Source organism: Nonomuraea sp. NPDC026600 (assembly GCF_040638335.1).
Lineage (GTDB): Bacteria > Actinomycetota > Actinomycetes > Streptosporangiales > Streptosporangiaceae > Nonomuraea.
Window position 1 is genome coordinate 113265 of record NZ_JBEZYD010000017.1, and the last position, 112430, is coordinate 225694.

Annotated in this window: 118 protein-coding genes (2 of these 118 cut by a window edge); 42 read left to right on the plus strand and 76 right to left on the minus strand. The window is 68.7% G+C overall.

Annotated features, from left to right (window positions below; all coding sequences use genetic code 11):
* The 8 genes from AB0F17_RS33490 to AB0F17_RS33525 form a co-directional block, all read left to right on the plus strand.
* Nucleotides 1-19 carry the 3' end of a serine hydrolase domain-containing protein gene (locus AB0F17_RS33490; protein WP_358031178.1) on the plus strand. It extends 1262 nt beyond the left edge of the window, so 19 of the gene's 1281 nt are visible here — the last part of the coding sequence; its start codon lies off the left edge, out of view; the stop codon is at nt 17-19.
* A 158-nt stretch (nt 20-177) separates the two neighbouring features.
* The gene (locus AB0F17_RS33495; RefSeq protein WP_358031179.1) at nt 178-1515 is read left to right on the plus strand and encodes a cytochrome b N-terminal domain-containing protein; all 1338 of its coding nucleotides are present in this window, start codon (nt 178-180) and stop codon (nt 1513-1515) included.
* A gap of 368 nt (nt 1516-1883) precedes the next feature.
* A complete protein-coding gene (locus AB0F17_RS33500; RefSeq protein ID WP_358031181.1) occupies nt 1884-2183 on the plus strand; it encodes a hypothetical protein in 300 nt (99 codons plus the stop codon).
* A gap of 65 nt (nt 2184-2248) precedes the next feature.
* On the plus strand, nt 2249-3883 hold the full coding sequence (locus AB0F17_RS33505) for a hypothetical protein (protein WP_358031183.1): 1635 nt from the start codon (nt 2249-2251) through the stop codon (nt 3881-3883).
* A 1457-nt stretch (nt 3884-5340) separates the two neighbouring features.
* Complete coding sequence (locus tag AB0F17_RS33510) at nt 5341-5742, plus strand: YbaB/EbfC family nucleoid-associated protein (protein WP_358031185.1); 402 nt, start codon at nt 5341-5343, stop codon at nt 5740-5742.
* The gene (locus AB0F17_RS33515) at nt 5739-6032 is read left to right on the plus strand and encodes a hypothetical protein (protein WP_358031187.1); all 294 of its coding nucleotides are present in this window, start codon (nt 5739-5741) and stop codon (nt 6030-6032) included. The genes AB0F17_RS33510 and AB0F17_RS33515 overlap by 4 nt, the downstream gene beginning before the upstream one ends.
* 38 nt (nt 6033-6070) lie before the next feature.
* Nucleotides 6071-8125, plus strand: coding sequence for a hypothetical protein (locus AB0F17_RS33520; protein WP_358031189.1), 2055 nt, complete (start codon nt 6071-6073; stop codon nt 8123-8125).
* On the plus strand, nt 8122-8292 hold the full coding sequence (locus AB0F17_RS33525; protein ID WP_358031190.1) for a hypothetical protein: 171 nt from the start codon (nt 8122-8124) through the stop codon (nt 8290-8292). Before AB0F17_RS33520 ends, AB0F17_RS33525 begins: the two co-directional genes overlap by 4 nt.
* On the opposite strand, the gene AB0F17_RS33530 is transcribed toward AB0F17_RS33525, so the two are convergent.
* From AB0F17_RS33530 to msrA, 13 genes are all read right to left on the minus strand, one after another.
* The gene (locus tag AB0F17_RS33530) at nt 8242-9714 is read right to left on the minus strand and encodes an ATP-binding protein (protein WP_358031192.1); all 1473 of its coding nucleotides are present in this window, start codon (nt 9712-9714) and stop codon (nt 8242-8244) included. The two genes, AB0F17_RS33525 and AB0F17_RS33530, sit on opposite strands and share 51 nt — an antisense overlap.
* Nucleotides 9715-10024: 310 nt before the next feature.
* Nucleotides 10025-10369, minus strand: coding sequence for a hypothetical protein (locus tag AB0F17_RS33535; RefSeq protein ID WP_358031193.1), 345 nt, complete (start codon nt 10367-10369; stop codon nt 10025-10027).
* Nucleotides 10370-10523: 154 nt separating this feature from the next.
* Nucleotides 10524-11873, minus strand: a complete 1350-nt coding sequence (locus AB0F17_RS33540) for a hypothetical protein (protein ID WP_358031195.1) — start codon at nt 11871-11873, stop codon at nt 10524-10526.
* Nucleotides 11874-11909: 36 nt separating this feature from the next.
* Nucleotides 11910-12596: a response regulator transcription factor gene (locus tag AB0F17_RS33545; protein WP_358031196.1), complete on the minus strand. Its 687-nt coding sequence runs from the start codon at nt 12594-12596 to the stop codon at nt 11910-11912.
* A gap of 5 nt (nt 12597-12601) precedes the next feature.
* Nucleotides 12602-13669 carry a histidine kinase gene (locus tag AB0F17_RS33550; RefSeq protein WP_358031197.1) on the minus strand — a complete coding sequence of 356 codons (1068 nt, stop codon included), beginning with the start codon at nt 13667-13669 and terminating at the stop codon, nt 12602-12604.
* 241 nt (nt 13670-13910) lie between these two features.
* Nucleotides 13911-14429 (minus strand): type II toxin-antitoxin system RelE/ParE family toxin, encoded by a 519-nt coding sequence (locus tag AB0F17_RS33555; RefSeq protein WP_358031199.1) that lies wholly within the window; start codon nt 14427-14429, stop codon nt 13911-13913.
* Between the two features lie 3 nt (nt 14430-14432).
* Nucleotides 14433-14741: a type II toxin-antitoxin system prevent-host-death family antitoxin gene (locus AB0F17_RS33560; protein ID WP_358031201.1), complete on the minus strand. Its 309-nt coding sequence runs from the start codon at nt 14739-14741 to the stop codon at nt 14433-14435.
* Between the two features lie 242 nt (nt 14742-14983).
* Nucleotides 14984-15451, minus strand: a complete 468-nt coding sequence (locus tag AB0F17_RS33565) for an NUDIX domain-containing protein (protein ID WP_358031202.1) — start codon at nt 15449-15451, stop codon at nt 14984-14986.
* Nucleotides 15452-15574: 123 nt separating this feature from the next.
* The gene (locus tag AB0F17_RS33570) at nt 15575-16051 is read right to left on the minus strand and encodes a hypothetical protein (protein WP_358031204.1); all 477 of its coding nucleotides are present in this window, start codon (nt 16049-16051) and stop codon (nt 15575-15577) included.
* A 7-nt stretch (nt 16052-16058) separates the two neighbouring features.
* On the minus strand, nt 16059-17300 hold the full coding sequence (locus AB0F17_RS33575; protein ID WP_358031206.1) for a helix-turn-helix transcriptional regulator: 1242 nt from the start codon (nt 17298-17300) through the stop codon (nt 16059-16061).
* A gap of 1777 nt (nt 17301-19077) precedes the next feature.
* Complete coding sequence (locus AB0F17_RS33580; protein WP_358031208.1) at nt 19078-19494, minus strand: PIN domain-containing protein; 417 nt, start codon at nt 19492-19494, stop codon at nt 19078-19080.
* Nucleotides 19470-19781 (minus strand): hypothetical protein, encoded by a 312-nt coding sequence (locus AB0F17_RS33585; RefSeq protein ID WP_189142160.1) that lies wholly within the window; start codon nt 19779-19781, stop codon nt 19470-19472. The genes AB0F17_RS33580 and AB0F17_RS33585 overlap by 25 nt, the downstream gene beginning before the upstream one ends.
* Nucleotides 19782-19853: 72 nt before the next feature.
* The gene (gene msrA, locus AB0F17_RS33590; protein WP_358031209.1) at nt 19854-20516 is read right to left on the minus strand and encodes a peptide-methionine (S)-S-oxide reductase MsrA; all 663 of its coding nucleotides are present in this window, start codon (nt 20514-20516) and stop codon (nt 19854-19856) included.
* A 115-nt stretch (nt 20517-20631) separates the two neighbouring features.
* Here msrA and rarD point away from each other — a divergent pair, with 115 nt between their 5' ends.
* Nucleotides 20632-21552 (plus strand): EamA family transporter RarD, encoded by a 921-nt coding sequence (gene rarD / locus AB0F17_RS33595; protein ID WP_358031211.1) that lies wholly within the window; start codon nt 20632-20634, stop codon nt 21550-21552.
* On the opposite strand, the gene AB0F17_RS33600 is transcribed toward rarD, so the two are convergent.
* From AB0F17_RS33600 to AB0F17_RS33680, 17 genes are all read right to left on the minus strand, one after another.
* A complete protein-coding gene (locus AB0F17_RS33600; protein WP_358031213.1) occupies nt 21520-22509 on the minus strand; it encodes a polyprenyl synthetase family protein in 990 nt (329 codons plus the stop codon). The two genes, rarD and AB0F17_RS33600, sit on opposite strands and share 33 nt — an antisense overlap.
* A gap of 9 nt (nt 22510-22518) precedes the next feature.
* Nucleotides 22519-24105, minus strand: a complete 1587-nt coding sequence (gene nuoN, locus AB0F17_RS33605) for an NADH-quinone oxidoreductase subunit NuoN (protein ID WP_358031215.1) — start codon at nt 24103-24105, stop codon at nt 22519-22521.
* Complete coding sequence (locus tag AB0F17_RS33610; protein WP_358031217.1) at nt 24102-25661, minus strand: NADH-quinone oxidoreductase subunit M; 1560 nt, start codon at nt 25659-25661, stop codon at nt 24102-24104. Before AB0F17_RS33610 ends, nuoN begins: the two co-directional genes overlap by 4 nt.
* Entirely contained in the window at nt 25661-27532 is a 1872-nt protein-coding gene (gene nuoL / locus AB0F17_RS33615; RefSeq protein WP_358031370.1) for an NADH-quinone oxidoreductase subunit L, read from the minus strand. Before nuoL ends, AB0F17_RS33610 begins: the two co-directional genes overlap by 1 nt.
* 52 nt (nt 27533-27584) lie before the next feature.
* Nucleotides 27585-27881, minus strand: coding sequence for an NADH-quinone oxidoreductase subunit NuoK (gene nuoK / locus AB0F17_RS33620; RefSeq protein ID WP_214640635.1), 297 nt, complete (start codon nt 27879-27881; stop codon nt 27585-27587).
* Entirely contained in the window at nt 27878-28669 is a 792-nt protein-coding gene (locus AB0F17_RS33625) for an NADH-quinone oxidoreductase subunit J (RefSeq protein ID WP_358031219.1), read from the minus strand. The genes nuoK and AB0F17_RS33625 overlap by 4 nt, the downstream gene beginning before the upstream one ends.
* Entirely contained in the window at nt 28662-29177 is a 516-nt protein-coding gene (gene nuoI / locus AB0F17_RS33630) for an NADH-quinone oxidoreductase subunit NuoI (RefSeq protein WP_214640637.1), read from the minus strand. The genes AB0F17_RS33625 and nuoI overlap by 8 nt, the downstream gene beginning before the upstream one ends.
* Nucleotides 29164-30519, minus strand: a complete 1356-nt coding sequence (nuoH, locus tag AB0F17_RS33635) for an NADH-quinone oxidoreductase subunit NuoH (protein WP_358031220.1) — start codon at nt 30517-30519, stop codon at nt 29164-29166. The genes nuoI and nuoH overlap by 14 nt, the downstream gene beginning before the upstream one ends.
* Nucleotides 30516-32903 (minus strand): NADH-quinone oxidoreductase subunit G, encoded by a 2388-nt coding sequence (locus tag AB0F17_RS33640; RefSeq protein WP_358031221.1) that lies wholly within the window; start codon nt 32901-32903, stop codon nt 30516-30518. Before AB0F17_RS33640 ends, nuoH begins: the two co-directional genes overlap by 4 nt.
* On the minus strand, nt 32900-34189 hold the full coding sequence (gene nuoF / locus AB0F17_RS33645; protein WP_358031223.1) for an NADH-quinone oxidoreductase subunit NuoF: 1290 nt from the start codon (nt 34187-34189) through the stop codon (nt 32900-32902). Before nuoF ends, AB0F17_RS33640 begins: the two co-directional genes overlap by 4 nt.
* The gene (gene nuoE, locus AB0F17_RS33650) at nt 34186-34842 is read right to left on the minus strand and encodes an NADH-quinone oxidoreductase subunit NuoE (RefSeq protein ID WP_358031224.1); all 657 of its coding nucleotides are present in this window, start codon (nt 34840-34842) and stop codon (nt 34186-34188) included. The genes nuoF and nuoE overlap by 4 nt, the downstream gene beginning before the upstream one ends.
* Complete coding sequence (locus tag AB0F17_RS33655; RefSeq protein ID WP_358031226.1) at nt 34839-36164, minus strand: NADH-quinone oxidoreductase subunit D; 1326 nt, start codon at nt 36162-36164, stop codon at nt 34839-34841. Before AB0F17_RS33655 ends, nuoE begins: the two co-directional genes overlap by 4 nt.
* A 43-nt stretch (nt 36165-36207) precedes the next feature.
* Nucleotides 36208-36828 (minus strand): NADH-quinone oxidoreductase subunit C, encoded by a 621-nt coding sequence (locus tag AB0F17_RS33660; RefSeq protein ID WP_358031372.1) that lies wholly within the window; start codon nt 36826-36828, stop codon nt 36208-36210.
* Nucleotides 36829-36902: 74 nt separating this feature from the next.
* Entirely contained in the window at nt 36903-37454 is a 552-nt protein-coding gene (locus tag AB0F17_RS33665; protein ID WP_214640644.1) for an NADH-quinone oxidoreductase subunit B, read from the minus strand.
* 2 nt (nt 37455-37456) lie between these two features.
* Complete coding sequence (locus tag AB0F17_RS33670; protein WP_358031228.1) at nt 37457-37852, minus strand: NADH-quinone oxidoreductase subunit A; 396 nt, start codon at nt 37850-37852, stop codon at nt 37457-37459.
* Nucleotides 37853-37928: 76 nt separating this feature from the next.
* The gene (locus tag AB0F17_RS33675; RefSeq protein WP_358031230.1) at nt 37929-39182 is read right to left on the minus strand and encodes a geranylgeranyl reductase family protein; all 1254 of its coding nucleotides are present in this window, start codon (nt 39180-39182) and stop codon (nt 37929-37931) included.
* A 477-nt stretch (nt 39183-39659) separates the two neighbouring features.
* Entirely contained in the window at nt 39660-40376 is a 717-nt protein-coding gene (locus AB0F17_RS33680; protein WP_358031231.1) for a demethylmenaquinone methyltransferase, read from the minus strand.
* Nucleotides 40377-40453: 77 nt separating this feature from the next.
* On the opposite strand from AB0F17_RS33680, the gene AB0F17_RS33685 reads away from it, so the two are divergent.
* Nucleotides 40454-41665 (plus strand): hypothetical protein, encoded by a 1212-nt coding sequence (locus AB0F17_RS33685; protein WP_358031233.1) that lies wholly within the window; start codon nt 40454-40456, stop codon nt 41663-41665.
* Here the strand turns inward: AB0F17_RS33685 and AB0F17_RS33690 are convergent.
* Complete coding sequence (locus AB0F17_RS33690; protein ID WP_358031234.1) at nt 41662-41880, minus strand: DUF4229 domain-containing protein; 219 nt, start codon at nt 41878-41880, stop codon at nt 41662-41664. The two genes, AB0F17_RS33685 and AB0F17_RS33690, sit on opposite strands and share 4 nt — an antisense overlap.
* 257 nt (nt 41881-42137) lie before the next feature.
* Between AB0F17_RS33690 and AB0F17_RS33695 the strand changes: the two genes are divergently transcribed.
* Nucleotides 42138-42356 carry a BldC family transcriptional regulator gene (locus AB0F17_RS33695; RefSeq protein ID WP_219529162.1) on the plus strand — a complete coding sequence of 73 codons (219 nt, stop codon included), beginning with the start codon at nt 42138-42140 and terminating at the stop codon, nt 42354-42356.
* A 102-nt stretch (nt 42357-42458) separates the two neighbouring features.
* Here the strand turns inward: AB0F17_RS33695 and AB0F17_RS33700 are convergent, their stop codons facing one another.
* Nucleotides 42459-42701, minus strand: coding sequence for a hypothetical protein (locus tag AB0F17_RS33700; protein ID WP_358031236.1), 243 nt, complete (start codon nt 42699-42701; stop codon nt 42459-42461).
* 10 nt (nt 42702-42711) lie between these two features.
* Complete coding sequence (locus AB0F17_RS33705; RefSeq protein WP_358031237.1) at nt 42712-43932, minus strand: hypothetical protein; 1221 nt, start codon at nt 43930-43932, stop codon at nt 42712-42714.
* A 176-nt stretch (nt 43933-44108) separates the two neighbouring features.
* Between AB0F17_RS33705 and AB0F17_RS33710 the strand changes: the two genes are divergently transcribed.
* Entirely contained in the window at nt 44109-44414 is a 306-nt protein-coding gene (locus AB0F17_RS33710) for a PLDc N-terminal domain-containing protein (protein WP_358031239.1), read from the plus strand.
* A 1-nt stretch (nt 44415) separates the two neighbouring features.
* Here the strand turns inward: AB0F17_RS33710 and ccsB are convergent, their stop codons facing one another.
* The 13 genes from ccsB to AB0F17_RS33775 all read right to left on the minus strand — a co-directional run bounded on the left by ccsB (nt 44416) and on the right by AB0F17_RS33775 (nt 57454).
* Entirely contained in the window at nt 44416-45366 is a 951-nt protein-coding gene (gene ccsB, locus AB0F17_RS33715; RefSeq protein ID WP_358031240.1) for a c-type cytochrome biogenesis protein CcsB, read from the minus strand.
* On the minus strand, nt 45356-46900 hold the full coding sequence (locus AB0F17_RS33720; RefSeq protein WP_358031242.1) for a cytochrome c biogenesis protein ResB: 1545 nt from the start codon (nt 46898-46900) through the stop codon (nt 45356-45358). The genes ccsB and AB0F17_RS33720 overlap by 11 nt, the downstream gene beginning before the upstream one ends.
* Nucleotides 46900-47622 (minus strand): cytochrome c biogenesis protein CcdA, encoded by a 723-nt coding sequence (locus AB0F17_RS33725; protein ID WP_358031243.1) that lies wholly within the window; start codon nt 47620-47622, stop codon nt 46900-46902. The genes AB0F17_RS33720 and AB0F17_RS33725 overlap by 1 nt, the downstream gene beginning before the upstream one ends.
* Nucleotides 47615-48181, minus strand: a complete 567-nt coding sequence (locus AB0F17_RS33730) for a TlpA disulfide reductase family protein (protein ID WP_358031245.1) — start codon at nt 48179-48181, stop codon at nt 47615-47617. The genes AB0F17_RS33725 and AB0F17_RS33730 overlap by 8 nt, the downstream gene beginning before the upstream one ends.
* 55 nt (nt 48182-48236) lie before the next feature.
* On the minus strand, nt 48237-48875 hold the full coding sequence (locus AB0F17_RS33735) for a histidine phosphatase family protein (RefSeq protein ID WP_358031246.1): 639 nt from the start codon (nt 48873-48875) through the stop codon (nt 48237-48239).
* A gap of 16 nt (nt 48876-48891) precedes the next feature.
* Nucleotides 48892-49815, minus strand: coding sequence for a LysR family transcriptional regulator (locus AB0F17_RS33740; RefSeq protein ID WP_358031248.1), 924 nt, complete (start codon nt 49813-49815; stop codon nt 48892-48894).
* A 191-nt stretch (nt 49816-50006) separates the two neighbouring features.
* Nucleotides 50007-51308, minus strand: a complete 1302-nt coding sequence (gene hemL, locus AB0F17_RS33745) for a glutamate-1-semialdehyde 2,1-aminomutase (RefSeq protein WP_358031249.1) — start codon at nt 51306-51308, stop codon at nt 50007-50009.
* Between the two features lie 31 nt (nt 51309-51339).
* A complete protein-coding gene (locus AB0F17_RS33750; protein ID WP_214640659.1) occupies nt 51340-51969 on the minus strand; it encodes a bifunctional DNA primase/polymerase in 630 nt (209 codons plus the stop codon).
* A gap of 131 nt (nt 51970-52100) precedes the next feature.
* Nucleotides 52101-53084, minus strand: a complete 984-nt coding sequence (gene hemB, locus AB0F17_RS33755) for a porphobilinogen synthase (RefSeq protein ID WP_358031251.1) — start codon at nt 53082-53084, stop codon at nt 52101-52103.
* On the minus strand, nt 53081-54625 hold the full coding sequence (locus AB0F17_RS33760) for a uroporphyrinogen-III synthase (protein WP_358031253.1): 1545 nt from the start codon (nt 54623-54625) through the stop codon (nt 53081-53083). Before AB0F17_RS33760 ends, hemB begins: the two co-directional genes overlap by 4 nt.
* Nucleotides 54622-55527, minus strand: coding sequence for a hydroxymethylbilane synthase (hemC, locus tag AB0F17_RS33765; protein WP_358031254.1), 906 nt, complete (start codon nt 55525-55527; stop codon nt 54622-54624). Before hemC ends, AB0F17_RS33760 begins: the two co-directional genes overlap by 4 nt.
* A complete protein-coding gene (locus tag AB0F17_RS33770) occupies nt 55524-56780 on the minus strand; it encodes a glutamyl-tRNA reductase (RefSeq protein ID WP_358031255.1) in 1257 nt (418 codons plus the stop codon). The genes hemC and AB0F17_RS33770 overlap by 4 nt, the downstream gene beginning before the upstream one ends.
* Entirely contained in the window at nt 56777-57454 is a 678-nt protein-coding gene (locus AB0F17_RS33775) for a redox-sensing transcriptional repressor Rex (protein ID WP_358031257.1), read from the minus strand. The genes AB0F17_RS33770 and AB0F17_RS33775 overlap by 4 nt, the downstream gene beginning before the upstream one ends.
* Nucleotides 57455-57570: 116 nt before the next feature.
* On the opposite strand from AB0F17_RS33775, the gene AB0F17_RS33780 reads away from it, so the two are divergent.
* Nucleotides 57571-57807, plus strand: coding sequence for a glutaredoxin family protein (locus tag AB0F17_RS33780; RefSeq protein ID WP_214640663.1), 237 nt, complete (start codon nt 57571-57573; stop codon nt 57805-57807).
* Here the strand turns inward: AB0F17_RS33780 and AB0F17_RS33785 are convergent.
* On the minus strand, nt 57804-59318 hold the full coding sequence (locus AB0F17_RS33785; RefSeq protein WP_358031259.1) for an antibiotic biosynthesis monooxygenase: 1515 nt from the start codon (nt 59316-59318) through the stop codon (nt 57804-57806). The genes AB0F17_RS33780 and AB0F17_RS33785 overlap by 4 nt on opposite strands.
* A gap of 178 nt (nt 59319-59496) precedes the next feature.
* On the opposite strand from AB0F17_RS33785, the gene AB0F17_RS33790 reads away from it, so the two are divergent.
* From AB0F17_RS33790 to AB0F17_RS33800, 3 genes are all read left to right on the plus strand, one after another.
* Nucleotides 59497-60135 (plus strand): sigma-70 family RNA polymerase sigma factor, encoded by a 639-nt coding sequence (locus tag AB0F17_RS33790; protein ID WP_358031260.1) that lies wholly within the window; start codon nt 59497-59499, stop codon nt 60133-60135.
* Between the two features lie 71 nt (nt 60136-60206).
* Nucleotides 60207-60851: a DUF5667 domain-containing protein gene (locus AB0F17_RS33795; protein ID WP_358031262.1), complete on the plus strand. Its 645-nt coding sequence runs from the start codon at nt 60207-60209 to the stop codon at nt 60849-60851.
* A gap of 14 nt (nt 60852-60865) precedes the next feature.
* Nucleotides 60866-61741, plus strand: coding sequence for an HAD-IB family hydrolase (locus AB0F17_RS33800; protein ID WP_358031264.1), 876 nt, complete (start codon nt 60866-60868; stop codon nt 61739-61741).
* Here AB0F17_RS33800 and AB0F17_RS33805 read toward each other — a convergent pair whose 3' ends face one another.
* The 10 genes from AB0F17_RS33805 to AB0F17_RS33850 all read right to left on the minus strand — a co-directional run bounded on the left by AB0F17_RS33805 (nt 61742) and on the right by AB0F17_RS33850 (nt 70038).
* Complete coding sequence (locus AB0F17_RS33805) at nt 61742-62737, minus strand: LCP family protein (RefSeq protein WP_358031266.1); 996 nt, start codon at nt 62735-62737, stop codon at nt 61742-61744.
* 2 nt (nt 62738-62739) lie between these two features.
* A complete protein-coding gene (locus AB0F17_RS33810; RefSeq protein WP_214640672.1) occupies nt 62740-63321 on the minus strand; it encodes a sigma-70 family RNA polymerase sigma factor in 582 nt (193 codons plus the stop codon).
* Nucleotides 63322-63391: 70 nt separating this feature from the next.
* A complete protein-coding gene (locus tag AB0F17_RS33815; protein WP_358031269.1) occupies nt 63392-64186 on the minus strand; it encodes an SDR family NAD(P)-dependent oxidoreductase in 795 nt (264 codons plus the stop codon).
* Nucleotides 64187-64237: 51 nt separating this feature from the next.
* The gene (locus AB0F17_RS33820; RefSeq protein ID WP_358031271.1) at nt 64238-65239 is read right to left on the minus strand and encodes a ThiF family adenylyltransferase; all 1002 of its coding nucleotides are present in this window, start codon (nt 65237-65239) and stop codon (nt 64238-64240) included.
* A gap of 143 nt (nt 65240-65382) precedes the next feature.
* A complete protein-coding gene (locus tag AB0F17_RS33825; RefSeq protein ID WP_358031273.1) occupies nt 65383-66279 on the minus strand; it encodes a lysophospholipid acyltransferase family protein in 897 nt (298 codons plus the stop codon).
* Nucleotides 66276-67271 carry an NAD-dependent epimerase/dehydratase family protein gene (locus AB0F17_RS33830; protein ID WP_358031275.1) on the minus strand — a complete coding sequence of 332 codons (996 nt, stop codon included), beginning with the start codon at nt 67269-67271 and terminating at the stop codon, nt 66276-66278. The genes AB0F17_RS33825 and AB0F17_RS33830 overlap by 4 nt, the downstream gene beginning before the upstream one ends.
* Before the next feature lie 22 nt (nt 67272-67293).
* The gene (locus AB0F17_RS33835) at nt 67294-67392 is read right to left on the minus strand and encodes an AURKAIP1/COX24 domain-containing protein (RefSeq protein ID WP_018654693.1); all 99 of its coding nucleotides are present in this window, start codon (nt 67390-67392) and stop codon (nt 67294-67296) included.
* A 175-nt stretch (nt 67393-67567) separates the two neighbouring features.
* Nucleotides 67568-67771, minus strand: coding sequence for a helix-turn-helix domain-containing protein (locus AB0F17_RS33840; RefSeq protein WP_026214222.1), 204 nt, complete (start codon nt 67769-67771; stop codon nt 67568-67570).
* Between the two features lie 312 nt (nt 67772-68083).
* The gene (locus AB0F17_RS33845) at nt 68084-68866 is read right to left on the minus strand and encodes a phosphatase (RefSeq protein ID WP_358031276.1); all 783 of its coding nucleotides are present in this window, start codon (nt 68864-68866) and stop codon (nt 68084-68086) included.
* 8 nt (nt 68867-68874) lie between these two features.
* Complete coding sequence (locus AB0F17_RS33850; RefSeq protein ID WP_358031278.1) at nt 68875-70038, minus strand: acetoin utilization protein AcuC; 1164 nt, start codon at nt 70036-70038, stop codon at nt 68875-68877.
* A 128-nt stretch (nt 70039-70166) separates the two neighbouring features.
* Between AB0F17_RS33850 and AB0F17_RS33855 the strand changes: the two genes are divergently transcribed.
* The 4 genes from AB0F17_RS33855 to AB0F17_RS33870 all read left to right on the plus strand — a co-directional run bounded on the left by AB0F17_RS33855 (nt 70167) and on the right by AB0F17_RS33870 (nt 73754).
* On the plus strand, nt 70167-71390 hold the full coding sequence (locus AB0F17_RS33855; RefSeq protein ID WP_358031279.1) for a histidine kinase: 1224 nt from the start codon (nt 70167-70169) through the stop codon (nt 71388-71390).
* Nucleotides 71387-72046 carry a response regulator transcription factor gene (locus AB0F17_RS33860; protein WP_358031280.1) on the plus strand — a complete coding sequence of 220 codons (660 nt, stop codon included), beginning with the start codon at nt 71387-71389 and terminating at the stop codon, nt 72044-72046. The genes AB0F17_RS33855 and AB0F17_RS33860 overlap by 4 nt, the downstream gene beginning before the upstream one ends.
* Before the next feature lie 80 nt (nt 72047-72126).
* The gene (locus AB0F17_RS33865) at nt 72127-73017 is read left to right on the plus strand and encodes an ABC transporter ATP-binding protein (protein ID WP_358031282.1); all 891 of its coding nucleotides are present in this window, start codon (nt 72127-72129) and stop codon (nt 73015-73017) included.
* The gene (locus tag AB0F17_RS33870) at nt 73014-73754 is read left to right on the plus strand and encodes an ABC transporter permease subunit (RefSeq protein WP_358031283.1); all 741 of its coding nucleotides are present in this window, start codon (nt 73014-73016) and stop codon (nt 73752-73754) included. Before AB0F17_RS33865 ends, AB0F17_RS33870 begins: the two co-directional genes overlap by 4 nt.
* An 80-nt stretch (nt 73755-73834) precedes the next feature.
* On the opposite strand, the gene AB0F17_RS33875 is transcribed toward AB0F17_RS33870, so the two are convergent.
* From AB0F17_RS33875 to AB0F17_RS33895, 5 genes are read right to left on the minus strand one after another with little or no spacing between them, the layout of a single operon-like run.
* A complete protein-coding gene (locus tag AB0F17_RS33875) occupies nt 73835-75019 on the minus strand; it encodes an ABC transporter permease (protein WP_358031285.1) in 1185 nt (394 codons plus the stop codon).
* The gene (locus AB0F17_RS33880) at nt 75016-75750 is read right to left on the minus strand and encodes an ABC transporter ATP-binding protein (RefSeq protein ID WP_358031286.1); all 735 of its coding nucleotides are present in this window, start codon (nt 75748-75750) and stop codon (nt 75016-75018) included. Before AB0F17_RS33880 ends, AB0F17_RS33875 begins: the two co-directional genes overlap by 4 nt.
* Nucleotides 75747-77114, minus strand: a complete 1368-nt coding sequence (locus AB0F17_RS33885) for an HlyD family efflux transporter periplasmic adaptor subunit (protein WP_358031288.1) — start codon at nt 77112-77114, stop codon at nt 75747-75749. Before AB0F17_RS33885 ends, AB0F17_RS33880 begins: the two co-directional genes overlap by 4 nt.
* Before the next feature lie 51 nt (nt 77115-77165).
* Nucleotides 77166-77960 (minus strand): pyrroline-5-carboxylate reductase, encoded by a 795-nt coding sequence (gene proC, locus AB0F17_RS33890; RefSeq protein WP_358031289.1) that lies wholly within the window; start codon nt 77958-77960, stop codon nt 77166-77168.
* Between the two features lie 18 nt (nt 77961-77978).
* A complete protein-coding gene (locus tag AB0F17_RS33895; protein ID WP_358031291.1) occupies nt 77979-78860 on the minus strand; it encodes a proline dehydrogenase family protein in 882 nt (293 codons plus the stop codon).
* Between the two features lie 92 nt (nt 78861-78952).
* On the opposite strand from AB0F17_RS33895, the gene AB0F17_RS33900 reads away from it, so the two are divergent.
* The 7 genes from AB0F17_RS33900 to AB0F17_RS33930 all read left to right on the plus strand — a co-directional run bounded on the left by AB0F17_RS33900 (nt 78953) and on the right by AB0F17_RS33930 (nt 86933).
* Nucleotides 78953-79411, plus strand: coding sequence for a hypothetical protein (locus AB0F17_RS33900; RefSeq protein WP_358031293.1), 459 nt, complete (start codon nt 78953-78955; stop codon nt 79409-79411).
* A gap of 178 nt (nt 79412-79589) precedes the next feature.
* Nucleotides 79590-81461 (plus strand): molecular chaperone DnaK, encoded by a 1872-nt coding sequence (gene dnaK, locus AB0F17_RS33905; protein ID WP_358031295.1) that lies wholly within the window; start codon nt 79590-79592, stop codon nt 81459-81461.
* On the plus strand, nt 81461-82057 hold the full coding sequence (grpE, locus tag AB0F17_RS33910) for a nucleotide exchange factor GrpE (RefSeq protein ID WP_358031296.1): 597 nt from the start codon (nt 81461-81463) through the stop codon (nt 82055-82057). Before dnaK ends, grpE begins: the two co-directional genes overlap by 1 nt.
* Before the next feature lie 23 nt (nt 82058-82080).
* Entirely contained in the window at nt 82081-83265 is a 1185-nt protein-coding gene (dnaJ, locus tag AB0F17_RS33915) for a molecular chaperone DnaJ (protein WP_358031298.1), read from the plus strand.
* 3 nt (nt 83266-83268) lie between these two features.
* Nucleotides 83269-83619, plus strand: coding sequence for a helix-turn-helix transcriptional regulator (locus tag AB0F17_RS33920; RefSeq protein WP_113703558.1), 351 nt, complete (start codon nt 83269-83271; stop codon nt 83617-83619).
* A gap of 5 nt (nt 83620-83624) precedes the next feature.
* Entirely contained in the window at nt 83625-86195 is a 2571-nt protein-coding gene (clpB, locus tag AB0F17_RS33925; protein ID WP_358031300.1) for an ATP-dependent chaperone ClpB, read from the plus strand.
* Between the two features lie 186 nt (nt 86196-86381).
* Nucleotides 86382-86933, plus strand: a complete 552-nt coding sequence (locus AB0F17_RS33930) for a hypothetical protein (RefSeq protein ID WP_358031301.1) — start codon at nt 86382-86384, stop codon at nt 86931-86933.
* Between the two features lie 207 nt (nt 86934-87140).
* Here the strand turns inward: AB0F17_RS33930 and AB0F17_RS33935 are convergent, their stop codons facing one another.
* A complete protein-coding gene (locus AB0F17_RS33935) occupies nt 87141-87671 on the minus strand; it encodes a tetratricopeptide repeat protein (RefSeq protein ID WP_358031303.1) in 531 nt (176 codons plus the stop codon).
* A gap of 170 nt (nt 87672-87841) precedes the next feature.
* Between AB0F17_RS33935 and AB0F17_RS33940 the strand changes: the two genes are divergently transcribed.
* Nucleotides 87842-88192: a hypothetical protein gene (locus AB0F17_RS33940; RefSeq protein ID WP_358031304.1), complete on the plus strand. Its 351-nt coding sequence runs from the start codon at nt 87842-87844 to the stop codon at nt 88190-88192.
* Between the two features lie 52 nt (nt 88193-88244).
* Here AB0F17_RS33940 and AB0F17_RS33945 read toward each other — a convergent pair whose 3' ends face one another.
* From AB0F17_RS33945 to AB0F17_RS33960, 4 genes are all read right to left on the minus strand, one after another.
* Nucleotides 88245-88886, minus strand: a complete 642-nt coding sequence (locus AB0F17_RS33945; protein ID WP_358031373.1) for a TetR family transcriptional regulator — start codon at nt 88884-88886, stop codon at nt 88245-88247.
* A 43-nt stretch (nt 88887-88929) separates the two neighbouring features.
* A complete protein-coding gene (locus tag AB0F17_RS33950) occupies nt 88930-90690 on the minus strand; it encodes an SDR family oxidoreductase (protein ID WP_358031305.1) in 1761 nt (586 codons plus the stop codon).
* A 41-nt stretch (nt 90691-90731) separates the two neighbouring features.
* Complete coding sequence (locus AB0F17_RS33955; RefSeq protein ID WP_358031306.1) at nt 90732-91835, minus strand: CapA family protein; 1104 nt, start codon at nt 91833-91835, stop codon at nt 90732-90734.
* Between the two features lie 71 nt (nt 91836-91906).
* Nucleotides 91907-92740 (minus strand): helix-turn-helix transcriptional regulator, encoded by an 834-nt coding sequence (locus AB0F17_RS33960; protein WP_358031308.1) that lies wholly within the window; start codon nt 92738-92740, stop codon nt 91907-91909.
* Between the two features lie 107 nt (nt 92741-92847).
* On the opposite strand from AB0F17_RS33960, the gene AB0F17_RS33965 reads away from it, so the two are divergent.
* Nucleotides 92848-94254: an MFS transporter gene (locus tag AB0F17_RS33965; protein WP_358031310.1), complete on the plus strand. Its 1407-nt coding sequence runs from the start codon at nt 92848-92850 to the stop codon at nt 94252-94254.
* A gap of 290 nt (nt 94255-94544) precedes the next feature.
* Here the strand turns inward: AB0F17_RS33965 and AB0F17_RS33970 are convergent, their stop codons facing one another.
* Entirely contained in the window at nt 94545-94772 is a 228-nt protein-coding gene (locus AB0F17_RS33970) for a DUF397 domain-containing protein (protein ID WP_219529118.1), read from the minus strand.
* Nucleotides 94773-94826: 54 nt separating this feature from the next.
* Nucleotides 94827-95690, minus strand: coding sequence for a helix-turn-helix transcriptional regulator (locus AB0F17_RS33975; protein ID WP_358031312.1), 864 nt, complete (start codon nt 95688-95690; stop codon nt 94827-94829).
* Between the two features lie 253 nt (nt 95691-95943).
* Here AB0F17_RS33975 and AB0F17_RS33980 point away from each other — a divergent pair, with 253 nt between their 5' ends.
* The 7 genes from AB0F17_RS33980 to AB0F17_RS34010 all read left to right on the plus strand — a co-directional run bounded on the left by AB0F17_RS33980 (nt 95944) and on the right by AB0F17_RS34010 (nt 101997).
* The gene (locus tag AB0F17_RS33980; protein ID WP_358031313.1) at nt 95944-96213 is read left to right on the plus strand and encodes a hypothetical protein; all 270 of its coding nucleotides are present in this window, start codon (nt 95944-95946) and stop codon (nt 96211-96213) included.
* 172 nt (nt 96214-96385) lie between these two features.
* On the plus strand, nt 96386-96601 hold the full coding sequence (locus AB0F17_RS33985) for a hypothetical protein (RefSeq protein ID WP_358031315.1): 216 nt from the start codon (nt 96386-96388) through the stop codon (nt 96599-96601).
* 1 nt (nt 96602) lies between these two features.
* On the plus strand, nt 96603-97244 hold the full coding sequence (locus tag AB0F17_RS33990; RefSeq protein WP_358031316.1) for a hypothetical protein: 642 nt from the start codon (nt 96603-96605) through the stop codon (nt 97242-97244).
* A 140-nt stretch (nt 97245-97384) separates the two neighbouring features.
* Nucleotides 97385-99574, plus strand: coding sequence for a molybdopterin-dependent oxidoreductase (locus tag AB0F17_RS33995; protein WP_358031317.1), 2190 nt, complete (start codon nt 97385-97387; stop codon nt 99572-99574).
* A gap of 1 nt (nt 99575) precedes the next feature.
* The gene (locus AB0F17_RS34000; protein ID WP_358031318.1) at nt 99576-100187 is read left to right on the plus strand and encodes an HD domain-containing protein; all 612 of its coding nucleotides are present in this window, start codon (nt 99576-99578) and stop codon (nt 100185-100187) included.
* A 63-nt stretch (nt 100188-100250) separates the two neighbouring features.
* Nucleotides 100251-101129: a Rieske 2Fe-2S domain-containing protein gene (locus tag AB0F17_RS34005; protein ID WP_358031319.1), complete on the plus strand. Its 879-nt coding sequence runs from the start codon at nt 100251-100253 to the stop codon at nt 101127-101129.
* 28 nt (nt 101130-101157) lie between these two features.
* Nucleotides 101158-101997 carry an NAD(P)H-binding protein gene (locus AB0F17_RS34010; RefSeq protein WP_358031321.1) on the plus strand — a complete coding sequence of 280 codons (840 nt, stop codon included), beginning with the start codon at nt 101158-101160 and terminating at the stop codon, nt 101995-101997.
* Nucleotide 101998: 1 nt separating this feature from the next.
* Here AB0F17_RS34010 and AB0F17_RS34015 read toward each other — a convergent pair whose 3' ends face one another.
* The 3 genes from AB0F17_RS34015 to AB0F17_RS34025 are packed head-to-tail and all read right to left on the minus strand — an operon-like array spanning nt 101999 to nt 103959.
* Nucleotides 101999-102217, minus strand: a complete 219-nt coding sequence (locus AB0F17_RS34015; RefSeq protein ID WP_214634769.1) for a hypothetical protein — start codon at nt 102215-102217, stop codon at nt 101999-102001.
* A 30-nt stretch (nt 102218-102247) separates the two neighbouring features.
* Nucleotides 102248-103003, minus strand: a complete 756-nt coding sequence (locus AB0F17_RS34020; protein ID WP_358031323.1) for a sulfite exporter TauE/SafE family protein — start codon at nt 103001-103003, stop codon at nt 102248-102250.
* 32 nt (nt 103004-103035) lie between these two features.
* Nucleotides 103036-103959, minus strand: coding sequence for an SPFH domain-containing protein (locus tag AB0F17_RS34025; RefSeq protein ID WP_358031325.1), 924 nt, complete (start codon nt 103957-103959; stop codon nt 103036-103038).
* A gap of 127 nt (nt 103960-104086) precedes the next feature.
* Between AB0F17_RS34025 and AB0F17_RS34030 the strand changes: the two genes are divergently transcribed.
* Nucleotides 104087-104896, plus strand: coding sequence for a metalloregulator ArsR/SmtB family transcription factor (locus AB0F17_RS34030; RefSeq protein WP_358031326.1), 810 nt, complete (start codon nt 104087-104089; stop codon nt 104894-104896).
* A gap of 45 nt (nt 104897-104941) precedes the next feature.
* Nucleotides 104942-105436: a hypothetical protein gene (locus AB0F17_RS34035; RefSeq protein ID WP_358031327.1), complete on the plus strand. Its 495-nt coding sequence runs from the start codon at nt 104942-104944 to the stop codon at nt 105434-105436.
* Nucleotides 105437-105446: 10 nt separating this feature from the next.
* Here AB0F17_RS34035 and AB0F17_RS34040 read toward each other — a convergent pair whose 3' ends face one another.
* Entirely contained in the window at nt 105447-106235 is a 789-nt protein-coding gene (locus tag AB0F17_RS34040) for an ABC transporter ATP-binding protein (RefSeq protein ID WP_219529107.1), read from the minus strand.
* Nucleotides 106236-106305: 70 nt separating this feature from the next.
* Here AB0F17_RS34040 and AB0F17_RS34045 point away from each other — a divergent pair, with 70 nt between their 5' ends.
* Complete coding sequence (locus AB0F17_RS34045; protein ID WP_358031329.1) at nt 106306-107139, plus strand: hypothetical protein; 834 nt, start codon at nt 106306-106308, stop codon at nt 107137-107139.
* A 50-nt stretch (nt 107140-107189) separates the two neighbouring features.
* On the opposite strand, the gene AB0F17_RS34050 is transcribed toward AB0F17_RS34045, so the two are convergent.
* Nucleotides 107190-107813: a response regulator transcription factor gene (locus AB0F17_RS34050; protein WP_358031330.1), complete on the minus strand. Its 624-nt coding sequence runs from the start codon at nt 107811-107813 to the stop codon at nt 107190-107192.
* On the minus strand, nt 107810-108949 hold the full coding sequence (locus tag AB0F17_RS34055) for a GAF domain-containing sensor histidine kinase (protein WP_358031331.1): 1140 nt from the start codon (nt 108947-108949) through the stop codon (nt 107810-107812). The genes AB0F17_RS34050 and AB0F17_RS34055 overlap by 4 nt, the downstream gene beginning before the upstream one ends.
* Nucleotides 108950-109071: 122 nt before the next feature.
* On the opposite strand from AB0F17_RS34055, the gene AB0F17_RS34060 reads away from it, so the two are divergent.
* From AB0F17_RS34060 to serB, 3 genes are read left to right on the plus strand one after another with little or no spacing between them, the layout of a single operon-like run.
* Entirely contained in the window at nt 109072-109728 is a 657-nt protein-coding gene (locus AB0F17_RS34060; protein ID WP_358031333.1) for an SDR family NAD(P)-dependent oxidoreductase, read from the plus strand.
* Nucleotides 109725-110735, plus strand: a complete 1011-nt coding sequence (locus AB0F17_RS34065) for an S-adenosylmethionine:tRNA ribosyltransferase-isomerase (protein ID WP_358031334.1) — start codon at nt 109725-109727, stop codon at nt 110733-110735. Before AB0F17_RS34060 ends, AB0F17_RS34065 begins: the two co-directional genes overlap by 4 nt.
* Before the next feature lie 49 nt (nt 110736-110784).
* A complete protein-coding gene (gene serB / locus AB0F17_RS34070; RefSeq protein WP_358031336.1) occupies nt 110785-112002 on the plus strand; it encodes a phosphoserine phosphatase SerB in 1218 nt (405 codons plus the stop codon).
* Here serB and AB0F17_RS34075 read toward each other — a convergent pair.
* Nucleotides 111992-112430, minus strand: the 3' portion of a protein-coding gene (locus AB0F17_RS34075) for a histidine phosphatase family protein (RefSeq protein ID WP_358031337.1). The gene runs 38 nt beyond the window's last position; the window shows 439 of its 477 coding nt (coding positions 39-477); the start codon falls outside the window, past its right edge; its stop codon occupies nt 111992-111994. The genes serB and AB0F17_RS34075 overlap by 11 nt on opposite strands.

Sequence of the window (112430 nt, forward strand, 5' to 3'; positions counted from 1 at the left end):
CCCCACCGGCGTCGACTAGTCGGTGTCCTGCAGTGACGCGAATCACCGTCGCCACCGCCTCATTTGGCGTCACACTCCCGGGCCCGATTCCGTCATATGAGTAGGCAAGGCTTGGGGGCCCAAATGCGTTCGGTATTGGCCAAAAACCGCTCGTTTCAGTTCTCTCACTGGTCGTTCATGTTCGCGGAAATCGCCGTCTGGTCGTTCGTCGTCCTGGCGGTGACCGGGGCGGTGCTGATGGTGTTCTACGACCCCAGCATGTCCCAGGTGACCTATGACGGCTCGTACGGCCCTCTGCGCGGACTCTTCGTCAGCAAGGCCTTCGACTCGACCATGCGTCTGAGCCTGGAGGTGCGCGGCGGCCTGCTCATCCGCCAGGTCCACCACTGGGCGGCGCTCATCTTCGTGGCGGCCGTCGTGGTGCAACTGCTGCGCATGTTCCTCACCGGCGCGTTCCGTCGCCCGCGCACCGGGCAGTGGCTGATCTGGGTGACGCTGCTGGCGCTGGGCATGGCCGCGGGCGAGACCGGCAACGCCCTGCCTGACGACATGTTGTCGGGTGGGAGCCTGTGGCTGATCATGTCGGTAGTGCAGTCCATCCCCGTGGTGGGAACCTGGGCGCTGTCGCTGCTGTTCGGCCCGGGCTTTCCCGGCGACAGGGTCATTCCGGTCATGTACGGGGGGCACCTGCTGATCGCGGTCGTCATGGCCGCGCTGCTGATCGCCCGCAACCTGCTGGTGCGGCGGCACGGCCACTCCCGGTTCATCGCCTCGCTGCCGACGCGGCGGAGCGCACGCCCGATGATGGCACTCGCGACGATCGGCATGCTGATCATTCTCGGGTTCGGGTTCCAGATCGCCCCTATATGGCTGTACGGCCCTGCCAAGCCGACGCAGATCTCGGCGGGCTCGGTTCCCGACTGGTACATGGGGTTCCTCGACGGCGCCCTCCGGATCATGCCCGGGTGGGAACTCACCGTCGGGCACTACACACTCAGCCTCGCGGTCCTCATCCCCACACTGGTGATACCCGGGGTCTTCTTCACCGCCCTGGCCGCCTACCCGATGGCCGAGCGCTTCCTCATCTCGCGACGCGGCCGCCGTGACGCGCTGGGCCGGCCCAAGACCACGAGCCGCATGGCCCGCGAGACACTCGCGCATGACCTGCTCGATCGCCCACGTGAGACGCCGGTGAAGACAGCCATCGCGATCGCCGGCGTCACGTTCTACGGCCTGCTGTGGGCAGCCGCGGCCAACGACCAGATCGCCCAGCAGTTCCAGATGCACGTCGATGCTGTGACGATCTTCTTCAGGTTCGCCGTGGTCATCGGCCCCGTCATCGCCTTCGTCATCACCCGGTGGATCTGCCTCGGACTTCAGCAGACGGATCACCACGTGGCCGAGCACGGAGTGGAGACCGGGATCATCACGCGATCCCCCGACGGCGGATTCCACGAAAGGCTGGCGCCGGCGCACCAAGAGCCCCGGGAGCCGGCGATCGCCTCAGGAAGATGACAGTGACACCGACCAGGCCCTCCAGCTACGCGATCACATCCACCGGCAGATTCCCACGGCCGCCGCGAGGTGAAGGTTCGGACGCAGACCTCACCAGGCCCGGCAAGATCACCCCGATGAGCGGGCATTGGTGATCGCGGCTATCAGTGCCGATTCAAACCTCCGATCAATGAGCCGCTACCATGCTTCGCATATGTCAGGACACATCCTGAGCGTGCATACGAAATCGTGCTTCTAGCAGAGCATACATGGTGAATCTTGATGGATTTTGTAGGTTTCTTATCTATTAATCGCCTCTTGGCGATCAGAAACACCCAATGTTAGCTGCGCGTGACATGCCACTTCCTCACCCCCCAAAGGTGAGCATGGTGAAGAGGTCGTTACGCGCGCGTTGCTCTCCGGGACTCCCGCGCTGGCCTCAGGACGGCTTCCTGGTCAGCTCCGAGCGAGAGGCCGGCGAGGTCAAGTACGTCGGGCTGAAGAGCGTGTACGGCAAGCAGGCCACCGTGATCAACCCATGGGGCACCCAGCAGATCCGCGTCCGCCGTACCTCCGACAACGCGACCATCACGACGAGCTCGAGCGCGGAGAACGCCGGCGCCCAGCCCCTGATCGCCGACCGCATCGCCATCGGCCCCTGGGAATCGTTCGGCCTCATCACCAACTGACGCTGTGGGCCGCCTCCGGCTGCTGTCGAGGCGGCCCACAGCACATATCGATTTGGGAGCATCGCATGCACGTTTCGCGCCGCACCTTCATCACGTCCGCGGTCGCCGGATCCGCGCTGGCCGCCATCGGGGCCAAGCCCGCTGCGGCGGCCAGCCCGCCCGGCGACGTGGTCGGCAAGATCACGGTGGGCTATCAGGGCTGGTTCGCCTGCATCGGCGACGGCGCCCCCATCAACACCTGGTGGCACTGGAGCCAGAACCCGGCCCAGCCGCCCTCGCCGAGCAACACCACCATCGTGGCCTGGCCCGACATGCGGGAGTACACCCGCACCTACACGACGGCCTACGGCAACCTCGGCAACGGGCAGCCCGCGACCCTGTTCTCCTCCTATGACCAGCAGACCGTCGACACGCACTTCCGCTGGATGCGGGAGAACAACATCGACACCGCCGCGCTCCAGCGCTTCAACCCGAACGGCGGGGAAGGCGCGACCCGCGACGCGATGGCGACCAAGGTCCGCAGCGCCGCCGAGGCCAACGGCCGCAAGTTCTACATCATGTACGACGTGTCCGGCTGGGCGAACTTCCAGCCCGAGATCAAGACCGACTGGACCGCCAAGATGTCCGCCCTGACCGCATCCCCGATGTACGCCAAGCAGAACGGCAAGCCCGTCGTGTGCATCTGGGGATTCGGCTTCACCGAGGACAAGCATCCATCCGACGCGGCGGCCTGCCTCGACGTGGTCAACTGGTTCAAGGCCCAGGGCTGCTACGTGATAGGCGGCGTGCCCACCTACTGGCGCCAGGGCATCAACGACTGCCGGCCGGGCTTCATCGACGTCTTCAACGCCCTGAACATGCTCTCGCCCTGGATGGTCGGCAGAATCGGCAAGATCGCCGACACGGACTCGTTCTACACCAACATCAACACCCCCGACCAGGCGTACTGCAACTCCCACGGCATCGACTACCAGCCCTGTGTGCTGCCGGGCGACGTCAAGGGGCGTCAGCGGACGCACGGCGACTTCATGTGGCGGCAGTTCTACAACATGGTCCGCGTGGGCGCCCAGGGCATTTACATCTCGATGTTCGACGAGTTCAACGAGGGCAACCAGATCGCCAAGACCGCGGAGAACGCCTCGATGATCCCGGCCGGCTCCGGCCTGCTCGGCCTGGACGAGGACGGCACGGTCTGCTCGTCGGACTACTACCTGCGGCTCACCGGCGACGGCGGCCGGATGCTCAAGGGCCAGATCGCGCTCACCGCCGTACGCCCGACCCAGCCCACCGTCAACACGCCCTCCCCCACTGTGATCAGCCTCCGCGCCCGGGCCAACGGCAAATACGTCACTGCGGAGAACGCCGGCGCCCAACCCCTGATCGCCAAGGGCGACGCCATCGGAGGCTGGGAGCAGTTCGACCGCGTTGACCTCGGCAACGACAACATCGCCCTCAAGGCACGGGCCAACGGCAAATACGTCACCGCCGACAACGCGGGCGCCTCAGCGCTCATCGCCAACCGCGACGCCGTCGGAGGCTGGGAGACCTTCCAGCTCATCAGCAACTCCGACGGAACCATCAGCCTCAAAGCCCAGGCCAACGCCAAATACGTCTGCGCCGACAACGCAGGAGCCGCACCACTCATCGCCAACCGCGACGCCATCGGCCCCTGGGAATCCTTCGACCTGATCACCAACTGATGGCCTTTGTTACCCAGCTCCTTCACTGAACAACACGTCATCGTGGCCGAGCAGGCGTGCGCCGGCCGTCAGGTGAGACTCCGATGCGAACTCCACGATCGGGCAGGCCACGCCCGTCCAGCCGATGCCGCAATACCCGTTCGGGACCGGACGGTGCCGAACGGGGCGCCCGGCTGCGGGCCGATCTGTGCCGTGAGCGGCCCGAGGACCACGTGGAAGGTGAGGGCACCGTGCCCGAGAGGCCCAGCAGTAGGTAGGCGTCCTGGTCAAGCGCACCTTGTTGAGGTTGGAATAGCCGATCTTCTTCCCTCGCGGGCTCTTGCATGCGGCCGACTTCCGGTGCACCGCCGCGGCTTTCACACCAGATTTCACTACTGAAGTCTTGCCCGCGGCATTCGCCGTTGCAGCGGGGCCGGTCAGCAGTGTGAGCGCGACACCAGTCCCTACCATCGGGGAAACAAGCCTCTTGTAACCCATTTTCCCCTCTTCCCGTCTTATCCCAGGTCCCGATTCCCCGTTTTGAGCGGACCGGGGCACTGCCAGCACGCTCGCAGCCGACAACGCGAACATCAAGTAGATCTTCATCAAAATCACACCTTTGGACATTTTGGATAAATAAACATTCAGGTCAGAGCACATGCCCCATCGCTCGCGGCCAGCTCCCAATAGGTTCGAAGCCATCGACAAAAACTTCGCATCCGCACCAATCAGCGACCTTGGCGGCCAAAGACGGTTGTGCACGACATCCCCGAGAAAGCCGCGACTTCCGCAACCCCTTGCGACGTTGATGAGAAGTCCTCCTGGAATTCAGGAAAAGACCCAGATCAATTCCATCCGCGCATGGGATGACCCCATGCGGATACCGCCTGTCAACGGCCATGCTCGAAAGGTGTTTGCACGATCACTACCCTGACTGGCCTGGGCTTCGCCAGCCGCGAGGCTGACAGGGCAAATGACGCCGGCGCCACCCCAGGGCTCCGGCGCAGTGGATTTTTGTCCTTTTTCTCGATCACATGGCGTTGTTCGTCCGAAGCGGTGCCATCTGCTCGCCAGATTCGACACCAGTCGCTGAGAGAAACGGTCGATGTTCGCGAGTTTCGACCCCACACTCGGTGGAGCGTCGTCGACGGTGTGGGAGTGCGGGTCCTGGTCATATCCGGCTGGAAATTTCCGCTAAGCAAGAAGGTGCAGGTCAGCGTGCTTCCTCGCGGACGGTTCAGCCGTGCTTGGTGATGAGCTTGGTCAGCGCGTTGCGGAGCTGGTTGATGCGTTCTTGCGCGTCGGAGCCTTGGATGCCGAATGGTGAGGGTGCAGTGGGTGGTCTGGCATCCTTCGGCGGCGACCTGGGCGGCGGCCGGGATTCGGCCGCGTACCCGGATGAGTTTGCGCTGGTCTCGCATCGCCCTGCAAGATAGATTGATCTTGCAGGGGACATATTAGGACAAACGGAGATGGGAATGCCTGACAGCTTTCGTGTGACCATCGACGAACTGGCCACTGAGTACAACCGGCGCGCTCAGCAGGTCCGCGACCTGCACAGCGAGCTGAACGAGCTGCGGTGCACCTCCAGGACCCGAGACGGCATGGTCGGCGTGACGGTGGGAGCACGCGGCCAGGTCTGTGCCATCGAGCTGAACCCGCGCGTCTACCGCATCTTGTCGGCCACCGAACTGGCCACCGCCATCATGGAGCAGATAGCCCAAGCCACCGCGCAGGCCACCGCCTGCGCCGGGGAGCTTATGCGCCCGCTGATCCCCGACGACCTGCCGTACGAGGAGATCTTCGGCCCCGGCGCGACCCTCGATTCGCTGCTGCCCCAGCCCCTCGACCTCGGCGCGGACGCGCCGTCACGCCGGTGACCTTCGACGGCATGTACGTCGAGCGCGCCGCCCTCGAAGGCGGCGCCCGCTTCGTCGAGGACGAGCAGACGCGGATCGCTCGTGCCCGCGACACCCTGCGCGCCGCCTTCGATCGCGACCGCCGCACGCTCGGGGACGATCAGTACGGGGCCGAGCTGGAAAAGCAACTGCCGGAGATCGAGAACGGGATCTTCGACGCCTTCCATGCCTATCTCGACGCCCTCGGCGACAGCGCCGACGGGTTGCGCGTCAGTGCGCGCAACTACAAACAGGCCGACGGCGACGACTGAGCCGGTTGAGCTTCGACGGCAGGCTCATCCCCGAGGGGATGAAGCCATGGATCGGCTGGGTGGTCGGGACGGACTGGCCGCAGGGCGATGAGGAAGGCTGCTTCCGGCTCGCCGACGCCTGCGTGACGGCCGCCCACCAGGTCGTCGAGGGCACTGCGGCCGACGACCCGTACAGCGCCCGCCGGATCGGCCGGGCCTGGGACGGCGCGGCCCACCAGGCGTTCGCCGAGTATGTCGCCAAGACCGCCGACAAGCAGGTCGCCGACCTGGCCGCCCGGCTGATCCATGCAGCGATCAAGCTGAACGCGGTCGGCGTGCAGATCCAGTACACGAAGTACCTGATCGAGGCCACGGTGTGGCTGCTGGTCGTGCAGATCGGCTACCTGAGCGCCACCGCCGTGGCCACTGGCGGCTCCAGCCTCACGATCATCCCAGCCCGTCTGCAACTGGCCAGGCTGACCGTGGCACTGATCGCCAGAATGGCCTTGATCAACATCGCGCTGTTCGCCGCGATCGGCGCCGGTATGGACGCCGCCGTGCAGTACCTGCAGATTGAAGGCGGCCGCCGCGACGGCTTCGACCCGCGCCAGCTCGCGACCTCGGCGGCCACCGGCGGCCTGATGGGCCTGTTCAAAGGCGGCCTGGCCGGCGGGCTGACCCGGCTGTCCACCCCCGCCCTGGCAAACGGACTCGGCCTTTCACGGGCTGAGATGCGCCTGCGGGAGAAATTGCTCGCCGCCGCGACCCACTCCGTCTACGGCCAGGCGGCACAGTACGGCCTGGCGGGCGGCCTGGCCAGCATGGCCACCATGCTCTACAACGGCGACCTGGACTGGACGGCGCTCGGCAAAACCGTCCTCTCCAGCGCGCTCGGCGCCGACGGGCAGCATCTGACCGCCCCAGAGGTCCCCCACCACTGGAACACCAGGTTCGGTGATCCCCGGTTCGAGGCCCCACTGCGCCGTCTTGACGAACTCGATCCAGGCGCGTTCGGCCGCCTGCACGACGGGGTGAACCACGGCCGACTCCGCGACACAGACCGGTTCGCCGAAGCCCTGGACAGCGCCCTGGCCTCCTGGCAGTCACCGAAGGAATCCGTCTACGCCCCTCGTCCAAGAACGGGAGAGTTCATTTCGGGGTCTGGCGACGCGGAGCCGGTTTACCTCGCCCGCGGCGGCGAGCACCTTGTCTACGAACTCCACGACAGCATCGTCAAAATCGACCACAACACATCGGCCAAGGTCATGGACTGGCGCTCGCCCGACTTCGACCCCGATCATGTCAAGCTCGCCGACGTGGCCTCCCAGATGCTGGACATCCTCCGCGACAAAGAACACCGCTACACGCTGCTCCGGGATCTCCACGGCGCACACCACGTCGCCGATCAGCACTCGTATGTGCGGGACATCAAATGGCCCGGGCGCGTCATCAACGAGATCGTCGGCGCGGCCCGGGCCGACCCCGAGCGCATCTACGAGATGCCTGCGATCGTCACCGTCCAGCATCGCTATGACGGCCTGGAAACCTTCCGCAACCCGGACCTCGCGACCGGGTACGCCGAGACCGCCAACCGGAACCCTCCTGCCGATGTCTATCTGGAAGCAGGGCGGCGCTGGCTGGAGAACGTCGGGCCCGCCCGTTTCGACCAGGAGTTGTTCCTGGACGCGCAACGAAGTCCGTCGCTCAACAGGCTGTTCCTGCTGGCGCAGGACGACGCCGAGCTCATGACCGAGATACGGAGATTCGCCAGCAACGCCCTGCACTACAGCCAAGTGGCAGGCGAGACGATGGACATGGTCGGCCGGGGCAACGTCGTGTTCCTCGATTCCCGGTCGTATGTCCTTGTCGATGCGCTGCACCCGTACCCGGTCAAGAGGCTGAGCGAGGCGTCCCGGCTGCTCGGACGGCTTGACGGGCACGAGGAGCTCACCAGACGTGACCGGATCTACCTGCTCAATGTGCTCAACTACGTCAGGACCGTCAACGCCCTTGCCCACCTGACCGGCCTCGACGGCCGTCTCGACGTCGTCCCCCCGGGCTTCAACTCCCGCAGTTGGCTGCGGTTCCAGCAGATGTGGAAGTCCAACCAGTGACCGATGATCCATACGTGCGACTCGGCGAGGAGACCGCCGCCCGCATCACCGCCGAGCCGACCCCGTCCAGCGGCGCCGTCTCCGCAACGGAGATCGTCTCTGGCTGGGTGGTCGCTTCAGTTCTGGCCGTAGAGGGCGGGCAGGTCGACGAGATGGAGGTCGGGTGACGATGTTGCCGCTTGGTGGGCCTTGTCGTTGAAGCCTGCTCCGCTGAAACAGATCATCTTCGTGTGTGAGGTGTCGTAGCGGTCGGCCCGAGTGATGAGGTCACGGATGTGCCGGAGACGGTCGATGTGTGCGGCGCCCATGGTGTCGTTCCATTTGGCTTCCCCGATGGCGAGCAGGGGTGCTTTGCCGCTATCGGCGATACCGATGATGGCCACGTCGATCTCATGGCCAGTGCGCGTGGTGGGGTCATGGACGGTGCCGTGCCCCACGCGGGCGGGCAGCCCGCCAAGGAGATCGGGTTCGGCGTGGTGCAAGGCCCAGTCGCGGCAGACTTGTTCGAAGTGGGGGCCGAGGACATTGCTGACGAAACGGCGGCGGCTGGCCTGCCAGACTCGGTTCGCACTGCCGGGGCGTTCCAGCTGGTCCCAGACGGGACGCATGATCGCGTGGTAGAAGCCGATCAGCGGTTCCGCGATGCGGTAAGTCGGGCGGTTCTCTCGGAAGACGTCGGCGTCTCGGTGGAGCAGTCCAGCGTCTTCGAGGACATTGATCGGGTGTGCAATATCAGTGGCCTTACGTTCCAGATAGCCGGCCATGCCGCCGCGAGTGGCGTTCCCGTCGGCTACCGCACCCAGGACGGACAGATACAGGGTGGTGTCGCGTAGGTCGGGTTCCTCAGCGAGGAGATAGCGGGCCTCTCGGAAGAGAGGTGTCTCTGGGTTGAGGACCGTACGAACGACCCAATCATCGAAATCCGCCATGTCCGCCGGGGAGTCGCCGCGGGCGAACTCACGCCGGTAGGCGGGTGTGCCGCCGACGATCGAATTAACCATGAGAGCCAGGCGCGGATCGGTGATGTCCCAGAACTCGGCGGCAAGGCGGTGATCGAGCGGGCGAACGAGCAGTTCAAGGCCGGACCGACCGCGCAGGGGCGCGTTACCCGCCAGTAGCTTGCCCATGAAGGACAGGGCGGAGCCGCAGAGCAGGAGTCTGGTCTGGGAGGTGGTTCGCTGATCACGCAAAGGCCTGAAAGCTTCCTGGATTACTGACGGTAGCTCAGGGTTGGCTTTGGCCAGGTACGGGAATTCGTCGATCACCACGGGCAGCGGGCGCTCGGAGCCGAGCGCGAGGAGCGCGTCGATGGCTTCGAACCAATGGGCGAAGTGATACGGGGTCGCGGGTCGCGAATGTTCGGTGAGTGCGGAGCTGAACCGGCGAAGTGACTCGGCGTCAGCGGCCTCGGTCGCGCCGAAGTAAAACCCTCCGGCTGCCCGGCAAGCGGCGTCGAGCAGGAAGGTCTTTCCCTGACGTCGGCGTCCGGAGACCACGCCCAAGGTGGCGCCGGGCTGTGGGTCGGTGATGAATCGGGTCAGTGCTGACCACTCGTACTCTCGATCGAACATCTCGGCTGGCTTGTCCATCGACAACCTCCGAAAGGGAACTACAGTTATGTTAACTGTACCCCTACATCCAGGAGCCAAAGGGCTCTTCGTTACGTTCGAGAAGAGCCACTGAAGCGACTGAGACCCCCGAGACGGCGTACTCGCCGTACACGGAGGTCTCGTAGACCAGGAGATCTACTCCTCTGAGGTCGTCAACCCTGTAGGGCATGACCACTCGGAAGGGTTACCCAGCTTGACGTTGGTGCCGCCGATCCCGCAGTGTTCCGTTCGGAACTTTAACCAGATGCTGCTGGTGGTAGTGGTTCACTTCAGGCAATAAATGTGTGGATCACTCGGTCAAGGAGCGCCGGGTCAGCGGATGCTCCTCATCCCCTGACATCAGGCCGGCGGGACGGGCCAGTTCCGCTGATCTACGTTGTGATTCGGCCTCCGGCCACTTACCGTTGCCGCCTCCGTGGCCGCTGTGGGGTGCAGGCGGGATACGCGCGGCGATCTGGTCACGAGCGTGCTCGCAGTCGGCGAAACGGTGCGGGCAGGCGAAGGCGTGCTCGATCAGGTCCTTGGCCACGCGTGCCCGCGCGATGCGCTGCTCCCATCCGGCGACGTGGCGGCGTAACAGATCCTGGTGATCCATCGGATCGGGCGTGGACAACAAGGCGCTGAGCTCACGCAATCCGAAACCCGCCTCCTTTCCCATTGACACCGGTACCTACCGGCGTGCCCCTCGTCGGCCTCTGCCTCAAAAGCGCCGGCCGGCGCGAACATGACACCGGGCGGCGGCTGCGCGTCTCCGTCAGCCGGCGCCTCACTCCGGAGGTCGTCGCCGCCTACACCGAGCTCGGTGTCGACAGGCTCATCGTGGTCCCGCCGGTCGGGCCCTCGCTCACCGAGTTGGAAGACTTCGTACGGGCCAGCACGCCGAGCGCGAGCAGCAGCAACCCGGCCGAGGCCCACGCGGCCCAGTCGCCCAGGGCGGTGTAGAGGGTGGCCGAGCCCTCCCGAGGCAGGGTGGCCGTGACCGTGGTCATGCCCGTTCTGTCGCTGTAGCGCTCGGTCACGATCCGGCCGCGGTTGTCGCTGACCGTCAGCCATCCCTCGCGTGCGGCACGGGCCACCGCCAGGCCGTTCTCCACGCCGCGCACCACCGCCATGCGGCTGTGCAGCCACGCGTCCTCGTCGAAGTCCCAGGCGGGCGCGAGCAGGGCGGCGACGCCGGCCTTGCCGTACTCCCTGACCAGGCCGGGGAAGTCGAGGTCCTTGCAGATGATGAGGCCGAGCCGATTGCCGTCGAGGAAGGCCAAGCTGGTACCGGGCCGGAACTCGCGCTCCAACCCGGGGATCATGTGGTGCTTGTCGTAGTGCACGCCGGAGGGGTAGCTCACCGCGCTGTTGGTCTCCATGGCGATCCCCGCGACCACCTCCACACCCGGGCGGGCGAACGGCAGGTCGGCGGTCTTGAAAACCTTCTCGGGCAGCACCACGATCTCCGCGCCGCGGGCCACCGCGGTGTCGATGGCCTCGCCGTACCGGCGGACAAGATCCTCGGAGTTGTCCGTCGCGACCAGCGCGACCTTCCGTCCTCCGGTGTCGGCGGGCGTCGCGAGCCGGACGAACCCATGGCCGAGCGTGAGCGCGACCAGCACGCCCGAGACCACCGCCGCGCGTGGCCGCAGGACCGCGATCGAGGCGGGCACGAACAACAGCAGGAAGGTGATGCCCCAGACCCCGGTGACAGAGGCGGTCTGCAGCACGGGCAGGAAGTCGGCCTGCGTGTACGCCAGGCTCCACCAGGCCCCGTGCGGTCCGGCGAGGTTCATGACGTACTCAGTGGTGACCCAGACGGCCGGGACGGCTGCCGCCGCCAGGAGCGGCCTGCCGCGCACGAGCAGGGTGCGGAAGAGCAGCACGCCCAGGCCGTAGCAGAGCGCGGGGCCCGCGATGAGGGCGGCGGCCAGCGCGGGCGGCATCTCGAGGGTCCGGGTGAAGTACGGCCACATCTGCGCCTGGCCGGCGAGCCAGACGAGCGTCCCGGCGGCGAAAGCCGTAGCCTTGCCCGCCCGGCGAGCCAGGAACAGGACGGGCAGCGGCGCGAGCCAGGTGAGCCACCAGACGGGGTGGAGACCGGTGCCGAAGTGCATCAGGACGGCGGAGGCGAGGGTGAGAAGGATGCGTTCCATACCGACGATCGTGCTTTTCCCCACCCTGCCGGCGCGTCAGTCTCGAGTGTGATCTCCGTTGTCACTCTCACCGGCGACCACCAGCCCGGACTCATAGGCCAGCACCACGGCCTGGACCCGGTCCCGCAGGTCCAGCTTGGTGAGCATGCGGCTGACGTGCGTCTTGACCGTGTGCTCGGTTACCACGAGCGAGGCGGCGATCTCCGCGTTCGACAGGCCGCGCGCGACCAGCTTCAGCGTCTCGCGCTCGCGTTCGGTCAGTGCCTCCAGCCTGGCCGCCAGCCGGGGGGCGACGCCGTGGGCGGGCCTGCGCACCAGGTCCTCCAACAGTCTCCTGGTCGCCGCCGGGGCGAGCAGGGCCTCACCCAAGGCGACGGTACGCACGGCGTGGGCGAGCTCGTCGCGCCGGATGTCTTTCAGCAGGAAACCGCTAGCGCCCGCCCGGACCGCGTCGTAGACGTACTCGTCGAGGTCGAACATGGTCAGCACGAGCACCTTGGCGGCGGTGGTGGCGCAGATCTCCCTGGTCGCCTCGATGCCGTTCTTGCCCGGCATGCGCACGTCCATCAGGACCACGTCCGGCTGGAGCCGCCTGGCCTCGGCGATCGCCTCCTCGCCGTCGGCGGCCTCGCCGACCACCTCTATGTCCGGCTGCGCGTTCAGGATCAGCCCGAACCCCGCGCGGAACAGGTCCTGGTCGTCGGCGATGAGGACCCGTAACATGCGGGCTATTCAAGCAGAAATTCCGCTTCCACCAAGAAGCCCCCGTTTCGTCCCGCCCCGGCCCTAAGCGTCCCGCCACATGCCGCCGCCCGTTCCCGCATCCCAGCCAGCCCGTACCCGCCGCCCTCACCCGGCCCCCGCCCGTCGTCGGCGATCTCCACCGTCAGGCTCTCCCGCCAGGTCAGAGTGAGGCGTACGGCACGCGTACCGGCGTGCTTGCGCACGTTGGTCAGCGCCTCCTGAACGATGCGGTAGACGGCGGCCTCAACGCTTTCGGCGACCGGGCGCGGGGTACCGACGGTCGTGCTCACCACATCGAGGCCGCTGCGCTCGACCAGCGCAGGGAGGTTGGCCAGACGGGGCTGAAACAGCGACTCGCCCAGGCGCTCGCCGGCATGGCCCCACACCGGTCCGCCACCTTCGCCCGGGGACCGCAGCGCGGCGAGCACCCCCCGAAGCTCGGCCAGCGCACCCCTTCCCGTGCCGGCGATCGCATCGAAAACCGCCTCGGCCCTGTCCGGGTCGCTGCGCACCACCACCGGCCCGGCTTCGGCCTGAACCACCATCAGCCCAACGGAATGGGTGACGATGTCATGCATGTCGCGCGCGATCCGGGTGCGCTCCTCGGCTACCGCCGCGATGTGCTCCTGCTCCTGCCGCCGCGCCCGCTCGGCCAGCTCGGCAGCTCGCGAGCGGCTCGCCCTGGCACTGGTGCCCAGCGCGTAGGCGGCCACGAAGGCAGTCCCCATCAGCCGGAAGGTCTCGTCGTTCTCCCCCGGCAGCACCAGCGAGATACCCACAGCCGCGACGATCGCCGGAATCGCCGCCAGCCTCTTCCACGTGGGGCTCAGGTCGGCGATCGTGTAGACGGCCAGCAGCGGCCCGAAGGGCAGGAACGGCTTCTCCCACGTCACCATCACCGACATCGCCGCCCCGACCACCACCGCCACCACCATCGGCGCCCGCCTACGCCACCACACCGGCACCGACGCCAGCAGCCCCAGTCCGATGATCCACCAAGGTTTGGGATCGGGCAGGAGAAGCGGCCCAACCGTAGCCAGGACCACGCCCACCGCAAGCACCCCGTCAACCGCCCTACCAACCCGGCCCGCTGCGAACATCTGCTCATTATCAGGACTTATCAGCCCTCTGCCTTCACTCTCTAGAGTGAACATCCCGGGGCTGCCGACGGCCACCAACGGACCTGAGTCAAGGACGATCACAAGGAGTGATTGCCCTCCGACCGGAGGATCTCCTCGGCGCGTTTCAGGACGCGCGTGGGTAGCGCTTCGCTTCAGGCAATAGATGTGCGACCTAATGAGGCCTAGACCGGTACTCCGCCCACAGGTCGACAGCCTCTTGAAGATCAAGAGCAGCAACGTCCTCGCGGGCCATCCCGACCGTGTAAATCAACCGGTCCGCCAGCCAATCCGGAACCGGTTCTCTAGGGGGTGCGTCCTCAATCCGAAGATGATCGGCTAGCGTGCCGAGACGCTCGATCACCTGGCCGAGCTGGACAAACTCAGGACGGGCAGCACCCGCCTCGCGAACCCTCGCTGTCGCCTCCGCGTACACTTCCGCGTCGGCACGCTCACCGACAGCCCACACCTCACAGATCTCCACCGACTTGTCCTCAGTGATCCGGTAGACGACACGCCAGGTGTTACGGCCGATCACCAGCTTCCGAAAACCGGTCAGTTCCCCACCGAGCGGGTAACCGGCCTCAGGATTATCCAGCAGGAGAAGGATCTTCCTGAGCACCTTGGGCACCGCATCTGGGCCAATGCGTCGGAGGTCGTCGACCGCCGGCGCCGTAAAGACGACGTCGGACACGACTCACTCATCGTCCGGGATGGCGGCCAGCGACTCGCGAGTCTGCCCGAAGGCTGCAAGCACGTCATCGAGCGAGACCCGCTCCCCCGTGTCCGTGACCGACCGAGCGAGCACGAGCGCAAGATCACGCAGATCAGCCGCCGCCTCCTCCAACTCCTTGAGTCGGCGAATGCTCACCACGGCCGCCACCGGCCGATGTCTGCGGGTGACCACCAGATCGGTCCCCAGCTCCGCATCAGCCACCAGACGGGCAACTCCTCGCTGAGCTGCTTCTGTGACGCTCAGCTCAGTAGCATCGTGCAGAACGGCCATACATCAACTGTATATCTTTCTGCACAGAACCGCGATCCTTAGGCCCACATTAGACTCACGCCTCTCCGGAGGTCAGGCCCACCGGACAGGCCACACCAGTTCCACCGATGCCGCAGTACCCATTGGGCACTTTGTACAGGTATTGCTGGTCTAGAGGTGCTTCTAGAGAGCGACCCACCATCCGACCTGCTAACTAGCGACCAGAGCGCAAACCTGGAAAGTGCCCGTTGAGCCATTCCAGGTCAGTCAACGTGGGGGTAGCCACGTTCTAGGTAGTCGTTGATCTGCCACCATTGCGTGGGATGGATGTCCAGCGACTGAAGGTCGCCCGGGGCCACCCAGCGGACATCGCTTGCCTCGTCGTTGGCTCCCGGCCGACCACCGACAGGACGGGCGATCAGCATCACCTCGTACTCCTGCCGGACCTCACCGTCGGTGTAGGCCACGATGTGACCGGGATCCGAGTAGATGCCCAGGATGCCCACCGGCTCCACCCGAACGCCGGTCTCCTCCTCGGTCTCCCGTACGGCGCACTGTGACGGCGTCTCCCCGATCTCCATCTTGCCCATGGGCAGAGCCCACTGACCGGTGTCGCGTCGGCGCTGCATCAGGATGCGCCCCGCATCGTCCACCGTGACCGTGCCGCAGGCCGGAACCAGACTGTTCGCCTTCGGTGCGCCCGGATCATTCCAGTACTCGACTCGCCCCATGAGCTACCTCTCAGATCTCCGCACCGGACCACGGCACTGCCCCGGCCCAGACGCGCTCGAACGATGACATGTAGTAGTAAGTCAGGGACGATCGGATCTTGGCTGCCAGAGTGCCGCCAACTCCTAGTCTCGCCGGGCTCCCTCGGGCCAGATCACCTGGACGGGCACCTCCCGCCGCCGGGCCTCGGCCACCACGTCGGCAGTGCCGCCATAGCCTCGGGCAGGCTGTCCGTCCCAGACGGCGAACAACACATCGGCGTCGTCAAGCATGCGTTCGCTGGCCGTCATATGGGAATCCGAAGTGGACTCCACGAAGTCCAGCCTGAGCGCCCGGGCCGCCCGGCCCAGCAACTCGTCGTAAGCCGCATGGCACTGACTCGGCAGTCCGTCTCGATACTCCTTGGCCGGAATCACGGCCTCCAGCGCCCCACCAAGGTCGAGCACCCCACGAGCGAAGATCTGATCGGCGCCATCCGCCAGACAGGACAACCCGCTGATGTCGGGGAGGTACTCCACGAGCGCCTCACGTATCGCCCGATCGATCAGAACGGCAGTCTCTTCCCGCAAACCCCGATGGCCGGAGACGGCGATGCGAACCATGATCCCCCTAGAGCAGAGTGGCGTGAAGACGTTCGTCGAACGATCGCAGGGCGTTGGACGACGGCCCGGCATACGCTCGGCGGAAGGTCTTGACCCGGTGCAGGACACGCTCCGAGCCATACGTCGTTCCCACTGTGAGCGCATTGGACGCCAGATACAGCGCCTCGTCATAGTGCCCCGACATGGCCTCGGCAGCCGCTACCTCGGTCATGAGCACGCCACGCTGCTTCGCACCGAGTTGGGCCGACGAGAGCGACTCGTTGAAGGCGGCGACGGCTTCGCCCGGCCGCTTGAGCCGTACCGTCACCAGAGCGCGATAACCCGCCAGCTTCGCATGATCGAAAGGGAACACCCATGGCCAGGGCGGCGCGGCGGCCCGCTCACCGGCCCGTACCGCCGACTCAGCCATCCTCAACGCCTCAAGCGCTGCCGCCTCATCTCGTACAGTCGCGTGGCCGAGCGCTTCGATGCTCAACAGCCACGCGCGAGCGGTGGCCGGGGGCCGCTCGCCGATCTCCCGCCGCGCCCTCGCCAGAAGGTTCAGTCCGGTCAGCGGATCGTCGGCGTCGATCTCGAACGCGGCCAGACTGCCGATCATGTACGCCGCCAGCAGCGCATTGTCGGCCTGCCGTGCGCTGTCGATCGCACGACGGTAGTAGAAGCGCGCCGAACCGGTGTCCTGCATGTCGGCGTGTACCCAGGCCGCGAAGCCTGCCGCCTCACTCAGACCAGCCCTGACCTCATCAGCGGACGGAGATCGCGACGCGCGGCCGAGGACGCGATTCGCGAGATCGACCTGGGCCACGGCCGGCCGGGCGAGTTCACGCGCAGGCGTTATGGCCTCCAAGCGACGCTGGGCACCGGTGATGCTGGTCAGCGTGGCAGCCGTGGTCTCGTCCACGTCCAGGCGCTTGGGCAGGGCCACGCCCGCCAGCGCGGTCAACGCCACCGCCTTGCCGAAATCTCTGCGCTTCGTCGGATCGTCATCCCCTCGAGCTCCGAACCGGAGCAAGTGAAGCGGCACTCCGATCCGGATGGATATCTCCCGAACCTGGTCCACGGTGAGTGGCTGACGACCCCGCAACACCTTGGACACCCAGCTCTGGGAGTAGCCGACCGCCTCAGCAAGCTGGGCCTGCGTCCATCCATGTGCCTGCCGTACCTCTTCAAGGATGGTTGGGAGATCGCACTCGGCGAGAGCGGCGGCAACGGCTGGCCCGGACCAGAACTGCGGCGGTATCTGGGTCACAACGCTAGGTTAAGTCGCCAACCTCGGCCATACCGATATTCGCAACGAGAATAGGCGTACCACCAGCAGCACTAGGCCGTTCACCTGCAGTTTCGCGACAGCGACGCTCTGTACATGAGCGCACTTCCATCTCAACCCGTGGTCGACGCACAACGGCTGGCCGCTGCTCTAGCGACTCATGGAATCACTACCGACGTCCATCACGACTACGGCATGCCCATGGTGTCGGTCTGGGTCGGCCTGATCGTGTGGTGTGAGGAGGGGATGTACTGGTGGCGCACAGGCTGGAACCCACTCAGACACCGGGCGATCTACGCATGGCACCCCTCCACCGAGCCAGCCCGCGCCGCGCGCCGAGTTGCCCTTCGCTACGCACACCTACGCGTGGCGCATCCGCATTCGTCGCTGATCACCAAAGCGCAACCGCGCCCATGACCTTGCAGCAGGTGCTCAGCAGTTTCCCTGGCTGGCACATCATCGACATGGCTGGCGGCTGGGTCGCCATCCGAGCGAACCTCGTACCCAAGAACAGCGGTCTCTCCAACGTGCGTTGCGGAGAGACCTTGGAGGAACTGGCCGGGAATCTACACGCCGAGACCAGACTCCAGAGGTCGGGAACACGTGCGGTAGGTAGGTGATTCGATGGCAACCCGATCGGGAGCACATGGCCTCCAGACCCGAGCGCCGGAAGCGGGGCGGCAGAAAAGTTTCCCAAGATTTGGTATCTGATCGACGCAAGCCTTTGACTAGCACGAATAGCCGATGAACTTGCGGCGGCTACGCCCAGAAGCCTCATATCCGTACCAGAGCAAGGCGAGATGCCGGGCTCTATCCCCGAACTACCTTTATGCTTTGTTGCGCCGTCTCAGAACGGCAGCCATAGCCGGTCGGTTGTCCACTCGGGGGATCGACCAGCACCGATCCGGTGGTCGATCCCGATACCCATCCAACCCCGGTTCGGAGAAGGAATCTTATGGCTGCCAATAAGAGCCGGCGCCGCGAGCTACCTGTACGACCGGAGTGGTGGCCGCTCATTACTCGGGCGGTACTGATCACCCTGGATTGGCTAGTGAACGGCGGTGGGCTCAAGTAGGCGAACCTACCTGAGCCCACGAGTGCGCAAGAGCCCTCGTCTGGAATTGGCGCCCGGCGGGGGCTTCTTGCTCTCTCAGAGTCATTGCAGATTCGCAATGACTCCGTACAGCCCCCACTATACGAGACTTCATACAGAGCCGGATGATAGTCGACTAGCCCACCCCCGGTTTGGGGACATTCTCAACAGCGCGGTGGGCCGCCATAGGCGGCACCCCCTTGAACTCTGTAGAGAGAGTTCGGTGATTACCGACCGTGCCCATCCTGTGGTGATGCACTGCCGAGTATCAGGTCGGCCATACGTAGCAGGCGATCGACGTAGGCGCGTCCTTCGACGGTGCGAATCCGTCGCCTGATCGCGCGGACATCGTGAACGCTGCTGCTGAGCCGGCTTCGCCGATGCGGGCTGATAGGGCCACCTTGCTGCTTGACATACGAGTCCACGATCCCTGCGACGCCCATGTCCGCCACCACAAGGTCTCCGAACAGGTCCCCATCCTGGAGATTGGGGAACGGAACCTTGCGGTGCTCAGCCCAAAGGATCTCGACCTCGCCAACGGCTCCGCTCACTCGCCGTCCCACCGATCCCGCAGTACCCGTTCGGCACCATGAACAAATACTGCCGGTGGTAGTGGTTCGCCTCCCGCAATAGTTCCGGAGACTCCCGATCGGCCCTCAAGCAGCCTCATACAGGGACGACCTGCACTGCCTTCCCGCACAGTTTGCTCATGTCGTCCTCGTCAGACGTCAGGACGATGGCAGGGCGCACCGAGCGCAGTGCGGTGGCCGCGACCACAGCGTCGATGGCGTACTTGTGACCGTGCAGGCGGGCATCTCGCAGAAGCTCGATCGCGCGCGACGAGATGTCCTCGGTCACCGGCTCGATCTTCAGCCGGGACAGAAACCACCTGAGACGATCGCTTTTGACGCGGACGTCTTGTGCCTCGATCGGTGTCATGGCGCTGACCACAACCCGAAAGTCGTTGTCCTGCGCCTCCCGTACGAACGCAGTCACCCGCTGGTCCGCCTCGCACCACTGCACGAGCCCCTCGCAATCGAGAACGACGGTGCCCGCGCTCAACCGGCTTCGTGCGCGCGCCATCCGTCCTCCTCCTGGAGTTCGGGCGCGGACTTGACGCGGCGGAACAACTCCGCTGCCTCGTCACGCAAAGACTGTGGGATCGGCCCAGAAGCCGCCTCGTTGGCCTGCAGGGCCTCCTCCAAGAGATCCCGCTCGATCTGGCGCTCCACAGCGGCATCAACGTAGGCGGAAAACCCGCGGGCCCCGACTCGCTCTCGGACAGCGCGAATGTTGCCCGTTCTCAGAGACACACTGACCTTGGCGGCCGGGCCGTCTCCCGGGGCGAAGTCTCGCTCAGGCATGCTCATAGGCTCAGTTTACTACTCGAAGTAGCAAAATGCTGGCCCTTGCTCTGCGCAAGGACCAGCCGCTACGTATGCCTACGCGTCGCCGGACGTCAGACCGACCGGGCAGGAGACCCCAGTACCGCCGATTCCACAGTAGCCATTGGGCACTTTGTACAGATATTGCTGGTGATACTCCTCCGCAAAGAAGAACGGACCCGCCGGAGCCACCTCCGTGGTGATCTCGCCGTAGCCCGCGCCCTTCAGGACCTCCTGGTAGGCGTCGCGTGACGCCTCCGCCGCCTTCTGCTGCTCCGGGGAGTGCCAGTAGATCGCCGAGCGGTACTGGGTGCCTGCGTCGTTGCCCTGACGCATGCCCTGTGTCGGGTCGTGGGCCTCCCAGAAGACGCGCAGCAGTTCCTCGTACGACACCTTCGACGGGTCGTACACCACCCGGACCGCCTCGGTGTGTCCGGTGAGGCCGCTGCAGGCCTCCTCGTACGTCGGGTTGGGCGTGTAGCCGCCCTGGTAGCCGACCGCGGTCGTGACGACCCCTGGGGTCTGCCAGAACTTGCGCTCGGCGCCCCAGAAGCAGCCCATGCCGAAGTCGGCGATCTCCGTGCCCGGAGGGTACGGCGGAGCCAGGGGCGCGTCCAGGACCGCGTGTCGCGCCGGGACCGGCATCTCCGCGGAACGCCCGGTCAGAGCGTCCTCGGGACGGACCATCGATGTCTTGTTGCCGCCGAACAGCCAACCCATCGTGCCACCTCCTACGAGCTACGATACAAAATCCGCAACGTTTAGCGGTCCTACATAATTCCGTACAGCATCCCGCATTTGTGTTTAAAGGTAGTAATGCCCGAAACTGGGGTACATGCCTGACTTGAGGCGCGGTGTGCTGTTCGGGGCTGCCGCCTACACGATGTGGGGATTGTTCCCCCTGTACTGGCCGCTGCTCAAGCCGTCAGGAGCCTTCGAGATCCTCGCGCACCGCATGGCCTGGTCGCTGGTCGCCGTTCTCGCGGTGCTGGCCGTGCGGCGCCACTGGTCCTGGGCGAGAGGGCTGCTCAAGGAGCCCAGGAAGCTCGCGCTGCTGACGCTGGCGGCCGTCATCGTCACCGTCAACTGGGGCGTGTACATCTACGCCGTCAACACCGATCACGTGGTCGAGAGTTCCCTGGGGTACTTCATCAACCCGTTGATCAGCGTGCTGTTCGGGGTCGTGCTGCTCAAGGAGCGGTTGCGTCCGCTGCAGTGGGTGGCGGTGGGCTTCGGGACACTGGCCGTGCTGGTGCTGACCATCGACTACGGCCGGCCGCCGTGGATCGCGATGACGCTGGCCGTCAGCTTCGGGGTGTACGGGCTGGTGAAGAAGCAGGCGAATGTGGGCGCGGCCGAGAGCCTCACCGTCGAGACCCTGGTGCTGCTCGCCCCCGCGCTGGCCTACATCCTCTTTCTCGGGCAGAGCGGGCAGTCCACGTTCGGGAGCGAGGGCCTCGGCCATGCGCTGCTCATGGCCGGCGCCGGGGTGATCACGGCGGTGCCGCTGCTGTGCTTCACCGCCGCCGCGATCAGGGTGCCGCTCAGCACGATCGGCCTGCTTCAGTACATCGCGCCGGTCCTGCAGTTCCTGTGCGGGGTGCTGATCGCGAAGGAGACCATGCCGGCCAGCCGCTGGATCGGGTTCTCGATCGTGTGGCTGGCCTTGGCCATCTTCACCTACGACAGCATCCGTACGGCTCACGCCGCCCGGGTCAGGAAATCACCCAGAACGCTGAGCAACGTAGTTACATAGCGCCAAAAATGCGTTCTTGGCGGGGATGTCTGGGAGGCCGGAAATGTCGGTACGAGCCCGGTCCACCCAGGCATCCAGCTCCGCCCGTGCCTGCCTCATCGCCGGGTCCGCCCGCAGCAGCGTCAGGGCCTCTTCCAGGTCCGACTCCGCCACCGGCCCGGACAGCAGCTCGGCCAGCCGCGACGACGGAGCCGAGGCCAGCGCGTAGAGCACCGGCAGCGTACGGATGCCCTCCCGCAGATCGGTCCCCGGCGTCTTGCCCGACTCCGTCGAGGTGGAGGCGACGTCGAGCAGATCGTCCCCGAGCTGCCAAGCCACCCCGATCGCCTCACAGGCCCGGCTGAGCCGCTCCTCGACGTCTGTGGGCGCCCCCGACAGCAGCGCCCCGAACCGGCCGGAGGCCGCGATCAGGGACCCGGTCTTGTCCGCCAGCACGCTGATGTAGTGCGCCACCGGGTCCTCGTCGCCGCGCGGCCCGACGGTCTCCCGGATCTGACCCTGTACGAGGCGGGAGAAGGTCTGGGCCTGGATGCGGATGAGCTCCGGCCCGAGGTCCGCCAGGAGGTCGGACGCCTGGGCGAACAGGTAGTCGCCGGTGAGGATGGCCACGGTGTTGTCCCACCGGGCGTTGGCCGACGGGGAGCCCCGGCGTACCGGAGCCTCGTCCATGACGTCGTCGTGGTAGAGCGACCCGAGATGGGTCAGCTCGATGACCACGGCGCCGGGCACGACGCCCGGCGCCGACGGATCCCCGAACTGGGCCGCGAGCAGCAGCATCAGCGTGCGGAAGCGCTTGCCGCCCGCCTCGATGAGGTGCTTGGACGCCTCCGTGACGAAGGCGTCCTCACTCTCCACCGACGAGCGCAGCAGCTTCTCGACCGCGGCCAGTCCGTTGGCCACGTCCTGCGCCAACCGTTCGTCCTCAATGGGAAGGTCAACCACGGGAGGCGCGGACATACAGATCCCCTATCTGATGAACAGGCCGGATGCAGCCTGGTTGGCGAGGTCGAGCATGGGCTGCGGGAAGAGCCCCACTCCTACCGTAACCAGCAGCGAGATCGCGATGACGGCCACGGTCCCGGTACTGGGCACCGCGATCGAGGGGCCGTCGGCAGCCGGTTCGCTGAAGAACATCAGGACGATGACGCGCACGTAGAAGAACGCGGCGATCGCGGAGGCGATGACGCCCACCACGACCAGCCCGGTCATCCAGCCCCCGAGCGAGTCACCTGCCTCAGATCCGCTGGCCAGCGCGGCGGCGAACACGGCGTACTTGCCGAAGAAGCCGCTGGTCAGCGGGATGCCGGCGAAGGCCAGCAGGAAGAACGCGAAGATCCCGGCCAGGATCGGCGAGCGCTTGCCCAGCCCGGCCCAGCGGGACAGGTGACCCGCCTCGCCGCCCGGATCGCGGACCATCGTGACCACCGCGAACGCGCCGACCGTCGTGATGCTGTAGACGAGCAGGTAGAACAGGATCGCCGAGAGCGACCTGGAGTTCTGCAGGCTCTTGTCGAACGTGGCCATGACGCCGATCAGCAGGAAGCCCGCGTGCGCGATCGAGGAGTAGGCCAGCATGCGCTTGATGTCGGTCTGCGTGATCGCCAGGATCGCGCCGACCACCATCGTCAGGGCCGCGACGGCCCACATGACCGGCCGCCAGTCCCAGTCCATGTTGCCCAGCGCCACCCAGAACACCCGCAGCACGGCGCCCACGGCCGCGACCAGCGTGCCGGAGGCCATGAGCGCGGTGATGGGCGTCGGAGCACCCTGGTAGACGTCCGGCTTCCAGGCCTGGAACGGCGCCGCGCCGATCTTGAACAGCAGGCCGACACCGAGCAGCGAGAGCCCGAGCAGCAGGATCGGGTCGAGCAGCGAGCCGGTGGACAGTGCCTTGCTGATGCCGGTGAACGACACCGTCCCGGCGTAGCCGTAGACCATGGCCGTGCCGTACAGGAAGAACGCCGAGGAGAACGCGCCCAGCAGGAAGTACTTCATCGACGCCTCCTGCGACAGCAGGCGGCGACGACGGGCCAGGCCGCACAGCAGGTACAGCGGCAGCGACATGACCTCAAGGCCGACGAACATGGTCAGCAGGTCGTGGGAGGCGGGGAAGAGCAGCATGCCGCCGACCGCGAACAGGACCAGCGGGTAGACCTCGGTGTGCGAGCCACCGGCGGCCTCGGCCTCCTCCTCATCGGCGCTGCCGGGCACGGCCGCCGCCGAGGCGACGAAGTGACCCTCGTCGTTGATCATCAGCACGCAGACGAACGACAGGACGAGGATGACGCCCCAGATGAACAGTGAGGGCCCGTCGACCGCGACCGCGCCCATGGCGACCGGCGCCGTCGGCACGGCGCCCTTGACCACCTGGAGGATGACCAGCGCGAACGCGCCGGCCAGCGACAGCAGGGTGAGGGGCACGTGGATCGACTTACGCAGGTAGCGCGGCGCGAACGCCTCTACGAGCACGCCGATGACGGCCGCGCCGAAGACCAGCAGCATCGGCGCCAGCGTGCCGTATTCGATGGTCGGCGCCACGACAGCGTCGTTCACTGGCCGGCCCCCTTCTCAGCGATAGCCGGGTTGTCCACTTTCACGTTGACCAGCGTCTGGGTGACCGTGGGGTTGATCACGTCGAGCAGCGGCTTGGGGAAGAAGCCGAAGCCGATGATCAGCGCGACGAGCGGCGCGAGCACGACGATCTCGCGCACGTTCAGGTCCTTGAACGCCTTGACCGACTCGGCGGTCGGCCCGTTCATCGTCCGCTGCACCATCCACAGGATGTAGACGGCGGCCAGGATCACGGCGAGCGCGGAGACGATCGCCGCGACCGCGAGCGCACCGGACCCGAAGGCGGTGCTGGTGTAGGTGCCGATCATCACCATGAACTCGCTGACGAACGACGACAGACCCGGCAGCGACAGCCCGGCCAGACCGGCGATCAGGAAGAAGCCGGCGAGCAGCGGGGTGACCTTCTGCACGCCTCCGTAGTCGGCGATGTGCGGCGAGCCGCGCCGGGCGATGAGGAAGCCGGCCGCCAGGAACAGCGCGCCGGTGGCGAAGCCGTGGTTGACCATGTAGAGCGCGGCGCCGGACTGCGACACCTGCGACATGGCGAACACGCCCATCACGATGAAGCCGAAGTGCGAGATCGACGTGTAGGCGATGAGCCGCTTCATGTCGGTCTGCCCGATGGCCACGATCGCGCCGTAGATGATGCTGATGACCGCGAGCACCACGATCGGCATCGTGAACGCCTTGGCCGCGTCGGGGAACAGCTCCAGGCAGAACCGGAGCATGCCGAACGTACCCACCTTGTCGAGCACGCCCACGAGCAGCACGGCGGCACCGGCCGGAGCCTGCGCGGCCGCGTCGGGCAGCCAGGTGTGCACCGGCCAGAGCGGCGCCTTGATCGCGAAGGCGATGAAGAACCCGGCGAACAGCCACTTCTGCGTCGCGGGGTCCTGGATGGCGCCGACGAGCTCGGGGAACATGAACGTGTTCTTGCCCGCGACCACGTACAGCCCGATGACCGCGACCAGCATGAGCAGGCCGCCGAACAGCGAGTAGAGCAGGAACTTCACGGCCGCGTACGACCGCTGCGCGCCACCGTACGACCCGATCATGAAGTACATCGGGATCAGCATGGCTTCGAAGAAGACGTAGAACAGGAAGATGTCGGTCGCCGCGAAGACGCCGATCATCATCGCTTCCAGCACCAGCAGCAGCGAGAAGTACGTCTTGACCGACCGCTTCGGGGTGATCAGCGTGCCGTCGGCGCTCTGCGTACCGTCGGCGTCGTGCCAGGAGGCGAGCACCACGATCGGCACCAGCACCGCCGACAGCGCGATCAGGACGAGCGCGATGCCGTCGACGCCGACCCCGAACTTCACGCCGAAGCTCGGGATCCAGTCGTAGACCGCCTGGAACTGGAACCTGGGGCCGCCCGTCTTGAACTGGACCGCCACCACGAGCGTCAGCACCAGCACGACCAGGGACACCAGCAGCGTGACCTGCTTGGCCAGCTTGTCACTGCCCTTGGGAAGCAGGGCCACCACGATGGCGCCCAGGACGGGCACCGCCATGAGTATCGGGAGCCAGGGTGACATCAGATGTTCCCAACGAGGAGCAGGGCGCCTGCCAGGAGGGCAGCACCGAACAGGATGGACAGCGCGTAGGTTCTGGCGAAGCCCGTCTGGATCCGCCTGAGACGCCCCGAGGTCCCGCCGATGCCCGCCGCCAGGCCGTTGACCAGCCCGTCGACGCCGCGGTTGTCGAAGTACACCGCGAAGCGGGTCAGCCACTGGCCGGGGCGCATGAACAGGGACTCGTTGAGCGCGTCGCCGTACAGGTCACGGCGGGCGAACGTGGTGAGGAACGAGCCGCGCGGCGCCACGGCGGGCACCGAGGCCCTGCCGTACCTGACCCAGGCGAAGCCCGCCCCGACGGCGACCAGCGCCAGCGTGACCAGGCCGGGAGTGCTGGTGAAGTCGAAGCTCGGCCGCACTTCAGCAGTGCCCACGGCGGGCGAGAGGAAGTCGTACAGCCTGTTGCTGATGATCAGGTAGCCACCCAGGAAGACCGCGCCGATCGACAGGATGATCAGCGGCCAGGTCATGACCGAAGGCGACTCGTGCGGGTGCGCGTCCTTCTCCCAGCGCTTCTCGCCGAAGAAGGTCATGAAGACCATCCGCGACATGTAGAAGCCGGTGATGCCCGCCCCCAGCACGGCCAGCCAGCCGAGCACCGGCTGGTGATGAACCGCGGTCTCGATGATGCCGTCCTTCGTGAAATATCCGGACAGCAGGGGGAACCCGATGATCGCCAGGTAGCCGACGAAGAACGTCGCGAAGGTGAGCGGCATGAACTTGCGCAGCCCGCCGTACTTCCGCATGTCCACTTCGTCGTTCATGGCATGCATGACCGACCCGGCACCAAGGAACAGGTCGGCCTTGAAGAAGCCGTGCGTGATCAGATGCCCGATAGCGAAGGCATAGCCCGCCGGGCCGAGGCCCGCGCCGAGCATCATGTAGCCGATCTGCGACATCGTCGAGCCGGCCAGGCCCTTCTTGATGTCGTCCTTCGCGCAACCGATGATGGCACCGGCCAGCAGCGTGGCCGCGCCGACGATCGAGACGGCGAGCGCCTGCGGGGACCCCTCTGGGAAGAAGAACGCGCCGGAGCGGACCACCAGGTAGACCCCGGCGGTGACCATGGTCGCGGCGTGGATGAGGGCGGAGACCGGGGTCGGGCCCTCCATCGCGTCGAGCAACCACGACTGCAGCGGGAGCTGCGCCGACTTGCCGCAGGCGCCGAGGAGCAGCAGCAGGCCGATCGCGGTGATGGCGCCGCCGGACGGCGGGCTCTTGGCGATCTGCGCGCCCAGGTCGCTGAAGGTCAGCGTGTGGAACGTGGCCAGGATGACGAACATCCCGACCAGCAGCCCGAGGTCACCGACCCGGTTGACGATGAACGCCTTCTTGGCCGCCACCGCCGCCGAGGGCTTGAACTGCCAGAACCCGATGAGCAGGTACGACGCCAGACCCACGCCCTCCCAGCCGATGAACAGCCCCACGTAGTTGTGGGCCAGCACCAGCAGGAGCATCGCGGCGACGAAGAGGTTCAGATAGGAGAAGAACCGGCGCCGCTCGGGGTCGTGCGCCATGTAGCCGATCGAGTAGATGTGGATCAGCGATCCGACACCCGTGATCAGCAGCGCGAAGCTGATCGACAGCGGGTCGATCAGCAACCCCATGTCGACCATGCCGGGAATGAACTCGTACAGATGTACGGCCTGGCGGCGCTGATCAGCCGGCAGACCGATGAGCTCCAGGAAGGTCAGCACCGCCACGACGAACGAGGCGAGGGACATGGCCACGCCCAGCAGATGGCCCCACCGGTTCGTCATGCGTCCGAGGATCAGCAGGATCGCCGCACCCAGCAACGGGAAGGCGATCATCAGCCAAGAGGCCCCGATCATGCCGCCGGCGGTGTGCTGGACGATCTCAACAGGAGATTCCACCAGTCACCTCTTAGTACTTCAGCAGGTTGGCGTCGTCTACCGACGCGGACCTGCGGGTTCGGAAGATCGTCACAATGATCGCCAGGCCGACCACAACCTCGGCCGCGGCCACCACCATCACGAAGAACGCGATGATCTGGCCTTCGAGGTTGCCGTTCTGCCGGGCGAAGGCGACGAAAGCGAGGTTGCACGCGTTGAGCATGAGCTCCACGCACATGAACACCACGATCGCGTTGCGCCGGATGAGCACGCCCATCGCGCCGATGGCGAACAGCAGGCCCGACAGGACGAGGTAATGGGTGGTCACTTGGACTCCTCCTCAACCGACTCGGCCGACTCAACCGACTCGACGGCGGCCCTGTGCTTGATGGCCTCGGCGAGCTTCGGGTCCTCAGGGAGATGACCCTGCTCGACGTCGTACCGCGCGATGTAGCGGTTGACCGAGCTCTCCGCGACCGAGCCGTCGGGCAGCAGCGCCGGCATGTCGATGGCGTTGCTCCTGGCGTAGGTGCCGGGTCCGGGCAGACCCGACGGGCGATCGCCGAGGAACCGGGCGCGGGCCAGGTCCTTCTGCGAAGGCCGTACGGTCAGGCGTTCGCGGTGTGCCAGCACCATCGCGCCGAGCGCGGCGGTGATCAGCAGCGCCGAGGTGATCTCGAAGGCGAAGACGTACTTCGTGAACAACAGCAGCGCCAGCGCGCGGATGTAACCGGCCTGCCCGATGGCCGAGGCCAGCCCCGCCTCCTTGGCGAAGACGGCGTTGCCGATGGCCAGGATGACCAGCGCGCCGAAGCCGATCGCGCCGATCGCGGCCCAGACGCGCTGGCCCTTCAGCGTCTCCACGAGCGAGTCGGAGGAGTCGACGCCGACCAGCATGAGCACGAACAGGAAGAGCATCATGACGGCGCCGGTGTAGACGATGATCTGCACCGCGGCCAGGAAGGGCGCGTCCTGCACGGCGTACAGGACCGCGAGGCAGAGCATCACGGTGCCGAGCATCAGCGCCGAGTAGACGGCCTTCCGGTTGAACACCATGCCGAGCGCCGCGCCGACGGATACGACGGCGAGCACCCAGAACGTAATGGTCTCACCCATTGGTCCGTCCCAGCCGGTAGTAGTCCTCTTCGGTCTCCCCGAGCCGCATGGGGTGCGGAGGCTGCTCCATCCCCTGGGTCAGAGGCGCGAGCAGCATCTCCTTGGTGAAGATGAGGCTCTCGCGGTTGGTGTCGGCCAGCTCGTACTCGTTGGTCATCGTGAGGGCCCGGGTCGGGCACGCCTCGATGCACAAACCGCAGAGAATGCACCGCAGATAGTTGATCTGGTAGGTGCGGCCGTACCGCTCACCCGGCGAGAAGCGCTCCGCGTCGGTGTTGTCGGCGCCTTCCACGTAGATGGCGTCGGCCGGGCACGCCCACGCGCACAGCTCGCAGCCGACGCACTTCTCCAGCCCGTCGGGCCAGCGGTTGAGCTGGTGCCGCCCGTGGAAACGAGGCGCCGTAGGCCTCTTCTCCTCCGGGTAGTTGACCGTGACAGGCTTCTTGAACATCGTGTGGAAGGTGACCCCGAAGCCTTTGACGGGGTTCAGCCAATCAGTTAGTCCCACTGGGAATCTCCTTGTGCTGCACCCCGTGGTAGTGCGGCAGGTCGAGCGGCGGCACAGGGAAGCCACCGGCCGTTGGCTCGTCGGACAGCTCCTCGAACTCCGCCTCGACCTCCGCCTTCCTCGCTTCCTTGCGGCGCTGGTTCACGGTGTCGAACCGGGCCCAGATGCCGAGCGCACCGACGATGACGATCACCGCGACCACCATCACCGGCGCCAGGGTGCCTTCGAAGCCGGGTTCGCCGTTCTTGACGTACATGACGGTCCGGATCGTGGCGACCAGCATGATCCACGCGAGGTTGACCGGGATGAGAACCTTCCACCCCAGCGACATGAGCTGGTCGTAGCGGACGCGCGGCAGCGAGGCCCGCACCCACACCACGAAGCAGAAGACCAGCACGAACTTCACGAAGAACCACAGCAGCGGCCACCAGCCCTCGTTCGCCCCGGCCCAGAACCACGTGATCGGGAACGGCGCCCGCCACCCGCCGAGGAACAGCGTGATGGCCATCGCCGAGGCGACGAACGTGTGCAGATATTCGCCCATCATGATCAGCGCGAACTTCAGCGACGAGGAGTACTCGGTCTGGAAGCCGCCGACCAGCTCGCCCTCGCCCTCGGGCAGGTCGAACGGGATACGGGCGGCCTCACCGAAAGCGCAGAACACGTAGATCAGGAACGACGGCAGCAGCAGGACGACGTACCAGGAGGGCATCGACACGCCCCACAGCACGCCGCCGGACGCCTGCGACTTGACGATCTCCGACGTCGACAGCGTCCCCGCGAACAGGAACACCCCGACGAACGACAGACCCATCGCGATCTCGTACGAGACCACCTGCGCCGCCGACCGGAGCCCGCCCAGCAGCGCGTACGGCGAGCGCGACGACCAGCCGGCCAGCACCACGCCGTAGACCGAGATGGCACCCATGGCCAGCATGAACAGCACGGCCACCGGCAGGTCGACCAGCTGCAACGGCGTCCGCACGCCGAACAGGTTGACCATCGGCCCGAACGGGGTGATCGAGAAGGCCAGGAAGGCCGGGATCACCATGATGACCGGGGCCATCAGGTAGAGCACCTTGTCGACGGTCCGCGGGAAGAGGTCTTCCTTCAGGCCCATCTTGATGCCGTCGGCCACCGACTGGAGCAGACCGAACTTGCCCGCCCGGTTGGGGCCGATGCGGTTCTGCATCCTGGAGATCAGCTTCCGTTCGAACCAGACGCCGAACAGAATGCAGATCATCAGGAAGGCGAACAGCATCACGGCCTTGATGATCGTGATCCAGAGCGGGTCCTTGCCGAAGTCGGCAAGGGTCGGATCAGTCGCGAGAACAGGGATCATGAGGCGCTCCCGATCGTGACGATGTCGCCGGTCGACGCGCCGAGATCGCGCGTGACCGAGCAGCCGCCGGAGTTCGCCGGCACCCAGACCACCCGGTCCGGAAGGTCGGCGAGGCGTACCGGCAGCGTGACAGCGTTGGGTCCTTGGCCGCCGACGACCAGCTTGTCGCCGTCGGCGACGCCGATCTCCGCCGCCGTGCCCTCCGAGACCAGCGCTTCCGCGGCATGGGCGGTGCCCGCGAGGTACGGCTCGCCGTCCTGCAGGCGGCCGTCGTCGAGCAGCAGGTGCCAGGTCGCCAGCACCGCCTCGCCCGTCCGCGGCGCGGGCTGCGAGCGGGTGGCGGTGTTGGGCGCGGCGACGGGGGTGCCGCGCCAGGCGCCGATCGCGCTCAGCTCGCGCCGGGCGGCCGCGGCGTCGGGCAGGCCCAGGTGGACGTCCATCCGGTCGGCCAGGCTGCCGATCACGGCCAGGTCGCTCTGCAGGCCGGGCACCCGGAGCGGGGCCTCGAACGAGCGGCCCCTGCCCTCCCAGTTGACGAACGTGCCGCCCTTCTCCTGCACGGCGGCGACCGGCAGGACCACGTCGGCCCGGTCGGTGACCGCGCTGGCGCGGATCTCCAGGCTGACGATGAACGGGGTGTTCTCCAGCGCGGCCAGAGCGGCGCCCGGGTCGGCCAGGTCGTAGGGGTCGACACCGGCCACGACCAGCGCGTCCAGCTCCCCCTCCAGGGCCGCGAGCAGCATGCCCGTGGTGTCGCGCCCCGGCGCGTCGGGCAGTGCGCCCACGTTCCACGCCCTGGCGATCTCCGCCCTGGCGCTCTCGTCGCCGACCGGGCGGCCGATGGGCAGCAGGTTGGGCAGCGCACCGGCCTCGACCGCGCCCCGCTCGCCGGCCCTGCGCGGGATCCAGGCGAGCTGGGCGCCCGAGGCGGCGCTGAGCCGTACCAGCGCGGACAGAGCGCCGGGGACCGCGGCGAGCCGCTCGCCGGCGAGCACGATCGTGCCCTCGGCGAGCGAGCCGACCAGGTCGCCGATCGCGTCGGCCTCCGCGCCCGGCGCGGTGCGGATGAGCGTGCCGCCCATCTTGGCCAGGCCGTTGGTGGCGAACGGGGCGATCGAGGTGACCTTGAGCCCCTTCTTCAGCCACGCCTTGCGCAGACGCAGGAAGACGATCGGCGACTCGTCCTCGGGCTCGAACCCGACGAGCAGCACGGCCGGGGCGTTCTCGAGGTCACTGTAGGAGACCTCGATGCCCTTGCCGGCCACCGCGTGCGCCAGGAACTGCGTCTCCTCGGCGGAGTGCGGCCTGGCGCGGAAGTCGATGTCGTTGCTGCCGAGGGCGAGCCGGGCGAACTTGGCGTACGCGTAGGCGTCCTCGACCGTCACCCGGCCGCCGACCAGCACACCGGCCTTGCCGCGCGCGGCGGCCAGGCCCTGGGCCGCGACGCTGAGCGCCTCCGGCCACGAGGTGGGTTCGAGCACGCCCTCCTCGTTGCGGACCAGCGGCAGCTTGAGGCGGTCGGGCTCCGTGGCGTAGGAGAACGCCCAGCGGCCCTTGTCGCAGTTCCACTCCTCGTTGACCTGCGGGTCGTTGCCCGCCAGGCGGCGGGTGACCCGGCCGCGCCGGTGGTCGGTGCGCAGGCTGCAGCCGGACGCGCAGTGCTCGCACGCGCTCGGCGTGGAGACCAGGTCGAACGGCCTGGCCCGGAACCGGTAGGCGGCGCCGGTCAGCGCGCCGACCGGGCAGATCTGCACCGTGTTGCCGGAGAAGTAGGAGTCGAACGGCTTGCCGTCGGCGACGCCCACCTGCTCCTTGGCCCCGCGCTCGAAGAAGTCGATGAACGGGTCGCCGGCGATCTGGTCGGAGAAGCGGATGCAGCGCGCGCACTGGACGCAACGCTCGCGGTCGAGCAGCACCTGGGTGGACAGCGGCAGTGGCTTGGGGAAGGTCCGCTTCTGCTCCTGGAACCTGGACTCGCCCTGTCCGTTGGACATCGCCTGGTTCTGCAGGGGGCACTCGCCGCCCTTGTCGCAGACCGGGCAGTCGAGCGGGTGGTTCATGAGCAGCAGCTCCATGGCCCCGCGCTGCGCCTTCTCGGCGACCGGCGAGGTGAGCTGGGTCTGCACCACCATGCCCTCGGCGACGTCGATCGCGCAGGACGGCTGCGGCTTGGGGAAGCCACGGCCGTTGCCGGCGTCAGGGATGTCGACCAGGCACTGACGGCAGTTGGCCGCCGGGTCGAGCAGCGGGTGGTCGCAGAAGCGCGGGATCTGGATGCCCAGCAGCTCTGCCGCCCTGATGATCAGGGTGCCCTTCGGGACGCTGACCTGGAACCCGTCGATGGTGAGGGTCACCAGGTTGGTCTCTACGGCGGTTGTTGTCACTGGTCACCCCAGAGAGTGGACTTCTTCGCGTCGAACGGGCAGCCGCCGACCTCGAAGTGCTTGAGGTACTCGTCGCGGAAGTACTTCACCGAGGAGTGGATCGGGCTCGTCGCGCCGTCACCGAGCGCGCAGAACGAGCGGCCCAGGATATTGTCCGCGATGTCGGTGATCGTGGACAGGTCCTCCTCGGTGCCCTGGCCCTTCTCCAGGCGCTTGAGCACCTGCTTGAGCCAGTAGGTGCCCTCGCGGCACGGCGTGCACTTGCCGCACGACTCGTGGGCGTAGAACTCCGTCCAGCGGAGCACCGTACGGACCACGCAGGTCGTCTCGTCGAAGATCTGCAGCGCCCGGGTGCCGAGCATGGAGCCCTTGGCGCCGACGGACTCGAAGTCCAGCGGCACGTCCAGGTGCTCGTTGGTGAAGATCGGCGTGGACGAGCCGCCCGGGGTCCAGAACTTGATCTCGTGCCCCTCGCGGATCCCGCCCGCCATGCCGAGCAGCTCGCGCAGCGTGATGCCGAGCGGCGCCTCGTACTGGCCGGGCCTGGTCACGTGGCCGCTCAGCGAGAAGATGCCGAAGCCCTTGGACTTCTCGGTGCCCATCCCGGCGAACCAGTCGGCCCCGTTGGTCACGATTGAGGGAACACTGGCCACAGACTCCACGTTGTTCACAACAGTAGGCGAGGCATAAAGGCCCGCCACGGCCGGGAACGGGGGCTTGAGCCGCGGTTGACCTCTGAAGCCTTCGAGCGAGTCGAGCAGCGCCGTCTCCTCGCCGCAGATGTACGCCCCCGCGCCGCTGTGCACGACGAGTTCGAGGTCGTAGCCGGAGCCGAGGATGTCGGTGCCGAGGTAGCCCTTCTCGTACGCCTCGCGCACGGCCGCGTGCAGCCGGCGGATCACGTGCAGCACCTCGCCCCGCACGTAGATGAAGGCGTGGTTGGCCCGGATCGCGTACGCGGTGATGATGACGCCCTCGACCAGCGAGTGCGGGTTGGCCATCATCAGCGGGATGTCCTTGCAGGTGCCCGGCTCCGACTCGTCGGCGTTGACGACGAGGTAGTGCGGCTTGCCGTCACCCTGCGGGATGAAGCCCCACTTCATGCCGGTCGGGAAGCCCGCGCCGCCGCGGCCGCGCAGTCCCGAGTCCTTGACGGCCTGGATGACCGCGTCGGGGTCCATCCCCAGCGCCTTCTTGGCCGCCTCATACTCGCCGTAGCCGGCGAGGGTGAAGGAGTTGGCCTGGTCCCAGTTCGCGGTCAGGACCGGGGTGAGAGTCGTGCTCATGCCTCTGGGGCCTTCCATCCGTTGGCCTTGGCGACCTTGAGGCCCTCCAGCGAGGGGCCCGCCGCCGACGGGCCGTCGCCCGCCAGGTCGTCGGGCAGGCCCGCGAGCACTCGCGAGGCCTCCTTGAAGGTACAGAGCTTCTTCGGCCCCCTGGTCGGCCGTACGTCTTTGCCGTCACGCAGGTCGTCGACGAGCTGCTTGGCCGACTCGGGCGTCTGGTTGTCGAAGAACTCCCAGTTGACCATCATGACCGGGGCGAAGTCGCAGGCCGCGTTGCACTCGAGGCGTTCGAGCGAGACCTTGCCGTCGCCGGTCGTCTCCTCGTGGCCGATGCCGGTGTGCTCCGACAGCTCTTCCCAGATCTGGTCGCCGCCCATGACGGCGCAGAGCGCGTTGATGCAGACACCGACGTGGTAGTCGCCGGCGGGCTTGCGCTTGTACATGGTGTAGAACGTCGCGACTCCGACGACCTCGGCCTTGCTGAGGCCCAGCATCTCCGCGCAGAACTCCTGGCCGTCGTCGGAGACGTGACCGTCTTCGGACTGCACGAGGTGGAGCAGCGGAAGCAGTGCCGACCGCGCCTTCGGGTAGCGCCCGATGATCTCCTTGGCGTCTCGTTCGAGACGCTCGCGGACTTCCGGTGAATAAGTCACCGGTCCACACCTCCCATGACGGGGTCGATAGATGCCACCGCGGCGATGACGTCGGCGACCTGGCCGCCCTCCGCCATCGCGGGGAAGCCCTGCAGGTTGCAGAAGGACGGCTCGCGGAAGTGGACGCGGTAGGGGCGGGTGCCGCCGTCACTCACCACGTGCGCGCCGAGCTCGCCCTTGGGCGACTCGATCGACGCGTACGCCTGTCCGGCCGGCACCCGGAATCCCTCGGTCACCAGCTTGAAGTGGTGAATGAGGGCCTCCATGGAGCTGCCCATGATGTGCGCGATGTGGTCGGGCGAGTTGCCGAAGCCGTCGGGGCCCAGCGCGAGCTGCGCGGGCCAGCCGATCTTCTTGTCCTCGATCATCACGGGGTCGCCCTTGAGCGGCCCGGCGATGCGGTCGAGAGCCTGCTCGACGATCTTGAGCGACTCCTCCATCTCCCGCATCCGGACCAGGTAGCGGGAGAACACGTCGCAGCCGCGCTCGGTCGCCACCTCGAACTCGTAGGTCTCGTACCCGCAGTAGGGCTGCGACTTGCGCAGGTCCCACGGCAGGCCCGCGGACCGCAGGATCGGCCCGGTGATGCCCAGGGCCATGCAGCCGGTCAGGTCGAGGTAGCCCACGTCCTTGGTGCGGCGCAGGTAGACGGGATTCTCGTCGAGCAGCTTGCGGATGTCCTTGATCCGCTGTGGCATGATCTTGAGGAACTCGCCGATCTTGTCGACCGCACCCGCGGGCAGGTCCACGCTCACGCCGCCGGGGCGGACGTAGGCGTGGTTCATGCGCAGCCCGGTGATGTACTCGAACAGGTCCATGATCAGCTCGCGGTCGCGGTAGCCGAACAGGAACGGCGTGGTCGCGCCCAGCTCCATGCCGAACGTGCCCATCGCCACCAGGTGCGAGGAGATCCGGTTGAGCTCCATCATCATCACGCGGATGGCCTGGGCCCGGTCGGGGATCCGGTCCTCGATGCCGAGCAGCCTCTCGACGCCCAGGCAGTAGGCGGTCTCGTTGAAGATCGGCGAGAGGTAGTCCATGCGCGTGACGAACGTGGTGCCCTGGGTCCAGGTCCGGTATTCCAGGTTCTTCTCGATGCCGGTGTGCAGGTAGCCGATGACGCTGCGCGCCTCGGTGACCGTCTCACCGTCGAGGGTCAGCACCAGCCGCAGCACTCCGTGCGTGGACGGGTGCTGCGGGCCCATGTTGATGACCAGCCGCTCGTCCTCGGAGTCGCGGACACCGCTGACGACCTCGTCCCAGTCCGCGCCGGTGACCGAATAGACCTTGCCCTCGGTCGCCTCGTCATATCCGGTGGTCACGAGTCAACCTCACTTCGTTCGTCAACGCTCAGCTCGATGTAGCTCACGCGTACGACCTCCTCTGGTCGGGCGCGGGGATCGTGGCGCCGCGGTATTCGACCGGGATGCCGCCGAGCGGATAGTCCTTGCGCTGCGGGTGGCCGTCCCAGTCGTCCGGCATCATGATGCGGGTCAGGCCGGGGTGTCCGTCGAAGATGATCCCGAAGAAGTCCCACGTCTCGCGCTCGTGCCAGTCATGGCCCGGGTAGACGCCGACGGTCGAGGGAATGTGCGGGTCCTCGTCGGGCGCGCTCGCCTCGACGCGGACGCGCCGGTTGTGGGTGATCGAGCAGAGATGGATGACCGCGTGCAGTTCCTCGCCCTTCAGGTGCGGGTAGTGCACACCGGAGACGCCGAGCGAGAGCTCGAACCGCAGGGCGGGTTCGTCGCGGAGCTTCTGGCACACCTCGACGAGCCGCTCCCGCTTCACGTGCAGGGTCAGCTCGCCCCGGTCGACGACCACCCGGTCGATGGCGTCGTCCATGGCCAGCATGTCGACCAGCTCGTCGAAGTAGCCGCCGTACGGGCGGGGCGTGGCGAGCTGGGGTGCCCGCCGTACGACGAGGCCGCCGTAACCGGAGGTGTCACCCGCGTCGGTCGCGCCGAACATGCCGCGCCGGGCCACGGGTGGCTCGGGGACGGCCGGAACCTCGGGGACCTCGGCGTTGGCGGGGACCTCGGGGAGGTTGTCGGGCGAGGTCACTTCGCGGCCCCCTGGTCGATCAGCGGCAGCGTACGCAGCGCCTGCAGTTCGAGCTCGTCGATCTGCTTGGCGCGGTGCGCGCCGAACTTCGTGTTCTGGATCTTGTCGTGCAGCTTCACGATCGCGTCGATCAGCATCTCCGGCCGCGGCGGACAGCCGGGCAGGTAGATGTCGACCGGGACGATGTGGTCCACGCCCTGCACGATGGCGTAGTTGTTGAACATGCCGCCGCTCGAGGCGCACACGCCCATCGAGATGACCCACTTGGGCTCGGCCATCTGGTCGTAGATCTGCCGCAGGACGGGAGCCATCTTCTGTGACACGCGTCCGGCGACGATCATCAGGTCGGCCTGGCGAGGAGACGCCGAAGCGCGCTCCATGCCGAAGCGCGCCAGGTCGTAGTGGGGGCCACCGGTGGCCATCAGCTCGATGGCGCAACAGGCGAGGCCGAACGTGGCCGGCCATACGGAGTTCTTGCGCGCCCAGCCCGCGGCCTGTTCGACCGTGCTGAGGATGAACCCGCTGGGGAGTTTCTCTTCAAGTCCCATTTCTAGTCCCAGTCCAGACCCTTGCGGCGCCACACGTATGCGTAGGCGACGAGCACGGTGACGATGAACAGCAGCATCTCGACAAGCGCGAACACCCCGAGGCCCGAGGAGAGCACGCTGCCCGCGTCGTTCTTCAGCGGCGCGAAGGAGACTGCCCAGGGGTAAAGGAAAATGATCTCGATGTCGAACACGATGAAGAGCATCGCGGTGATCATGTATTTCAGCGGGAACCGTCCGCCACCGACCGGCTGGGGCGTCGGCTCGATGCCGCATTCGTATGCGTCAAGCTTGGCGCGGTTCCAGCGCTTGGGACCGGTGAAGGGAGCGATGCCGACCGAGAAGATCGCGAAGCCCCCCGCGACAACGGCGAGCACCAGGATGGGCACGTAAAGGTCCATCGCTACGCCTCCTCTGGAGTCGCCACGCGCGCGGGCGCGCAGCCTGATCTATGACTTTGCCGGGTGAGTGTGAGGTTCATGCTGGTGGCGCGACCTTCGAGAGTGCGTTTATGATCTTGTCCGACGCATCGCCTCGCCGGTCGGTGAGATTACCAAGGAGTTTGAGCGCGAAGCGCATCAGCCTCGGGTGTGGCAACCCGTGCCGCGTCCCGAAGCTCATCACCCCCGGCTTCCCGATCGCCTCGACGAACATCCTGCCGAGCGTGAAATATCCGCCGTAGGCGTCCTTCAACACTTGAGGATAGGTGCGCAGGGTCCGTTCCTGCTGCGCGGGGGTGGTCCCACGCAGAGCCTTCACGATGGTCTCGGCGGCGATCTCGCCGGTCTCCATGGCGTACGCGATGCCCTCGCCGTTGAACGGGTTGATCGCGCCGCCGGAGTCGCCGACGAGCACGAGACCGCGGGTGTAGTGGGGCTGGCGGTTGAAGGCCATCGGGAGCGCGGCGCCGCGGATCGGGCCCGTCATGTTCTCCTCGGTGAAGCCCCAATCCGCGGGCATCGCCTTGCACCAGCGCTTGAGCAGATCGCGGTAGTCGATGCTCTTGAACTGGTCGCTGGTGTTGAGCAGGCCCAGCCCCACGTTCGCGGTGCCGTCGCCGACGCCGAACACCCAGCCGTAGCCGGGCAGCAGCGTGTCGCCGTCCCACAGCTCCAGCCACGTCTCCAGGTAGTCGTCGTCGTGGCGCGGGCTCTCGAAATAGGTGCGTACGGCCACGCCCATCGGGCGGTCCTCGCGCTTGTGCAGCCCCATGCCCAGGGCCAGCCGGGTGCTGTTGCCGTCGGCGGCCACCACCAGCCGGCCGCGGTAGGTCACCCCGTCCTTGGTCGTCACCCCGACCACGTGACCGCTGCGGTCGTCGAGCACGGGCCCGGTGACGTTCACACCCTCCATCAGCCGCACCCCGGCCTTGACGGCGTTGGCGGCGAGGATCTGGTCGAAGTCCTGGCGGGTGCGCACGAGGCCGAAGTCGGGGAAGCGCTCCAGCTTCGGCCAGTCGAGCTCGAACCGGTGCCCGCCACCCACCACCCGCAGGCCCTTGTTCCTGATCCAGCCGGGCGCGTCGATGTCGACACCCATGTTGAGCAGTTGCTTGACCGCTCGGGGGGTCAGCCCGTCGCCGCAGACCTTCTCGCGGGGGAACCTGGTCTTCTCCAGGAGCAACACGTCGAGCCCGGCCCGAGCGAGGTAAAAGGCGGTTGCGGAACCGGCGGGACCGGCGCCGACGACGATGACGTCGGCGTCAGCCTCTATGGCTGCTGGCACGGTCACTGGACTGTCCTGTCCTACACGCTCGAAGGCCTCGGGGTGTGGCGCCTTCGTTCTCTTGTGAACCCCTTCACAAACTTGTCGGCCCGCAGTCTAACGCTTTTCCTGGACAAAGTGTCAGCCGGGGGGCGGTCTTCGCACGAACGAAAACCCTCCGTCGGAGACGAAGGGCCCTGGGTGGTCGCCACGGGGAGATCAGACCTCGAACTCGCGGACGTGCACCGGGCAGACTCCTTCGTAGCGTCACGGATATTTCGGAGCCTATCGTGCGGAATGTGACGCCCGTTACAACGCGGCAGCGAACACGGTCACACTCCGTAAGCGAAACGCTACACCAGCCCGCCCATGAATTCCCGGGAACCATCCCCACCCTGAGCCGCGTCGCCGAGGTGAAGCCCGAACAACGGCTAATTCCCGCGATAAACGCTATCTCCCGGCGGTGATATCAGCAGAGCCGGGCCGAGAAGCATTAATGGCGACTCAGGCGGGCTTGAACCCCCGGTGCACCGCGACGATGCCCATGGTGAGGTTGCGCCACGCCACCCGCTCCCAGCCGGCCTCCTGAATGGTGCGCGCGAGCGTCGGCTGGTCGGGCCAGTCCCTGATCGACTCGGCCAGATAGGCATAGGAGTCGTCGTTCGATCCGAAGACCGTGGCCACCCGCGGCAGCAGCTTCATCAGGTATTCGCGGTAGACCAGGTCGAAGGCGCCGACCGTCACGTGCGAGAACTCCAGGATCACCAGCCGGCCGCCCGGCCTCGTCACGCGCAGCATCTCCCGCAACGCCTGCGCGGTGTCGTGCACGTTGCGCAGCGCCACCGAGATCGTCACCGCGTCGAAGGCGTCGTCGGCGAACGGCAGCCGCAGCGCGTCACCCGCGATGAACGGGACCCCCGCGCCGCTCAGCGCGTTGCCACCGTGCCGGCGCACGCCCGTGCGCAGCATGCCGAGGGAGAAGTCCGAGGCGATCGCGCGGGCGCCGAGCGTGGTGAACGCGTCGGTGGACGTGCCGGTGCCGGCCCCCAGGTCGAGCACGATCTCGCCGGGCCCGGCGTCGACGGCGGCGGCCACCGCCTTGCGCCAGAACCGCACCTGCCCCAGGGAGATCACATCATTGACCAAGTCGTAGCGCCGGGCCGTGCGATCGAACATCGCGGCGACCTCATCCGGCTGCTTGTCCAGCTGAGCACGCGTCATGGCCCAAGCCTATGACCATCGCGACAATCGACGGAAAGTAGCCACATGATTACTCACCGTCTGCTAGGAATTGGCGAATGCTTGTACGTGTCGCCCTCGCGGCGATCATCGCCACGGCCCCCGTCGCGCACCCGCGCGTCGTGTCGGCCGACCCGGTCGACACCACCCCGCACGTGCTCGACGGGATCGTCAACTCCATCACCCTGGTCGGCGGCACCGTCGTCGTGGGCGGCTCGTTCAGCGAGGTCGCCGACGCGTCACGGACCCACACCTACACCCGCGACAACGTCTTCGCCTACAGCCTCGCCACGGGACACATCCTGCGCTACTTCGCGCCGCAGGTCGGCGGGACCGTCTACAGCCTGGCCCCCGGCGACGGCGGCACGGTCTACGTCGGCGGCGACTTCCCCTCGGTCAACGGCACGGAGGCCACGGCGCTGGCCAGGCTCAACCTCTTCGACGGGTCGGTCGTACGCGACTTCGCGCCCGGTGTCTCCGGCGGGACGGTGACCACGCTGGCCAGGCGCGGCGCGCAGCTCTACGCGGGCGGCGACTTCACCCGGCCGCGCACGGCCCTGGCCAGGCTCGACACGTCGACCGGCGCGGCCGACCCGAAGTTCACGATCATGCCGGGGACACCGCTGACGCCCAAGGTGAAGGTCTACGCGCTCGCCGTGACCGCGGAACGGCTCGCCCTCGACGGCACCTTCACCACGCTCGACGGGCTGTCGAGACCGCAGCTCGGGCTGATCGACGTACGCGGCGGAGGGGCCAAGGTGGCCGACTGGCGGACCGAGGCGTACGTCCCCAAGTGCATGGAGGCCTTCCCCTCCTACGTACGCGGCCTGGATTTCGCGCCCGACGGCAGCTATTTCGCCGTCGTCACCACGGGCGGCCCGATAGGCGGGAAGCGGCTGTGCGACAGCACGGCCAGATTCGAGACGTACGGCAGCGGCGAGCGAATCACACCCACCTGGGTCAACAAGACCGGCGGCGACTCGCTCTACGCGGTGGCGGTGACCGGTGCGGCGATCTACGTCGGCGGGCACCAGCGGTGGCTGAACAATCCACTGGGCCACGACTCAGCCGGGCCGGGAGCCGTGCCCCGCGAGGGCATCGGCGCCATTCATCCGAGCACCGGAATGGCGCTGACTTGGAATCCTGGCAGGGAGCGCGGGATCGGGGTCAAGGCATTTCTGGTGCACAGCGGCGGACTACTCGTTGGTAGTGACACAACTCGACTCGGACGGGAGTACCATGCCCGGATTGGCATGTTCCCCCTGCCCTAGTCGCTCTGTGGCTTGGGTCGGTCGATCTTGTCGCTGATGCGCGTGCTAAGGGCGTCACGCTGCTTCGACAGCAAGACGTAGCTGGCAATCCCACTGATCAAGAAAGTCACGATGATCAGTACCAGTGGGTTTTGCAGGCCAAGCAGGCGCAGGACACCTAGCGTCACGACAAACAGGCCGATCCGCGACGCGGTGTAAACGAGAACGGGATGCACAGGATCGAGGTTACTCGCCCTGTGTGGACGGTCGCTCTTCGCATCGGGCGCGGGCACTGCTAGTGTTCCCAGTTAGGGTGTTTCGTAAAGAAACACCCACGAGAGCCCCAAAGAGGCTCTATCATATAACAATCGGGCAGTCAGCTGATAACAACCCGTGATCTTTGTCGAAAACCACGGATAAATCAGGCTTCGCTCGACACACTGGTTACCTGTCCGCCCGCTGGCAGGAAGCGGGATGCGAGGGGGAGAGATTGGTGGAGAGTAGCAGCGAGCGTCTGCTGACCCCAGGAGAGGTTGCCGCCCTCTTCCGGGTTGACCCAAAGACGGTTACACGCTGGGCCGCGGCAGGCCGCATCAGCAGTATCCGCACCCCCGGAGGGCATCGGCGGTTCCGCGAGTCGGAAGTGCACGCCCTTCTTAGAGGCGAGGACGTTCTAACGGCCGAGCGGTCGGCCGAGTCCCCGCGTTTTTGACGTTCCATCAGACGGTGGTCCTGCACGCAGGATCGCCGTCTCCCCCTGCCCAGGGACTGCCGGCTGAGCGTCTCCAGGGGCCGCACACCGACCGGCACGGGGTCACGCGTCTTCCTGTTCGGCCTTGAAGGCCAGGAACTCCTGCTCCAGTTCGTCGTTGTCCGTCAGCCAGCGCTCCCGGCGTTCTGCCGCCTCCTCCTCCGTCAGGGACTCCGGTAGCCACAGGTCGTAGTCGGGATCGCCGGGTTCGAGTTCCACGTACGCGTTGCCGATGAGACGCCCGTCTTCGCTGGTCAGGCTCTGCGGCACGCGCAGGGTCCCGTCAGCGAGCCGGATGACGTACATGGCTGATCACCTAGATTCCGTAGCGCCGGTTGAAGAACAGCATGACGTTGAGCGCGGTGCGGGTGTCGCCACCCAGCATGTCGACGAGTGCCGGTCGCTGGCGCGAGGCGATCGCGGCGAACGCGTCGGCGAAGAACTCCTTGCGCCCCAGCCCGCCCCCCTGACGATGGAAGGCGGAGACCAGGAGCGGCGTGATCTCCTCGTACAGTGTCGCGAAGGCCCGGGAGTCGGACACCCAATCCCCGTGGGCCGAGTCGACGTCGTCGATGGCGTGCCCGACCTCGTGCATCATCACGTCGGGCGTGGGTGAGGGGCGGTCGCCCACCACGATCTTCCCGTCGCCGTAGGCTCCGGCGCAGATGTCCCACGAGGCCCGGCCGGACGGCAGCGGGGCGCCGCGCAGGTAGCCCATGTCGTCCAGGTCCGGCACTCCGCCCGGGCCGACATAGATGCCTTCGAGGCCGTCGGCGAGCTTCTCCTTCAACAGGTCGGGCAGCCTGGCCAGGCTCTCCACGGCCCGTACGACCTCCCGCGGCGGCGGGCCCTCCCGGGCGTCCCACTGGCGGTGCAGGATGGTCTCCAGCTTGCCGCAGTGCTGCAGGCCGTCGCCGAGCGAGGGCGCGTCGGGGCGGTTGGGCTGCGCTCTGGGCGCCGCGTCGTCGAGCTCGAAGTCCTGCCAGGTGTACTGCGGGCGGTCGACCACGGCCGCCGACAACCGCTGCTCCCCCGCCTCCCATCGCCGCGGCTCCCCGGCTTCGGCGGCGTCCCACTGCTGGAACTCCCCGCCCTCCTGCCGCCGGCGTCGATCGCGTCCGCCCCAGGACCATCTGCCGGAATCGTCTCCACCGGCCTGACTCCGCTCACGACCCACCCAGCCGAACAGCGCGAAACTCCCCTCGCTCCCGATCGAGTCCCGCCCGGCGGGCTCCCGTCCCGGCCACCCGCGTCCCATGCGCCCGTACCGGTCAGGCACCGAACGGCCGTTGGCCGTGTCTTTGGAGCCGGCCCGCCATGGCCACACCCGCCGCCCGGAGCCGTCCTCACGTGCCCGGTCCCGGCCGCTGTCCGGCCGTCCGGCCCGGCCGGCCCGGCCGGGGAACGCATGCCGGTCGTTCGTCCAGAAGGAACGGTCCGCGTCGGGGGGCGCCTCACCGCGACGGGAGAAGAGATACGAGCCGCGCCGCCACCAACGACCCCGCCGATGGCGGCCCTTGTCGTTAGAAAAGGCCATCGCACCCCTCAACGCCGTGGAGCGCCCGCGCGCGAGGCACCCGGCCGCCGATCGGCGGTCCCAGCGGGCGGACGCCGCTGAATCGTGTCCACCGTACGACGTAGGTCTCTCTGGAGTCATCCGAAATGGGACAACGGAAAAACACGATCACGACGCGAATGGCTTACAGTTCGGACATGGTAGGTGTCGTTATCGGCCTGGCCCTGTTGGCCTTCTGGCTCTACTCGTTGTTCGACGTCATCACCACGCCGGAGGAAGAGGTCAGGAACGTACCAAAGCCGCTCTGGGTGCTCGTCGTCGCGCTGGTGCCCCTGGTGGGCGGGGCCGTCTGGATGCTCCGCGGCCGTCCCCAGCCGGACCGTGAGGCCTGGCCGGTGCCTCCGCAACCGGGCACCCGCCGGCGGTCGGCCCCCAAGGGCCCGGACGACGACCCGGAGTTCCTGCGTGACCTCGACCGCCGCATGCGCGGCGACGACGGTTAGCTCACAGCCCCGAGTAGCTGTGCAGGCCCGAGATGAACATGTTGACGCCCACCAGGTTGAACAGCAGGCAGCCGAACGCCACCAGTTGCACGATCGTCGCCGCGCGGCCGCGCCATCCCGCGGTGACCCGGGCGTGGAGATAAGCCGCGTAGGCCACCCACGTGATGAAGGCCCAGACCTCCTTGGGGTCCCAGCCCCAGTAGCGGCCCCATGCCTTGTCGGCCCAGAGGGCGCCGGCGATGACGGCGAAGGTCCATACCGGGAAGGCGAAGACGATCGCGCGGTGCGCCACCCGCTCCAGGTCGGCTCGTGACGGCAGCCGTGACTGCCCGTCGCCGCGAATCAGGTAGAGGATGCCCGAGACCCCGGCCATGACGAACAGGCCGCTCGCCAGGATCGCCGCCGTCACGTGGATGGCGACCCAGTAAGAGTTGAGCGCCGGCACGACCGGGCCGGCCGCCGTGTAGAGGACCTTGACCGCGAAGCCGAGGCCCAGGGCGGCCGTCACCATGACGAAGGCGCCGAGGAAGCGGACGTTCTGCCGGAGCTGGGTGCCGAGGAAGGCGGTGACCGCGGCGAAGCAGATGGCCACCACGAACTCGTACATGTTGCCCCACGGCCACCTGTCCACGGCCAGGCCGCGGGTGACGATGGCGAACAGGTTCGCGGTCCAGCCGAGCCAGCCGAACGCCATGGCCATCCACCCGGCCTTGGGCGCCCAGTTCGGCGGCTCGACGGCCACCGGCCCGCCACCGGGCTCCGCGGCGGCGTCCACAGGACCACCCGGCGAGCCGGCTCCCACGGGCTGCCTGGCGCGGACTGCGGGCGACTCGGCGCTGGAGCGCCCGAAGGCCAGCTCCAGCGCGAACCCGATCATGGCGGCCAGGTAGAGCAGGACGGCGGCGACGATGAAGAGGTCGCTCACCCCGGCCAGTTGCTGTTCAGCGGGCATCCTTGCCTCCGGCTGATAGGACCTTGACGATGTCGGCGAATTCCTCGGTGAAGCCCATCGCGGACCCTTCGGTACGGGTCAGGCCGCCTACTTCGGCCACGCCGTCCTTGACCCGCACCCACACCCGGCGGCGGCGGATCGTCAGCGAGCACACGATGCCGGCGACGGCCGCGGCCGCGGCGATCAGGGCGGGCAGCCGCCCCGGGTCGTAGGCGATCTGGAGCGTGATCCACTCCTTCGCCCCGGTGAACTCCAGCTTCCCCGCGCCCTTGGGCAGGTCGAGGGACCCCCCGACCGCGAGGGGCGCGTGGCCGGTGCCCATGACCAGCGGCGTGAGCTTCCGCATCACCTCTGGCGGCGCGAGCTCGTAGACGGACTGCGGGCGGCCGGAGCGTACGCCCAGGTCGCCGGAGAAGGCTCCGAGGAGCTGGACCTGGGGGTTGAGCGCGCCGGGGAAGAGCGAGGCCCCGGCGCCGTCGCTCGTGGGCAGGAAACGCAGCAGGAACCCGAGCTGCGACGGCTGGGCGTCGGGCACCTTGACCACGCAGCCCGAGGTGAGCGAGGGCTTGTCCTCGATCAGGCACGGCACGGGCCCTTCGAAGGCGACCTGCCCCTTACCGTCGGTGACCTTGAAGACGGGCGCGTAGCCGTGGCCGATGAGGTAGGTCTGGGTGCCGTTGATCTCCAGCGGCTCGTTGACCTTGAGCGTGTAGTCGCGCGCGGGCGACCCGGGCGAGTCGTTGACGCTCAGGAAGGCGGAGTAGTCGAGCTCCTGCCCTCTCTTGTCGCCTTCGACCTGGTAGCTCGCCTGGAAGTCCTTGAGCGTGAACGAGAACGGCTCCAGCGACTCCGCCGACACCTGCGTGCCCGGGATGAACCGGTCGTAGGCGGCGACCGTGTTGGCGAAGCCGTCGCCCTCGGCCACCAGCACGTTGCCGCGGTAGCCGTACAGGGAACCGAACCCGACCGCGACGAGCAGCCCCAGCAGGGAGACGTGGAAGAGCAGGTTGCCCGTCTCGCGCAGGTAGCCCTTCTCCGCGGCCACCCAGCCGTCGCCGACGTCGACGCGGAAGCGGAGCCGGCGCAGCCGGCGGGCGGCCTCCTCGACGGTCAGCGGGTCGTCCAGCGGCGAGAAGTAGGGCAGGCGCGACAGGTTGCGCGGCGCGGCCGGTGGGCGGCGGCGCAGCTCGCGCACGTAGGTGGCGGTGCGCGGCAGGACGCAGCCGATCAGCGAGGTGAACAGCAGCAGGTAGATCGCGGCGAACCAGGCCGAGGTGAAGACGTCGAAAAGCTGGAAGCGGTCGTACCACTCGGCGAGCGTCGGGTTGTTCTGGAAGAGCTGGGCCACCTTGTCGGGCTCGACGCCGCGCTGCGGCACCAGCGAGCCGGGCACGGACGCCAGCGCGAACAGGAAGAGCAGGATCAGCGCCGTCTTCATCGCGGTGAGCGTGCGCCAGGTCCACCGCAGCCAGCCCACAGGCCCCATACCGGCGGGCCGGGGCGTCCGCTCCTTCTCCAGCTCGTCGACGGTCATCAGATCACCGGCCGGAAAGCGCCGATCAGACCCTGCATGGTGGCGATCATCTCTCCCCAGAGACCGGTCACCAGCAGGATGCCGACGGCCACCATCATGCCGCCGCCGATCCTGGTGATCAGCCGCGAGTGCTTGCGGATGGCGCGGAAGGTACGCAGCGCCTTGCTGTAGGCGAGGGCGGCGGCCACGAAGGGCAGCCCCAGCCCCAGCGCGTACGCCACGGCGAGCAGCGCGCCGCGCGCCGCGCTGCCCTCGTTCAGCCCGAGCGCGAGCACGACGGCCAGCGTGGGCCCGATGCACGGCGTCCAGCCCAGCCCGAACACCACGCCCAGCAGCGGCGCCCCGGCCAGCCCCGCCGCGGGCAGCTTGTGGATGCGGACGTCGCGCATCAGGCCGGGCAGCACGCCCAGGAAGGCCAGGCCGAGCAGGATCGTCAGCACGCCGAGCACCCGCGTGATGATCTCCGCGTTGCCCAGCATGACCGAGCCGAGCCCGCCGAACAGCGCGCCGCTGAGCACGAACACCAGCCCGAACCCGGCCACGAACAGCGCCGTGCCGAGCACCAGCCGCCCGCGCTTGGGGTCCTCGCTCATGCCCGTCACGTACGACAGGTAGCCCGGGACGAGCGGCAGCACGCACGGCGACAGGAAGGACACCACCCCGGCCAGCACCGCGATGGGCACGGCCAGGAGCAGCGAGCCCGAGGCGACGACGTCATTCATCGCGCACCTTGGTCACCGCGTTCATCAGGTCGGTGTACTTGACCGCGCCCAGCGCCCTGGCGGCGATCTTGCCCTGCGCGTCGATGATCAGCGTGGACGGGATGGCCGCGGGCGGCACCGTGCCCTGGAAGGCCAGCGCGACCTTGCCCGGCTGGTCGAAGATGCTCGGGTAGCCGGTCTGCTCGGTGCGTTCGAACGCCTGCGCGTCGGCCTTGCGGTCCTTGAAGTCGACGCCGAGGAACTCCACGCCGCCCTTGGTCTTGGCGGCGACCTCCTTCAGCACCGGCGCCTCCGCCCGGCACGGCCCGCACCACGACGCCCAGAAGTTGAGCACCACGACCTTGCCCTTGTGCGCGGCGAGCGACGCGGTCGCGCCGTCGAGGGTCTCCCCGCCGATCGCGGGAGCGGCCTGGCGGTCGGCCACGCCGAACACCTGCATCTTCCCGTCACCCGCGACGAAACGGGTGTCGCCGGCCTGGGGCTGGCCGGACTGGTTGGTGCCCGCGCAGCCCGCGACCAGCAAGGCCAACAGGACGAGGGTGGTGGACTTGGCGCGCACGGAGGAAGATCTCCTTGTACTACAAGCGGTAGAGCTTGCAACTCTACCGGCGAGGTCAGGCGCCCGGCACCGTGGGGCCCGTCGCCAGTGATCCGGCGGGCTCGCTGTAGCCGACGCTGACCAGACGGTCGCCGTCGAAGGTGAGCGTGGTGACGCTGGCCAGCCCGCACTGCCTGCGCCGTGGATCGTGCCAGAGCCGGCGGCCCTCGGCCGCCATCCTGATCGACCAGATCGGCAGCTGGTGGCTGACCAGGAGCGCCTCGTGCCCGCGCGCCTCGGCCCTGGCCTCCTCGATGATCGAGCGCATCCGCTTGACGATCACCGGGTACGGCTCGCCCCAGGAGGGGCGTAGCGGGTTCCAGAAGTAGCGGTAGTTCTTCGGGTCGCGCAGGATCGCCAGGCCCTGGCCGACCTTGCGACCCTGGAGCATGTTGGCGGCCTCGATCAGCCGGTCGTCGGTGCGTACCGGCAGCTCCAGCAGCGCCGCCAGGGGGGCGACGGTCTCCTGGGCGCGTTCGAGCGGCGAGCTGTAGAGGGTGACGATGTCGCGGCCCGCCACCGACTTGGCGACCGTCTCGGCCATCAGGCGGCCGTTCTCGGACAGGTGGTAGTCGGGCAGCCGCCCGTACAGGACGCCTTCGGGATTGTGCACCTCACCGTGGCGCATCAGGTGAACTACGGTGGTTTCAGCCATGGTGTGGCACAGCCTACTAGGCGAGCGCCCAGGCGTTCTCCTGTGTACGGCTGGCGTCGGCGAGCGCCTCGACCGCGGCCCTGATCGCGGGGCGGCGGGCCGCGTCGGTCCGCCAGATCACATAGATGCGGCGTGACTGCCGGGGCCTGAGCGGCACCACGGCCACCCCGTCGGGTACGCAGTCGCGCCCCAGCCTGGGGATGATCGCGCAGCCGAGACCGGCGGCCACCAGCGCCATCTGGGTCGGGTATTCGTCGGCCATGCAGGAGATCTCGGGCTCCAGCTGCGCGCTGCGCAGCGTGTAGACGAGCCAGTCGTGGCAGACGGTGCCGGGCGAGGAGCTGATCCACCGCTCGTTGGCGGGCAGCGCGGACAGCGCGATCTCCCTGCTGCCGGCCAGCGGATGGTCCGCGGGGAGCACGACGTCGGCGATGTCGTCGAGCAGCGTCGTCCTGGACAGCCCCTCGGGAAGGGCCATCGGCCGGTTCAGCCAGTCCTGGATGACGCCCAGGTCGAGCTCGCCCCTGGCCACGTCGCGCACGATGCGTTCGGGCTCGCGCTCATGGAGCTGGATGTGCAGGTCGGGATGGCGCCGCTTGAGCGCGGTCAGGGCGGCGGGCATCAGCCCGCGGGTCGCCGTCGGGAACGCGGACATGTTCAGCCGCCCCACGACCTCGCCGCGCAGCGCCTCGAAGTCCGCCTCCGCGGTCTCCACCAGGGCCAGGATCCGCTCGGCGTGGTCGGCGAGCAGCCCGGCCGCGTCGGTCAGCCGCACGCCGCGCCCGTTGCGCTCCATGAGCCGGGCGCCGGTCTCGCGCTCCAGCTTGGCGATCTGCTGCGACACGGCCGACGGCGTGACCATCAGCGCGTCGGCCGCGGCGCCCACCGAACCGTAGACGTGCACAGCGTGAAGGGCCTTGAGGCGGTTCAAGTCCAACATGTAAGCCAGTCTAAAGGGTTTAGCGTAGAAAGTCTCGCTTGTGCTTGACTCTTTAGCAGGAGAAAATACATGCATGAGAAACAACAAGGCGCAGACGCAGCAGCAGACCAGCATCTCCTACCTCAAGACCCTCGCCGAGCAGGCCCGCGACCTGCGCGTCCGCTACCAGAAGCCGGCCGCCAAGTAAGCAGCTAGAGGACCGCCGCGGCAGCCTTGGCGGCTGCCGGCAGCGCGTCGGCGACCCGGTCGAGTGACTCGTCGTCGTGAGAGGCCGAGAGGAACCAGGCCTCGTACGCGGAGGGCGGCAGGTAGACCCCGCGATCCAGCATCGCGTGGAAGAAGGCGGTGTAGGCCGAGGTCTTCTGGGCCCGAGCATCGTCGAAGTTCGTCACCGGCGCATCCGTGAAGAACACCGAGAACAGGCTCCCCGCCCGCTGCAACCGGTGCGGCACGCCTGCCGCGGTCAGCGCGTCGGAGGCGGCCTGGCCGACCGCCATCGCCGCCGCGTCCACCTTGGCGTAGGACTCGGCGTCGAGCGCGCGCAGCGTGGCCAGGCCAGCGGCGCAGGCGAGCGGGTTTCCCGACAGCGTGCCCGCCTGGTAGACCGGTCCTTCCGGTGCCAGGGAGGACATCACGTCGGCCCGCCCGCCGAAGGCCGCCGCCGGCAGGCCACCGCCCATGACCTTGCCGAACGTCATCAGGTCGGCGTCGACCGGGTCGAGCCCGTACCAGCCCGCGGCCGAGACGCGGAACCCGGTCAGCACCTCATCCATGATCAGCAGCGCGCCGTCGGCCGTGCAGAGCTCGCGCAGGCGGGCGTTGAAGCCGTCGAGCGGCGGCACCACGCCCATGTTGGCCGGGCAGGCCTCGGTGATGACGCAGGCGATCCGCCCGCTGTTCTCAGGTGAGGCGAACGTCTGCTCCACCGCGCTGATGTCGTTGTACGGCAGCACGATGGTGTCGGCCGCCGACGCCCCCGTCACGCCCGGCGTGTCGGGCAGCCCGAACGTGACCACGCCCGACCCCGCCGAGGCCAGCAGCGCGTCGACATGACCGTGGTAGCACCCGGCGAACTTGACCACCTTGGACCGCCCGGTGAACCCGCGGGCCAGCCGCACCGCGCTCATCGTCGCCTCGGTGCCCGAGCTGACCAGGCGCAGCTTCTCCACGGGCGCCACCCTGGCGACGATCTCCTCGGCCAGTTCGACCTCGCCCGGCGTGGCGGTGCCGTAGGAGAGGCTGTGGGACAGCGCGGATGAGACGGCGTCGATGACGGCGGGATGGCGGTGGCCGAGGATCATCGGCCCCCACGAGCAGACCAGGTCGACGTAGCGGTTGCCGTCGACGTCGGTGAGGTAGGGGCCCTGCCCTGAGGCCATGAAACGGGGCGTGCCGCCGACCGCGCCGAACGCGCGGACCGGGGAGTTGACGCCACCCGGCACGATGGCGCGGGCGCGGGCGAACAGGTCCTCGGAGTTCTGTGTACGGCTCACTCGAACCAGATTAGTCCCGGATTATGACGGTCTAGTCGGCGAGCCAGTCGAGTATGCGCAGCGGATCTGGCAGCGGGCGTCCGTCGGGCGGGCGCAGCCAGGAGACGGGCTGGCCGGTGGGGAGCGTGGAGGGCGGCGCCAGGACGTAGCTGTCGCGGCAGTGCCAGCGCAGGCCCGGATTGTCCTCGATGGTGCCCGGGTCGCAGTCGAGCTGGCAGGACCACCACTCGTCCTCGTCGTCGGGATTGCCGCGAGTGGCCACATAAAACAGAACCCGGTCGCCGTTGGCGGCGACCGGGCCTGAATGCGCTGCGGCGCCGTCGATCCGGGTGAGGGCCGACAGGCCGGTGTCGAGCGGCACGTCGAAGACATCGAACACGCGGCCGGTCGGCAGGATCACATTGGCCTCGGGATCGGCCTGCCACCAGCGCGTGAGCTGGGTGGCGTCCGTCGTGGCCTGCACGTTCCAGGCAGGGGACAAGGGGTGCGCGCCCGGGTCGGGACACCCGAGGCGATCACAGGAGCAGGAGCGGGCGCCTTGGCGCAGCGGGTGGGCACCCGGCACGCTCGGCCATCCGAGAGCGGCATAGCCCAGCACGGAGTCGATCCGTGTCGGGCGCGACCGTTTTCTGGTACGCCGAGCGAGTGGTACCCCCACCATGGTTTGTCTCCCGTCGCGTCCAAGTGCCTGAAGAGGTCCCGGCTCCTGGCTGCTAGCACACGCGGGACACACCAGCACTTGTCATCTCAGTCTAACGCACGGGTCCCAGGGGCGACGGGAAACCCTCTGGTTCACAGACGTCGCGCCACCTCAGTGGCCCAATAAGTGAGGATCAGGTCGGCGCCCGCGCGCTTGATCGAGACCAGCGACTCCATGATCATCCGGTCGCGGTCGATCCAGCCGTTGGCCGCCGCGGCCTCGATCATCGCGTACTCGCCGCTCACCTGGTAGGCCGCCACCGGCACCTCGACCTCGTCGCGGAAGCGCCTGATGACGTCCAGGTAGGCCAGCGCCGGCTTGACCATCACGACGTCGGCGCCCTCGGCGAGGTCGAGCCGCACCTCGCGCAGCGCCTCCTCCAGCGGCCCGGCCGGGTCCTGCTGGTGGGTGCTGCGGTCGCCGAACTGCGGCGCGCACTCGGCGGCTTCGCGGAACGGGCCGAAGAAGGCGGAGGCGTATTTGGCGGTGTAGGCGAGGATCGGCACGTCACGGAAGCCGTCGGCGTCGAGCGCCGCCCTGATGGCCCCGACCTGGCCGTCCATCATGCCGCTCGGCGCGATCATCTGGGATCCGGCCCTGGCCTGGGCGACCGCGATCGACGCGTAGCGCTCCAGCGTCGCGTCGTTGTCGACGTCGCCGGACGCGGTCAGCACGCCACAGTGACCGTGGTCGGTGAACTCGTCGAGGCAGGTGTCGGCCATGACCACCACCGCGTCACCCACCTCCTCGTTCACGTCACGGAGCGCGACCTGCAGGATGCCCTCGGGGTCGTCGGCCGCCGAGCCGCGCGCGTCCTTCACCGCGGGGATGCCGAACAGGATCAGCCCCGACACCCCGGCGTCGGCCGCCTCGTGGGCGGCCTTACGCAGCGAGTCGCGGGTGTGCTGGACCACGCCGGGCATCGAGGCGACCGGCTGCGGCTGGTCGATGCCCTCCTTGACGAACATCGGCAGGATCAGGTCCGCGGGATGCAGCCTGGTGCCCGCCACCATGCGCCGGAACGCGGGACTGCGGCGGAGCCTGCGCGGGCGGGCGGCAGGATACTCGGCACTCACTTGGCCCTCCTTCGGGCGCCTCTGCGGTTCTGCGACGGCCGGCGCGGGCTGTCGCCCGCGGCGAGGGCCGCCTGGCGCTGCTTGGCGCCGTACGCGGCCACCGCGGCGGCCAGGGCGGACGCCGACGGCCTGTCGGCCATGACGTCGACACGCAGCCCGAACTCCTCGGCGGTCTTCGCGGTCTGCGGCCCGATGACCGCGATCACGGTGACGTTGTGCGGCTTGCCGGCGATGCCCACCAGGTTGCGCACAGTCGAGGAAGAGGTGAAGAGCACCGCGTCGAACCCGCCGCCCTTGATCGCCTCGCGGGTCGCGGCGGGGGGCGGTGCGGCTCGTACGGTGCGGTAGGCCGTGACGTCATCGCACTCCCAGCCTAGCTCCGTGAGTCCGGCGACGAGGGTGTCTGTGGAAATGTCGGCCCGCGGCAGGAGCACCCGGTTGATCGGGTCGAGCATCGAGTCGTACGGCGGCCACTCGGCCACCAGGCCCTCCGACGACTGCTCGCCCGAGGGCAGCAGGTCGGGCTTGACGCCGAAGTCGACCAGGGCCCGCGCGGTGGCGTCGCCCACGGCGGCCACCTTCAGCCCGGCGAAGGCACGGGCGTCGAGGCCGTACTCCTCGAACTTCTCCCGCACCGCCTTGACCGCGTTGGAGCTGGTGAACGCCACCCACTCGTAGCGTCCGGTGACCAGGCCCTTGATCGCGCGGTCCATCTGCTGCGGCGTGCGCGGCGGCTCGACCGAGATGGTCGGCACCTCCTCCGGCACGGCGCCGTAGGAGGCGAGCTGCTCGGACAGGCTCTTGGACTGCTCCTTGGTGCGCGGCACCAGCACCCGCCAGCCGAACAGCGGCTTGGTCTCGAACCACGACAGCTTGTCGCGCTGCCCGACCGCATCGCCGACGACGATCAGCGCGGGCTCGGTGAAGCCCGCGTGCTTGAGGTCGGCCTGCAGCCTGGCCAGCGTCGAGACGACGGTGTACTGCTCGGTCGTGGTGCCGCTGCTGCTGACCGCGACGGGCGTGCTGTCGGGCTTGCCGCCCGCCACCAGCGCCTTGCCGATCGAGACGGCCCCGGCGATGCCGTTGTAGATGACCAGCGTGCCCTTGCAGGCGGCATGGGCGGCCCAGTCCTGCTCGAGCGCGGCGTCGACGATCCGGAACTCCGGCATTCCCGTCGCCGCGGGAATGCCGGCATAGGTGAGTACGGCGGTCGCGGGCGGCACGCCGGGCACGATCTCGAAGTCCACCTCCGCCGCGGCCGCGGCCGCGACCTCCTCGGTGATCGAGGAGAACAGCATCGGGTCGCCCTCGCACAGGCGTACGACGAACTGCCCGGCCTTGGCGCGCTTGACGAGGTCGCCGGACGCGACCTCCACGCCTTCGCGGCAATGGCGCAGGAACGAGCCGAACAGCTCCTCGTCGAGCGCGACCGCGTCGGCCTTGGCGAGCAGTTCGGCGCCGCGGAGCGTGAGAAGGTGCGGATCGCCGGGGCCCGCGCCCACGAACGCGAGGAAACCGGAGGTTGGACTATCGGAGCTCAACGGGATTGCTCCCCCATCAATCTGTCGGCACCTTCGGAGATCATCTCGGCAGCGAGGAGCTGGCCGAGATTCACAGACTCGGAAGGAGAGCCGGCGGCGGACTTGCGCACCGCCTGCTGGCCGTCCAGAGAGACGACCACGGCGGTGAGGTTCAGAGTCTGCCCGTCATCGACGGCGAAAGCACCCACGGGGGCCGAGCAACCGGCCTCGAGAGCGGACAGGACGGTGCGCTCGGCCGTCACCGCGGAGCGCGTCCGCGGGTCGTCGAGCACACCGAGGAAGGAGATCAGGTCGGCGCGGTCGGAGAGGCACTCCACGGCCAGGGCGCCCTGCCCCGGCGCGGGCAGCAGCTCCTCGACCTCGAAGATCTGCGCGATCTCCGCGTCCCTGCCGATCCGGGTCAGGCCCGCCGAGGCGAGCACGACCGCGTCGAGCTCGCCGGCGGTGACCTTGCCGATCCGGGTGTCGGCGTTGCCGCGGATCGGGACGTACTCGAGATCGGGCCGCAGCGCCCTGAGCATGGCGATCCGGCGCGGCGAGCCGGTGCCGACCCTGGCCCCGGGGGCCAGGTCGGCGAACTTGGCATGGCCGACCAGCGCGTCGCGGTGGTCGTGCCGGGCCGGGACCGCGGCCAGCGTCACCCGCGGGTCCTGCTTGGTCGGCAGGTCCTTCAGCGAGTGGACGGCGAAGTCGATCTCACCCTCGATCAGCTTGTCCCGCAGGGCGCTGACGAACACGCCCGTGCCACCGAGCTGCGCGAGCTGAGCCTTGGTCACGTCACCGAACGTGGTGACGCCGACCAGCTCGACCGCGCGCCCGGTGCGTTCGGTGTAGGAGTCGGCGACCATCTGCGACTGCGTGGTCGCCATCAGGCTGCGCCGGGTGCCCAAGCGCAGTGTCACAACTCCACCTCCCTGACGGCATCGGGCATCTTCGGATCGAGGTCGAACAGCTCACGCAGCGCTTCGGCATAATGATCGCCTCCCGGGCTGGTGGCGAGCTGTTTGACACGCACAGTGGGCTCGTGAAGCAGCTTGTCGACCACCCGCTGCACGGTCTGCGCCACCTCGTCCCTGGCCTTGCGGTCGAGGTGGGGCATGCGCATCAGGAGCCTGCCCAGCTCGGCCTCGACCACGGTCGCCGCCTTGCTGCGCAGCGCCACCACGGTCGGGGTGACCTTGGCGGCCCGCTCAGCGGTGAGGAAGGCGGCCAGCTCCTCGGTGACGAGCCTGCGCACCGAGTCGACAGTGTCGCCCTCCCTAGAGCCTATGCCGGATTCCTGGATGGTCTCCAAGTCGACCAAGGTGACGCCGGGTATGTCGCGTACGGCGGGGTCGATGTCGTGCGGCAGCGCCAGGTCCAGCAGGAACGCGCCCGTGGGGACTATGTCGGGGGTGATGACGTGCCGGCCGCCGCCCGTGCAGCTGATGACGATGTCGGCCGCCGCCAGTTCTCGGGGAACCGCGGAGAGCTCCACCGCCCGGCCGCCGACCGAGGCCGCCAGCCGTACGCCGCGCTCGAAGGTGCGGTTGGCCACCACGATGTCGGTCACTCCCGCGCGGGCCAGCGTGGTGGCGGCGAGTGAGCTCATCGAGCCCGCGCCGACCACCAGCGCCCGGCGCCCGGCGAGGTCGCCGGCCAGCGCCAGGCCCGCGGTGACGAGCGAGGCACCCGCCTGGTCGATGTCCGTGTCGGTGTGGGCGCGCTTGCCGACTCGCAGCGCCTGCTGCATCAGCTCGTTGAGCGTGGCGCCGACCGTGCCCTGCTTCTGCGCCAGCTTGAGCGCCCTGCGCACCTGGCCGAGGATCTGGCCCTCACCCACGACCATCGAGTCGAGGCCGCAGACCATCGAGAACAGGTGCTCGATGGCTTGGTCTTCGTAGTGGACGTACAAGTGCGGCTGCAACTCGTCCACGGGGACGCCCGAGTGGACGCCCAGCAGCCGGCTGATCCCGGTGAGGGCGCCGTGGAAGCGGTCGACGGCCGCGTAGATCTCGACCCTGTTGCAGGTCGAGAGCACCATCGCCTCAGAGACGCACGTGTCCTGCTGAACGTCGTGCAGGAGCTTGACGAGCGCCTCTCCGGATACGGATACGCGCTCGAGCATCGACACCGGAGCTGTCCGGTGGCTGATTCCCACGGTGAGAACACTCATTGACTGTCCACGGCCATAAGTGGCCCCCCTGCTTTGCGCTGCTCATGGAACGCAAGGATCTGCAGTTCTATTGATAGGTCAACTTTACGGACATCCACGCCATCTGGTACAGAAAGCACGACGGGCGCGAAGTTCAGGATGCTGGTCACTCCGGCCGCCACCACACGATCGCAGACTTCCTGCGCCGCCAACGCGGGTGTCGCCAGAACCACGATCGAGACTCCACGCCGTTCGATGACGGTTTCAAGGACGTCGATGTGCTCAACATTCAACCCCGCTATGTCGTCGCCCACGACTTCGGGGTCGGCGTCGAGCAGCCCGGCGACGCGGAAGCCCCGGGACACGAAACCGCCGTAGTTGGCCAGCGCCCGGCCCAGGTTGCCGACTCCGACGATGGCGACCGCCCAGTCCTGGGTCAGGCCCAGCTCGCGGGAGATCTGGTAGACGAGGTACTCGACGTCGTAGCCGACGCCGCGCGTGCCGTACGACCCGAGATGGGACAGGTCCTTACGGAGCTTGGCGGAGTTGACTCCGGCGGCCATGGCCAGATCCTCGGAGCTGACGGTCGCGACACCGCGTTCGGCCATCCCGTTCAACGCCCGCAGGTACAACGGGAGCCGGGCGACCGTTGCCTCGGGGATCCCGCGGTCACGGGATTGGGACGGGCTCTTCACGTGCCGGAGCTCCAGGGGACGAGCGGCCTCCCGGCCGCGTGAATGGGATCGAACCGCCTTTCAGGTTAATCCCTTTGTGAAGCGATGCACAAAGTCGGAGCGATACGGTTGGGTGCATGCACCGCATCACGCTGCTCGGCCGGCCGGGTTGCCACCTCTGCGACGACGCGCGTGAGGTCATCTCCCGCGTGGCGGGAGACCTGAGTGTGCCGTGGGAGGAGGTCGACATCGACTCCTCCGAGGAGTTGCGGGAGAAATACTGGGAGATGATCCCGGTCACACTGGTCGACGGGGTCCAGCACGACTTCTGGCGGGTCTCCGAAGACCGGCTGCGCGCCGCGCTGAGCGGCTAGTACATCGCGGTCGGCAGTGGCACGACCTTGGCGGCGTTGACGTTCAGCTCGATGATGTTGGTGGCCAGCACCATGGCCTGCCGCTCGTTGACGAACCGCTCGACGTGCGGCTGTCGCTGGTGGTCGCGGTAGGCCACCTCGTCGCGGTAGAGCTCGTAGACGATGCGCTGGAGCGGGGCCGACTTGACCGCGTGGCAGGCGTAGATGAGCGTGTCCGGCTCGCCCCGGCGTACGGCCTCGACGGTGAGCTCGGCCAGCCGGTCGAACGCCTCGCCCGAGCCGTCCATGAGCGTGAAGACCGTCAGCATGCCGTAGATGCTGGGTGAGGGCCTGCTGGAGGCCGCCTGCTGCTGGGGCTGGGGCTGGGGCTGCGGCGCCTGTGGGGCGTGCTGGGGCTGAGGGGGCTGCTGAGCCTGTGGCGGCTGCTGGGGGGCGCGGGAGCCCAGGGGGAACACTTCAGCGCCCGGGTAGACCGCGCCGGTGGCCGGCATCCCGAAGTCCTGCGGGCCGGTCGGCGGTCCGCCGCCGTGCCTGCCGTTCATGATGTAACCGGTCGAGGGGCCCTGGTCGGGCGGCGCCATCCGGGCGGCGTAGTCGACCGGCTGGTCGCCCGCCCGGTATTCGGCCACCAGGTCGCCCAGACCCGACCTGCGGGGCTGGCCGGGGGGCAGTGGCTGCTGCTGCTGGGGCGGCGGCTGCATCCCCAGCTCGGCGACGGGCTGGGGGAAGGGGTCCTGCTCCCGCATGGCCCGGCGGCCATGGGCGGAGCGTTCGGCGGGCCGCTCGGCGGATCGCTCGCCGCGGTGGCTCTCGGGCGCGTCGTCCTCGTCGTCGTCCTCGTACGGCGCCAGCGGGCGGAGCACCGCGTACCAGATGCCCGCGGCGGCCACCACGAACAGCGCGGTGGCGAAGACGCCCGGCACCGCGAACCGCATCGCGCCGATGATCGCGATGCCCGAGGGCGCGATGACCATGACGGCGTGCAGGTTGTCGGTGTCGAGTTCGTCACCGTTGCGCCAGCGCAGCCCGGCGATCACCACGGCCGCCAGCATGATCAGCCCGGCGATGGAGTGCGCGCCGATCAGCAGGTAGCGGGGGATGACGTCCCAGTGCCCCTCGGCCACGGGGAGCACCTTGCCCATTTCGTCGGCCTTGTTGACCGGGTCGAAGATGAGCACCACCGTGGAGACGATGGTGAACGCGATCCCGAACAGCCAGGCGGCGAATTTCGGCGGCACCTTCTCCGACAGGAGCTGGATCAGCCCGATGCCCAGCCAGAAAGGCGCGAGAAGGGATCCGGTCAGTTGGTAGAGCTTGAAGGCGACGACCCCGAACCCCATCAGGTAGCCGACACCGATCGCACCGAGCGTCAGGCAGAGCGCGACGGCTGACACGGTCCAGGCGATCAACCACCCCTCCACCTCCTCGCGCAACCGGCGGACCAGGGCGCCTGCGGCGATCGCGGCGAGGAGGGCACCGACAAAGGCTAGGACAGCAACGAGGATCTCCATGGTGACTCCAATGCTGCCGGACTATGCCTCCCAGCCGGTAGCCGAAGAGGGAACGGGTCGGTCCACACGGTATCGGCCGATTACGGCTAGTCATGCCTTCGGGAAGCGGATTGTGGAATTTCCGGTTGATTTCTAGAGTGTTCGAGCACGCCGCACCCCTTACCCCTAGGGATACCGGATGCCTGACTCTTGGTCGTTCGCCGGGCTACTCACACCAGCGGTCGCTGGTCCCGCCCGGACGAGCGAGCTTGCCGTGCGCGAAGAGATTCCCGATGACCTCCGCATACTCGTGTTACACGCCAAGACCGGAGACACGGATGCCTTTGGCACGCTCTATGACCGCTATGTGGATCTGGTCTATCGCTACATCTACTTCCGCGTCGGTTCCCACCCGCTGGCCGAGGATCTCACCAGCGAGACCTTCTTACGCGCGCTTCGCCGGATCACCGACTTCACTTGGCAGGGCCGTGACTTCGGCGCCTGGCTGGTGACCATCGCCAGGAACCTGGTCGCCGATCACTTCAAGTCCGGCCGCTATCGCCTGGAGATTCCGACCGGGGAAGTGATCGACGTCCCGCTCGACGGGCCGCACATTCCGGAGAACGCCGTCGTCACGGCCATCATCAACGACCGGATGCTGCGCGCCGTCCAGGATCTGAATCCCGAGCAGCAGGAATGCGTGGTTCTGCGGTTCCTGCACGGCCTGTCGCTCGCCGAGACCGCGTTGATCATGGGGAAGAAGAGTGGAGCGATCAAAGCGCTGCAATTCCGAGCGATCCGCGCATTGGCCAGGGCACTCAAACACGACCTGGCGTAACCTCCACCAGCTGGGCGTCGTTAGGCAGGTGTCACGACCGGGTCTTTTCTCGGGGGCGTCAGGGAGCTGTCATGGGTAGGGGGCGCAGATCGCGCGAGCGCGTGCTCGGTCACCTCACGGAGCTGGGCCGGCTCCCGCTCGGCGGGGGTCCGGCCGCCGCCTTCCGCGAACGTCTCCGCGCCGAGCTCCTGTCCGCGCACCCCGCCCTCCTCTCCGCCGATCCCGTACGGCCGGCCCGCCGCTCCCGTCGCCGCCCGGCGCGGCGGCTCTCCTGGCTCTCCCAGGTCGCCACGTTCGGCCTGACGGCGGCCATGATGCTGTCGGCGTTCGCCACCTACCAGGCACTGCCCGGCGACACGCTCTACCCCCTCAAGCGCGCCGCGGAGAGCACGCTGGTCCGGCTCAGCGCCGACGACGTGCAGCGGGCCGAGCGCGAGCTGATCTCGGCCAAGACCCGGGCCTCCGAGGTCGCCCGGCTGCTCGGCTCGTCCGGCGACGGGCCGCTGGTCACCAAGACGCTCACGGAGATGGAGGAGTCGACCCGCTCGGGCATCAGCCGGCTGGAGCGGGCCGAACCACGCTCACCGAAGATCAACCGGTTCGCGCGCGACCAGAAGAACATGGTCGAGCCGATGCTCGAACGAATGGACGGCGACCAGCAGGACAAAGCCTCCGGATACCTCGACTACATCGACGGGCTCGTGGCACCGAGATAGGTAAGCTGAGGCCCATGTGGCGGCTAATGCGACGACGGCACGAGGTGGAGGCGGAGATCGCCGGCGAGGCCGCAGCGGCGGCCGCGGTGGCGGTTACCCCTACGGAGCCCGACCAGCGGGCGGCCGCCTTCTTCGACGTCGACAACACGATGATGCGCGGCGCCTCCATCTACCACTTCGCCAGGGGCCTGGCGACCCGTGGCCTGTTCACCACCTCCGACCTGTTCAAGTTCGCCGTCGGCCAGGCGGTGTTCCGGCTGCGCGGCAACGAGAACCCCGAGCACATCGCGGTGGCCCGCGAGACCGCCCTGGCGTTCGTGGCGGGCGCGAAGGTCGACGACGTGATCCGGCTGGGCGAGGAGATCTACGACGAGGTGATGTCCGACCGCATCTGGGGCGGCACCAGGGCGCTCGCGCAGAGCCACCTCGACCGGGGCCAGCGGGTCTGGCTGGTCACGGCCACGCCGGTCGAGCTCGCCAGGGTCATCGCCCAGCGCCTCGGCCTGACCGGCGCGCTCGGCACCGTGGCCGAGACCACCAACGGCATCTACACCGGGCGGCTGGTCGGCGACCTGCTGCACGGCCCGGCCAAGGCCGAGGCGATGCGGGCACTGGCCCGCAGGGAGGGCCTCGACCTCACCCGGTGCACCGCCTACAGCGACTCGGCCAACGACCTGCCCATGCTGTCGCTGGTCGGGCAGCCGGTGGCCATCAACCCCGACAGCGAGCTGCGCGAGCACGCCAGGAAGCACAACTGGCCGATCAAGGACTTCCGCACCGGCAGGAAGGCGACGCTGACCGCCCTGCCGATCGCGGCGGGTGTCGGAGCGGTGGCCGGCGGCATCGCCGCCGGCATCGCGCTGCGCAGGCACTACCGCTCGACGCAGTAGCTAGCGCAGAGTGGCGAAGAGCTGGTCCGCGTCCGGTTGGCTCCACACGATCCGGTTCTGGTCGTTCGGATCGGGCGTCCAGGGCACTATGACGAAGCGCAGCTTGCTCTTCTCCATCGTGCCGGCGATGCCGAGCATGGTGTCGAGGTCGAACTCCGCGTCTGTCTTGATCGACTTGCCGGCCGTGGTGAGGAAGTCCCGCAGGGCCGCCGGATCCTTCAGCCGCTGCTGGGCCTTCTTCAGCATCGACGTCATGAGCACCTGCTGGCGTTTGATGCGCTGGATGTCGGACCCGTCGCCGTAACGACGCAGCCGGAGGTAACCCAGCGCCTGCTCGCCGTTGAGCACCTGCTTGCCCGCGGTGAGCTTCAGCTTCGTGCTCTTGTCGTCCACCGCCTTCGGCAGCGTGACCTCGATGCCGCCGAGGGCGTCCACGACGGCCTCGACCCCGGAGAACTCGACCTCCATCATGTGGTCGACGCGCACCTTCGTCAGGGACTCGACCGTCTTCACCGAACAGGCGAGACCACCGGTGTTGAACGCCGAGTTGATCATGTCTCTCCTGGCCGGCCGCGACCCGCACGCGGGGATCCGCACCATGGAGTCTCTGGGGAAGACGACCACCGTGACGTTCTTCCGGTCGGCCGGCAGGTGCAGCAGCAGGAGGGTGTCGGAGCGGGCTCCATTGCGGAACCTCTCCGAACCCGCCCGGCTGTCGCTGCCGACCAGGAGCACGTTCAACGCGCCGCTCACCTTGGCCGGGCGGACGCCCGCCGGCGGGGAGACGGTCTCGCGGCTACCCAGCAACAGCGTGGGCACGGCGACCGCGGCGACCGTTGCCATCGTGGCCACCCCGACGAGGCCCGTCATCAGCCACATCAGCCGCCTGCGCCTCGGTCTGGCCTGGAGCAGGCGCTGCCGCTGGCGCATCAGTGTCGCCGGAGGCTGGTGTTCGAGCTCCCGGCCGAAGTCCCGAAGCAGCTTCAGGTCGTCCATCGTCACTCCTCCTCCAGCATCGGGTTGGTGTCGCCGAGCGACGCGCGTACCTTCCGCCTGCCCCTGTTGAGGCGGGAGCGCACAGTGCCGATCGGGATGCCGAGCGCCCGCGCGACCTCGCCGTATGTCAGATCGCCCCACGCGATCAGCAGAAGCACGTCGCGGTCCTTGGCGGGCAGGGCGGCCAGCGCGCTGGCCAGTTCGGGGCGCGACGCCTGCGCGGTCACCCCGGCGGCCACACGGTCGGCCGGAGATTCCACGTCGGCGTCGACAGGGGCGCGCTGCAGGGCGCGATATCGGGCCGCCTCGGTGCGGTGGTGGCGGGAGAGGAGTTTGGTCAGGATGCCGAAGAGCCACGGCCTGGCGTCTGGGTAGCTCGGGTCGTAGCTTCTCCTGCGGGAGAAGGCGACCAGGAACGTCTCGCCGACGATGTCCTCGGCCGGTTCGGGGCCGAGGCGCTTGGAGACGTACCTGTAGAGCATGGCGGAGTAGCGGTCGAAGAGCTCGGCGAACGCTTCAGGATCGGTTAAGGAAGCGCTCACCAGCTCGGCGTCCGCACCCCTGGTGGCGGGTTGCGTGATCATCTCCGCCCTTCTGCGGGGAAGTCGGTCACGGATGTATCACCACAACCCGCCAAAGAGGTTCGCGGCGGGGCTACAGCTCCTTGAGGCAGCCTGCGTCGATCACCAGATCGGCGCCCGCCGTGCTGCCGGAGCGCGGCGAGACGAGCAGGGCGATCGCGTCGGCGACCTCCTGCGGGGCGACCAGGCGGCCGGTCGTCAGCTTCATCATCTCAGGGGCCACCTGGGTGATCACGCTGTCCCGGTCGGAGCCGACCATGCTCGCGAAGACGTCCGCCGCGCCGCCCTCGTCGGTCCACCAGGGGGTGAGCACGGGCCCGGGAGAGACGGTGTTCACCCGGATGCCCTGCGGGCCGTACTCCTCATCGACCGCCTTGCTGACGTAGGTCAGGGCCGACTTGGCCGCGCCGTAGTCCATGTTCATCGCCGACGGCTGCCTGGCGCTGACCGAGGAGACGTTGACGATCGAGCCGCCGCCGCCCTCCAGCATGACCGGTACGGCCGAGCGGATCATCCGGATGGCGGAGAACAGGTTGAACTCGAACATCGCCTGCCAGGTGGCGTCGTCCGAGTTCATGAAGCCGGCGTGCGGCAGCGTCACGCCGGGCGGCGGCCCACCGGCGTTGTTGACCAGGATGTCGAGCCGCCCGAACTCCTCGACCGCGCGGGCCACCACCTCGGCGGGCGCCTGCGGGTCCATCAGGTCGACCGGAACGTGCACCGCCTTCTCGGGCAGTTCGGGGGTGCGGGTCCTGGAGGCCGCGACGACGTGTACGCCTTCCTCGATCAAAGTGGTGGTCACGGCCAGGCCGATGCCCTTGGACGCCCCGGTGACGATGGCGACGCGGCCGGCGAGTTGCAGATCCATGGTGTTCCTTCGGTTCCGGTGTTCTTACGCCGGGAGAACACCGCGTGCGCGCTACCGGTTGCAGGAGCAGCAGCGGGGACCGTCGAGGAAGTGCAGCTCGCCGTGGGCGAAGTCGAGGTGGGCGCGGCGGTTGAGCGTGGGGCACTCGGACGTGGCGACGTACTGGACGATGTCGTGCACCGCCCAGGCCGCGATGACCGTGTTGGTGGCGCCGAACGACCACGGCGTGGGGCCGTGCCCGCCCTCCAGCCGCCTCTCCCGCGACAGTCCGGCCTCACGGGCCTGTTCGAAGCAGACGTGGCAGTGCCCGTCGCGGGGAGACAGCAGCGGGCCCCAGTAGCCGTGTTCGTGGCCGACCGCCGCGCGGCTCATGGCCACGCCCCGCTCACGGCACCACCGCCAGACCACGTCGGCCAGTTCGGCGGGCTCGTCGGCGCCGATGAGGACGAGGTCCACGTGCGGCAGGCCGTCGAGGTCGGCGCCGCTGGCGACGCGCCGCCGTACGGGCACCACCTCGGTCTCGGGCGCGAAGTCGCGCAGCCGCGCGCTGAGCGCCTCGACCTTGGGCGCGCCCACGTCTCTCGTCGTGTACGGCAGTTGCCTGTTGAGGTTGTGCAGCTCGACCACGTCGGGATCGACGGCCACGATGCGGCCGACCCCGGCGGCGCCGAGGTGCTGGGCGGCGACCGCGCCGATGCCGCCCACGCCGAGAAGCATGATCGAGCAGGCGGCGATCCGCGACTGGAGCTCGCGCGCGTCGGGGGCGAAGAGCGTCAGGTAGCCGTGCTGGCGGGCGAGCCGGCCGGTGGACTCGGCCGGCGACTGCGGCGGCTCCGAGGTGAGCCAGCCCATGTGCGTCAGCGCCGCCACCAGGTCGGCCAGCAGCCGGTCGGCGTTGATCTCGCTGTCGTCGACGCCGCTGCGAAGCAGCGTCACCGCCTGCTCGACGCGTTCGAGGTCGCCCCGCAGCGACAGACCGTCACGCGAGCCGGTCGACAGGATCACCTGGTCGCCGGCGTTCGTGACGAGCACGGAGTCGACGAGCCGTCTCATGCGCGCTCCCTAGGTGCCAGCCCATGGGTATCCAGCGTTTCGCGACGGAGCGGTCCATCGGGACGGCCATGTCCGACGCCGTCGTGCCTTACTCGGTTCCCCATCCTTGATGGCTTGACCGATCATGTCAAGATCCCGTCGAGTCAGAAGAAAGGCGGGAAGGCGGGCCCGCGGCGCAGTCTCAGCTCGTTCAGCATCTGCTGGATGACCTCGCGGACATGATCCGTGAGGTTGAACACCAGCACCGGGTCGTCGGCGTCCGACGCGTCGTACTCGTCGGTGCGGATGGGCTCCCCGAACTGGATCATCCACTTCGACGGCAGCGGCACCAGGCCGAGCGGGCCGAGCAGCGGGAAGAGCGGCGTGATCGGCAGGTAAGGGAGGCCGAGCAGCCTGGCCAGCGACGGCAGATCGCCGATCTTGGGGTAGATCTCCTCGGCGCCCACGATGGCGGTGGGCAGGATCGGCACCCCGGCGCGGATCGCCGACGCGACGAACCCGCCGCGGCCGAAGCGCTGCAGCTTGTAGCGCTCGGAGAACGGCTTGCCGACGCCCTTGAAGCCCTCGGGGAACACCCCGACCAGCTCGCCCTTGCGCAGCAGCCGGTCGGCGTCCTCGCGGCAGGCCAGCGTGTGGCCGGTCTTGCGCGACAGGTGGGCGAGCATCGGGAGCTGGTAGACCAGGTCGGCGCCGAGCAGCCGCAGCGGCCGGTCCGCCTCGTCGTACAGCGCCACCTGCATCATCAGCGCGTCGACCGGCAGCGTGCCCGAGTGGTTGGCCACGACCAGCGCGCCACCTTCGCCGGGAACGTTCTTCAGGTCGACGGTCTCCACCCTGAACCAGTGGTGGTAGAGGGGCCTGATCAGCTCCAGCAGCACCTTGTCCGTCAGCTCGGCGTCATAGCCGAACTCGTCGACCTCGTAGTCGCCGGTGATGCGCCTGCGGATGAAGGCCAGCACCCTGGCGAGGGGCTCCGGCTCCTCGAAGGAGGGTGCCGCGCTGATGGGAATCACGCGGGCCTCGTCGTCTGGGACGGTCAATGCCGCACACCTCCGAGCGGGTGCAGCCCCCGCGAGAGCAGAAAGTCGTCGAAAGCCGCTCCGGTGGTGAACTTCGGCTTCCAGCCCAGCTCGGCCTCCAGCCTGGAGCAGTCGACCACCCGGCCGTAGCTCATCAACCGGACCTGCTCGGGCGAGTAGTCGACCAGGCCGGCCCGGCGCGCGGAATCGCCCAGCAGGCGGAAGGCGGGCGCGAACAGCGGCAGCGTCGGCCGCCCCGCCCGGCGCGCGCACTGCGACAGCAGCAACACGCCTGCCCCGGCCACGTTGAACGTGCCGGGGTGATCGTCGGTCGCCATCCGGCGCAGCACCTCGACGGCGTCGTCCTCATGGACGAACTGCAGCCTCGGGTCGAAGCCGAACACGGTCGGCAGCACCGGCTGGGTGAAGTAACGGGTCAGTGGCGAGTCGACACCCGGACCCATGAAGTTGGCGAAACGCAGCAGCGACACCGCCATGTCGGGCCGACGGCGCGCGAAACCACGCACGTAGCCCTCGACCTCGACCGCGTCCTTGGCGTAGCCGTGGCTGGGGCCCTCGTGCGACTCCAGGTCCTCGGTGAACACCGCCGGATCCCGTGGCGACGAACCGTAGACGGCGGTGGTCGAACGGACCACCACACGCCGCACGGTCGTCGACCGCTGGCAGGCACCGAGCAACTGCATGGTGCCGATGACGTTGTGCTCTTTCATCACGGCCCTGCCCGCGCCCCTCGACGGAGCGCTGACCAGGCTCATGTGCACAACCGTGTCGATGTCGGCAGCCGCGATCACCTGAGCGATGTCAGGGCTGCGCAGATCGACCCGGACGAACTCCGTCCGGCCGAGGGAGATGCCGCCATCTCGCGTCAGCGAGGGCGGCGGCACGGTGTCTACTCCGATGACGCGGCTGATGTCCGGGTCTGCGGCGAGAACGCTCGCCAGCCGGGCGCCCACGTGGCGCGAGACCCCGGTGACGAGCACGGTGTGGGTCATCAGCGCCTCGCAGCTGCGTCTGTTACTTCTTGTTACGCCGCTGGATGCGCGTCTTCTTGAGCAGCTTGCGGTGCTTCTTCTTGGCCATCCGCTTGCGGCGCTTCTTGATCACAGAGCCCACGGGACCCCCAGGTACTGATAGCAAGTCTGATCGATGCGCGAGCGCACACCGGCTCACAGACTACCGGCGATCGCCTGTGGATCGCGCCCTGGGGGGTGAGCCCGGCCGCTCAGCGGCGGCCGGGCGTCGCCCACGACGGCATTCACGGCGTGTGGCATACGCCGCTACCTCAGTCTTAGCCTGCCTCGATGTAGGCCTCCCGCAGATAGTCGTGGACCGCCTGCTCGGGCACCCTGAACGACCGGCCGACACGGATGGCCGGCAGCTCGCCAGAGTGCACCAGGCGGTACACCGTCATCTTGGACACCCGCATGACCGTGGCCACTTCCGCCACGGTCAGGAACTTCACCTCGCTGAGAGGTCTTTCGCCTGCACCCATCGGACGCCTCTTCCGCACGTGTTTACGGGTTATCCCCACTGGTGCCATTGCTCACGCACGTGTACTGCCGTCAGCGTAAGTCGGGACTCCGATAGCGCAAACCCCCTATTTTCTCAGTTGACGGAGCCACCTGTCAGCCAAACCAGCAAAGATGCTGGTTAACCACTGGCTTGAGCACCTCGCCTAGACGTTGGAACTGTCCAACTTGTCACACATAAGAGTCGCCCAGGCCGCATCAAAAGTTGGCAAAGGGACAGCGAGCCTCTTGGAATGCAGGCGCGAAAAGACCGTATGGGGATGACCGAATTGAACTCATGGGGTCTGTGAGGCCCGTGTGACCAGGTGGGTGGTCAACGGTTCGTAATAGCGCGGTAGCACATTGTCGTCCAACGGGACGACAACGTCGATCTTTCCCTCCGCCTCGCCCAAGAAGAGCCCGGGGTCGTTGCTGTCGGCGAACGCCACCGTCGGCACACCCGCCTCTCCGGCCGCCCCCGCCCACCCGTGGTCGGCGATGACGAGGTCCGGCGAGGCGTCTCCCAGCACGGTGAGCATCCGCTCCATCGGGGCCGAGTCGTGGGTGTGCACGAACCCGCCCTTGTCATCGAGCATCGCGATGTCCTGGAGATAGCGGATCTTGCGCGCGCGTCCGAAGCCCGACCCGGAGTAGGTCCATCCCTCGGCCGGCGTCAGCAGCGTCGCCCCGCGCTCGACGGCGAACCGGGCGAGCGGCAGGTGGACGGCGAGCAGGCCCGTGGGGTGCCCGGTGGCGAACAGCAGCCGCGGATTCTCCCGCGACAGCACGCCGGCGATCCGCTCGGCCATGGCGTCGAGCGCGTCGATCGTCAGGTCGGGGTCGATGGTGTCCTGGCCCCGTCGGTGTCCCGGATCGGCTTTCACCCCCGCCGACTTGGCCATCCGCGCGAGGACGTCCCGGAACGACCAGGGCTGTTCGAGGGTCAGTCCCAGCAGGTAGTACGGGTCGCCGTTGGCCGCCGAACTGTAGTGGTCGAGGTTGTTCTCGCGCGAAGTCGCGACCTCGCCGGCGATCCGGGTCCGGATCAGGTGTTCACGGAGTTGGTCGCGGCTGAGCACAGCTCTCCCTAAGGCATCGGGTCGAGGCCGTGCAGGGGGAAGACCGCCTGTCGGGTCGACATGACCGCACGGTCGATGGGGTCTGCTGGGTCATAACCACTCGACAGGTCACGAAATTCCGGATTTCTGCCATCCGTCATGGTCAGCGGGGCCGTCTCCCCCGTCCGCTCTCGCACGAAAGCCCGCCACGCCGGGGGTGTCTGGGTGGCCGGATCGAGCGGGTGCCCGGACAGCTCGGCGATCAGGTGCGTCCAGGCCCGCGGCACCACCTGGACCAGTTCGTAGCCGCCGCCGCCGGTCGCGATCCACCGGCCGCCGGCCGTCTCGTGGGCCAGCCGGTGCAGGTACGCGTAGGCGGCGCGCTGCCCGTCGACGCTGAGCATCAGGTTGGCGAGCGGGTCGAGCGCGTGGCTGTCGCAGCCGTGCTGGGTCACCAGGATGTCCGGCCGGAACTCACGCAGCAGCGGCGGCACGATCGAGTCGAAGGCCCGCAGCCAGCCCGCGTCTCCGCAGCCCGCGGGCAGCGCCACGTTGACCGCCGAGCCCTCGGCGCCGGTCTCCCCGGGGAACCCGGTGCCGGGGAACAGCGTGCGCGGGCTCTCGTGCAGGCTGATCGTCAGCACCCGGGGGTCGTCGTAGAACAGCGCCTGCACGCCGTCGCCGTGGTGCACGTCGACGTCCACGTAGGCGACGCGGCCGGCCCCCTGCGCGAGCAGCCAGGCGATGGCCAGCGCCGGATCGTTGTAGACGCAGAAACCGCTGGCGCAGCCGGCCATCGCGTGGTGCAGGCCGCCGGCGATGTTGACCGCGTGCTCGGCCGTACCCTCCCAGACCGAGCGGGCGGCGGCCAGCGTGGCGCCGGCGATGAGCGCGGAGGCGTCGTGTACGCCCTTGAAAGCGGGATTGTCGGGCGTGCCGAGCCCCGCGGACAGGTCAGGGCCGCCCGAGGCCGAGACGCGCTTGACCGCCTCGATGTAGTCGCGCTTGTGCACCAAGGCCAGCTCGTCGTCGGTGGCGGGCACGCAGCCGGCCACCTCGATCTTGTCGAGCACGCCGAGCTCGCGGGCCAGCGCCATCGTCAGCTCCACCCTGACGGGCGCCAGCGGATGGCCCGGCCCGAAGTCGTAGGAGGTGAGAGCGTCGTCCCAGATGGCCCGTGCCGTCGAACTCATGCCCGCTCCCGTCGCCTCGCCCCTTGAGGCGACGTTACCGCAGCGTCAGCAGAGCACGTCCATACGGTGACGTCGGCTACTCCGGCGAAATATCGCCACTTTTTCCTGCCTGAACATAAGCTTGGATCATGCGCTTCATGCGTCGGATCACGGCCGCATGGCGTTTCTTCCATCGTCCGCGCGTGTTCGACAGCACGCTGGTGGCCGTGCTCGCCATCGGCGCGAGCATCGGCCTGTACTTCGGGTGGCGCGACGGCTTCCTGGACGTCGCCAAGGGCGCCGGTCTCTTCATCCTCTGCACGTTCCCGCTGCTGTTACGGCGGAGCAGGCCGATCGCCGTCGCGGCGATCGAGACCGTCGCCGACGCGCTCGGCATGGCCACCGACGTCCTGATGACGAACAATCTCACCTCGGCGATCGCCTTCTACAGCGTGGGCCGCTACACCCCGGGCAGGACCGCCGCGCTCACCGCCGCCGGCGGCAGCGCGGTCTACGGGGTGGTGACCGGCCTGACCAGGCCGGAGGCCGGTTCCTGGATAGCTGGGATGATCTACCCGCTGAGCGCCGTGGCCGTCGGGCAGTTCGTCAGGATGCGCGCCGAGCTCAGAGAGCGCGGCCGGCGGGAGGCGGCCGAGAGCGCGGTCCGCGCCGAGCGGCGGCGCATCGCCAGGGAGCTGCACGACGTCGTGGCCCACCACATCAGCGTGATCAACGTGCTGGTCGGCGGCGCCCGGGCCACCCTGCCGCCGAGCGAGGACGCCGCCCATGACGCCCTGGCCGGCGCGGAGCGGACCGCCCGCCAGGCACTGGCCGAGATGCGCCAGCTCCTCGACGTGCTCAGGGCCGACGACCCGGTCAGGACCGGCGGCGTGCTCACTTCCGACGGCCTGCTCAGGGCCGGCGGCGTGCTCACCACCGACGGCCTGCTCAGGGCCGAGGGGGGCGTCGACGCGGCGACCGGGGTGGGCGCGGCCCGGCTGCCCGCGCTGGTCCAGGAGGCCGAGACCGCCGGGCTGCCCGCGAGCCTGACCGTGACCGGCGAGCCCGTCACGCTGCCGGCGGCCGTCGACCACGCCGTCTACCGGATCGTGCAGGAGGCGCTGACCAACACCCGCAAGCACGCCACGGGGGCTCGGGCGAGCATCCGCCTGGCGTACGAGAGCGAGGCGGTCGAGGTGGAGGTCATCGACGACGGCCTGCCCACGCCGGGCGGCCGGACGGCTCCCGCGCCGGGGTTCGGGCTGGACGGGATGGCGGAGCGCGTGGCACTGTGCGGCGGCCTGCTGCGCACGGGTCCCCGCCTGGAGGGCGGGTTCGTCGTGCACGCCCGGATCCCCCTGGAGAGAACATGATCGCCGTACTCCTGGCCGACGACCACGCGCTGGTGCGCAAGGGCTTCCAGCTCATGCTCGACGCCCAGCCGGACATGCGCGTGGTGGGCCAGGCGGCCGACGGCGCGGAGGCGGTCGTGCTGAGCAGGCGGCTGCGCCCCGACGTGGTGCTCATGGACCTGCACATGCCCGGCCTGGACGGGGTACGCGCGACCGAGCAGATCACCGGTGAGCTGCCCGACGTGCGGGTGCTCGCGCTGAGCACGTTCGACCTTGACGAGAACGTGGTCGCGGCCCTGCGGGCGGGCGCCGCCGGCTTCCTGCCCAAGGACGTCTCGCCCGAGGAACTGGTCGAGGGCGTCCGCGTGGTGCACCGCGGCGAGTCCGCCGTGGCGCCGCGGCTGCTGACCCGGCTGATCGGCACGTTCGTACGGGCGTCACGACCGCGAAGCAGGCCGGTTCCCACGCGGCTGGGCGGGCTGACCGAGCGCGAGCGCGAGACGCTCGTCCTGATCGCCCGCGGCAGGTCCAACGCGGAGATCGCCGAGGAGCTGGACGTCTCCCCCTCGACCGTCAAGAACCACGTGACGAGCCTGTTCGCCAAGATCGGCGCCCGGGACCGGGCGCAGGCGGTGATCGTGGCCTACGAGGCGGCGCTGATCACCCCTGGAGAGTAGGAGCAGGGTCCCAGAGGCCGCCCGCGCGAACGGTTCCCCAGCAGGAAGAAACTTGGGCGGACCACAGCCACGCTGGAGTCATGACCGCAATTCGGGCAACGAATCTGACCAAACGCTACGGCGACACCGTGGCCGTCGCGGACCTGTCCTTCGACGTCGAACCCGGTCAGGTGACCGGATTCCTGGGTCCCAACGGCGCGGGCAAGTCGACCACGATGCGCATGATCCTCGGCCTGGACCACCCGTCGGGCGGCTCGGTCCTCGTGGCCGGCAAGCCGTACACCGAACTGCGGCATCCGCTGCGGAAGGTCGGCGCGCTGCTGGACGCCAAGGCCGTGCACGGCGGGCGCAGCGCCCGCAACCATCTGCTGGCCATCGCGCAGACCAACGGCATCCCGGCGGGCAGGGTCGAGGAGGTGCTGGAGGTGGTCGGCCTGGTCAAGGTGGCCAAGCGGCGGGTCGGCGGGTTCTCGCTCGGCATGTCGCAGCGGCTCGGCATCGCCGCCGCGCTGCTCGGCGACCCGGAGATCCTGATCTTCGACGAGCCCGTCAACGGGCTGGACCCGGACGGCATCCTGTGGATCCGCACCTTCATGCGGAAGCTGGCGGCCGAGGGGCGCACGGTGTTCGTGTCCAGCCATCTGATGAGCGAGATGGCGCAGACGGCCGACCATCTGGTGGTGATCGGCAAGGGCGCGCTGATCGCCGACACGAGCGTGTCGGAGTTCATCGGGCGCAGCTCCCAGGCGTACGTACGGGTGCGCTCGCCGCGGCTGGCCGAGGTGGCCGAGCTGATCAGGGTCGGCGTGCCGCACGGCGACCACCTGCGGGTGACCGGGGTGACGCCGCTGGAGATCGGCACGATCACCGCGCGGGCCGGGTTGCCGCTGGAGGAGCTGACGCTCGTCCAGCCCTCGCTCGAAGCGGCCTACATGGAGCTCACCAAGGACAGCCTGGAGTACTCGTCATGATGGACATCCTCAGGTCCGAGTGGACCAAGATCCGATCAGTCCGGTCCACCGTGTGGACGCTGGCCGTCACCGCCGGGCTGATGCTGGGCTTCTCCGCCCTCATCAGCGCCGCGGCCAAGAGCACGGCCACCGGGCCGGTCCCGGGCGATCAGGCGATCGGGATGAGCCTGACCGGCACGATGATCGCCGCGCTGTCCATGGCCACCCTGGGCGTTCTGGTGATCTCCAGCGAATACCGCACCGGGGGCATCCGCACCTCGCTCATGGCCGTGCCCAAGCGCATGCGCCTGCTGACCGGCAAGATCGTGGTGTTCGTCGCGATCTCGCTGGTCGTCTGCGTGGTCGCGTCGGCCGGGGCGATCGGCGTCGGCGTGGCGATCTTCCAGCCGCCGTCGATCGAACTGGGCGAGGTAGTGCGGTCCACGCTCGGGTCCGGTCTCTACCTGACCGCGTGCGGGCTGTTCGGGCTGGGACTGGGCACGCTGGTCAGACACACGCCGGGCGCGATCGTGTCGGCCATCGCGCTGATCATGGTGCTGCCCGTATTCGCGAACCAGCTCCCAGGTGACTGGGGCAGGACCGTGGCCGAATACTTCACCACGAACGCCGGCCTGCTGGTCGTGTCCGGCCAGAGCAACGGCTCTCTGGGCCCGTGGAGCGGGTTCGCGGTCTACCTCGTCTGGGTGGCCGTCGCCGTGCTCGCGGGCGCCGTGCTGATGCGGCGGCGCGACGCGTGATCACTCGGCGGGGAGGGCGAGCACCCGACCCGCACCGCGATCACTCGGCACGGAGGGCGGGCATCCGACGCGGACCGCGATCACTCGGCACGGAGGGCGATGACCGGGTCCAACCGGCCCGCCCTCCGCGCGGGGGCGACGCCGAAGAACACGCCCACCGCCGCCGACACCCCGAACGCGAGCGCGACCGACCACCAGGTGACCGAGGCGGGCACCGGCGTGAGCGCCTGGATGGCGAACGCGCCGCCCACGCCGAGCAGGATCCCGATGACACCGCCGATCGTCGTCAGCAGCACCGCCTCGATCAGGAACTGGGCCAGCACGTCCCGCTGCCTGGCCCCGAGCGCCTTGCGCAGCCCGATCTCGCGGGTCCGTTCCCGGACGCTGACCAGCATGATGTTCGACACGCCCACGCCGCCCACCAGCAGCGAGATGCCGGCGATCGCGGCCAGCACGCCGGTGAGCATGCCGAGCACGCTGCCGATCGTGCCGAGCAGCTGGGTCTGCGTGACGGCCGAGAACTTCTCGCCCGGATACCGGTCCGTCAGCGCCGCCACGACCCGCTCCTGGAGCGGCTCGATCTCGTCGGGCCCCGAGGCGCCCACCGCGATGCCGTTGACCCTGGCGATGCCGAGCAGCCGCTGGGCCGTCGTCACCGGGATGTGCACCTCCTGGTCGCGAGACACCCCGAAGGTCTGGCCGATCTTGGCGTAGACGCCGACGACCCGGAACCGCACCCCGGAGACGGTGAGCTGCCGCCCGATCGGATCGAGGTCGCCGAACAGCTTGTCGGCCACCTCGGAGCCGAGCACCGCGACCCGGCGCCGGGTGTCGACGTCGGTCTCGCTCAGGTGACGGCCCTTGTCGAGCGGGCGCTCGAAGATGTTGGTGAGGTTCTGGTCGGTGCCGACGATCGTGACGAACGCCTCGGTCCCGCCGACCCGCACAGTCTCCCCCGACTGCAGCGAGACCGTCACCTTGGCCGGGTCGCCGACCACGCGACGCACGTACGCGACGTCGGCCAGGTTGAGCTTGCTCTGGGTCGGCGCCGCGCCCACGCTGAGCCGGCCCGGGACGACCAGGATGATGTTCGTGCCGAGGCCGGAGATCTCCTTCTCCACCGCGTCCTTCGCACCGGTGCCGACGGCCACCAGGATCACCACGGCGAGCACGCCGATGATGACGCCGAGCATGGTCAGCACGCTGCGCAGCCGGTTGACCCGCAGCGCCTCCAGCGCCATCCCGAACGCCTCGCGCCCCCTCACTCCTCGCCGCCACCGCCTTCTGGGTCACGGTCCGCGGTGTCGAGCTCGATCAGCCCATCGCGTACGTGGATCTGCCGCCGGGCGTGCCCCGCGACTTCCGGTTCGTGCGTGACCAGCACCACGGCCACCCCGCTGTCGCTGTTGAGCCGGTCGAGCATGGCCATGACCTCGGCGCCGTTGCGGGTGTCGAGGTTGCCCGTCGGCTCGTCGGCCAGCAGCACCTTGGGCTCGCCGACCAGCGCCCTGGCGATCGCCACGCGCTGCTGCTCACCGCCGGACATCTGCGAGGGCCGGTGCTCCATCCGATGCCCGAGCCCCACCGACTCCAGCGCCGCCCGCGCCCTGGACCGGCGCTCGGCCTTGCCGACCCCCCGGTAGACCAGCGGCAGCGCCACGTTCTCCAGCGCCGTGGTCCTGGCCAGCAGGTGGAACGACTGGAACACGAACCCGATGGTCTTGTTGCGCAGCTCGGCCAGCTCGGTGTCGGACAGCCGCGACATCTCCACCCCGTTCACCCGGAGCCGCCCGGAAGTAGGCCGGTCGAGGCAGCCGAGCAGGTGCATCAGCGTGGACTTGCCGGACCCGGACGGCCCGATGATGGCCACGAACTCGCCGCGGCCGATGCGGAGCGACACACCGCGCAACGCCTCCACGGCGACGCCGTCGAGCTGGTAGCGCCTGGTGAGGTCGACGGCTTCCAGAGCGGCTGCTTCTAAGACGGGGGTCGTCATGGCAGTCGCTGGCCTTGCCGTACCGAGTCCGCGCCCTTGACCACGATCCGGTCACCCACCGACAGTCCGTTCAGCACTTCGACCACCGCCTCTCCCTGTGCGCCGAGCTTGACCACGCGGCGCTCCGCCGTACCGTTCCTGACCACCCAGACCACGCTCTCGCGCCCGCTGGAGACGATCGCCGAGGCCGGGGCCGCGATGGCGGCCGGCGACTCTCGGACCGTCAGCCGCGTCACGGCGCTCATACCCGGTTTTGGAGTAGGCGCCTTCGCGCCGTCGTCGAATGTGCCCGCACCGAGCGTGAGCTGCACCGGGTAGCTGACGCCGCCCGTCGTGCCCGCCATCGGCGTCACGCCGACGCCCGTCACCCGCGCCGTGTAGCCCGCGCCGGGGACCGCGTCGAGCTCGACCGTCGCCTCCGTGCCCCTCTTGACCAGCAGCACGTCGGTCTCGTCGATGTCGGCGGAGAGAGTGAGCTCGGAGACGTCCGTGACCGTGACGATCGGGTCGCCCGCCGACACGGGGACGCCCACGGCCACCGGCGTGCCGCCGCTCGCGGAGCCGCCCGAGGTGTCGGCGGGCAACTGCTGGCCGCCGGTGGGCAACTGGCTGAGCAGGCCGTTCAGGCTGCTCGCGGCGCCGCCGCCGGTGGGCCGGCCGAGCGTGACCACCCCGCCGAACGGCGCCTTGACGGTGAGCGACTTCACCGTGCTCTCCGCCGCCTTGACCGCGGCCTTCGCCTGGGACTTGGAGGCCGCCCGCAACGACGCCATGGACGACGTCAACCCGCCGAACCCGCTGGTGACCCCGGCCAGCACGCTGTTGATCGACCGGTTGAGCTGGGCGGTGATCGACTTCAGGGCCCTGGTCTGCGCCTTGTGCTGGGCCTCGGCCAGGCCGATGGCGCTGAGCAACTGCCTGCGGGCCTGGGCGTCGTCGATCTTCTTGGCCTCCCTGCGCGCCCTGGCGAAGTGCCTGGCCACCTCGCGGTCGAACGCGCCGGTGTCGAAGGAGGCGAGCCGGACGTTCGGGCGGCCCAGGCTAGGGGTGGCGGGCGAGGCCGACTTCGACGCCTGCCGGGCCTGTTTGAGCTGGTCCTGGGCCTGTGGTGAGCGAATCTCGGCCACGATCTGGCCCTTGCGCACGTGGTCGCCCTCGCGTACGTAGAGCTTGGCGATCGTGCCCTGGGCGGGTGAGCGGAGGGTGGCCGTGGCGCGGGCGCCGATCGTGGCGGGCGCCTCGACGACCTCGGTGACCGGGGCGCGCTTGACGTCGGCCAGTTGTACGGCGGCCGGCTCCTCGGTCGAGCAGCCGGTCAGCGCGAGCAGGACGAGCAGCGGGGGGATGCCGCGACGGATCGTCACCCGACCCATCGTAGGAGCAGGGCGGTCCGGGTGACTCTGGGCCTCCCAGGCTCAGCCAGAGGCGAGCTCGCGGCTTCGGTCGCGGGCGGCCTCGATGGCGGCCAGGAAGGCGGCGCGGACGCTGTGCCGTTCGAGCTCGGCGATCGCCGCGATCGTGGTGCCGCCGGGAGAGGTGACCGCCTCGCGCAGGATCACCGGATGCTCGCCCGAGTCGCGGAGCATCACGGCGGCGCCCACGATCGACTGGGTGACCATGTCGAGCGCCGCGGCCCTGGGCATGCCGAGCAGGATCCCCGCGTCGACCATGGCCTCGACCAGGTAGAAGAAGTAGGCGGGCCCGCTGCCCGACAGGGCGGTGGCCGCGTCCTGCTGCGACTCGGGCATGCGCAGCACCTTGCCGACCGGCTTGAGCAGGTCCTCGGCGTGCTTGAGGTGCTCCTCGCCCGCGTGGGCGCCCGCCGAGATCACGCTCATCGCCTCGTCGAAGCGGATCGGCGTGTTGGACATCACCCTGACCACCGGCACCTCGACACCGAGCCGCTGCTCGACGAAGGCGGTGGTGATGCCGGCGGCGGCGGTGATCACCAGGCGGTCGGCGGGGACGTATGGGCCGATCTCGGCCAGCAGAGTCGCCATGTCCTGTGGCTTGACCGCCAGGATGAGCGTCTCGGCCGCCTTGGCGGCCTCGGCGTTGGTGACGGTCCGTACGCCGTAGGCCTCACGCAGCGCCTGCGCTCGCTCCGGTCTGCGGGCCGTCGCCATGATGTCGCCCGAATCGAACCCTGCCCGAAGTAGGCCGGACAGGAGGGCTTCGCCCATCTTGCCCGTGCCCAGAATCGCAATCACGCCGGTTAGCCTACCTAGCTAGTGCCTGCTCACCAGCGACCGGGCGAAGAAGGCCAGGTTGCGCGGGCGCTCGGCGAGGCGGCGCATGAGGTAGGCGTACCAGTCGATGCCGTAAGGCACGTAGACGCGCACCTGGGCGCCGAGCCCGGCCAGGCGGGCCTGCTCGGCGGGCCGCACGCCGTACAGCATCTGATGCTCGAAGCCCGTCGCGTCCCGCCCGGTCAGTACGGCCAGCGCCGAAGCGATCTCCACCAGCCGGGGGTCGTGCGTGGCGACCATGGGATAGCCGGTGCCGTTCATCAGCACCTTGAGGCAGCGCACGAACGAGCGGTCGATGTCGGCCGGGGCAGTAAAGGCGCCGGGCGCGGTGTAGGCGCCCTTGCACAGCCGCACCCTGGCCCCCTCGAGCTTCTCGCAGCGCTCGTGGGCGTCCGGCAGGTACGCCTGCACCACGACGCCCACGTCGGGATGCTCCTTGCGCAGCGTGGCGTGCACGGAGTGGAGCCCGGGGATCGTGTCGTGCTCCTCGGCGTCGAGGGTGATCGTCACTCCCTTGGCCGCGGCGGCCTCGCAGATGCTGGCCGCGTTGTCGAGCGCGAGCTGTTCGGAGAGCCGCAGCCCCAGCGCGGTCAGCTTGATCGACACGTCGGCGTCGCGGGGCAGCCGGCCGAGCAGCGCGAGGTAGTCGTGGACGGAGCGTTCGGCCTGCGCCCGGTCGGTGACGTCCTCGCCCAGGTGGTCGATGGTGACGAGCAGCCCGTCGCGGGTCAGCCGGGCGATGACCGCGCCGACGTCGTCGGCGACGTAGCGCCTGACCACGTCCCTGGTCAGCGGCGATGTGGTGATGACCCGCTCGGCGAGGTCGCTCCTGGAGACGGCCAACAGGGCCTGACGCAGCACGTGTTCAACCCTAACTTCACCGGCGCGCATTCCGCCGGATCACGGCGACTGAACCTCCGAGGCGTCCCATTCGTCCAAGGAGTATGCGCACAATGACAGCGACTCTTCTGGCCGGATGTCTGGTGCTCGCGACGAGTTGCGGGGCCCCGGCGCCTGCCAAGCAGGCCCCCGCTTCCGCCCCCCAGGCGCCGGTCACCACTGACCCCGTGGCGAGCGGTCCCGCCGAGACGACTCCCACGAAGTCCCCGCAACCGGTCAAGCCCACCGGCGACACGATCAACACGCACAAGATCCGCTGGACCAAGGCGCAGCCGACGTCCCACGGCCGCAAGCTCAAGCTGACCTGGTGGTCGGGCGTGGCCCCGTGCAGCGTCCTGGACCGGGTCAAGGTCAAGGAGACGGGCAAGCGCGTCACGGTCACCCTCTATGAGGGCACCGCCCCGAAGGCCAAGGACGTCGCCTGCATCATGATCGCGGTGGAGAAGACGACGACGGTCAAGCTCAAGTCGCCCCTCGGCAAGCGCAAGGTCGTGGACGGCGCCAAGTCCTGAACCCCCCGATGAGACCTCCGGCACACGACCCCTGTTGTGCCGGGGGTCTCGCTTTTCAGGGGGGAATGCGGGTGCTCGGGGCGGGGTTGAGTCGAGTAGGCTCAAGCTGTTTGACAAACACCCCCGGCATTCGTACGTTGAGTCTGACCGACTCAACTTTAACTACAGGGACGTACTCATGGCACGTGCGGTAGGTATCGACCTTGGGACGACCAACTCCGTCGTCTCGATCCTCGAGGGCGGTGAGCCCACCGTCATCGCCAACGCGCAGGGCTCGCGGACCACGCCGTCCGTGGTCGCCTTCGCGAAGAACGGCGAAGTCCTGGTCGGCGAGGTCGCCAAGCGACAGGCCGTCACCAACGTGGACCGGACCATCCGCTCCGTCAAGCGCGAGATGGGCACCAACTGGTCCCAGGAGATCGACGGCAAGAAGTTCTCCCCCCAGCAGATCAGCGCCTTCGTGCTGCAGAAGCTGAAGCAGGACGCCGAGGCCTACCTGGGCGAGAAGATCACCGACGCGGTGGTCACCGTCCCGGCCTACTTCAACGACGCGCAGCGCCAGGCCACCAAGGAGGCCGGCACGGTCGCGGGCCTCAACGTGCTCCGCATCATCAACGAGCCCACCGCGGCGGCGCTCGCGTACGGGCTCGACAAGGAGCAGGACCAGACGATCCTGGTCTTCGACCTCGGCGGCGGCACCTTCGACGTGTCCCTGCTCGACGTCGGCCAGGAGGACGGCCACGGCTTCGTCGAGGTCAAGGCGACCTCCGGCGACAACCACCTCGGTGGTGACGACTGGGACCAGCGGGTCGTCGACGAGCTGGCCAACCGGTTCAAGAACGCTCACGGCGTCGACCTGTCCAAGGACAAGATGGCCCTCCAGCGCCTGCGTGAGGCGGCGGAGAAGGCCAAGATCGAGCTGTCCAGCCAGGCCGAGACCAACATCAACCTGCCCTACATCACCGCTTCGTCCGAGGGCCCGCTGCACCTCGACGAGAAGCTGACCAGGGCCGAGTTCCAGCGGCTGACCGCCGACCTGCTCGAGCGGACCAAGGGCCCGTTCAACCAGGTCATCAAGGACGCCGGCATCAAGGTCTCCGACATCGCCCACGTGGTGCTCGTCGGCGGCTCGACCCGCATGCCCGCCGTCTCCGAGCTCGTCAAGGAGCTGACCGGCGGCAAGGAGCCCAACAAGGGCGTCAACCCGGACGAGGTCGTCGCCATCGGCGCCGCCCTGCAGGCCGGCGTGCTCAAGGGTGAGGTCAAGGACGTCCTGCTGCTCGACGTGACCCCGCTGTCGCTGGGCATCGAGACCAAGGGTGGAATCTTCACCAAGATCATCGAGCGCAACACGACGATCCCGACCAAGCGCTCCGAGGTCTTCACCACGGCCGAGGACAACCAGCCGTCGGTGCAGATCCAGGTCTACCAGGGCGAGCGCGAGATCGCTTCGTACAACAAGAAGCTGGCCACGTTCGAGCTGACCGGCATCGCCCCGGCGCCGCGCGGCATCCCGCAGATCGAGGTCACCTTCGACATCGACGCCAACGGCATCGTCAACGTCTCCGCCAAGGACCTGGGCACGGGCAAGGAGCAGACGATGACGATCACCGGCGGCTCCGCGCTGCCGAAGGACGACATCGCGCGGATGATGCGCGAGGCCGAGTCGTACGCCGAGGAGGACAAGAAGCGCCGCGAGGAGGCCGAGGTCCGCAACAACGCGGACGGGCTCGCCTACCAGACGGAGAAGTTCGTCCGCGAGAACGACGACAAGGTCCCCGGCGAGATCAAGACCGAGGTCAACGACGCGCTCGCCGAGCTGAAGAAGGCTCTTGAGGGCACCGACACCGACGTCATCCGCAACTCGGCCGAGAAGCTCGCGACCGTCAGCCAGAAGATGGGCTCGGCGATCTACGCGCAGAGCCAGGGCCAGCAGGCCGGCGAGGAGGGCGCTCCGCAGGACGCCGCGGCCGGTGAGCAGCAGAAGGCCGACGAGGACGTGGTCGAGGCCGAGATCGTCGATGAAGACCAGCCGAAGAAGGACAAGTGATGCCGACGCGTGACAACGGGCACGACGAGCCGGTGATCCGCGACAACCGTAAGATCGACCCGGAGACGGGCCAGGTGCGCGAACGTCCGCAAGACCAGGAGATCCCCGTTCCCCCCGCCCCCACCGAGGTGTCGGCGAAGGACGGGGACGTGCTGGCGCAGCTCTCCGAGCGGACGTCCGACCTGCAGCGCCTCCAGGCGGAGTACACCAACTACCGCAGGCGGGTCGAGCGTGACCGGGTCGTGGTTCGCGAGCAGGCCGTCGCGAGCGCCCTCCAGGAGCTCCTGCCCGTGCTCGACGACATCGGCCGGGCACGCGATCACGGCGAGCTCACCGGTGGCTTCGCGAAGGTGGCAGAGTCACTGGAAGCGGCGGTCACCAAGCTCGGCCTCAACTCCTTCGGGCAGAAGGGCGACCCGTTCGACCCGACCGTTCACGAGGCGCTGATGCACAGCTACTCGCCGGACGTCACCGAGCCGACCGCGGTCGAGGTGCTACAGCCCGGTTACCGGATGGGTGACCGGGTGCTCCGCCCGGCGCGGGTGGCCGTGGCGGAGCCAGAAGACGCCCCTCCGGCGTCCGACGACGACAACTGACGAAGAAGAACGAAGGGCGATAGATGAGCACCAAGGACTACCTGGAGAAGGACTACTACGCCGTCCTTGGTGTGCCCAAGTCAGCCACCCCTGAAGACATCAAGAAGGCCTACCGCAAGCTGGCCCGGCAATACCACCCCGACACCAATCAGGGCGACGTGGCCAAGGAGAAAAAGTTCAAGGAGGTCTCCGAGGCCAACGACGTCCTGTCCGACAGCAAGCGCCGCAAGGAGTACGACGAGGCGCGCACGCTGTTCGGGTCGGGGGTGGGCGGCCAGCGTCCCGGTAGTGGCGGCTTCCCGTTCGACTTCGGCGACCTGTTCGGCGGCACCGCCAGCCAGCAACAGCAGCAGGGCCATGGTGCGGGTGAGCGGCTCGGCGACCTGTTCGGCGGGCTGTTCAACCGCGGCGGCGGCTCGGCCCGTACGACCAGCACCACCAGGCCGCGGCGTGGGCAGGACATCGAGTCCGAGGTCACGCTCACGTTCACCGAAGCGGTCGAAGGCTCCACGGTGTCGCTCCGGCTGACCAGCTCGGCCGCCTGCACGGCGTGCAGCGGCACCGGGGCCAAGGCCGGCACCACCCCGCGGGTCTGCCCGACCTGTGAGGGCACCGGCGCGGCCAGCCGCAACCTGGGCAACTTCGCCTTCTCCGAGCCCTGCCGCGACTGCAAGGGCCGTGGCCTGCTCGTGGACGACCCCTGCCCCGTGTGCGAGGGCAGCGGCCGGGCCAAGAGCACCCGCAACATCCAGGCGCGCATCCCCGCGGGGGTGGCCGACGGCCAGCGGGTCAAGCTCAAGGCCAAGGGCGCCCCGGGCGAGAACGGCGGCCCGGCCGGCGACCTCTACATCCTCGCGCACGTCAAGCCGCATGCCGTGTTCGGCAGGACGGGCGAAAACCTGACGATCACCGTGCCGGTGACGTTCTCCGAGGCCGCGCTCGGCGCCGAGATCAAGGTGCCGATACTCAAGGGCCTGCCGGTCACGCTGCGCATCCCGACGGGCACCCCCAACGGGCGCACGTTCCGGGTTCGCGGCAGGGGCGTCGCCCGCAAGGACGGCACCAAGGGCGACCTGCTCGCCACCGTCGAGGTGGTCGTCCCCAAGACGCTGGACGACAAGTCCCGCGAACTCCTCACGGAGTTCAACACCGCGACCGCGGGTGAGGACCCGCGGGCTGATCTCATACAGAGAGCCAGAAGCGAGTAGCCGATGGACGCCAACTATTTCGACCTGTCAGACGAAACACCGGTCTATGTGATCTCGGTTGCCGCGCAACTGTCGGGTCTCCACCCGCAGACGCTGCGGCAGTACGACCGGCTCGGACTGGTCTGTCCAGGCCGTACGGCGGGGCGCGGCCGCCTCTACTCCACCCGCGACATCATCCAGCTCCGCGAGGTCCAGCGGCTCTCCCAGGAGGAGGGCATCAACCTCGCGGGCATCAAGCGGATTCTCGAGCTCGAGAACGAGGCTCTGCGGCTGCGTGAGGAGGTTCACCGCCTCCGCGCCGAGATGCAGATGGTCAGGGCGCTGATCCGCTACGAGCTGCCACCGGGGGCCTAGAACACATGGACTACAAGCTCACCCAGAAGAGCCAGGAGGCTCTCTCGGGGGCCATGCGGCGTGCCGCCGCGGAGGGCAATCCGGAGATCGCGCCCGCGCACCTGCTGACCACACTGCTCGCCCAGACGGGCGGCACCGCCATCCCGCTGCTCGAAGCCGTCGGCGCCGACTGGAAGACGCTGCGCGCCAAGGTCGAGGAGCAGCTCGCCGCGCTGCCGAAGGCACAGGGCTCCACCGTGAGCGCGCCGTCGAGCTCCCGCCAGCTGCTGACCGTGATCAACACCGCCGCGCAGCGGGCCAAGCGGCTCGAAGACGAGTACGTCTCCACCGAGCACCTGCTCGTCGGCCTGGCCACCGACGGCGGCCAGAGCGCCGAGCTGCTGAAGTCCCAGGGGGCGACCCCGCAGGCACTGCTCGACGCCTTCGAGAAGGTACGCGGCCACGCCCGCGTCACCAGTGAGACGCCCGAGGACACCTACCAGGCGCTGGAGAAGTACGGCGTCGATCTGACCGAGCGAGCCCGCAGCGGCAAGCTCGACCCGGTCATCGGCCGCGACTCCGAGATCCGCCGGGTCGTGCAGGTCCTGTCCCGGCGCACCAAGAACAACCCGGTGTTGATCGGCGAGCCCGGCGTCGGCAAGACGGCCGTCGTCGAGGGCCTGGCCCAGCGCATCGTGGCCGGCGACGTGCCCGAGTCGCTGCGCAACAAGCGGCTCATCTCGCTCGACCTGGGCGCGATGGTCGCGGGCGCCAAGTACCGCGGCGAGTTCGAGGAGCGGCTCAAGGCCGTGCTCTCCGAGATCAAGGAGAGCGACGGGCAGATCGTCACGTTCATCGACGAGCTGCACACGGTCGTCGGGGCGGGCGCCGCCGAGGGCGCGATGGACGCGGGCAACATGCTCAAGCCCATGCTGGCCCGCGGCGAGCTCCGCATGATCGGCGCCACGACCCTCGACGAGTACCGCGAGCGCATCGAGAAGGACCCCGCGCTGGAGCGCCGCTTCCAGCAGGTCTACGTCGGCGAGCCCACGGTCGAGGACACGATCGCGATCCTGCGCGGGCTCAAGGGCCGCTACGAGGCCCACCACAAGGTCCAGATCGCCGACAGCGCGCTGGTCGCCGCCGCCGCGCTCTCCGACCGCTACATCACCAACCGCTTCCTCCCCGACAAGGCGATCGACCTGGTCGACGAGTCCGCCTCCCGGCTGCGCATGGAGATCGACTCGCGGCCCGTCGAGATCGACCAGCTCCAGCGCAACGTCGACCGGATGAAGATGGAGGAGCTGGCCCTTTCCAAGGAGACCGACGAGGCCTCCATCCAGCGGCTCGAACGCCTCCGCAAGGAGCTGGCCGACCGCCAGGAGGAGCTCAACGCCCTCGTCGGCCGCTGGGAGACCGAGAAGGCCGGCCTGAACAAGGTCGGCGAGCTCAAGAAGCAGCTCGACGAGGCCAGGAGCAGCGCCGAGCGGGCGCAGCGCGACGGCGACTTCGAGGCCGCGTCCCGGCTCATGTACGCCGAGGTGCCGCGCCTGGAGCAGGCCCTGCGGGCCGCCTCCGAGGCCGCCACCCCCGACAACGCCATGGTCAAGGAGGAGGTCGGCCCCGACGACATCGCCGAGGTCATCTCGTCCTGGACGGGCATCCCGGCGGGCCGCCTGCTGGAGGCTGAGACGGCCAAACTGCTGCGGATGGAAGATGAGCTGGGGCGGCGCCTCATCGGGCAGCAGCAGGCCGTACAGGCCGTCTCCGACGCCGTACGGCGGAGCCGGGCCGGGATCTCCGATCCCGACAGGCCCACGGGCTCGTTCCTGTTCCTCGGCCCGACGGGTGTCGGCAAGACCGAGCTGGCCAAGGCGCTGGCGGAGTTCCTGTTCGACGACGAGCGGGCGATGGCCCGCATCGACATGAGCGAATACTCCGAGAAGCACAGCGTCGCCCGGCTCGTCGGCGCGCCTCCCGGCTACATCGGCTACGAGGAGGGCGGCCAGCTCACCGAGGCCGTCAGGCGGCGGCCCTACACGGTCGTGCTGCTCGACGAGGTGGAGAAGGCCCACCCCGAGGTCTTCGACATCCTGCTGCAGGTGCTCGACGACGGCCGGCTGACCGACGGCCAGGGCCGTACCGTCGACTTCCGCAACACGATCCTGATCCTCACCTCCAACATCGGCTCGCAGTTCCTGGTCGACCCCAAACTGGCGAACGGCGCCAAGCGCGAGGCCGTCATGGGCTCGGTGCGCAACGCGTTCAAACCGGAGTTCCTCAACCGGCTCGACGACGTGATCCTCTTCGAGGCGCTCGGCTCGGAAGAGCTGACGCGCATCGTCGACCTCCAGGTCGACCGTTTGGCCCAGCGACTGGCCGACCGCCGGCTGAGGCTGGAGGTCACCGACGCGGCCCGCGAATGGCTGGCGCTCACCGGCTACGACCCGATGTACGGGGCACGCCCGCTGCGCCGCCTGGTGCAGTCGGCGATCGGCGACAAGCTGGCCAAGGCCGTGCTGTCGGGTGAGGTCGTGGACGGCGACCGCGTCCTGGTGGACCTCGGCGACGACGAGCTCACCATCGCCCGCGGCTGACCCCGCGCTCGCGACGCCCGGAAACCGGCTGGTTTCCGGGCGTCGGCGTTTCACGGCACGGTCAACGGCGGCCCTCCGTCGTCAAGGGTTGCGCCACCCTTCCGGCAAGCCGACACGCGGTGGACCCGGTCGTGACTAGCTTCGGCTTTCGTCGCATCACCGAAAGCCGAAGCAGGAGGACGTGCAGTGTCATCTCGGAAGTTCCGCGGCATCCTCGCGGTGGCCACGCTGACCGTGGCAGTGAGCTGGATGGCGGCGGGCCCGGCAGCCGCCCGAAGCAAGCTGGTCCAGCCGGCCGGCGACCCGTCCGACCGCCTGTCCATGGCCGCGGCGCGACTGGCCGACCGGCTCGGCGTGGCCGGTCTGGCGACGGGCCATTCGGTGATGAACATCGCCGACCAGGGCGGGATGGCCGCCACCGCGGGCGCCTCGACGCTCCCCGGCGGCATCCCCGGCACGGCGGGCCTGGCAGACGTGTCGAGGCTGGCGGAGGCGCCCGACCTCCCCACGCCGCGGCGCCTGCCACGCGCCGGCAAGCTGCCCGTGGACATGCCCGACGACGCGACCGCGGCCGGCTCACGCATCGTGGGCACCGTGGCCGAGTCTCCCGTCGACCCGCTCCAGCCCGTCGATCAGGTGGAGCGCGATACCGTCGCCTCCGTACTGCCGGAGGTGCCCGAGCACGCCCCCGCCATCGACGGCGTCAACGGCCTGATCCAGAGACTGCCCCTGAAATGACGCCCAGCGCGCCCCCGCCCAGCGGGACAGCGCGCACCATTCACCCACGGAACGGCTCGCGCCACCCACCCGAGGGAACAGACCGCACCACACCCGAGGGGACGGATCGCGTTACCCACCCACGGATCACGCCACCCGCCCATCGGGACAAACCGCGCCGCCCTCCCATGGGGGGCGGGTCGCGTCATCTACCCTCGGCATCCCTCGTCAGGACACCAGGGCGTCCAGGTCGTCCTCCGGCAGGCCGAGGTCCACCCTGATGCGGTAGCGGGTGCGTAGTAGGGCCACTTGCTCGGGGTCGTTCTCGTCGCAGGCCAGCACCGCCTGGGTCGCCCACTCGTGCCCCGCCTTCAGGTCACCGTAGGCCACCAGGGTCTCGGCGATCGTGTGAGCGGTCGCCGTGGTGACACGGCCTTCCGCGCGGATGGTCTCGATGACCTCCCTTGCCTCGTCCGGTCTGTCGAGCTCGAAGAGCGTGTCGGCTATGCCGGCTCGCGGGTCGATGCTCGACTCGCCACCGTCTTCCATCGCACGCTGGAAGCACTCCATCGCACGCGCGGGTTGTCCCGCCGCTCGCCATTCCTCGGCGGCCAGGACCAGGATGGATGCCCTGGAAACGTCGCCCGACGAATAGCCGAGCGCGACGTCGTACAGCCGCTTGGCCAGCGAACCGTGGTCGTCGGCCAGCAGTGCCTGCTCTAGCAGGCGATCAAGGTGCTCACGGGTCACATGCGCCACACCGCGAGACTACCGAGCCGCTTGCGGTTTTGCCCGGTCAATGCACATCGCGGATCTCGCACGAGTTCGGCAACGTAGCGTTAAAGTATGACTACAGTCAGCGTGTCTGTGCTGGTCGGAGGGGATATAACCGTCGCGCTCGTCCGCTAGTGGAGGGAGTCGCGATGGGCATGTCCAAGCAGATGACCTTCATGCTGGCCTGCGTCATCGTGCTGTCGGCCGTGATTCCCGGGGCGGTTGGCTATTTTTCGGCCCGTCTGGAGGCCATCGAATCGGCTGAGCGAAACCTCCACGCGCTGGAGGCCAGACTGCACACCAGGATGGCGAGGGAGGCGCGTGACGCACGGCCGGTGACGTTCCCGGCACCGTGCGTGCCGGGCGCCAACCCGTCGCGGACCCAGCTGCACCAGCCGCCCGCCGCCGCGCTCGTCCCGGAATCGACCGACCAGCCACAGCGCCAGCACAGCTCGACTCCCGCCTGGCTCCCAGAGCTCCTCAAGGAGCTACGCGAAACCGACTAGACGCCCAGCACAAAGCCAACTGGAAGCCGGGGCGGCGCGTGACCCGGGCGCCTCACGGGGACCAGGACTTGAGCTGGCGGGACAGGAAGCCGCGGATCAGCTGCTTGGCCGCCTCGATGATCTCCGGCGACCCGTCGGGATCCCGGCGGAAGGCCAGCTTCAGCACCGCGTCGCCCGCCTCGACGGCGACCAGCACCGCCAGATCGAGCTCCTGGCTGTCGGCCAGCCCGAACTCCTTCAGCAGCAGCCCGCGCAGCCGTCCGGCGATCACCATGTTGTTGTCGGAGTCGGAGTCGAGCAGGTTGAGGTCGACCACGTCGCCGAAGCGAAGGTTCCTGAACCCGGGCACGCTGCGATGCATGTCGACGAATTCGTCGATGATCGCGTCGACCGCCTCCCACCAGCCGCGGTAGTCCTCTTCGAGGAACCTGCGGCCGACCCGGGAGACGAACTGCTCGACGTTGCGCCGGGTCAGCTCCTGCGTGATGGCCCGCTTGTCGGGAAAGAACTGGTAGACCGACCCGATGGCGACGCCGGCTCGCTCGGCGATGCGGGTGGTGGAGAGACCCTCGTAGCCGATCTCGTCGAGTAGCTCGGCGCACGCGTCGAGCATCCGCTCGACGCGGCGGGCACTGCGGCGCTGCGTCGGCCGTCGCCGGAGCGATTGGGGCGCCGCGCAGCCGTCTTCAATCATCGGGGAGGACACGAGCTCCATCTTCCCCCCAAGTACACGATCGTTACCTGGCGAATGGCGGAATTCCTGTGACGCCGGTCACTCGCGCCAGCCGCCGCAGCACCCCCGGCGAGATTCTCGACAGCGCGTAGCCGATCTTCCCTTCCGCGTTGACCGGCACGACGGCCTGGTCACGGTGTACGGCCCGCAGGATGTGGGCGGCGACGCGCTCGGGCGGGTAGCCGCGGCGGGCGAGCCGCTGTTCGGCCGTCTCCCTGATGTCCGGCCCGACGTACGTGGCGTTGTGCGCGATCGGCGTGGACACGAAACCGGGGCATATCGCGGTGACCCCGATGCCCTGCGCGGCGACTTCCGCTCTGAGGCACTCGCTCAGCATCTTCACGGCCGCCTTCGAGGTGGAGTAGGCGGGCAGCAGCCGCGACGGTACGAACGCGGCCAGCGAGGCGATGTTGACGATGTGGCCGCCCTCTCCCCGCTCGACCATCTGAGCGGCGAACAGGCGGCAGCCGTGGATGACGCCCCACAGGTTGACGTCGAGGGTCCGGCGCCAGTCGTCGACCGAGTGGTCGAGGAACGGCCCGCTGACCGCGATCCCGGCATTGTTCACCACAATGTCCGGCACTCCATACTCAGCGCGGATATTTCTGGCGAAGTCTTCCATCTGGGTGGTGTCGGCGACATCGACCCGTACGGCGTGTGCCGTACCGCCGAGGTCCTTGGCGATGCCGTCGGCCGTGCGCGCCGCCGCTTCGAGATCGAGGTCCGCACAGACGACCTCGGCCCCGTGCGCCGCGAAGGCGCGTGCGGTGGCGCGCCCGATGCCGCTACCGGCGCCGGTGATCACCACCAGTTGCCCGTGGAAGGCCTTCTGACCCTCCTCGACGCGGGCTCCGCGCAGGCTTCTGGTGGGTGTGCCGCCGTCGGTGTGGGTGGCGAACTCGGCGATCATCCTGGCGATGACCTCGGGGTGGCTGCGCTGGGCCCAGTGACCGGCCGCGATCTTGCGGTGCCAGAACCTCGGGACCCACTGCCCGAGGGAGGCCAGCAACGCCGGGGTGACGAACGGGTCCCGCGTCGGCTCGATGAGCTGAACGGGCACGGCGACGTTCGGACCGTCACCACGGCCCGCGTCGTCGACACGGGATCGGTCGGACGGGTCACCGGCGGGCCGGTCGGTCATGTTGCTGCGGTAGAGCCGCAGGCCGTTGCGTGCGTCACTGACCAGGGTGTCGGCCGGGTGGCCCGGCCGGGGCTCGATGCCCTCGTTCAGCCGCATCGTCCGTTCCAGCACCCGCGGCATGAACGTGCTCCAAGCCACCTCGGGCAGCACCGGAAGCCGGAAAACGCCGATGTACCAGGACTTGGCCCTCTGTGACAGCACGTCGCGCCGCCGGCCGTACCTCATGAAGTGGCGCCACTGCGCGAGACCCGGACCGCCGAAGCTGGTGAAGGAGGCCACCCGGTCGCGGAGGCCGGGCCGGGTCACGGCGTCCCAGCCCTGCAGCGAGCCCCAGTCGTGCCCCACGAGATGGACCCGCGGCTTGCCGATCGCGTCGAGCACCGCCGTCAGGTCGGCCGCGAGCCGGTCGAAGGCGTAGTCGCGGGTGTGGCGCGGGGCCGTCGAGGAGCCCGCGCCGCGTACGTCGTAGCGGACCACGTGGAAGCGGTCGCGCAGCCGCTCGGCGACCTCGTCCCAGACCCGGTGCGTGTCCGGGTAGCCGTGCACGAGCAGGATCGTGGGGTCGCCGGGATCGCCTTCCTCGAAGACCGCCAGCCGTACGTCATCGGACTCGACCCAGCGCATCGCGACCTCCTATTGGACGTGGAGTCCAATGATAGATGCCGTCAAGGGCGGGCGGCCAGACCCGTACATGATCGCAGGGCCTTCCAGTCGGCCACCGCCTGTGTCCTGGCCGTGCCCGTCATGGGGATCGGTACTCCCCCCTGGATCGTGGCCGGGGTCCACTGGTCTTTGAGCACCTTGCGGCCCTTGATGGTGAGCGTCAGCACGCCGGTGGTGCCGGTGGTGCCGGGCGTGGAGTTGTAGAAGACGAAGTTGCCTAATCCATAGCTGACGTACCCGTTGCCGATGTACCCGGCGCCGAGCAGGATGTGCGCGTGCCCGCCGACCACCACGTCGGCGCCCGCCTTGACCAGCTTCGGGCCGAGCGCGAGCTGCGCCGGGTTGGGGCACTTCTGCAGCTCGGTGCCCCAGTGCAGGTGCACGATGACGGTGTCGGAGTTCTTGCGAGCCTGCCGTACGGCCTGGAGCAGGCGCGGCTCGTCCTTGGCCGACGCGAGCCCGCCCTTGGTGGGCGTCGCCGTCCACGCCTGGACGAACTCGGCGTCGAGCACCTGCGTGGCGCCGATGATGGAGACCCGGTTGCCGTTGACGGTCTTCCTGAACGGTTTGTAGGCCTGCGTGGAGTTCGCCCCGATGCCCACGATCGGGAACTTGCTCTGCTTGATCGCCGCCAGCGAGTCGGTGAGCCCGGTCTCCATGTAGTCCATGCCGTGGTTGTTGGCCATCGACGCCACGTCCACCCCGGCGGCCTTCAGCGCGGCGAACGCCGTGGCGGGTGCCCTGAACGTGAACTGCTTGCCGGGCGCGGGCGTTCCGCCGGTCGTGATCGCCGTCTCCAGGTTGACCATGGCGAGGTCGGCCTCGCGCAGCACCTGCGCGATCGGCCCGAGCGCCGTGCGCGGCGCGGCGAGCCTGTTGCGGAGCCCGCCCTCGAAGTGCACGTCCCCACCGAACGAGATCGTGTACGGCTGCCGAGCGGGGGTGGCGGAGACCGTCGCCTCCTTCGGTTGCTCCGTCGCCTCCTTCGGCTTCTCCGCCGCCTGTTCGGTCTTCGGCGGCTGTTCCGGCTTGGCCGCCGTGCATGCGGCGACCGCGGCCAGCGTTACGACGAGGGGCGCCGAGAGCAGAGGACGGGGGAGTCTCATGTGCGGTCACTTCCGCTCGATCCTGACTTTCAGCCATCGAGCATGGCACGAGCGGATGAATCGCGGCGATTCTAGCGGCGCTGACCTTCGGTCATGAGGCGGGTCATGGCATCGAGGCACCCCTGGTCCAGCGGCGTGTAGATGACCATGCGGGTCTCCGGCGCCGACGAGAGGTTGAAGCTCGTCGTCCTGAAGCTGATCCGGCCCATCTGCCGGTGCTCGTACGTCTTCACGCGCGGCCCGGGCTCGGCCACATCCTGCCGGGCCCAGAGCCGGGCGAACTCGGCGCTCTCCGCGGCCAGCCGCCGGGCGAAGTCCTGCCAGCACGGGTCGTCGGAGTGGCGGCTGTAGGCGCCCCTGAAGACGGCGACGGCGCGGGGCAACTCCTGGTCGCGATCGACGAGCCTGGTCGTCCACGCCGGGCTGACGAACGTCTGCCAGAGCGAGTTGCGCTCGCATTCCGCGGCGCCAACGACCTCGGGGAAGATCGTCGCGTAGGCCGAGTTCCAGGCCAGCACGTCGTAGCGGCTGTTCGTGATGCTCGCGGGCATCGCGCCGAGCTGGTCGAGTATGGCCCGCATCTCCGGCGTCACCGGCGTGGAGCCGTCGAGGACGGGCGTTCCGGACTGGCCCGCGAGCCGGTAGAGGTGCTGCCGCTCGGCGGTGTCGAGCCGGAGCGTGCGCGAGATCGCGTCGAGCACCTGGCTGCTGGCGTTGATCGGCCGCCCCTGCTCCAGCCACGTGTACCAGGTGACGCCCACCCCGGCGAGCTGGGCGACCTCCTCGCGGCGCAGGCCGGGGGTGCGCCTGCGGGGACCCGGTGCCAGATCGACCATCTCGGGAGTGATCCGCTCGCGCCGGGTGCGCAGGAATGCCGACAGATCGGAGCGCCTTGCTTCTGCCACGGTCACCCCTTCACTATGGGACAGCGGTCATCACTCATCCAGGTAGCGTTAATACCAGTATAAAGGGGCTCTCGTTACTGGTACTGGATTGCCATCACACTTAACGTATGACCCAATCTGCTCCCATTGCTCCTCCTGTTCCGGTTCAACAGCCGGACAAGAGCAAGGCCAGCGGGCTGCTCCTGGCGGTCATCCTCGCGGGGCAGTTCCTGGCCATCCTGAACGTCAACATCGTCAACGTGGCCACCCCGACCATCGAGGCCGATCTGCACTCATCCGGTGCCGGGCTGCAGATGATCGTCGCCGGTTACACCATTGTCTACGCCGTCCTGTTGATCACCGGTGCCCGGCTCGGCGACCTGTTCGGCTATCGCCGGGCCTTTCTCATCGGGCTCGCCTTCTTCACGCTCACCACGCTGGGGGCGGGGCTCGCGCCCACGACCGGCACGCTGGTCGCCGCCCGGCTCGCCCAGGGCGTCGGGGCCGCGCTGATGATGCCCCAGGTCATGACGCTGATCCAGCACAACTACCAGGGCGCGGCCAGGGGCCGGGCACTGGGCTTGTGGTCCGCGGTGGCGAGCGGCGGCATCGTGGTCGGCCAGGCGCTCGGCGGGATCCTGCTCGGGCTCGGCGCCGGCTGGCGGATCGTCTTCCTCGTCCTGGTGCCGATCGGCGTCCTGCTGTTGATCGCGGGCCTGCGCGCGCTCCCCGCCGACCAGGGCAGTGGCCAGGGCGGGCTCGACCCGTGGGGCCTGGTGAGCCTGTCGGCCGCCGTGTTGCTGTTCGTGGTCCCGCTCGTGCTCGGCAGGGACCTCGGCTGGCCGTTGTGGGGCTGGGCTTCCATGGCGCTGAGCGTGGTGCTCTTCGTGGCGTTCGTCCGCGTTGAGCGATGGGTGACGAACCGCGGCGGGCGCCCACTGGTGAACGCGCGCGTGCTGCGCGCGCCGGGCATGCGGCCGGGGCTCATCGTGCTACTGCTCGGGCCGGCGACCTGGGGCGCGTTCCTGTTCACCTCGGCGCTGCACCTGCAGGGCGACCTGAACCTGTCGCCGCTGGCCTCGGGCATGATGCTGGTGCCGTGCGCACTGGGGTTCGCACTCGTGGGGCTCGGCTGGCCGCTGCTGCCGCCCCGCCGCCAGCGCTCGTTCGTGCCCTTCGGTTACGTGGTGGCCACGCCCGCCTACGTGGGTCTCGGGCTCGCCGCCGGAGGCGGCGTGGCGTACGCGGTCATGAGCGCGCTCATCGGCGCCGGGCTCGGCGTGCAGGTCGCGGTGACCAACCTGGCCACCACCCACGTCGACGACGTCCACGCCGCGGACGCGAGCGGGGCGCTCCTCACCGTGATGCAGCTCGGCCAGGTGATCGGGATCTCGACGGTGGGCACGCTGTTCATCTCCCTGAGCCAGAGCGGCGGCACCGGGTCCGCCTCGATGGTGACCGCAGTGGCGCTCGCGGGGCTGGCCGTACTGGCCGGGCTGAGCTCGATCTTCCTGGTACGGCGCGGCGCGAGCTGAAACCCGCCTCGCACGCGGAACGGCCCGCGTCTCTATGAGGGGGCGCGGGCCGTTTCACGTGGAGCCTGTTGGGGGTGGTCCAAGTGGAGCAGAGGGCTCTTCGTTCTGGAGTCGTCAGACCGTACTCCGCGATGGAGGCTGATCCTCTGCGTCAAACCAGGTGAGTCGCTAGTTGATCTCCAACGCGCTTCGGGCCAAGATATGGGGATCTTCGGTTCTCGCGAACGATGACGAACTGGAGTCGCGGCGGCCCTGATGGTGTTGTGCTAGCAACCTGCCAGGGCCGTTATTCATGACGCGGTGGCGGCAAGCGAGGTCAGGTCGAACTCGCCATCACGGACACCGGCCGTGAAGGCAGCCCACTCACTCGGCGTGAAGACCAGGACAGGGCCGTCCTGCTCCTTGCCGTCTCGCAAGGCGACGTTTCCGTCGGCAAGCGGCGCGACTTCGACGCAGCTGCTCGCACCGTTGCAGAAGCTGCTCTTCTGCCAGGTCGCTGCCACGGGATCGATGTACATTTTCTCCCCAAACGGGCGAAGGGGCACCGTTGCCCCTTGTTGTGATCTTTGTCGCTAGCCTCGCCACATCATGGCCTTGCGCTGGATGAGAACACGTGACTCATCCTCATCTAGCGCTTGGGACTTGATGTAGTCGAAGGCTGCCTCATACCCAGCCACTCGTTCGAGGTCCTCGACGAAGTGGGCAGTGTAGAGCTGCTCCAGATATACAACATCGTCGAATTCCGCGAACTTCAGATGGATGAAAGCTCCCGTGTTGACGGGGTGCAGCGCATCCATCACCAGCACCTGCACACTGACGTGTGGCAGCAGCGACATCTCCAGGAGATGCTCCATCTGCTCCCGCATGACCGAGGGCTCACCGAAACGGCGCATCAGAGCCGGCTCATCGAGCACGAAGCGTAGCGGGGACGGCTGCGGACGGTGTAGCACCCGCTGCTGCCGATCCACGCGCGCCTCGACCCGGCTCCGGACACCGCTGTGCGTGATGCGCGTGATGCCACGAACGGAGAGGACGACCTCCCGTGCATAGTCCTCAGTCTGGAGGAGACCAGGCACGATCTGGGGTTCCCAGTTGCGCTGGAATGTCGCCTCCGCCTCCAGCCCGAGGAATCTTGTGTATTCCTCGGGAAGGGCGTCTTCGTAATCTTCCCACCAGCCACGCTGATCCGCATCACGCAACAAGCCAAAGAGTTCTTCGAGCTTGTCGTCATCCGCCTTGTACAGCTTGCCCATTGCCTTGATGTCCTCGGCACTTGGCATGGTCTTGGCTGCTTCGATCCGGCTGACCTTGCTGGGACTCCAGCCCAGCTCCCTAGCCGCCTTGGCCCCCGTCAGCTTTTTGCGTTCGCGAAGGAGGCGCAGCTCCTGGCCGAGCATCAGCCTGCGAACAGTCGGACTGCCCTGCTGCGATGGCACCGTCCACTCTCCTCGTCGGGAATGAAGGTGTAGCGGGAAAGGACCGTTTGGAGCCCGGCTTTCTGGGCCGCTCGCTCAATCTTACACTGCAACTTGCATGTGTAGTGCCACTAAGGCTTGCCATAAGGCTTTCACGGGGAGAGCGTAGGGGGCAAGAGGGGCCTCATCTGGGGTGGGATACCGGCGACAGTTCCCCCTTACCCACTCCGGCATCAGGGACCTCCGACGGTTCTCGTGCAAGTTGCATCCACAGATGCATAGCAAAGACGCAAGCAAGGACCGAAGAAAACAAAATCTTCTCTTGCTGAACGTATTGCACCAGACGGGTCTGGGAGAGACGATCGAGCCCTGGAAGGTTGCCGACGGATGGGAGGCCGGGATGACGACACGGCCGAACACACCGGGCCTACCGCTTCTGATCGCTGGCGGCCACGCGGGCCGCACCACCGGCAACGGCGCCGTCCCGGATCTGAATCTCTGCCCCAGGGAGGCCGCTTGCCGGAAGGACCCCGCATTCATCTGATCGACCGCCGCAAATGTCGCTCATTCGAGCACGGAGAACCACAGAGAAGCCGAACCCAGGCTGACCACCTCATTGCCGCTCAAAAGGGCTGCCACCCTGCGGCGACACCGGTCATCAGCCTGCGATCCGGCGCAAGAACCCACCTCGAGTAATGCCGCGAAAGAGGTGTTCTATGTACTCACAAGGTACCAAGGGACTCAGCCGAATCAAGACCCGGATCCAGGAACTCATCGCTTTGGCGGATCGAGAGATCTGCATGGAGCCGGATGAGTTCGCGTTCCGGCGCGGCTGGACCGTCGCCAGGATCGGATTCGGGGCACGTCGCTACCGCGACCCCCGGTTCGACCAGCTCAAGGTTCCCTCCCGAATCGCCGAGGAGGTGTCCTGAGATGTCGAGGAACCCACGTAACCAGATCTACCCGGCCAACGAGGACCTGCCGGCCGCCGGTTCCGGACTGCTCGCCAGGCTATGGCGGATCCGCACCGAGCTGCTGCTGATCGGGGCGCTCGCCCTGTTCGTGCTGACGCTGCTGGGCGCCACCCAGCAGGGCCGGTGGTGGCCGTTCATCATGCTGACCAGCGCGGTCTCGGTGCCGGCGGTGACCAGGACCGGCCGCAACTGGGTGGCGGCGCACTTCTGGTGCGTGGCGACCAGGCACCGGCTGCAGAAGACCTGCCTGGAGACCACGATGCACACCCGCGCGGGCAGGATCCCGCTGGTGTGGTGGATCACCCCCACGCGCACGGGTGAGAAGGCCCTCGTCATGACCAGGGCGGGCATCTCCGCCGCGGAGTTCGAGGCTTATGCCGAGGAGATCGCGGCGGCGTGCTGGGCCAGGAGCGCCAACGTCTACCGGCACCGCAAATGGGCGCACCTGCTGATCGTTGAGGTCGTCCGGCGTGATGAGCTGCCCGGCGCGGCCTCCCCCGGGCTCGCCCGTCTCTACGGCCATGCCTGGGTCTCCTTGCGGAGCGACCTTGAGGAGCCCCCTGATCTGGCCAGGCCGTTCGCGCTGCCGCAGGTCGGCTGACGGCCTGCCGCCGACCTGGAGGGGGCCTCGGGCCTGAGGCGCTCTCCAGTGCAAGCCCCGGAGACCGCGGGGGCTCCGGGGCTTCCCCATGCGTGTCGTACGAGCCAAGATGAGTTCAACTGACGAACTCAGGAGTCGTGATGACGTCGACCGTCCACCGGACCTGTCCCCTGTGCGAGGCCGTCTGCGGCCTGACACTCACCCTCGACGAGGGCGGGCACGTGACGAGCGTGCGGGGCGACAAGGAAGACCCGTTCAGCAAGGGCTTCATCTGCCCCAAGGGCGCCAGTCTGGGCCGTCTGGACGAGGACCCCGACCGGCTGCGCAAGCCGCTGATCAGGGAGGGCGAGCTCTGGCGCGAGGTCGGCTGGGACGAGGCGTTCGCCGCCGTCAAGCAGGGCCTCGACCAGGTCACGGAGCGGCACGGCCGCCAGTCGGTCGGCGTCTATCTCGGCAACCCGAACGTGCACAACATGGCGGGCCAGCTCTACGGCGCGCCGCTGCTCAGGTCCCTCGGCACCCGCAACATCTTCTCGGCCAGCACCGCCGACCAGATGCCCAAGCACGTGGCCAGCGGGCTGATGTTCGGTCACCCGCTCGCCGTCCCGGTGCCGGACCTCGACCGGACCGACTACCTGCTCATGCTGGGCGCCAACCCGCTGGAGTCCAACGGCTCGCTGTGCACCGCGCCCGACTTCCCCGGCAGGCTCAAGGCGCTGCGCGCTCGCGGCGGCCGGCTGGTCGTGGTCGATCCGCGCCGCACCAGGACCGCCGGCCTGGCCGACGAGCACGTGTTCGTCCGGCCGGGCACCGACGCCTACCTGCTCTTCGGGATCGCGCACACGCTCTTCGCCGAGGACCTCACCACGGTGGCGCACGAGGTCAACGGCCTGGCCGAGGTACGCGAGGCGGCCAAGCACTTCCCGCCCGACGTGGTGTCCCGCCGCACGGGAGTGTCCGCCGAGGTGATCGTCCGGCTGGCCAGGGAGCTGGCGGCGGCCAGGACGGCGGCCGTCTACGCCAGGATCGGCACCTGTACGGCCGAGTTCGGCACGCTGGCCCAGTGGCTGGTGGACGTGCTCAACGTGCTCACCGGCAACCTCGACCGGCCCGGCGGCGCCATGTTCGCCAAACCCGCCACCGAGTTCGGCCTGACCCGCAGGCCGTACACACTGGGCCGGTGGAAGAGCCGCGTCAGGGGCCTGCCCGAGGCGAACGGCGAGCTGCCGGTCGCCACGCTCGCCGACGAGATCGAGACGCCCGGCGACGGGCAGATCCGGTTCCTGGTCACCGTGGCGGGCAATCCGGTGCTCTCGGCGCCGCACGGCGCCCGGCTCGACGCGGCCTTCGGGCGGCTCGACTTCATGGTCTGCGTCGACCCTTACCTGAACGAGACCACCAAGCACGCGAACGTCATCCTGCCGCCGCCGCGGGCGCTCCAGTCGGGGCACTACGACTTCGCCCTGCTCAATTTCGCGGTACGCAACTACACCCGTTACTCACGTCCGCTGCTGCCGCTGGACGGCCAGCCGTCGGAGGCGCAGATCCTGGCCAGACTCACCATGATCGCGTCCGGGCTGGCGGGCGACCTCGACGAGTTCGTCATCGACCAGATGCTCCGCAAGGCCGTCGACCTGCCGGGCTCCGGTGTGGAGGGACGGGACGTGGCCGAGCTGCGGGCCGCGCTCGAAGGCGATTCGGGGGCCGAACTCCGGCTCGACCTGATGCTCAAGCTGGGCCCGTACGGCGAGTGGGCGGGCAAGGGCGACCTGTCGCTGCGCAAGCTGCTCGACAACCCGCACGGACTGGATCTCGGGCCGCTGGAGCCCCGGCTGGCAGAGGTGCTGAAGACCGCCTCCGGGGTGATCGAGCTCGCGCCGCCGCAGATCGTCGAGGACGTCGAGCGGCTGCGTGCCGGGCTGGAGCAGGAGCCGCCGGAGATCGTCCTGATCGGGCGGCGCCATCTGCGCTCCAACAACAGCTGGCTGCACAACGTGGGCTCGCTGGTCGGCGGCAGCAACACCTGCACGCTCCAGATCAACCCGGCCGACGTGGTCAGGCTCGGGCTGGACGGCGAGGCCCTGATCCGCTCGGCCAAGGGAGAGCTCAGAGTGCCGCTCGAACCCACCGACACGATCATGCCGGGCGTGGTCAGCCTGCCCCACGGCTGGGGACACGCGGGCAGCGCTCAGACAGTCGCCGCCGAGCACGCGGGGGTCAGCGCGAACGAGCTGACTGATGAGTCGGCAATCGATGTTCCGTCGGGAAATGCCGTGTTCAATGGGGTTCCCGTGACAATTCTGCCAACCAGTGTGATCACCGCACATTAGGGTGTCGCGCGTGACTATCGCGCCAGAAGAGGACCGCCTGACCGCCCAGATCGCGTTCGCCGTCGAGATCGACAAGTTGAAGCGGGTCATCCGCCGCAACCATCTCATGGACGGCTCACGGCGAGAGAACGACGCAGAGCACTCCTGGTACGTAGGCATGCTGGCCATGGTCCTCGGTGAGCACGCGCCACCGGGGACCGACATCCAGCGGGTGGTGGCGATGCTGCTCGTGCACGACCTGGTCGAGATCGACGCCGGTGACACGTTCGTCTACGACACGGCCGCGGTGGCCGCCCAGCCCGACGCGGAGCGGGCCGCCGCCGACCGCATCTTCGCGCTGCTCCCGGGCGAGCAGGGGGCGGGGATGCGGGCGCTCTGGGATGAGTTCGAGGCACGAGAGACGCAGGAGGCACGGTTCGCCAGGGCGCTCGACCGCTTCGCGCCGATCCTGGCCAACCACCACACCGAGGGCGGCACCTGGACACTGTTCAAGGTGACGGCCGCGCAGGTCAAGGAGAAGGTGCGGCTCATCGAGGACGGCTCGCCGTCGCTCGGGGCGTACGCGCTGGAGCTGGTCGAGCTCTCCGTCGCGAGGGGACACCTGTCCGAGTGATGCCCTCATGCCCGGGGTAGGTGACTTGTCGTGAAAGAGATAGTACGAGCTAACCGGCGACATTTGCGGCGTTTCGTAGGTCCGGTCGATCTGGCCGACCGGCTTGAGCGGTCCAAGGCCATGGACCGGCCGATCCGGGTGCTGGCCAAGGCCGTACGCGACCGGATCCGGCCGGGACGGCTCCGCGACTGGCTGCACGGCGTGCCCACGGGCAAACCCCTGCATCCGCCGCTCGCCACCTTCAGTCTGGGCTGCTGGATGTCCACCGCGGTGCTCGACTGGACCGGCGCCGACCCCCGGGCCGCGCGGCTCCTTCTGGCCACGGGCCTCGGCAGCGCGCTGCCGACCGCGGCCGCCGGCCTGACCGACTGGTCGTCGCTCCACCGCGAACAGCAGCGTGTCGGGTTCGTGCACATGCTGGCGAACGTGACCGCGCTGGGGTTCCTCTCCGCCTCGCTGCTGGCCCGGCTGCGCGGGAACGAACGCGCGGGCAAGGCGCTGACCGTCGCCGGGCTCAGCGCCGGCAGCCTCGGCGCCTACCTGGGCGGGCATCTGGCCTACCGGCAGGCGGCGGGCGGCAACCACGCGCCCCAGGTCACCCATCTCGTACCACTGGGCTGGCACGACCTGTGCCTGGTCACCGACCTGCCCAAGGGCCGTCCCGTGTCGCGGCGGCTCGGCTACATCCAGCTCTTCGTGCTGCGGCACACCGAGGGCGTCACCGTGCTCGCCGACCGGTGCTCGCACCTCGCGGGCCCGCTCCACCAGGGCCGGCTCGTCGTGGAGAACGGCGAGGCGTGCGTGGTCTGCCCCTGGCACGGCAGCACGTTCCGGCTGGCCGACGGCTCCGTCAGGCATGGCCCCGCGACCGCGCCCGCGCCCACCTTCGAGACCCGGATCCGGAGCGACGGCACGATCCAGGTACGGCCGAGCTTGACCTGAACATTGGTTTAAGTTCTACGGTCCAGCCATGAGCAGAATTCTGGTGACCGGAGCGACCGGCAACGTAGGCACGCACGTCGTCTCCCAACTGGCCGGGGCGGGCCTCCCGGTCCGCGCCCTGGTCCGCGACCCCGGCAGGGCGAAGCTGCCCGAAGGCGTCGAGGTGGTCAAGGGCGACCTGTCCGTCCCCGAGACCCTGGAACCGGCGCTGAAGGACGTCGAGTCCGTCTTCCTGATCTGGCCCGGCTTCGCGGCCGAGACCGCCGCCTCCGTGGTGAAGGCCATCGCCGCCCACGCGCGCCGCGTCGTCTACCTGTCGGCCGACGTCGAGGACCTGGCCGACGGGGAGGAGGCGACGCTGTTCCACCAGGAGGTGGAACGGCTCATCCGGCATACCGGTATGAGCTGGACGTTCCTGCGGCCCGTCGGTTTCGCGACCAACACGCTCGGCTGGGCCGACCAGGTCAGGCAGGGCGTGGTGCGCTGGCCGTACGGGGAGGCCCGCCGGGCGCTGATCCACGAGAAGGACATCGCGGCCGTGGCCGTGCACGTGCTCACCTCGGCCGGGCACGGCGGGGCCAAGTACGCTCTCAGCGGGCCCGAGCAGTTGTCGCAGGCCGAGCAGGTGCGGATCATCGGCGAGACGGTCGGACGCGAGGTGCGGTGGGCGGAGCTGCCGCTGGACGCCGCCCGCGAGCAGTTGCTGGCCGCGTGGGGCGACGCGCGGTTCGTCGACGGAGCGCTCGCGGGCTGGGGGGCGTTCGTGGACACACCGGAGCGGATCACGGACACGGTGCCGAAGCTGCTCGGCCGGCCCGCGCTGACGTTCCGCGAGTGGGCCGCCGACCACGCGGCCGACTTCCGCTGACTCAGCTTTCGTCGGCGGGGTGTTCCACCAGGGCCAGGATGCGGCTGGACATGAATCGCGCGGTACGTACCGCGGTGCCGCTCCTGGTCACCTCACTGACCTCGACCACCCCCCGCCCCGTGGCCACCTCGACGCGGCGGCCCGCGCGGGTGGCGGTGATCTCGTAGGTGCGCGGGGAGCCGCCCGCATCGATGACGATCTCGACCCGATCACCCTTCATGTACGGATTTATACCCAGAATGCCTGGTATTTATCCGTACACCAGTTTGACAATCGCCGCGATTCCCACGCACACGATGATGCCCCGCAGCACCGGAGCGGGGATGCGGCGCCCGAACGTGCCCCCGATGAACCCGCCCAGCGTGGCACCCACCGCCACCGCCAGCACCGCCCACCAGTCCACGTGGGCGATGAGGATGAACAGCACGGCCGCGGTCCCGTTGACGATCAGCGCCAGGACGTTCTTGGCCGCGTTCACCCGTTGCAGGGGTTCGGTCAGGAAGCTGCCGAGCAACCCGATCAGCAGCACACCCTGGGCCGCGCCGAAGTAGCCGCCGTAGATCCCCGCCCCCAGCACGCCGAGCCAGAGCAGCACGCCGCCGTGGGGATCGGCCTCCTCGCGCCGGGCCGACAGCCAGCCGCTGAGCTTGGGCTGCACCACGACCAGCACGCAGGACAGTCCGATCAGCACCGGGACCACGACCTTGAAGACACTCGGGTCGAGGAACAGCAGCAGGATCCCGCCGATCAGCGATCCGATCGCCGAGGCGGGCCCGAGACGCAGCAACCGCTCGCGCTGCCCGGCGAGCTCGGCGCGGTAGCCGTACGCGCCGGTGAAGGAGCCGGGCACCAGGCCGATGTTGTTCGAGACGTTCGCCACAACCGGGTCGATGCCGATTGCCACGAGTGCGGGAAAGGTGACCAGCGAGCCCGATCCGACTACCGCGTTGATGGCCCCGGCCGCGATCCCGGCCGCGAACACCGCGACGGCCTCCCACAATGTCATCCGACAGAGCTTAGAGGTGAACCGTTTCCCAGCTACTGGTCGGGGTCATCCTTGGGCGGCGAGAAAAGACCGCCCAGGTTCTCCAGTGCCCGGCCCATCTCCGACGGGATGATCCAGATCTTGTTGGCGTCACCCTTGGCGATCTCCGGGAGCATCTGCAGGTATTGGTAGGCCAGCAACCGCTGGTCCGGTTTGCCCTCGTGGATCGCCTTGAACACCATCCCGATCGCGTCGGCCTGCCCCTTGGCCCGCATGGCCTGGGCCTCGGCCTCCGCCTGGGCGCGCAGGACGGCCGCCTCCGCCTCGCCGCGGGCACGCAGGACCGCCGCCTGCTGCTCGCCTTCGGCCGTCAGGATCGCCGCCTGCCGCTGCCCCTCCGCGGCCAGCACCGCGGCCCGCTTGTCGCGGTCGGCGCGCATCTGCTTCTCCATCGAGTCCTGGATGGAGGACGGCGGGTCGATGGCCTTGAGCTCGACCCGGTTGACCCGGATGCCCCACTTGCCGGTCGCCTCGTCGAGCACGCCGCGCAGCTCGGTGTTGATCTCCTCGCGGGAGGTCAGCGTGCTCTCCAGGTCCATGCCGCCGACCACGTTACGCAGCGTGGTGACGGTCAGCTGCTCGACCCCGACCAGGAAGTTCGCGATCTCGTACGTGGCCGCCTTCGGATTGGTCACCTGGAAGTAGATGACGGTGTCGATCGAGACGACCAGGTTGTCGGAGGTGATCACCGGCTGCGGCGGGAACGAGACGACCTGCTCCCGGAGGTCGATCAGGTCCTTGATCCGGTCGACGAACGGCACGACCAGGTTGAGCCCCGGTTTCAGCGTGCGGTGATAGCGGCCGAGCCGCTCGATGATCGCCGCGGTCGCCTGGGGGATGATGCGGACCGTACGCACCACCCCGAACCCCACCGCCGCGACCACAACGAGGGCGACGATGAGCTGCTCCGTGGACATGGCACGCTCCGAGGCCGAGGGGACCGCCTTCGTAGATGCTACTGGCCGTTCACCGGATAGAAGCGATCTACGGCAGACGTCTCACCCCCGTTGACATTAGGCAGGTAAATACCTGCATAATAAGAGCGTGAGCCTCGAAGCGAGAGCCATGGACTCGATTTTCAAAGCGCTGGCCGATCCCACCCGACGTCTCCTGCTCGACCGGCTACGGGAGAAGAACGGCCAGTCGCTGCGCGAGCTGTGTGAACGCCTGGACATGGCACGCCAGTCGGCGACACAGCATCTCGGCATCCTTGAGCAGGCCAACCTCGTGACCGTCGTCCGGCGCGGACGGGAGCGACTGCACTACCTCAACCCGGCGCCGATCCACGAGATCGAGGAGCGCTGGATCTCGGGGTTCGACAGGCCCCGCCTGCAAGCGATCAGTGCCATCAAGAACCAGGCAGAGGAGTACGCCATGACCAACGAACCCACACCCGTACCGACCTACGTCTACGTCACCTACATCCGCGCGAGCGCGGAGCAGGTGTGGCAAGCCCTGACGGACGCCGACCTGACGGCGCGCTACTGGGGACACGCCAACGTTTCGGACTGGCAGCCGGGCTCGGCCTGGGAGCACCGACGCGTCGACGGATCAGGCGTCGTCGATGTCGTCGGTCAAGTGATCGAGGCCGAGCCCCCGACGCGCCTGGTCATCACCTTCGACGACGCCCCTGACCCCGAAGCGCCAAGAGAGCCGTCGGTCGTCACCTTCCTCGTCGAACCGCACCAAGACATCGTCCGCCTCACCGTGACCCACGAGAATCTCGCCAACCTGGCCATGCTCAACGGCATTTCGAACGGCTGGCCGGCCGTGCTGGCGAACCTCAAGTCGCTGCTCGAGACCGGCGACGTTCTCCCTCAGGCCCCCTGGGAGATGCATCGCGCGCACGCCTGACACGGCAGCCGCCCGTCACGCACGACCGCAGAGAAGGAAGAAGACATGCTGGACACCATCCCGCTCCGGGACGCCTACCGCGCGCTGCTGGACGCCGCTGCCACCGTGGCCGACTCCGGCGACCCGAGCCCCGTCCCGCCGACCGGCGAATGGAGCGCTGAGCAGATTCTGGGCCACGTCGTCATCGTCAACGCCACCACCATCACCGCCGTCTCCTCGATCGCCTCGGGAGCGAACGCGACGTACGACAACCGCATGGCGCTCGACACCTGGACCATCGAACGCGTCATCGCGAGCGCCGATGGCAACGCGGGGCTCCGGAACCGCATCCGCCTGCAGGGAGACGCCCTCTGCGCACTCGGCGGACCGATGCTGAGCGAGGCCGAGCTCGACACCCTGGTGCCCACCCTGCTCCTGTCCAACGGCACAGTCATGGTCGATCAGCCCGTGCCGCTGAGGGACCTCATCACGGGCCTGGCAGAAGTGGAGCTGCCCGGCCACGCGAAACAACTCCTGGCCCTATTGCCGGAAGACGCTTAGAACAGGCGCTCTAGTGCGCCCGGGCGTACCAACGTCCTTCGGCGCTGCGGTCCAGCGACAGCGGCACCCCGAACGTCTGCGTCAGGTTGTCGGCCGTCATCACGTGCTCCAGAGGCCCCTGGGCCACGACCGAGCCGTGCTTGAGCAGCAGCCCGTGAGTGAACCCGCTGGGGATTTCCTCCACGTGATGCGTGACGAGCATCAGCGTGGGCGAGCGGAGGTCGTTGGCGAGCACCGACAGGCGGCGCACCAGGTCCTCCCGGCCGCCCAGGTCGAGCCCGGCCGCCGGCTCGTCCAGCAGCAGCATCTCGGGGTCGGGCATGAGCGCGCGGGCGATCTGCACCCGTTTACGCTCTCCCTCGGAGAGGGTGCCGAACCTGCGCCTGATCAGATGCGCGGCACCCATCATGTCGATCAGCTCGACGGCCCTGGTGACATCGTTGGAGTCGTACTCCTCGGTCCAGCGGCCCATGATCGCGTATGACGCCGTCAGAACCAGGTCGATGACCTTCTCCTCCGGCGGGATACGTTCGGCCAGCGCGGCGCTGGCCAGACCGATGCGCGGCCGCAGATCGAAGACGTCGGCCTGACCCAGCCGCTCGCCGAGCACCTCCACGATCCCCTCGCTCGGGTACAGCAGCGTCGCCGCGACCTGCAACAACGTCGTCTTTCCTGCTCCGTTCGGCCCGATGACGACCCATCGCTCGTCCTCGTTGACCGTCCAGTCGATGCCGCGCAGCAGGGCCGCCCCGTCCCGCCTGACGGCGACGTCCTGGAGCCGCAGCACCTGACCACCCATCCCCGGATCCCTCCTTTAGGAGTAACGCTCGGGACAAACCTATTGCAGGGCGGGGGCATATCGTGGATCGGTGCTCCCTGAATCACCTGTCTCTCCCCCGCTGGTCGCCTGGGGCAACGCCTGGCTCGCCGGTCACGTCGGTCTCGACGAGGCCGTCGACCGGGTCGAAGCCGCCGCGGGTCCCGCCGTCGTGGGACCCCCCGACGTCCCGGGCTCCGCCGCCGACGCCTCGGTTTCCCCTGCCGACGTCCCAGGCTCCGCCGCCGACGTCCCGGGCTCCGCTGCTGACGTCCCGGGTTCCGCTGCCGTGGGCGACGTGCCGTTGCGTGCCTATCTCGCCGGGCTGCGGTCCAACGGGCTGACCGAGTTCCGGCTCGCGCTGCCCGCGCCCGGCGACCCGCTCGGGCTCTCCGGGCCGCCCGCCTTCAACGCGGCCGCGGTGGAAGCCGGCCAGGCCGTCATCGCGGTGCTCTCCGACCGATGCCTCGGGCTGGTGCCCTCGCCCGACCTGCGCGGGTCGTCCTATGTGGGGGTACGTCTGGCCGTACACCCGTCTGGCCCCGTACGCGTGGACCTGCCGTCTGTGGCCGAGGCGGAGCAGGAGCTGGCGATCGCGATGCGGTCGGCGACGGAGACGCTGGCCGATGCCGGCGGGCCGGCACCGGAGTGGCCCGATCGGCTGGGGCGGCTCGGCGGCGAGCTGGCGCCCGGCTATCCGGGACGGGCGCACCGCGTCTCCGCCCTGGCCGCGCGCCTGGCCGCGGTGCTGCGGCTGGCCGACGAGCGAGGCCTGACCTCCGGGGAGATCGCCGCCCGCGGCGCCGCCCTGCGAGAGCTCGACCGGGCCGTAAGGCGGGCCCTGGTGGCGGCACACCACGCCATCTTCGAGCCCGTCAGACAGTAGCCCCGCGCGAGACCGCCCGGACGGCTCCTGGCCCACTCCTCATCGTGCGGTCAAGCTAACCCGTGGCGTACGGCGTACAGGGCGGCCTGGGTGCGGTCCTGCACGCCGAGCTTCATCAGCACGTTGGACACGTGGGTCTTCACCGTCTTCTCGGCGACGGACAGGCTCCTGGCGATCTCCCGGTTGGACTGGCCGGCCGCGATCAGCGCCAGCACCTCGCGCTCCCGTTCCGTCAGCGTCACCGGACCCATCGGCGCCGGCGAGCCGTTCGCGCCGTTCAGCATCGCCTCCGCCGCCTCGGGGGCGAGCAGCACCTGCCCCCCGTGTACGGCTCGCACCGCCTGCACGAGCGCGTTCGGATCGACGTCCTTGTAGAGGAACCCGGCGGCGCCCGCCCGCATCGCCGGAGCCACGTCGGACCGGTCGCTCACCGAGGTCAGCACGATCACCCTGGGGGCCGTCCCTGAGAGCCGGGTCAGCGCGCCGAGCCCGTCGAGCACCGGCATCTTCAGATCGAGCAGCAGCACGTCGGGGACGAGCTCATCGGCCAGCGCGACCGCCTCGGCCCCGTCGGCCGCCTCGCCGACGACCGTGATGTCCTCCTGGAGGTCGAGGAAGGTCCGCAGGCCCTGCCGCACCACTGGGTGATCGTCGGCGATCAGCACCCGGATCAAACGCCCACCTCCACTCGGACCGTCGTGCCCTCGTCGCGGGCCGAGGCCACGGTCATGACGCCGCCGGCGGACTCCGCCCGGTCCCTCATCGACACCAGGCCCAGGCCGCGCGACTCGGCCTGTTCGAAGCCCTTGCCGTCGTCGCGTACGGTCAGCACCAGCTTGCCGCCCACGTCGCCCAGGTACACCTCGACGAGGCCGGCGTCGGAGTGCCTGAGCGCGTTGTGCAGCGCCTCCTGCGCGACCCGTAGCACGGCCACCTCGATCGCCGGGTCGAGCGGCGGCAGCTCGTCGCCCTCGAACGTGACGCGCGCGGGGTGGAGCCGGTCGAGCAGGCGCACGTGCTTGCGCAGCGTCTCCGTCAGGCCGTGCCGGTCGAGTTCGGCCGGGCGCAGCTCGACGATCACCGCCCGGAGCTCGGCCAGGGCCTCGCCCGCCAGGCGCTGCACGCGTTCGAGCTCGGCGGCGGCCTCGTCCGGGGAGCTGCGCAGCAGGACAGCGGCGGACTGCGCGGTCAGCCGGAGCGAGAACAGCTTCTGGGTGACGGCGTCGTGCAGCTCGCGGGCCATCCGGTTGCGCTCTTCGAGCATGGCCAGCTCGCGGCCCCGCTCGTACAGCCGGGCGTTGGTCAGCGCGATCGCGGCGTGCGCGGCGAACAGCGTGAGCAGGTCCTGGTCCGCCGAGGTGAAGCCGTCGGGCGTGCGCTTGTTGGCCAGGAAGATGATGCCGAGCACCTCGTCGCCGTCGCGGATCGGGACGCCGAGGAAGTCCTTCATCACCGGGTGCGCCTTGGGCCACCACTCGAACCTGGGGTCCTCGCGCAGGTCGGGCAGCCGCACCGGAGCCCCGTCGTGGAGCATCGCGCCGAGCATGCCATGCTGCCTGGGCAGCGGGCCGATCGCGTCCCACTGCTTGTCGGTGAGACCTTCGGCGACGAACTCGGCGAACGAGCCGTCCTCGTCGGGCACGCCGAGGGCCGCATAACGGGCGTCGAGCAGCCGCTGGGCCGAGCGGACGATCACCTGCAGCACCTCGCGCACCGAGAGGTGCCGGGTGACCGCGAGCACGGCGGTGCTCACCGCCTGCATGATCTCGTCTCTGTCGGAGGCTCTGTCCGAGGCTCTGTCTGAGGCCACGGGATCCACTCTATGGTCCTGGGCCTCAATGCCCACCTTCCATGGTCCTAGGTCCATGTGCCCAGGACGAGGCGGACCCTCAGCCCGATGTCCGGCCGCTGCCGCGCTCCTAACGTCGAGGCATGACGAACACCGCACTGATCACCGGCGCCTCCCGCGGCCTGGGTCTGGCTCTGGCGACGACACTCGCCGGCGCCGGGTGGGAGCTCCTGCTCACCGCCCGTGGCGCGGCGGACCTGGAGCGGGTCGCGGCCGAGCTGGGCGCCACCGCCATCCCCGGTGACGTGACCGACCCGGCACACGTCGAGCGGCTCGCGCGGGCAGTACCCGAGCTGGACCTGCTGGTCAACAACGCGAGCGGGCTGGGCGTGACTCCGCTGCCGCCGCTGGCGGTGTACCCGCGGGAGGAGTTCGGGGCCCTGCTGGAGACCAACGTGCTCGCTCCCCTGGCCCTCATCCAGGCGACGCTGCCCGCGCTGCGCGCCACGCGCGGCGCCATCGTGAACATCACCTCCGACGCCGCGACCGGCGCCTACGAGGGCTGGGGCGCTTACGGCGCCACCAAGGCCGCCCTGGAGCAGCTCTCCAACGTGCTGGCCGCCGAAGAGCCCGATCTGGCCGTCTGGTGGGCCGATCCCGGCGAGATGAACACCCGCATGCTGGCCGACGCCGTCGGCGCGGAGGAGGCGTCCGGCGCCGCGGATCCCGCCAAGGTGGCCGCGGCGCTGTACGACCTGGTCAGGTCCCGCCCGGCGAGCGGCAGGGTGAGCCTGCAATGACCGCCGCGCTCGACTTCGCGCTGCCGGACACGCTCTCGGCGCACGAACCGCCCGAGGCCCGCGGGCTGGCCCGCGACTCGGTGCGCCTGCTGGTCTCGCGCGGCTCGCTCCCGCCGGAGCACCACCGCTTCACCGACCTGCCGGGACAGCTCGACCCCGGTGACCTGATCGTGGTCAACAACTCGGCGACCTTGCCCGCCGCCATCAGGCTCGACCGGCTGGCCGTGCACTTCTCCACCGCGCGCGAGGACGGCACCTGGCTGGTGGAGCTGCGCCGCCGTACCTCCAAGGCGTCCGAGCCGTACGGCGGCGGCGAGCCGGGCGAGTGGCTGCCGCTGCCGGGACGGGCGACGCTGCGGCTCATCGAACGCGAGACGCCACGCCTGTGGCGGGCCGTGCTCGACCGCGACGTGGAGGCGTACCTGCGCGATCACGGGGTGCCGATCCGCTACTCCTACGTCTCCCGCGACTGGCCGCTCGACTCCTACCAGACGGTCTTCGCCACCGTGCCGGGCAGCGCCGAGATGCCGAGCGCGGCCCGGCCGTTCACCGCCGAGCTGGTGACGGCTCTGGTGGCGCGCGGCGTCGGGATCGCGCCGATCACCCTGCACACCGGCGTCGCCTCGCCGGAGAAGGACGAGCCACCCTACGCCGAGCGCTACGAGGTGCCCGCGGCCACGGCGCGCCTGGTCAACCTGACGGCGGCGAACGGCGGGCGGGTGGTGGCGGCCGGGACCACCGTGGTGCGCGCGCTGGAGACGGCCGTCGGCGGCGACGGACTGGTGGCCGCCTCGGCGGGCTGGACCCGGCACATCGTGACGCCCGCCATAGGGGTCAAGGCCGTGAACGGGCTGATCACAGGGCTGCACGAGCCGAGGTCGAGCCACCTGATGATGCTCAGCGCGATCGCCGAGCGGGAGCCGCTCGCCCGTGCCTATGAGGCGGCGTTGCGGGAGGGATACCTGTGGCACGAGTTCGGTGACACCCACCTGCTGCTGCGCCGATAGTGGCCCCTCGTGCTCATGCGGCGGAACGTGCGCAGTAGCCTGGCTCAATGTGGACCAGCGCACCCTCCTGATTACCCTGACCGGCCCAGACCGGCCGGGCGTCACTTCGCGGCTTTTCTCGGTTCTGTCGGGGTTCCCGGTGACAGTGGCCGACATCGAGCAGGTCGTCATCCGCGGCCGGCTCACCCTGGGCGTGCTCGTCGCGTACTCGGGCGGTCCGTCGACCGGCACGGGCAGCACGCTCGGCGCCATGTGGACCGCCGTCGAGCGGGTGGCTGAGGACCTCGGCCTGGAGCTGGAGCTCTCCACCGGCTCGCAGACCAAGGAGCAGCGCCGGCGTGGCCGCCTGTCGGTCAGCGTGCTGGGCGCGACGCTCCAGCCCGCCGCGATCGCCGGGATCGCCGGGCGCATCGCCGCCGCCGGTGCGAACATCGACCGCATCGAACGCCTCGCCCAGTGGCCGGTCACCTGCATCGAGCTGTCGGTCTCCGGCGCCGATCCGAGCGCGCTCCGCGTCGAGCTGGCCGCCGAGGCCGCCGCCCTGCACGTCGACGTGGCCGTACAGCGCACCGGCCTGTCACGGCGGGCCAAGCGGCTGGTCGTCATGGACGTCGACTCCACCCTCATCCAGGGCGAGGTCATCGAGCTGCTGGCCGGGCACGCGGGCTGCCTCGAAGAGGTCGCCCGGGTCACCGAGGAGGCCATGCGCGGCGAGCTCGACTTCGCCGAGTCTCTGCGCCGCCGGGTCGCGCTGCTCGAAGGGCTGCCGGCCGAGGTGTTCGAGCAGGTACGGCAGCAGGTCGTGCTCACCCCCGGCGCCCGTACGCTCGTCCGCACGCTCAAGCGGCTCGACTACCGCTTCGCCATCGTCAGCGGCGGCTTCACCCAGATCACCGACTCCCTGGTCGAGGACCTCGGCATCGACTACTCGGCGGCGAACGTCCTGGAGGTCGTCGACGGCAAGCTCACCGGCCGCGTGGTCGGCGAGATCGTCGACCGGCCGGGCAAGGCCCGCGCGCTGGAGCGATTCGCCCGCGAGGCGGGGCTGCCGATCAGCCAGACGGTGGCCATCGGCGACGGAGCCAACGACCTCGACATGATCGCGGCGGCCGGGCTCGGCATCGCGTTCAACGCCAAGCCGGTCGTCCGGCAGGCGGCGGACACAGCGGTCAACACGCCTTACCTCGACTCGATCCTCTACCTGCTCGGCATCTCCAGGGACGAGGTGGAGGCGGCGGACGCCGAGGACGGCGCACTCACCCGGTGACCTCCCCCTTGGGGTCCCAGCGCGTGACCAGCTCGGCCTGGCCCGGCCACAGGTCCACCCAGTCGGATTGGGTACGGATGACCGCGAACGCGCCCGGCCGGAACCCGTAGTCGCCCCCGGCCAGCGAGATCGCCAGCTCGTGCACACCCGGGTTGTGACCGCACAGCACCACCGTCTCGAGCTCCGGATCGGTGAGCTTGACCAGCGCGAGCAGCTCCTCGGGGTAGGCCTGGTAGACGTCACGCTCGTAGCTGACCTCCACCTCGGGGAAGGCCAGCTCGGCGGTAAGCCGCGTACGCACGGACGGGGAGCACAGCACCAGGTCGGGAGCCAGCCCGAGGGCCCGCACCTCGTCCCCGGCCCGCTTCGCGTCGCGCTCGCCCCTGTCGGTCAGTGGGCGCTCGAGGTCTTCCATGCCGGGGACATGC

Coding starts and splice junctions, on each gene's coding strand:
- AB0F17_RS33990 (WP_358031316.1), top strand. CDS start 96,603: ATGTCGAGGAACCCACGTAACCAGATCTACCCGGCCAACGAGGACCTG.
- AB0F17_RS33800 (WP_358031264.1), top strand. CDS start 60,866: ATGTGGCGGCTAATGCGACGACGGCACGAGGTGGAGGCGGAGATCGCC.
- AB0F17_RS33770 (WP_358031255.1), bottom strand. CDS start 56,780: ATGAGTGTTCTCACCGTGGGAATCAGCCACCGGACAGCTCCGGTGTCG.
- AB0F17_RS34020 (WP_358031323.1), bottom strand. CDS start 103,003: ATGACATTGTGGGAGGCCGTCGCGGTGTTCGCGGCCGGGATCGCGGCC.
- AB0F17_RS33980 (WP_358031313.1), top strand. CDS start 95,944: ATGCATAGCAAAGACGCAAGCAAGGACCGAAGAAAACAAAATCTTCTC.
- AB0F17_RS33970 (WP_219529118.1), bottom strand. CDS start 94,772: ATGTACATCGATCCCGTGGCAGCGACCTGGCAGAAGAGCAGCTTCTGC.
- AB0F17_RS33665 (WP_214640644.1), bottom strand. CDS start 37,454: ATGGGACTTGAAGAGAAACTCCCCAGCGGGTTCATCCTCAGCACGGTC.
- AB0F17_RS33850 (WP_358031278.1), bottom strand. CDS start 70,038: ATGAGTTCGACGGCACGGGCCATCTGGGACGACGCTCTCACCTCCTAC.
- AB0F17_RS33945 (WP_358031373.1), bottom strand. CDS start 88,886: ATGATTGAAGACGGCTGCGCGGCGCCCCAATCGCTCCGGCGACGGCCG.
- AB0F17_RS33955 (WP_358031306.1), bottom strand. CDS start 91,835: ATGAGACTCCCCCGTCCTCTGCTCTCGGCGCCCCTCGTCGTAACGCTG.
- AB0F17_RS33740 (WP_358031248.1), bottom strand. CDS start 49,815: ATGTTGGACTTGAACCGCCTCAAGGCCCTTCACGCTGTGCACGTCTAC.
- AB0F17_RS33995 (WP_358031317.1), top strand. CDS start 97,385: ATGACGTCGACCGTCCACCGGACCTGTCCCCTGTGCGAGGCCGTCTGC.
- AB0F17_RS33855 (WP_358031279.1), top strand. CDS start 70,167: ATGCGCTTCATGCGTCGGATCACGGCCGCATGGCGTTTCTTCCATCGT.
- AB0F17_RS33750 (WP_214640659.1), bottom strand. CDS start 51,969: ATGGTGGGGGTACCACTCGCTCGGCGTACCAGAAAACGGTCGCGCCCG.
- AB0F17_RS33545 (WP_358031196.1), bottom strand. CDS start 12,596: ATGTTACGGGTCCTCATCGCCGACGACCAGGACCTGTTCCGCGCGGGG.
- AB0F17_RS33540 (WP_358031195.1), bottom strand. CDS start 11,873: ATGGAACGCATCCTTCTCACCCTCGCCTCCGCCGTCCTGATGCACTTC.
- AB0F17_RS33840 (WP_026214222.1), bottom strand. CDS start 67,771: ATGGGTGCAGGCGAAAGACCTCTCAGCGAGGTGAAGTTCCTGACCGTG.
- clpB (WP_358031300.1), top strand. CDS start 83,625: ATGGACTACAAGCTCACCCAGAAGAGCCAGGAGGCTCTCTCGGGGGCC.
- AB0F17_RS33725 (WP_358031243.1), bottom strand. CDS start 47,622: ATGAATGACGTCGTCGCCTCGGGCTCGCTGCTCCTGGCCGTGCCCATC.
- AB0F17_RS34065 (WP_358031334.1), top strand. CDS start 109,725: ATGACCGCCGCGCTCGACTTCGCGCTGCCGGACACGCTCTCGGCGCAC.
- AB0F17_RS34025 (WP_358031325.1), bottom strand. CDS start 103,959: ATGTCCACGGAGCAGCTCATCGTCGCCCTCGTTGTGGTCGCGGCGGTG.
- AB0F17_RS33680 (WP_358031231.1), bottom strand. CDS start 40,376: ATGACGCGTGCTCAGCTGGACAAGCAGCCGGATGAGGTCGCCGCGATG.
- ccsB (WP_358031240.1), bottom strand. CDS start 45,366: ATGCCCGCTGAACAGCAACTGGCCGGGGTGAGCGACCTCTTCATCGTC.
- dnaK (WP_358031295.1), top strand. CDS start 79,590: ATGGCACGTGCGGTAGGTATCGACCTTGGGACGACCAACTCCGTCGTC.
- AB0F17_RS33965 (WP_358031310.1), top strand. CDS start 92,848: ATGACCCAATCTGCTCCCATTGCTCCTCCTGTTCCGGTTCAACAGCCG.
- msrA (WP_358031209.1), bottom strand. CDS start 20,516: ATGGGTTGGCTGTTCGGCGGCAACAAGACATCGATGGTCCGTCCCGAG.
- AB0F17_RS34035 (WP_358031327.1), top strand. CDS start 104,942: ATGCTGGACACCATCCCGCTCCGGGACGCCTACCGCGCGCTGCTGGAC.
- AB0F17_RS33710 (WP_358031239.1), top strand. CDS start 44,109: ATGGTAGGTGTCGTTATCGGCCTGGCCCTGTTGGCCTTCTGGCTCTAC.
- AB0F17_RS34010 (WP_358031321.1), top strand. CDS start 101,158: ATGAGCAGAATTCTGGTGACCGGAGCGACCGGCAACGTAGGCACGCAC.
- AB0F17_RS33705 (WP_358031237.1), bottom strand. CDS start 43,932: ATGGCCTTTTCTAACGACAAGGGCCGCCATCGGCGGGGTCGTTGGTGG.
- grpE (WP_358031296.1), top strand. CDS start 81,461: ATGCCGACGCGTGACAACGGGCACGACGAGCCGGTGATCCGCGACAAC.
- AB0F17_RS33720 (WP_358031242.1), bottom strand. CDS start 46,900: ATGACCGTCGACGAGCTGGAGAAGGAGCGGACGCCCCGGCCCGCCGGT.
- AB0F17_RS33735 (WP_358031246.1), bottom strand. CDS start 48,875: ATGGCTGAAACCACCGTAGTTCACCTGATGCGCCACGGTGAGGTGCAC.
- AB0F17_RS33495 (WP_358031179.1), top strand. CDS start 178: ATGTTCGCGGAAATCGCCGTCTGGTCGTTCGTCGTCCTGGCGGTGACC.
- AB0F17_RS33600 (WP_358031213.1), bottom strand. CDS start 22,509: ATGTCCGCGCCTCCCGTGGTTGACCTTCCCATTGAGGACGAACGGTTG.
- AB0F17_RS34015 (WP_214634769.1), bottom strand. CDS start 102,217: ATGAAGGGTGATCGGGTCGAGATCGTCATCGATGCGGGCGGCTCCCCG.
- AB0F17_RS33950 (WP_358031305.1), bottom strand. CDS start 90,690: ATGCGCTGGGTCGAGTCCGATGACGTACGGCTGGCGGTCTTCGAGGAA.
- AB0F17_RS33920 (WP_113703558.1), top strand. CDS start 83,269: ATGGACGCCAACTATTTCGACCTGTCAGACGAAACACCGGTCTATGTG.
- AB0F17_RS33790 (WP_358031260.1), top strand. CDS start 59,497: ATGCCTGACTCTTGGTCGTTCGCCGGGCTACTCACACCAGCGGTCGCT.
- AB0F17_RS33880 (WP_358031286.1), bottom strand. CDS start 75,750: ATGACGACCCCCGTCTTAGAAGCAGCCGCTCTGGAAGCCGTCGACCTC.
- AB0F17_RS34060 (WP_358031333.1), top strand. CDS start 109,072: ATGACGAACACCGCACTGATCACCGGCGCCTCCCGCGGCCTGGGTCTG.
- AB0F17_RS33580 (WP_358031208.1), bottom strand. CDS start 19,494: ATGGCGCGCGCACGAAGCCGGTTGAGCGCGGGCACCGTCGTTCTCGAT.
- AB0F17_RS33505 (WP_358031183.1), top strand. CDS start 2,249: ATGCACGTTTCGCGCCGCACCTTCATCACGTCCGCGGTCGCCGGATCC.
- AB0F17_RS33570 (WP_358031204.1), bottom strand. CDS start 16,051: ATGGTTCGCATCGCCGTCTCCGGCCATCGGGGTTTGCGGGAAGAGACT.
- rarD (WP_358031211.1), top strand. CDS start 20,632: ATGCCTGACTTGAGGCGCGGTGTGCTGTTCGGGGCTGCCGCCTACACG.
- nuoH (WP_358031220.1), bottom strand. CDS start 30,519: ATGATCCCTGTTCTCGCGACTGATCCGACCCTTGCCGACTTCGGCAAG.
- AB0F17_RS33985 (WP_358031315.1), top strand. CDS start 96,386: ATGTACTCACAAGGTACCAAGGGACTCAGCCGAATCAAGACCCGGATC.
- AB0F17_RS33820 (WP_358031271.1), bottom strand. CDS start 65,239: ATGAGACGGCTCGTCGACTCCGTGCTCGTCACGAACGCCGGCGACCAG.
- AB0F17_RS33795 (WP_358031262.1), top strand. CDS start 60,207: ATGGGTAGGGGGCGCAGATCGCGCGAGCGCGTGCTCGGTCACCTCACG.
- AB0F17_RS33865 (WP_358031282.1), top strand. CDS start 72,127: ATGACCGCAATTCGGGCAACGAATCTGACCAAACGCTACGGCGACACC.
- AB0F17_RS33900 (WP_358031293.1), top strand. CDS start 78,953: ATGACAGCGACTCTTCTGGCCGGATGTCTGGTGCTCGCGACGAGTTGC.
- dnaJ (WP_358031298.1), top strand. CDS start 82,081: ATGAGCACCAAGGACTACCTGGAGAAGGACTACTACGCCGTCCTTGGT.
- AB0F17_RS33810 (WP_214640672.1), bottom strand. CDS start 63,321: ATGATCACGCAACCCGCCACCAGGGGTGCGGACGCCGAGCTGGTGAGC.
- AB0F17_RS33940 (WP_358031304.1), top strand. CDS start 87,842: ATGTCCAAGCAGATGACCTTCATGCTGGCCTGCGTCATCGTGCTGTCG.
- AB0F17_RS33670 (WP_358031228.1), bottom strand. CDS start 37,852: ATGGACCTTTACGTGCCCATCCTGGTGCTCGCCGTTGTCGCGGGGGGC.
- AB0F17_RS33785 (WP_358031259.1), bottom strand. CDS start 59,318: ATGGAGATCCTCGTTGCTGTCCTAGCCTTTGTCGGTGCCCTCCTCGCC.
- AB0F17_RS33870 (WP_358031283.1), top strand. CDS start 73,014: ATGATGGACATCCTCAGGTCCGAGTGGACCAAGATCCGATCAGTCCGG.
- AB0F17_RS34040 (WP_219529107.1), bottom strand. CDS start 106,235: ATGGGTGGTCAGGTGCTGCGGCTCCAGGACGTCGCCGTCAGGCGGGAC.
- AB0F17_RS33685 (WP_358031233.1), top strand. CDS start 40,454: ATGCTTGTACGTGTCGCCCTCGCGGCGATCATCGCCACGGCCCCCGTC.
- AB0F17_RS33805 (WP_358031266.1), bottom strand. CDS start 62,737: ATGGACGACCTGAAGCTGCTTCGGGACTTCGGCCGGGAGCTCGAACAC.
- nuoF (WP_358031223.1), bottom strand. CDS start 34,189: ATGAGCACGACTCTCACCCCGGTCCTGACCGCGAACTGGGACCAGGCC.
- AB0F17_RS33700 (WP_358031236.1), bottom strand. CDS start 42,701: ATGTACGTCATCCGGCTCGCTGACGGGACCCTGCGCGTGCCGCAGAGC.
- AB0F17_RS33625 (WP_358031219.1), bottom strand. CDS start 28,669: ATGGGTGAGACCATTACGTTCTGGGTGCTCGCCGTCGTATCCGTCGGC.
- AB0F17_RS33860 (WP_358031280.1), top strand. CDS start 71,387: ATGATCGCCGTACTCCTGGCCGACGACCACGCGCTGGTGCGCAAGGGC.
- AB0F17_RS33560 (WP_358031201.1), bottom strand. CDS start 14,741: ATGGCCGTTCTGCACGATGCTACTGAGCTGAGCGTCACAGAAGCAGCT.
- nuoL (WP_358031370.1), bottom strand. CDS start 27,532: ATGATCGGGGCCTCTTGGCTGATGATCGCCTTCCCGTTGCTGGGTGCG.
- AB0F17_RS33585 (WP_189142160.1), bottom strand. CDS start 19,781: ATGAGCATGCCTGAGCGAGACTTCGCCCCGGGAGACGGCCCGGCCGCC.
- AB0F17_RS33530 (WP_358031192.1), bottom strand. CDS start 9,714: ATGGACAAGCCAGCCGAGATGTTCGATCGAGAGTACGAGTGGTCAGCA.
- AB0F17_RS33780 (WP_214640663.1), top strand. CDS start 57,571: ATGCACCGCATCACGCTGCTCGGCCGGCCGGGTTGCCACCTCTGCGAC.
- AB0F17_RS33815 (WP_358031269.1), bottom strand. CDS start 64,186: ATGGATCTGCAACTCGCCGGCCGCGTCGCCATCGTCACCGGGGCGTCC.
- AB0F17_RS33610 (WP_358031217.1), bottom strand. CDS start 25,661: ATGTCACCCTGGCTCCCGATACTCATGGCGGTGCCCGTCCTGGGCGCC.
- AB0F17_RS33565 (WP_358031202.1), bottom strand. CDS start 15,451: ATGGGGCGAGTCGAGTACTGGAATGATCCGGGCGCACCGAAGGCGAAC.
- AB0F17_RS33830 (WP_358031275.1), bottom strand. CDS start 67,271: ATGACCCACACCGTGCTCGTCACCGGGGTCTCGCGCCACGTGGGCGCC.
- AB0F17_RS33510 (WP_358031185.1), top strand. CDS start 5,341: ATGCCTGACAGCTTTCGTGTGACCATCGACGAACTGGCCACTGAGTAC.
- AB0F17_RS33520 (WP_358031189.1), top strand. CDS start 6,071: ATGAAGCCATGGATCGGCTGGGTGGTCGGGACGGACTGGCCGCAGGGC.